Origin of the sequence: Streptomyces microflavus (genome assembly GCF_014650075.1) — a bacterium.
GTDB classification, from domain to species: domain Bacteria; phylum Actinomycetota; class Actinomycetes; order Streptomycetales; family Streptomycetaceae; genus Streptomyces; species Streptomyces microflavus.
The window spans coordinates 57,264-156,127 of record NZ_BMUG01000015.1 but is presented as its reverse complement, the minus strand read 5'-3'; the positions used below and the strand labels follow the sequence as shown (position 1 = coordinate 156,127).

Here is a 98,864-nt window from a genome sequence, read left to right as displayed (position 1 = left end):
CAACGATCCCCACCATGACCCACAGAATACCGAGCTATCCAAATGAGATGACCTCTTAGTCAGGGAGGTGCCGACGGCTCGCTTGCCCACCGTGGCCGGTGAACGGGCCACGCGGCAGATATGCCCTGGTCAGGGCTTACATTTCCGGTGTCGGCCCGGGGAACGCGTACTCCGAAGACGTCTTCCCTGCGCGGTGTGCGATGTGGCCGCCTGGGTAGACGGTGCCGCGTGCGCGCGGGACACCGCGGCAAGTACTGGGAAAATTCGGAGGACTGACCGTGTCGATATCCACGGAGACCGCGACCGCGGCTGCGGATCCCACTGTCCCGTCCGGGCTTCCACGGATCGATGATCCGCTGAAGATCGCGCCCAAGGACGCTCGGGCATTGGGGGCCTTGTTCTTCGAGCAGTTGCAGGTGCTGGAGGAGGGCACCCGCGAGTATCAGTACGCACGGAACACGCTGATCGAGATGAATCTCTCGCTGGTGCAGTTCGCGGCGAAGCGCTTCCGCAACCGCGGTGACGGCCAGATGGAGGACATCATCCAGGTCGGCACCATCGGCCTGATCAAGGCGATCGACCGCTTCGAGCTGTCGCGCGAGGTCGAGTTCACCTCGTTCGCGGTCCCGTACATCGTCGGTGAGATCAAACGGTTCTTCCGCGACTCCACCTGGTCCGTGCACGTACCCCGACGTCTGCAGGAACTCCGCATCACCCTGGCCAAGGCCAAGGAGGAGCTCACCACCGCTCTCGGCCGGGACCCCGGCACAGCGGAACTGGCCGAACACCTCGGCATTGAAGAGGAAGAGGTCATCGACGGTCTCATTGCTTCCAACGGCTACACCGCCGGCTCCCTCGATCTGCCGCTCGGGTCCGATCAGAGCAGCGCCGAGACCGTCACCTATGGCGACATCAAGGGCGACTGGGATCCGGCGATGGAACTGGTGGAGGATCTCCACGCCCTGGCCCCACTTCTCGAACTCCTGGACGAGCGTGAGCGGGAGATCATCAGGATGCGGTTCGGCCAGGACATGACCCAGGCTCAGATCGGCGAGCACCTCGGCATCTCGCAGATGCATGTCTCCCGAATCCTTTCCCGCCTCCTTACCAAACTCCGTACGGACATGCTGACCCAGAAGTGAGCTGCCCCCGATGATGCGGCCGAGCCCGTCCGGAAGCCCCGGGCGGGCTCGGCCTGGTGCTCGCGACGGTGCCGGAGCCGGTAGCAGGTTCCGACGACTTCAGCAGAGCTTCAGGGGGTGAACACCTGCTCCAGATGGTTGATGGCCCCGTCACTGTTCAGCCGATAGGTGAACACCAACCCACTGTTGGGGTGGGTCTCGAGCCAGTCGAGAAACTTCTGCACGGTGATCGGCTGGTTCTCCGTACTCTTCACGATCGGATCCGTGACCGTGATGTGGGCGGACAGATCCAGCGGTTGGTAGATCTCGTTGCCAACGGTCTCGAAGGGCGGGCCGTCCGAATCGGGGCTAGCGCAGCCCCAGTTGCCGTACTTCACGATCAAGCCGAGGTTCCCGCCCTCGGGGGTGTAGCGGTAGACCGCGAGTTCGTGGGGGGAGACGGGCATCTTGTGGTCGCAGTCGCCCGGCTCCTCGTCTCCCGCCTCGGACGCGGCTGGTGCGGGCGGCGCGTCCGGCGCAGGGGGAGCCTTCGGTACCGCTGAAGGCTCCCCATCATCACCGCCATCTTCGCCGTCAGGATCTATTTCGGCCGTAGGGGAGGCGTTCGTACTGTCCTGAGGGCTGGGTGTTTGTTGGACGACGCTTGGCGCCGCACCCGCCCCGTGTTCGTCTCCGCCGCAGGACGTCAGCGTCAGCACACACACCAAGCCCACACCGACAAAGGCTCTTCGCATCAAGCCTGGTCTGCGGCAGGACCCGATGTGTTCGACGCGCTTGGGACAATGCTCGCGGCGGAGACAACTATCGGCCACGGATCGGTTCACTGCACCTGCGGTCGTTGTCATCTCGTGACGCGGCGACCTCCTCCGGTGGCGGCACCCCGAGCCGGAACACCGTCAGGTCCGAGAGAGCGGCCGGTCAGGCTTGACGGAGCCCGCGCTTCACCAGCGACCACGCCGTCTCGGGCCACGAACCGGCCTGGCCGTTGACCGTCGGTCCTGGCCGCCGATGCTCAGAGGTAGCGCCGGATGGGAACGACGGCCGCTTCCCGCACCCGCTGGAGGACATCGCGCCGCTTCCACCGGCCGCGTTCGATCAGCACGCTCTTCTCGCGGTCCTCGTCGAAGTGGCCGTCGAGCGCGGCGGTGAAGTCGCAGTCCATGACGGCGAGCATGACCTCCTCGTCGTGGTCGAGGGAGCGCCGGTTGAAGTTGGTGGAGCCGATGAGGGAGGCGATCCGGTCGATCGTGAGGGTTTTCGCGTGCATCATCGTCGGCTGGTACTGGTAGATCTTCACCCCGCAGGCGGTCAGCTCCTCGTAGTGGCGCTGGCCGGCGAGCTGGCAGACCCGCTTGTCGGTGTGCGGGCCCGGCAGCAGGATCTCGACCTCCACCCCGCGCCGGGCGGCGGCGCAGAGCAGACCGGTGAAGTAGTCGTCGGGCGCGAAGTAGGCGGTGGTGAGGCGGATGCGCTCCTCGGCGGATTCGAGGACGACCCGCATCAGGGTCTGCATGTCCTGCCAGCCGAAGGACGACGAACCGCGCACGACCTGCACGACGGCGTCACCGTGGCGGTCGCTCGCCACGAAACGGTCGCGGTCGTCGAACAGCTCCTCCTGGCACTCGGCCCAGTTCTGCGCGAACGCGGCGGCCAGCCCGTCGACCGCGGGCCCGCGGACCTGCACATGGGTGTCGCGCCACTCGTTCTCGTTGCGCGCGTCGCCGCACCACTCCTCGGCTATCCCGACGCCACCGGTGAACGCGGTGGACTCGTCGGTGATGAGGACCTTGCGGTGGCAGCGGTGGTTCTGCTTGAGCGGCGAGAGGTAGAGCGGCTTGCGGAACCAGGCCACCGTCACCCCGGCCTCGTCCATCATGTCCAGCTGGTCCTTCTCGATCAGCCGGGACCCGAAGCCGTCCAGCATCAGCCGGACCCGGACGCCGGCCCGCGCCCGGTCGGCGAGCGCCTCGGCGAACTCCTGCGCGATGTCACCCCGCCAGTAGACGAAGGTCATCATGTCGACGGTGTGCTCGGCGCCCCGGATCGCCTTCAGCATCGCGCCGAAGATCTCGTCGCCGTTGCGCAGCGGGACAAGCGCGTTGCCCTCGGTCGCCGCGATCCCGATCAGCCGCTCCAGCCTGCGTCTGAGCCGCTGGGAGCGCTCCTCGCAGACGCGCGGGTCGAGTTCTGCCCGCCCGTCCAGCGGCGTGTATGCGGGGGTTTCGATCACGTCGGACATGCGTCACCTTTGTATGTCGGGGTGTATGAACACTGTGCGTTCCGGCTCTACGGACTCCGAGCCATCCGCTGAAACGGATTGCAACGGGAGGTTCGTGGTCATGCGTCACCGGAGTTCAAGCAGCGACCGTCTACCCCCTGATGACCCGGGGATTCTGCTGACAGACTCGGGGGTTCTGCGACAGCCCCGGGTGTCGGCAGGAAGCAGAGAACCTTGCCCGCAGGAGCTGTCACACGTTCAAGGGGTCACGGGATGATCTTGAAGCCCTGATCCGCCCGGATTTACGTGCGGCGGCGTGGAGCGGAGTCGCGTTCAGCCACATGCGGGGCGGCCGAGCCGATGCCGGGCGGGCGTACCGCTCCAGGGAGCAGACGGAGGCATGGCGGGACCGGGCAGGCAGCATCGGGGGCGAGGTGTCGTCCTCGGGGCGTCGTGTGTCATGGCACTTGACGCAACGGCACCTCGTCGGCCCGTGCGGCGCCGGTCCATGCCGATCGTGGGGTCGCATTCGATCCAGCCTTGGCGGTGCCACCAGCCGATCGCCTTGCGCGCGATGGACAGTTCCCGGTTGACGGGGTCGGCGTCCATCTCGTCCGCTTGCGCCGCCGCCGGCTCAGCCAGCAACTCCGGTAGTGCCGGGTCGTCGATTGCGGCGTCGGAAGGAGGGCGGCATCGGGCCAGGGCGGGCGGGCCCGGTCGGCGCCGGTTCGCCGGCGAGATCCGCTTTCGGGCCGTACGCCGCGGGATGGATACCGAGTTTGTGGGTGCTGAACTCGCCGAACCGGTTGATGTGTTCGGTCAGGTACGGCGAGATGTGCGCCAGGTCTTCTGGACCGACCTGCCGCCGCACGATCCGTCGGCGCAGCGGCGTATCGGAGAGGAAGCGCAGCAGCTGCAGGGTGCGGATCACGTTGCCGCCTGCACGGTGGCCGGCTGCGCCTCCCTCCGGGCAACCCATCTCATGCTCCTAGCTGTTCATGACCAGCTCACACGTGTGGAAATATAAGGCGCATGGATACGATTTCCTCTGTTGAGTTGGCTGCCCAGCGTCAGCGCACTGCCGAGGCAGCCGCTGACGCGGCACGTGCCGATGTTGAGCTCGAAGCCGTGGCCGCGGTCCGCGAGGGGGAGCCGGTCGAGGAGGTCGCCGAGATCTCGGGCATCGACTCCACCGAACTCCAGTATCTGGACAAGGCCGCCGGAGACCTGCCGCGAGGCTGAGCGGAACATCCACCTCGCATGTCCGGTACGGCGCACCGGAGTTTCGGTGTGCCGTAGTACCGAAGGCCGAGGGGTGAGCTGCCTACTCCTGGATGAATGCCAGCAGGTCGGGGTTGAGCACCTCCGGATGCGTCGTCAGCATGCCATGAGGAAAACCGTCGTAGCTTTTGAGGCGGCCATTCTTGAGCAGTGCGACCGACAGCGGCGCCGAGTCGTCGTAGGGGACGATCTGGTCATCGGTGCCGTGGGCCACCAGAACCGGGACGTCGATCGCCCTGAGGTCCTCGGTGAAGTCCGTCTCTGAGAATGCCTTGATGCACTCGTAGTGGGCGTTGGCGGCACCCTGCATACCCTGCCGCCACCAGTTGTCGACCACTCCCTTGGACACCTCGGCGCCGGGTCGGTTGAACCCGTAGAACGGCCCGGAGGGAACATCGATGTAGAACTGTGCCCGGTTCGCGACCAGAGAAGCTCGGAATCCGTCGAACACCTCGATGGGCAGGCCGCCGGGGTTGGACGGCGTCTGCACCATGATCGGTGGTACCGCGCCGACCAGGACCGCCTTGGCCACCCGTCCGGGCTTCGCGCGCGCCACGTACCGAGCCACCTCGCCACCGCCGGTCGAGTGGCCGATGTGAACGGCTCCCCGCAGATCGAGAGCGTCGGTGACCTCGGCTACGTCCGCTGCATAGGTGTCCATCTCGTGACCGCTCTGGCTCTGGGAGGACCGCCCGTGACCTCGGCGGTCATGAGCGATGACGCGGTAGCCCTTCGCGAGGAAGAACAGCATCTGATTGTCCCAGTCATCGGCGCTGAGCGGCCAACCGTGGTGGAACACGATCGGCTGCCCGTCGCGCGGACCCCAGTCCTTGTAGAAAATGCTGGTGCCGTCGCTCGTGGTGACCTTGCCCATGGCGGAACCCCTTCGGATGGCGGATGTGAAAGGTGAGTTCGGTGATCACCGGCCAGCCGAGTGCCCGAGGGGCGGAGACCCCTCTCGTCGTCCGGTGGGTGATGCACAGCCGGTACGGATAAATGAGACATTACACCCAGGTTCAATGTGCGGCACATGTACTCCACGGCCCTGCGGGCATGCCTCCGGCCGATACTATTCGTCACCGGAAGTAGCTGAATATCGCGTGTGCAAAGCACGGTTGCCCGACTGTGGATTCACCCTTCCGCAGGAGCCCGCTCTCGAAGGCTTCTCTATACGAGCCTGCCGTCCAGGGCGGTGGACTCGCGGCAAGGTCCGGGCCCGGCTCCAAGGCTGCTGGTGAGACTTATCCGCTCTGTCCATTCCTGCCGATCGAAGGCATCAACGATATCCTGGAGATGGCGACCGACGGTCGCCTGCAGCTTTACCGAACGCGGACTGTGCATCCCCTCAGGTGTGCTGCCGGCGCAACCCACTGCTGCGGTCCTGTGGGGGCCGCCCTCTCCGGGAGAGGCGTATGAGTACTCAATTCGAGGCCACTGTGATCATCGACCGCCCCATCGAAGCTGTATTCACTTACCTGGCGGACGGACGGAACGACCCCGACTTCAGCCCTCGCGTGCTCAAGATCGAAAAGAGCCCCGACGGAGTAACGAAGCTGGGAACCGTTTTCCACAGCACCGTCAAGGATGCTGGAATGCAGTCCGAACGGGATTTCGCAATAACGGAGTTGACCACCCCCACACGCATTCGCTGGCGGGAGGACTCCCAGAACTCGATCACTGTACGAGAGGGCGGCTACGACCTCGCGCCGACCCCCGAAGGGGGCACCCGTGTGCGCCTCTTCAATGTCCTCGACGGTCACGGCATCGGTAAATTGCTGCTCCCCCTGGCCGGTGGTGCGGCACGCAAAGATGCCCCTGACTTCGGCGAACGCATCAAGGCCGCCGCCGAGCGCGCGATCTGACCGCGGCATGAGCACCACCACGCGAGACCTTGCGATTTTGACGGTGGCAACCAGGCTTCGCAGCAAACGCGCAATCCAGTCGGTATCGGCGCTGCATGGGCAGCAAGGCCGCTTCACCGCCGAGCGGACAGCCCGCTGCCTCACGTAGGGCTGGGCAGTCCCTGCAACCTCACTGCTGTCGCAACCGCCGCTGCTGCGAGAACAAGCCTGCATGACTTCTTCAGGCATCGGCGAGGAGGGGGTCATACGGAGTGTTCGTGCGGCGGCCCGACATGAAGGAAAGGAAGTCGCCTACGAAGGCGCTGCGGCCGAAGGTGTCGTTGGTGGTGGCAAGGTCGCGGTGGAAGGCGGTGCGAAAGAGGGTTCGGTACTCGTCGGCGTCGATGGTGCCGCTGCCGTCCTTGTCGGTGGCGTCGAAGAGCACCTCTGCGACGCGGATCAGCGCCGGCCCGGCGAGGGAGGGAACGGCTGTGGCGTACTCGTCGGCGCTGACGCGGCCGTCGCCGTCCGTATCGAGGGCGGCCTGGAGCTCACGCCACCAAGCGGCGAAGGCGTCGTAAAGCCGGGTCTCCTCAGGTTCGTCCAGGTCGAGGCGGGTGGCCAGTTCGCGTGCCATGGCGGCGAGGTCAGGCCAGTCGAGGTGGCCGTCGCCGGTCTGGTCCAACACCTGGCGGAAGAACTCCTCCGCCGAGCGCCGCCCCTCTCCCGTGGACGGTGGGGTGGCTGGGACCGAGTCCGGGTCTGAGTCACCGCTCAGTGGTGTGAGGAGGCGGATCAGGGCCGCCCCCCGCTTCATGCGGGCGCGCAGTGCGGTCATGGTCCGGGCGCGTGGATCGTCGCTGTCGGGTGAGAGGGAGAGGGTCTCGATGATGGTTTCGGCATTGATCCAGCCCTCGGGCAGGAAACGGGTGAACCCGGCTGTGAGGTAGGCGCCCTGCATGAGAGTCGCAGCACCGGGCATCTCGGGCAGGCCCGCCTTGCGACGGTAGGGCTCAGGGAGTGAGGCGACGGTGATCGCGCCGAGGAGGGGACCGATGAGAGCCCGGCCGGCCGCCCACAGCGTGGGCATGCCGTCGAGCAGTGCCGGGGCGGGCAGGTGGTCGAAGAGCCGGTAGAGGATGACCCGGGCTGCCTCGGTGTTTTCCAACTCGTCCCCGACGACCCGGTCGAAGTACCGCCAGAAATCGTTGATGTCCTCCGGCAGAGCCCCGGCGTCGCCTTCGAGCGCGGCGAGGAACGCACGGTACTCGGCGTACATCCGTTCCATCGTGTCCTGGCCGAGCGGCTGGCCGCTGAGCCTGCACATGGTGACGGCGCTCTCGAAGAGGGTGGCGACCACCCAGGCGCGGGCCGCGCGATCCATCGCGTCGTAGGCGCGGCCGCGGGAGTCGGAGCCACTCATGCGGGCGTGCAGTCTGTTGAGCCGGCAGGCTTCCCGTTCGCGTACCGCCGGGTCGGCGTCGAACATGCGCCTCATGCTGAGGAAGGTGTTCCGTAGCCTGCGCCAGGGATGGGTGACGAAAGTGGAGTTGTCTGCGAGGGCAGCTCCGATCTGCGGGTGGGCAGCCTCCAGCACGGTGGCGCGGATCATGGCCAGCGCCCAGCGCGGGTCGTCGAAGAACGCGCGGAACTGCGATTCCGGCCCGAACAAGGGTGTCGCGTCAGCTGTTCCCGTGGTTCCAGTCGTCATGACAGAGCTCCGTTCGTCTGGGGTGGTACGCCGCCGAAACGGCGGTCACGCCGCCGGTAGGTATGCAGGCAGGCGAGGAAGTCCGGGGCCCGGAAGTCAGGCCAGAGCGCTTCGGGGAAGACCCACTCGGCGTAGGCGACCTGCCAGAGCATGAAGTTGGAGATCCGCTGCTCGCCGGAGGTGCGGATGACGAGGTCCACGTCAGGGGTGTCGGGGAACGGGAGGTGGTCCGCGAAGAGCCGCTCGGTCACCTCATCAGCGGGCGTTTTGCTGCGGATCAGCGACCTGGCGGCCTCGACGATGTCCCGGCGCCCGCCGTGGTCGAAGGCGAGGGTCAGCGTCATCCCCCTGTTGTCGGCGGTCAGCGTCGCCAGGTCGTCAAAGTCTTGGGCCAGTTCGCGGGGGATACGCGGGTCGGCGACCCCGAGGAAGCGGCAGCGGATGCCACGGGCCAGCAGCAACGGGGCGTGCTTGCGCACAACCCGGCGGACCAGGCGCATCAGATAGGCGACCTCGGAACCAGGACGGTTCCAGTTCTCGGTGGAGAAGGCGTACAGGCTGAGCCACTCCACGCCGGAAGCCCGGGCCGCCTCGATGACATCGATGACGGTGGCCTCCGCAGCCCGATGGCCCGCTGTTCGGGGAAGCGAACGGAGCTGTGCCCAGCGACCGTTGCCGTCCATCACGCAGGCCACGTGCCGTGGCACGGCACGCGCCGGCCGGCCGTCTCGCCGCTGCTCGTCGGCGGACTGTCGATCACCCGGCCGGTCCGCAACCACCTCGCGTGTGTGGTGCACGCCGTGGTCCGTCACACTCGGCCCCACCTCGCCCGGAGCGTCAAGGCCGACCCTGTCGCGCTCGGTCACGCCCGCCCCATTCACTCATACACACGCCCCACCGGGGCGCTGCCTCTCGCGATTCTGACGGCACGGAAGAACCCTGAGAGGACAAACGGGGGTGCCGTCACCCTTGGCTCATACGCCCGATAGGCGACGGGCAGCCTTCGCCGGTGATCGCGACCGGCACTCTCCCGCCTCCGCCTCGCCGTACCGTGCTGGTTCGACCGACAGAGCGGGGCGATCTCCCCGCTGCAGCATCCCGTCAACTCACACCACACCAGTGGTCATGAGGGGTCTGGGGAATGACGGTGAAGTACGGCATACACGCTTGGGGCGCTGGCCGGCATCCTCGCATTCGACACGTTCGAGACGCGGAAGCAGCCATTGAGCCGGGCTCATGCCCACCCTGTGCTCAACGCTCGGCGGAGCCGCCTCCTCCCGTCGGCACTCGCGGTCGTCGTGGACCTCACGTGCCCACTCACATCTGAAGAACGTGGCCGTGCGGTCGTCGTGCTCGTAGCCGGGGTGGACGTGCGAGCACCCGTGCAATCGCCTCAAAGTCGCCCCGCCGCCGACCAGTGGGTTCCGCGCTCTGAATCGCCTTCACGGAAAAGTCATGGACAGTAGGAGCGTTTCCGCAACACCGGCCTGGGGAGCCGCGCGCTGTCCCATCTACGTTCCCGTCACCCCGGCGTGAGCTGGCGCAGCACTCTGAGGCTGCGCGCCACACGTGATCTCCTGCGCCGGATGTGCGTCCCGACAATGACCGCGGCCGGCATGTGCCCCCACAGTCCGCAACCGCTTTCATCCAGGGTGCCGGCCGCTCTCTGACCACCCCATGGGGCGGCGATCGGCTCGGTGCCCTCGTTGCCGCGTCTCACCTATTCCGCCGGTTCGGCTTACAGACCGGTCGTACGCCATCACGCTCATGCCTGGGCAGGATTCGGGCCCCTTGCCTCGGGAACTGATTCCGTCGAGGGCCAGGCGATGGAGCTTGGCCCGGAGACCGGCCTTCGACCACTACCGGCTCACCAGGGACGCGAAGAGCTCGCCCTTGGCCGTGGACGACGAGGAGGGGGCGTGTCGCGTTCTCCGTGGTGGAGCTGGCCGGCGGCGCACTGATCGGCACCGCGACGCTGTGGGGCATCGACACCCACAGCCGCTCGGGGCACGTAGGCCTCTCGCTGCTGCCCGCCGCTCGCGGCAAGGGCTACGGAACTGACGTCGTCGCGACCCTGGGCCACTACGGGTTCGCCTTGCGTAACCTGCACCGGCTGCAGACCGAGACGCTCGCGGACAACACGGCGATGCTGCGCTCCGCCGAGCGCAACGGCTTCGTCCGCGAGGGGGTCCTGTGCTCCTCGGCCTGGCTGCTGGGCGAGTTCCTGGATGAGGTGCTCGGCCTCCTCGGCCAGGACTGGAAGCAGGACCCTGCAGCCTTGGGGCCTGTCCGGAAGGTCGGTGGGGAGCCAGAGCCGTAGGGCAGGCGAGGTGACCAGGGCTCTGCAGCGGCGGGCGCGGTCACGTGTCTCACTTCACGCCGCACCAGCAGTCTCCGGGCGGTGTCTCCCCTCGCGCTCTGTGCCGTGAAGTGTTTCGTTCCTGGTGAGAGGGGCACAGAAGAGGGCCGTCAACGCTGAGGAGCTCGGCGGTCCGCTCTTCAACCGCCATGAAGGGCTTCCTGCTCTGTCAGACCTGTTCGTCCGTCCCGAAGGAGTCCGAACCATGCCCGTAGATTCCACTCTGACCGGCGGTGCGGCGGCGGCCGCAGAAGGGTTCGCTGACACCGTCCGGCGTATCGGGGCCGGAGAGCTGGCGTTTCCGCTGCCGGGTTCCGGGCGTACCGCTGAGCGGTTCGCGGCTCTGAGCTCGGTCGCCGAAGCGGGACTGTGCACCGCGCGCCTGGTCGAGGGGCATGTCGACGCCGTGGCCATCCGCGCGGAGCTGGGCGAACCCTCGCCGCCGCCGGGGGAGCGGTGGGGCGTATGGGCAGCCGAGCCTCCGGGCGAAGGTCTCACCGCTGTCCGGGACGGCTCGGTCTGGATGCTGAACGGGCTGAAGCAGTACTGCTCGGGTGCGCACAGCTGCACCCACGCGCTGGTCACCGCCCGGGAGGGAGAGGTGCGGCGGCTCTTTGCGGTACGCGTGGGTGAAATCGGCTGCCGGCCGTTGGAAGGTACCTGGCAGGCTGTCGGCATGGCGGGCAGCGATACCCCCGGCGTGCAGTTCTCCGACGTGCCGGCCCACCTGATCGGCGGACCCGAGGCATATGTGCGGCGCCCCGGCTTCTGGCACGGTGGCATCGGGGTCGCCGCATGCTGGTACGGCGGCGCGGTGGCTGCCTCCCGGGTACTGCGCGAGGCGGCTGCTGGGCGGGCCGAGCCGCACACGGATGCTCACCTGGGGGCGGTGGACGTCCAGCTGTACGCGGCCGCGGCACTCCTGGAGCAGGCGGCCGACGAGATCGACGCGGACCCCTACGACGAGCGGGGCGGGGCCCGACTGCGGGCCATGCGAGTACGCGCGTTCGTCGAGTCCGTCTGCCGGGACGTTCTGGACCACGTGGGCAGGGCGACCGGCGCCGGCCCGCTGTGCCACGACGCCGCGCACGCCCGTACCGTGGCCGACCTCAGCGTGTACATCCGCCAGCACCATGCCGAACGCGACCTCGCCGCGCTGGGCGCCCACCTGGCCAGGCCGGAGGGCGAGCTGTGACGCGCCCCGCGGACGGAGGCTTCGCCGATCCCATCCAGGCACCCGGCACCCCCGAGGCGGAGTGGCAGGCATGGCCCGGCTGGGCCGGCCTTCCGGAAACAGCCCTGGGACCTTTCGACCGTGTAGTGGTGGTCGCCGCCCATCCTGACGACGAGGTGCTCGGTTTCGGCGGCGCGATCGCCCTGCTCGCAGCCTCGGGTACGGAGGTGACTGTGGTGGCGGTCACCGATGGCGAGGGCTCCCACCCCGACAGCGATCTGATCACCCCGTCCGACCTTGTGAAGGTGCGTGCCGCGGAAACCCGGGCGGCGCTGGCAGAGCTCGGTGCGGCGGACTCGGCCGTCGTACGGCTTCAGGTCCCCGACACGAAGGTAGTGGCGTACGAGGACGAGGTCACGGCCCGGATCGCGCGCCTGGTGGACGGCGCGGACCTGGTCGTCGCGCCGTGGACCGGCGATGTGCACGGTGACCACGAGGCGGCGGGCCGGGCAGCCGCGCGCGCGGCGGCTTCTGCGGGCGTCGTCTGCTGGCTCTATCCGGTGTGGATGTGGCACTGGGCGGCGCCGGGCGACCCCCGGGTGCCGTGGCGGCGCGCGGTCCGCATCCCGCTGTCCCCGACGGTGCTGGACCGGAAGCGGGCGGCCGTGGCGCAGTTCGTCAGCCAGATCGCGCCAGTGGGCCCGAGCCCGGGTGACGCGGCGATTCTTCCTCCGGAGGAACTGGCGCATCATCTGCGTGACCGGGAGGTGGTGTTCCGGTGAACGGCGCACAGCACACACCGGACGCCTCCGGGCATGCGGGCACCCCCGGCGCATACTTCGAGGACATGTACCGCGACGTTCCCGACCCCTGGCACCTCGCCGAACGCTGGTACGAGCGCCGTAAGTACGACCTCACCATGGCCAGCCTGCCCCGGGACCGCTACCGCCGCGCCTTCGAACCCGCCTGCTCCGTGGGCGAGCTGACCGTTCGTCTGGCCGAGAGGTGCGACCGGGTGGTGGCCTGTGACCGGGTTGAATCCGCAGTCGCCACCGCACGTCGGCGCACCTCCATTCTCCCTCATGTGGACGTATGCCATCTGACCGTTCCTGGCCAGTGGCCGCTCGGCAGCTTCGACCTCGTCGTCCTGTCGGAACTGCTCTACTACTTCGACGCCCCCACCCTCCAGCGCCTCCTGGGCCACGCCGTCGGCGCGTTGGAACCGGGCGGCACCCTGGTCACTGTGCACTGGAACCACCCGGTGCCGGACCACCGCGGAACCGGCAGCACACTGGCCCCGATCGTCGGTTCCCTGCCGGGGCTGACCCTGACCGCCGACCACCGCGAAAGGGACTTCGTGCTCCAGGTGTACGAGCGCACCAGCACCGACGGCACGGCGGCGCCCTCTCCCGCCGCCCGCGAAGGACTCGTATGACCGGACCGAGCAGTATCGAAGCGATCGCCGTCGTCATCCCGGCCCGCGACGAGGAGGACCTCCTTCCGGGCACGCTGGAATCCGTGCGTGCAGCGGCCGCCCACCCCGGCATCGGCTCGGTGCGCGTGCTCACGGTGGTCGTGGCCGACTGCTGCACGGACGCCACCGGTGACGTCTCCCGTGCTGCGGGCGCTCTCGTCGTGCCTGTCCGCTTCCGCAACGTCGGCCAGGCTCGATCCGCAGGCGTACGAGCTGCGCTCGGCGCGCTCGACAAGGGCCAGGGCAGCGTGTGGATCGCTTCCACCGACGCCGACAGCACGGTGGGGACGGACTGGCTCGCCTACCAGTTGGCGCGTGCCGCCGAGGGCTGGGACGCCGTCGTCGGCACCGTCACCGTGGACCGTTGGCCGCCGGACAAAGCCGATCTGGCCGTCCGGTACCGCCACCTCTACGAGATGTCCCGCCCACCTGCGGGCCGCCCGTGGCACCACCCGCACGTGCACGGCGCGAACCTCGGCGTCGGCAGTCGCGCCTACGCAGCGGCAGGCGGCTTCCCGCCGACTCCGCTCGACGAGGACCGCGGCCTGGTCGACGCCCTGGAGCGTACCGGCGCGCACATCCTGCGTACCTCCGACTGCCCCGTCGTCACCTCGGCCCGCAGCACCCCTCGCGCACGGGGAGGCTTCGGCGACCACCTGATCGACCTGGACTCCGCGCCACTGGCCGCGTCTGGAAACGGGGCCGTGAGCTGAACACCGGCACCCGCGAGGAACCACACTTCCGCCCTGGGACGGAGGAGCCCAGGACGACACCGTGGCGGCGCCGGCATGCTCACCCGCACCGCCGCCGGGGAGAGCCCCGTCGGGTTCAGGCGTCCGGATGGGCAGATTCAAGTTGCGGGGCCTTGCCAGTCCAGGCACAGGACGGTTGCATCGTCCTTGGGGGGCCGGTTACCAAAAGCGTCGGCTACTGCGGCGACCAGGGCGCGTACGACTTCGCGCGGGTGCTCAGCGGCGGTCCGGAGCAGGAGACGGGGCAGGTCGACCGTCGCCGCTTCGCGTTCCTGCATGCCGTCGGTGTACAGCACGAGACGATCACCGGGGCGCAGGTCGATGTCCTGTACCTGGTAGCAACCTTGTGGAGTGAAGCCGAAGGGCATGTTGACGGCCAGAGGCACTTCCTCGACTGTGCCGTTGCGCAGCCGAAGTGGCCCGGGGTGGCCAGCATTGACGATCTGGGCGCCGGTTCCGTCGAGGGCGATGCGTAGCAGCTGGCCGGTGGCGAAGGTGCGTGGTGCGTGCTCCAGGAGGGCCTGGTGCATCTGGCGTGCTTGTTCGGTGAGGTCCGCTCCGGCGCGGCGTGCGCCGCGGGAGGCGTTCACGACGAGGGTGGCGGTGAGGGAGGCGTCTACGTCGTGGCCCATGGCGTCGGTGACGGACAGGTGCAGGGTGTTGGTGTCGAGGCTGTAGTCGTAGGTGTCGCCGGCGATGTCGGAGGCCGGGACCAGAGCTCCGGCGAGGGCGAACTCGGCCGCTTCGCACGAGGGGGCCGACGGCAGGAGCTGGCGCTGGATCTCCGCTGCCAGGCTGACCGGAGTGGTGCGGTTGCCCCAGTGGTAGAGGTCGGTGAAGCGGCGGTCGGTCACGATGATGTAGGCCAACGCGTGCGCGGCCTCCTCGACCTGCGCCAGCACTTCCTCGCTCACGACGTCGAGGAACAGCTCCAGTACGCCGATGGTGTCACCGCGGTTGGTAACCGGAGCGAGCACACGTTGCCCCGGCCCGTCCGCCTCCACCTGCATCAGCTTCTGTGCACGCAGGACCTTGTCGTAGATGCCGCTGCCGGCAAGGGGCACCCGCTCGGCCCGGTGCCCCTGTGAGGCACCTGCTGTGTCGTTGACCCGCAGCAGACGTCTACCAACCACGTCGACGAACAGGAACGACACGTACCTTGCACCGAACCGGGTACGCAGATTGCGCGCCACGACATCGAGCGAGTCCACCGGCGCGGCATCCTCCGCCGCCGCCAGCACTTCAGCCAGCCCAATCCGATCACACACCACCACAGCCTCCAAAAGTTAAGAGGCCTTCTGCCCGCTCAACCGCCGCTGACCCACCGTGCAGACCTTTTCGAAGCAGTGGTCGAAGCTCTTGAGTACCGGGGGTGCCTCTGCAGGCCGGCCGGCCTCGTCCCGAGTTCGGCCGGCGGTGAAGACGTGGCCCCTGCCGTCCGAGCGGACGCGATATCGCTTCCAGCCGTTCCTTGCGGGCAAGTTCGGGTACCCGGCTGTGACGACAGAACTGACGGACGAGCGACGGAGAGCGCCATGGCGAAGACGAAGGCATCCGGCACTACGGGCCCGAAGGCCGCCTCAGCGGCAGGCCGGGCCGCTCGGGGTAGCCAGTCGAAGCGCAGCAGGAAGGCCGCTGCCAGCGCATTGTCGCAAACCTCCGGCAAGGCGGGTACGGCCGACACCAGGACGACCAAGTCCGGGCCGGCGTCCGCTGCCGGCAAGACGATGCGGTCCAAGACGCGGTCGAAGTCCGAGAAGAAGGCCGCAGCCAGTGCCTTGGCTCAGTCGCCGACCACCTTGCCTGCCAGGCCGCGCAAGAAGGTGCTCACTGCCGCCGCCAAGGTGCTGGCCGACAAGAAGTCGACCAAGGCAGAGCGTTCCGACGCAGCGAGCACTCTCGCACAGGCCGCGGCGTACGCTCTGAGGTAGCGTGAGCGATCCCGCCTCGATGACGTAGGCAGCAGAATTCGGGTGTTCGGCGCTTGGCGAGCGCACCCGGAAGCGACTGCTGCCCCTCCGGCGTACAGCTTCAGGTGCAAGCGGTGTGCCTGGGCGGTCCGGAAACAGGGCCCCTGCAGAGGCGGGGGCCCTGTTCCATGCCCCTCTCCATGTCCGACATCCTTTCCGCCCGCGTTCCACGACTGAGCTCGTCATAGGGCACGGGCGGCGTCAAGGGTCGGATAGATCCGCAGGTACGTCTCGACACCGGCGAGATCGAACAGCCTGGCAACCCGAGGGGAAGGAGCAGCGATACGCAGGTCGGTGCGCTGGTGCACAGCCAGGATCATCCGGAGGAAGGACGAGTCGGCGAATGTGATGCAGCTGGCGTCCAGCACCAGTCCGCCGTGCACGACGGCCATCGTCCCGATCTGCGCTTCCAACGACGTGACGTTGTGCATGTCGAACTCTCCGCTGGGGGAGATCACGGGTAGCGGCTCTGTGTGTGCATCGTGAGCGTCTGAAGTCGTCATCAGACGATTATCGCCAAGCGCCCTTGGGCTTTCGCCCCCGACCACCCCTGTCATCGCGCGGGACCCCTCGTCTCGGGTCTGCCGGGAGTGCGAGGACATCAGGAGTGCAGTGCGGCGATGGCCTGCTCGGTCGTCGGCTGCAGAGTGAAGATCTGGTCCAGTCCGACGATGCGGAAGAGGTGCAGGAGATCGGGACTCGACCCCGCCAGGGTGAGCAGAGCACCGGTGGCCTGGGCACGCTGGTAGGCCGTGACGAGCAAAGTGATTCCGGTGGAATCGCAGTAGGTCAAGCCGGACACGTCGATCACCAGGCCCGTGCCCGTCGCGAGGGCGATCTCGTCGAGGGCTTCGCGGAGGCGCGGCGAGGTGTGGTGGTCGAGTTCGCCGGTGACGGTCAGGACGTAGGCGCCGACGGGGTGGGGCGAGGTGGTCACGGTCAGAGTCTGGTTGCTCACCGGGTCTCCTGTGCAGGTGCGGGTGGGTGTATGGGCACGGACAGGGCAAGGAGGGCGGTGTCGTCATTGACGCCCGTGCCCAGGTGGTCGAGGAGCCTACGGATACCTGCGACCAGATCGTCCGCGTCGTCCCAGGTGCCGGCTGCCAGGTGCGCGGCCAGGCCCTCTTCTTGGCGCATGGGACCGCTCGGTGTGCGGGCTTCGGTCAGGCCATCGGTGTACAGCAGCAGGGCGTCACCAGGGGCGAGGTGTGTGGAGGTCTGGGTGAAGCGGGGTTCGGGCAGCAGCCCAATGAGCTGTCCGCCGGTGACGGGTAGGGGCTGGATCGTGCCGTCGGCCCGTACGGCCGAGGCCGGGGGGTGTCCGCCGCCGGCGAGAGTGAGAGTGAAGGAGCTGTCTTCCGTCCGTCCCAGAACGCCGAAGACCGCGGTGCAGTGGCGGGGGTCGGTTCCCGGGTACTCGCCTTTGAGGACGGTGTCGAGGTTGGCCAGGACCGCGCACGGGTCAGGGCCGTAGATGGCGGCGGCGCGCAATGTGTAGCGGGTGAGCGAGGTGAGGGCCGCGGCCTCGGCTCCTCTGCCGCAGACGTCGCCGAGGAAGAACGCCCATCGGCCGTCGTCCAGGGGGAACAGGTCGTAGAAGTCGCCGCCCACTTCGTCGGCGGAAGCCGCGTGGTAGGCGGCGGCCGCTCTGAGGCCGGGAACCTGGGGCAGAGCGGGTGGCAGGAGGGTCCGCTGGAGGGTGCGCGCGAGGCGTTCGGCTGCGGTGCGCATCTGCCGTTCGGAGGTGACTGTGCGAATGGCCGACAGGCGCATCTCCAGCTGGTCCATCACCAGGGCGGCCAGGTTCTGGAGGGCCGCCAGCTGCTCCGCGGTCACCTGGCGGGGGTGGGTGTCGAGCACGTTGACGGTGCCAAGGTGGTAGCCGTCGGCGGTGGTGATGGCGGCGGCTGGGGTGCGGAAGATCCGGGCGGCGAGAGCGGCCCCCTTGTCGAACGTTCCATCCGGAGGGGTGTCCAGGATCTGGTACCGGTCCACTGCGGCCAGGCGTCGTTCCTCATCGGCGGACCGAGGCGCCGGGCTCGGGCGCAAGGCACTCCCCGTCACCGTCATTGTCGTCCCCCAGTCACCGTCCCACGTGCCCGCCTTCGAGGCGACTGTCCTATCCTACGGATCGCACCACCCAACACCGATTGAGGTGGTGGCCCCGCAGGGAGGATGAAGGCGCGGTGCCAGGTGGGGCGGGCAGAGGATGCAGCTCTCGATCCGCTTCCCGCACCGCGGGGGACGATGTGCGCTTGCGAGGCGGTCTCGAGCGCAGGCAACAGGAACGGGGCCCCGGGGACCCGCCGACGTGGACGAAGGGGTGCCGAACGATGGGTACTGAAGGCGCCAGGGACCGGCCGGCACCCGCAGCCGATGTGTTCTCCGCGGACGCCGAGGTCGGCAAGGACCTTGCCACGGTCGACTGGGCGACGCACCCCCTCGGGCCACCGGCAGACTGGCCGCAGAGTCTGCGGACCGCGGTGAGCATTCTGCTGTCGTCACGCTTCTCCATGTGGATGGCGTGGGGGCCCGAGCTGACGTTCTTCTGCAATTCCGCCTACCGGCGGGACACCCTGGGCAGCAAGTACCCATGGGCCCTGGGCCGCCCGGCGAGCGAGGTATGGGCGGAGATCTGGGACGACATCGGCCCACGGATCGACACTGTGCTGAGTACGGGTGAGGCAACCTGGGACCAGGCCCTGCTGCTCTTCGTCCAGCGATCAGGCTATCCGGAGGAGTCCTACCACACGTTCTCCTACAGTCCTCTGCGCGACGACAACGGCCATGTGGTCGGCATGCTGTGCGTGGTCAGTGAGGATACCGAGCGGGTCATCGGGGAACGACGGATGGCCACGCTGCGGGACCTGGGCTCAGACCCCAGTGTGGTGCGCACCGAAGAAGAGATGCTCGCCTTCTCCGGTCGGCAGCTCAGCGGCAACCTGGCAGACCTCCCCTTCACCCTGACCTATCTCTTCGAGGACGACGGCAGCGCCCGGCTGGCAAATGCGGCCGGTATCGGGGCCGGGCACCCGGCCGCACCGGCGAAACTGCCCACGGGAGGGGCGGAGGGGGCGTGGCCTGTGGCCGCGCCCGCCCTGGGTGAATCGGCGCTCGTCCCCCTGGACGCGGAGCTGTTCACCGAACTGCCCACAGGACGCTGGCCCGCGCCGCCCACCCAGGCGCTCGTGGTGCCGCTGCTGCAACAGGGCGGCTCGCCGTACGGATTCCTCGTCGCCGGGCTCAATCAGCACCGGCCGCTCGACGACGCCTACCGCGGTTTCGTCGAACTCGTCGCGGGGCACATCGCCGCGGGGATAGCGAGTGCCCGCAGCTACCGGGCGCAGCAACAGCGAGCCGAGGAGCTCGCCGAGCTGGACCGGGCGAAGACCACCTTCTTCTCCAACATCAGCCACGAGTTCCGCACTCCGCTCACCTTGATCATGGGACCGCTCGAAGAGTTGCGTGGTCGACTGGCGCAGAGCGACCCCCAGGTGCAACAAGAGCTCGAGGTGATCCACCGCAACGGACTCCGGTTGGGCAAACTGGTCAACACGCTGCTGGACTTCTCCCGCATCGAAGCCGGCCGGATGCAGGCGACCTACGAGCCCGCGGATCTTGCCGCCGTTACCTCGGAACTGGCCAGCGTCTTCCGCTCGGCGATCGACCGGGCCGGGCTCGATTTCATCGTCGACTGCCCTCCCCTGGACGAGCCGGTGTACATCGACCGCAGCATGTGGGAGAAGGTGATGCTCAACCTTCTCAGTAACGCGCTGAAGTTCACCTTCGACGGCTCGATCGCCGTGGTGGTGCGTGCTGCGAACGGAGAGGCGGTAGTGACCGTCAGGGACACCGGTATAGGCGTCCCTGCGGAGGAGATGCCCCGGCTGTTCGAACGCTTCCACCGTATCGAGAACGCTCGCTCCCGCTCCAACGAAGGCAGCGGCATCGGGCTCGCCCTCGTCCAGGAACTCGTGAACCTGCACGGCGGCGCGATCAGCGCCCGCAGCACCGAGGGCGAGGGCACCAGTTTCAGCATTCGCCTCCCGTTCGGCGCCGCGCACCTGTCCTCCGACGCCCTCACGCCTCAAGCCGGCACCTCCGCGGCACCCGTCCATGCCTCTCCCTACGTGCAAGAAGCACTGCGTTGGCTGCCCGGGGGGCAGCGAGGCGCATCAACGGTCGACACCATCGACGGCGAGCCCGTCACGGGACCGGGAATTGCCGCCCGGGTGCTGATCGCCGACGACAACGCCGACATGCGTGAGTACCTCTCCCGGCTACTGGCCGGAGCGGGCTACGAGGTCCGCGCCGTCAACGACGGCCTGGACGCACTGGACGCGATCCGTGCGCAAGCCCCCGACCTCGTGGTCAGCGACGTCATGATGCCGCGCCTGGACGGCCTTGCTCTGGTCGCTGCTCTGCGTACCGATCCACGCACCGCAGCCGTCCCCGTGCTGCTGCTGTCCGCACGGGCGGGCCAGGAAGCGTCGATCGAGGGCCTCCAGGCCGGCGCCGACGACTATCTCGTCAAGCCGTTCGCCGCCGCCGAACTCCTCGCCCGGGTGCGGGCGAACGTCGAACTGGCCCGGTTGCGCAATCACCACGCTCGCTGGCGCACCGCGCTCGTCGACTCCCTGCAGGAAGCGTTCTTCGTCTGCGACCAGGACGGCGCAGTCATAGAGATCAACACCGCCTTCACCGACATCCTCGGTTACGGCCCCGAGAACCTGCCCTACCCCTCGATGCACCCCTGGTGGCCGGACGCCGACACCGACCCGGAAGCCCACCGGCAGGTCGCCGACGCCTTCGCCGGCCTCCTCGATCAGAACAAGGGCAGCTACACCATCCCCGTCACACACCGCGACGGGCACCGCCTGTGGATCAGCGCCACCTTCAATCCGGCCCAGGATCCTGACAGCGGGCGCACCGTCACCGTCGGGACCTTCCGCGACGCCACCGCGGACCACTACGCCATTCAGCGCGACAGTGCCCTCGCTTCCCTCAGCACCTGCCTGACCCAGGCCGAGGACCTGCCGCAAGCTCTGAGCGCTGCCTTGGCCGAACTGAAGGAACTGTGGCGCGCGACTTCCGTACTGGCTGTGGTTTTCGACCGCGGCGACACACCCACCCTGACCGCCACCGAACCCGGTCTGACCTGGCAACAACTGCCCGCCGAACGCCGCCAGGCACTCACCGACCTGTGCGAGCGTCCCCTCCTCGCCCCGACCTTGGACAGCGCAGGGGCCGGCATCATCCTGGAACACCCCGACGGCCCGATGGCGCTGTGGGTCGACCTCGGCGACCAACGGCCCTTCAGCAGCGAGGACCAGCTGCTGCTGTCACTCCTGGCCGGACACCTCGCCCAGGGCCTGACCCGTGCCCACCAGATCGACCAACAGCGCGAGATCGCTCTCGTCCTGCAGCGTGCGATCCTCGGCCCCTCCCAGCTGCCCGAAGGCTTCGCCGTCCGTTACGAACCCGCCACCCGACCCTTGGAGGTCGGCGGCGACTGGTACGACACCGTGTCACTGCCCGACGGGCGCATAGGTATCGTCGTGGGCGACTGCGTGGGCCGCGGACTGGAAGCAGCTACCGTTATGGGCCAGCTGCGCAGCGCCTGCCGCGCCCTGCTGCTCCAGGACGCCAGTCCCGCCCGGACCCTCATGGCGCTGGACCACTTCGCCGCCGGCGTCCCCGGCGCCATGTGCACCACCGTCTTCTGCGGTGTCCTCAATCCCGACACCGGCCGCCTGACGTACTCCAGTGCAGGCCACCCGCCGGGCATCCTTGCGCACCCCGACGGCACAACGGTGCTGCTGGACGGCGGCAGGTACGCCCCTCTGGCCGTCCGCCCAGGTACCGCACGCCCGGAGGCGGCATGCGACGTGCCCGCCCGGGCCACGCTGCTGCTCTACACCGACGGCCTCGTCGAACGTCGAAGGCGCCCGCTGACCAGTGGCATCGACCAGGCGGGCGAGGCGGTCCAGGCAGGCCGCGACAGCGCCGTCGACGACCTCGCCACGCAGGTCATGGAACGCCTCGCCCCGGCCGGAGGATATGACGACGACGTCGCCCTGCTGCTGTACCGTCACCCAGCACCGCTGGAGATGACCTTCCCCGCCGAGTCGGAGCAGCTGGCCCCCGTCCGCAAGGCGTTGCGCAGCTGGCTGGACCAGTGCGACCTGCCGCCCCGCACCGTGCAGAACGTCCTGGTCGCTGCCGGGGAAGCGTGCGCCAACGCCATCGAGCACGGCCACCGCCACAACCCAGGGGAGCCCATCCGCCTCCGGGCCGAGGCACTCGTGGACGACCTGCATCTGTCCGTCGTGGACAGCGGCAACTGGAAGCCACCCCAGCCCGAACTCAACGCCCACCGCGGCCGGGGCGTCACGCTGATGCGCGCAATGATGCAGCAGGTCACCATCACCCCCAGCCCGGCCGGCACCACCGTCGGCATGCACACGAGGATCGTCTGATGACCACACCGCTCACCCTCACTGCCCGCAGCCGACCGGACGGCACACCCCTGCTCAAGGCCGTCGGCGAGATCGACATGAGCAATACCGACGCCTTGGCAGCCGCTCTCGACGCCACCGCAGGCCCCCTCGTCATCGACCTCACTGAAGTCGACTACCTCGACAGCGCCGGTCTGAGCGTTCTGTTCGCCCACGCCGACCGCCTCGAACTCATCGCAGGCCCGCTCCTGACCCCCGTCCTGACGATCTCCGGACTCGCCGACCTGACCACGACCCGCGGCCCGGACGTCTGAGACCGCACGACCGGCGTCCGCCGCCGGCCGAGCGTCCGCCGGACGATCGAGCGAAGTTCGTAGCGTCGCGTACCGGAAGAGGCGTGGCCTGTCGCCGGGTCAGGGGCCTGACCCGACCAGGTGGCCATGAGAACGCACGTGCCTTCTGGAACCGTCATCGTGAACTCCAGGGTGACGCCGATGGGATACAGGTTCACCGAGCACCGGAAAGCAGCGAAATCACGGATGGCCGTAGCCGGCTGACGGGCAACGAGTTGCACGCCGTTCAAGGCCCGGGCGGATGCGGTCCAGCCCGTGCACTTTCGGCTACCAGGTGTTGAGGCGCTTACCCGCGACGCTGGCGAACGCGTTGATTGCGGACCGCAAAGCCTCGTGCTGCTCGTGGGCTTGATCCGGAATCACCGGACCCAGGCCTTCGTCAGGGTGACCGAAGCCCCTCTCGACACCGGTCAGCGTGACTGCGAGTTGCTGGGCAGCTGCCCGAACAGCTTTGGCGGCCTCGGCGACGCGGGTCGGGCCCTCAAGCTCGACCTGCCGGGCAGCGGCCGTCACCGGGTGATGTGTGGCTGCGGAGGAGATGGAATCCCGATACCCGGCAAGCTCATCCGGGCCGGAGCGCAGGGGGCGGTGTGCCGACCCACGGGTCGAGTTTTCCAGCAGAAGGCGCGCGTGCTCAACCGCTGAGGCCGTTTCCGCCTCGTATGTGTCGGCAGCTTTGAGCAGTGCCACGTACGCCTCGCGCTGCCCCTCGCGGCGTGCGACGTCCAGCGGCCCGAAGTAGGCGCTCCGAGCCGCCCTGGCCGCCCCCATCACCGCCGCCGCCCCTCCGATCAGGGCACCCGCGAGGGCGCTCCCAGCCCCGATCAGCGCAATCATCATCTCGTCACCCATAGGGTCCGATCCTGCCCTCACTCGGCAGGGTGGTCCACGGGCGGACCTCTGGCTCCCTGTGACGACAGAGGAGTCCTTCCGAGCGAGTCCTTCTCTGCACCGCAGGTCAGGCACTGTTTTTCGTCCATATTCGCCAGGATCGGCGAGCTGCACGTTTGAAGACGGCGTCGGGGGTCAGGTGGTGGAGGACCGCAACGTCGAGCAGAGCAAGGGTGTGAGTGGCATGGCTGCTGATGAGAAGGCCCAGGCGAAGACTGAGCAGGCCAAGGGCAAGATCAAGGAAGTCGCCGGCCGTACCGTTGGCAATGAGCGGCTCACGGCCGAAGGCCGGACCGATCAGGCCAAGGGCGACGCCCGTCAGGCCAAGGAGAAGGTCAAGGACGCCCTCACCGACTGACATCGTGCAGCCGGTTGCATCAGGCCCCGCGGAGCTCTGCTCCAGCGGGGCCGTGCCATGCCCGGGCCCTGACGTCGGTGACGATGATGTCCGCGCAGCGGGCCGCGCGGAGGCGGAGGTGAGTGTCCGCGGAGTGATGCAGAGCACCCACTGGTCCTTCTCGGCTGTCGCCCGGGCCCGGGGCATGCGAAGCATTTCGGCACGGGCCGCTCGGTGGGGGCGCCATCGCGGCGGGTCTTCTACCAGGTGTTCGGGGCGCTGGGGTCTCCGTTGAGGGGGATCTGGACACGTATGCGTTTGCCGACGGGTTCGCTGTGCACGGTGAAGCTCTGGCAGACCATGAGGACGAGTTCGAGGCCGTGCTGGCCGATCCGTGTGGGGTCGGCGGGGGAGGCGGTGGGTAGGACGGGGCCGGAGTCCCACATGGAGATGTCCAGCAGGACGCCATCGCTTTCGACGTCGAGCAGACAAGGGCCCGGTGCGTACTTGCAGACGTTGGTGGCCAGTTCGCTCACGACCAGCTGGGAGATGTCAGCGGCCCGTGTGGAGATGGTCAGTCCGTGCTGCGACCGGGCGGTTTCAAGGAATTCTCTGACGAACGCGCGGGCCCGGGCGATCTCACCGGGTGCCATGTCGTATGCGGCACTGTCCCGCACGGTCCCCCTGGCAGCCGCCTCTCGTCGTTTCTGCCCGGTCATCGTCAGCTGCTCCATGGAAGAAGTTCCCCTGTCAACACGAACCGGCGGCTCATCCGCTCCGGTCGCCTCTGCCGCTTACCCGGCCCCACGCATTCTCAGACAGCCCTGATCGTCATGTCGATCAGGGGGCGTGTGCGGCTTCGACGGTGGGGTGAATGTGGAGGAAGGTGACGGCGCCGATGACGTCGAAGAGGCGGGTGACGGTGGGGGAGGCGGCGACGATGCGCAGGTCGGTGCGCTGATGGGTGGCGAGGATCCCATGACCCCCTCGCCGACGTGCGTGTTCCTCCGGCAGGGGCGGATTGGCGGGGCGGATTGGCGGGGCGCCTCGTAGTGTGCGCACCGGCGGGTCCCCGGCGAACGCGGGCTGCGCCGCCACCGCATGCAGTAGCTGCTCCCGACGGAGCGGAGCCGTCACGGCGGATCGCGTCGCGTGGCTCTCCGCACTAGCTTGGGGGAGTCGGAGGGTGCAGTCCGGGGCGGCGGTCAGCTTGTTGGCCGAAGCCGGTGGTCTCCGGAGGCACCCTCGCCGTACCTCACAGTTTCAGTCCTGGTTCTTTGGGGCCGGTCGAACAAGCTTGAGCATGACTTCGTCGTAATCGTCGTCGACGCGACGGCTCTCTTCCATGAAGTCCATCCGGGCGTAGAAGTGCCGGGCTTCCACGTTCTTCTCGTACACATCGAGAGTCAGGGGCCCGCGCAAAGCCGCTGCGTGTGCCACCAGTTGTCGGCCTACGCCCTTGCCCTGTGCTTCCGGAGCTACAAAGAGGCCACCGATCTCGGCGTCCAGGAGGCCGAGGAGAGCCACCACGCGGCCGTTCGACTCGGCGACCCAGTTTTCCGCGTGGACGAGGTAGACCTCACGCATCTTGCGTGCGCGCTCGCCCTCGCCCTCACCACAGATGAAGGGGTGTGCAATGCGGCTGGCCCTGGACCAGACGTCCATCGCGGCGCTCTCATCCGTGGCGGTATAGCGGCGAATAGCGGTGAGTTCGATCATGTGTACGACCGTATCCTGCGGCGGGGTAACCGTCAGCTGAGTATTCGTGTCCGCGTTCCGCAGCGCCCATGAGGACACCCCGGCCGCACCGGAGCGACCTCGAAACGCGGTCTCGCGATGGTTGAGATGCCTGCGGCTGGCCCGGGTTGGACTGCAACCTGCTGACTCTCCGCTCTCCTGCTCCAGCGCCTCGATCCCGGGAGGGACGCGCTTGAGAGCGACCTTGGTGATCTCTATGGGCTGTGGGGAAGCGGTCTGGGGCACCGGGAAGGCGAAGTGCCAGACCCTGGCACTTCTGGGGCCTACGACCCCGCTCGATCGGGTGTCCTCGCCTCAAGGCGTGATGGTCGGCCTCGCGTACCGGGTCGAGGCCGGCGCACCGCTTGAAGAGGTGCGTGAGTTTGGCAGACGACTCGTGGAGGGCCGAGTCAGCCGCGGCCCCACGGGCGAAGAGCCCGTCAGCTTGCTGACGGGCTCCCGCGAAATAGTAGCTAACCTGCCGTCAGGTCAGATCGTCGGTGTCTCGTCGATGATCTCCTTGTGCGGTTCCACGACGAACTTCCAGCCCTCGCTGGGCTCCAGGAACCGGACTCGAGTCGGGTAGATGTCCAGGGCGCGGCGGTCGCGGTTCTGGCCGTTCGTGTTCTTCCGTCCCCGGGCCGGCTCCTCGTACAGGTCAACCTTGGCGTCCGGTACTTCGACGACTTCCTCGCTCCAACGCTGGACGATCCCTGCTCCGAACGCGTCCCGGGCAGCGGAATAGAGCGATTCCAGAGACTCCTTGCTTCCCCCGGGGACGAAGAGGGCCAGGTTCAGGAGAACGCCGGCGCTCTGGAGAACCTCGATTTTCTCCCCTGCCTTCTCCGCGATCCAGACCCCGCCCTCTTCAGCATTATCGGGAAAGATGTGAATCTCGTCGCCGAATACCGTCCGCACGGTGAAGGAGCCACCCTCGAAATTCCTTCCCGGCTTCGTGAGGAAAGCTCGTGCGTAGCAGTCGGGGGAGACGCCATCCATCCCTGCCAGGACGAAGATGCTGTCCTGGAGGTCCAAACCTGAAGTCTCCTCGGCCGTAATACGTCGAGCCGTAACCTTCTCGGTACCCACGCCATTCCCCTTTTGTTGCGTCGTCCTGATAATTCATTAAGACTCTATCATGTAAAGGATCACCAACGCCCCCCAGATTTCGCAATGTTGGTGATGACGTGAGTAGAGAGGGGGTGCTGGCCACAATAGGGATCTGTGCATCCGAGTAAAACTCCTATCGAATGCCACTCAGGCCCTGCGTGCTGCGGGATCTTCCACCGCTTGCGGGCGAATCAGGAACCCCGCTGCCCAAGCGGCTGTTGTCATCCCGAGTGGCAAATCCCTCTGGTGGCGGCGGTGCGACGTACCCCAACACCTCGCACCAGAAGCGAGCGATACGCTCAGGTTCTGCGCAGTCAGAAGCCACCTGAAACTTCTTGATCGCTGGCATCGGTGCACCGTACCAAGGTGGCTTGAGGTTCTGCCGTTCACTTCCTCCAAGGGTCTGCCCAGCCCCATCAGGAGCTGGGCAATCTCGGACATCAATCGATCCAACCGGACAGCTCACGAGGACGACGAGGCCCTGGCGGCGAAGCCACCGGCGACAAGAGGCTCCCTCCCGCTCTGCCTGAACCTTGCAATCATGCCAGGAGCCGGCAACGCATTCCGCTTACTGAAACAACATCACATCGAATCGTTCTCGGATGGGCCCGGCCACCTTTATCCTGTGCCAGTGCGCCCGAGGAAATTTGATTACTGTGACTTGCGTCATGGCGAAGGCCCAGGTCAGAGACCCGGGCCTTCTTGCTGCCTGGTTCAATTCGCTGAGCCGCTCTGCTCAGCAGCTCAGACCGCAGACGTGTAGGCGGCGAAGAAGGGAGTCTTCACCGGTGTTCCGCCCGCGCTGAAGCATGCCACGTAGAGCCGGACGGAACCACTGGTCCTGGCCCAGGACGCGTACAGGCCGCAGTACTCGGGGCCCTTCCCGTAGGCGGTGACGTGCGCGGTGTCCGACGGGACGGCCACCGATGGCAAGGTCACCGTGAAAGGTGCCCCCGAGCCTGCGAGGGTGTTGGTGGCTCCGCTGGAGTTGTAGTTGGTCAGAGGGGGCAGTGAACCGTTGTACCAGAGATATCCGAAGGACCTCGGCGCAAAGGCCGGTCCGTGGACCGCGCGCAGATACGAGTAGCTCAGAGTCCACTCGCTGTCGTAAGGGGCGTTCGAAGCGTCGTAGCAGGCGACCACGATGGTCTGCCCAGCCGTGCCGGGTGACCAGTCGGACACCTTGCATCGCGCGCCCTTCTTCGCGTCGACCGCAGTGACCTGGAGATTGCCGGCGTTGCCGGAGAGGCCAAGACCGGGAAGCCACGCCTTCCAGAGGCCAGTCGCGCCCTTGCTCACCGCGTTGACGGCACCCGTGGAGTTGTACTGGGTGAGGACAGTGCCACTGCTGTCCGAGTTCAGATAGCCGTACGACCCGGACGGGGTGGTGGGCAGACCGCTGCTGCTCGTGTAGAGGACGGTGAAGAGGGAGTTGGCGGGCGCGCCGCTCGGGACGTAGCAGTTCACGTAGACGTCCTGGCCGGGCCCCACGCTTTTCCAGTCGGCGATTTGGCACCAGCGGGCAGCACTGCTCACGGCGGTGGCATGAGCGATCCCTCCCGGTCCGCCGATCAGGGGAAAGTGCACGACGTAGGAGCCGAGGCCGATCTGGTCGACCTTGACGGGGTTGGTGGACGGTGAGGTCCAACTACCCCATTGTCGTGAGGGGTCGGGAACGTAGCCGGGAGGCGGGGTTGCATTGTCCAGGTAGGCGAATCCCCAGCGGTCGGGAACGGCGGCGTGAGCAGGGGTGGCGGCGGGAACGGCTGCGGCCAGGAGAGCGGCCAGCATGGCGAAGACAAGCAGAACGGCCCGGGCGGGTCTTCTCGACGGGGCTGCGGTACGGGCGTGCATGGGCGGTCCCCCTGGTTGATGAGGTCGGGTACTGCCTGCGCGATCCGGGGCGGTGGTGCGAAGATCCGGACACGTACCGCCGCGCGAGGGGCGCTTGCATCAGCCCTCTGCGGCTCTGGAGGAGGCGGCAGAGCACGCGCCCTGCGGCGTGCCACAGGTTCGGAATCCGATGCCCACTGTCCCAGAAGCGCGGCCCCGCACAACGCTCTCCGTCAGCCGTTCCGGTTCTCGCCGCACCGGCCGCAGGGGCACCGGAGCCCACTCCGCTTTCTTGGATTGCAATGTAGATCAGCTGTTCCGGCCGCGGCCCTGCCAACGGTCGTCCTGCTCTGCCTCTCGCGCCTCAGCTCTTTTCCCGCACACCACCGCCGAGCTTGGCCGAGAAGCGCCTGCCCTCTTCATCAGCTCCAGGAGGAGGTTCGCCAGACGGAAGCCTTTTCTCGTCTCGGCCGCGGGTTAGGAGGCCTGGACGAGTTCGGCTAGGTCGAACAGGAGGGCGTAACCGGAGGGGAGTCGGCGATGAGACGGCTGGTGACCGTGGTCCGACGAGACGGGCGACTGCGGTGAGCGCGGTGCCGGCGTCCTAGCGGGCGGTGGCCCGCGTTCCGCCGACTTGCCTGGACAGGTCCTTGGCGTTCGGGGGGCGGCCCGTATTTGCTTGAGAGGTCGCGGGTGCGCGTGCCGCTCTGGTCGGAGGCCTTGTCGCACTCATCGTGGCGATCACGCTTGGCCGGGTAAGGAAGTGGCCCCGCCGGGAGGTCGCTTCTTCGTTCGGGGAATCCCGGAGTCGTGGAGTCGAGGACTTGCCTATTGGTAACCTATGGGTTACGAATAGGGGGTGGACCCGTTCATCGCCCTGGCCGACCCCATACGCCGTGATCTGCTGCGCGCACTTGCCTCCGGCCCGGCCCGAGTGGTCGACCTCGCGGCACGGCACCCGATCAGCCGGCCCGCGGTGAGCAAACATCTGCGACTGCTCACCGAGGCAGGGCTGGCCACCGTCGAGGACCACGGTCGCGAGCGCCACTACGCGCTCGCCCGCCCGGGCCTCGCCCCGGTCCGGGCCCTGCTCGACGAGCTCGCCGGGCGCCGTCCCCCGATCCCCGAGAGCGCCTTCGACGCCCTCGACCTGGAGGTCCGCAGAACCGTCCACGACCGCCGGGCCGGCACCGACGCCGCTCCCGGCACCGGAAGACCTCAGGAGGAATCCGCATGACCAGCACCCCCACCGGGCGTCGCGTGACCATCGACGGCCTGGACAGCATCGCTTTCGACCGTACCTTCCGGGCCGGTATCAAGGACGTCTGGGCGGCGGTCACCGAGTCGGACCGTCTGGCCCGTTGGATCGGCGAATGGACCGGCGACCCGTCGACCGGCTCGGTCGACTTCCGGATGCTCTACGAGGGCGACGAGCACCAGGCCGAGCTCCTCACCATCCAGGAGTGCCAGGCTCCCCACCGTCTGGTCCTCACGTCGCAGGTGCCCGGCCAGGAACTCGTCTGGCACATGACTCTCACGCTCGTCGAGCACGAGGGCACCACCACGCTCACCTTCGCCCAGTCCGTCGGTGACGACCCAGCGATGGCGGGTGGAGTCGGCCCCGGCTGGGACTACTACCTCGACCGGCTCGCCGTCGCCGAGACAGGCGGTGACCCGGCATCAGTCGACTTCGGCGACTACCACCCCGTCCACGCACAGCACTACCTCGACATGTTCAACTGAGCCCGACGAGAACGCCGAGTAGGAGGGTCGGCTGCTTTCGTCCTGGAGGTGCTCCAGCCGGGAAACGAGCCGGACTCAGCGCGTGCGGTGAAAATCACCGGGCATGGCGGGCGTGGCAGGAGTCGAAGTGACCCAGGCGGGCGGCGGGCTCTTCGTCGGAGAGTCGCGGCTCGGTCAGCAGCGGGAAGCGGGGAAAGCTGCGCGGCCGGTAGCCACCCACGGCGTCCCGGACCGGCTTCGAAGCACGCACCCATAGGCGTCGCTCTTGTCGTGAGGTGAGCGCCACCCCGAGGCGGCGCTCTCGTTGGTGAGGTAACCGCCGTACCTCTGGGGAGCGCCCGTCCGATGCGAAGCAAGCGCAGTACCAAGCACCTCAGCCTCATCGGGATGCTGCTGATCGCCGTGGCCTTCGCCGGGCTCCAGCTGACAGCCGTCACCGGAAGGGCCTCGCCCGACACGAAGAACTACCTCTCCTACGCCCTGTCCCTCAGCGGCGAGAGCCGGGCCGAGGCGGGCCGCCGCGCCATCGACTACTCCTGCGCCAGCCAGCAGCACGGTCCCCTGTCCTCCATCCCCTGGACCAGCAGGAAGATCTCCGGTGAGTCGCAGGAGCAGTGCGTACGCCGGCTGAACGACTCGGTCGCCCACTGGTCCCGCAACGGCAACACCTCGGGGATGACCGCGCCGTTCGCGAACCATCGCTTCATGGCCATCTTCGAGGCCCGCCCGGGGTATCCGCTCTTCCTGGTCCCCTTCGTCACCGTCTTCGACGCGACGTGGGGTCTCTGGCTCGCGGGCCTGGTCGTCGCGCTGGCCGGAAGCGTCTGCGTCCTGCTCACCCTTCGCTGCGCGGGCGCCTCCCGCCGCGCCGGCCTGGCCGGTCAGGCGCTGTACCTCGCGCTGCCCACCGGAACGGTCGCCATGAACCCGCTGAGCGACGGGCTCTCGCTGGCTCTGGGCACGGCGGTCGTCCTCGGGTGCACGCTGCTCTCCCTGAACCGTCCCCGTACGGGCGTGGCGCTCGTCGTGTGCGGCCTGGCCCTGATGTTCCTTGTGCGCTACTCGCAGGCGCTGCTTCTCGCGGCCGCTCTCACGGCCGGGTTCGCACTCCGGTGGGCGTGGCTGCGCCGCTGCCGTCGGCCGTCGGCCCGGACAGGGGAGGCGGCCGTACTGTGCGGGGCCCTGGCCGTGGCCGTCTACGCGGGCGCGCACCTGCTGTCCTGGCCCACCGGTCAGGACAGCGCCCAGGATCTGCTGACCGACCATTACCGGCGTCCCGATCTGCCCAACCCCTGGCCGGAATTCCTCGTCCAGGAACGGATCTTCTGGACGGCATGGCTCCACCGCCAGGCCACCTATCCCGTCCTCCCCGTCCTGCTCGCGCTCTCGGCCTGGGTACTGCTGAGGCGGCGTTCGGCGGTCCTGCCAGTCGCTCTGGCGGCGGCGTCCGCAGGCATCCTCAACCAGGCGGGCCACCCGAACCTGGACCAGCTGCTCGGCCATCGCCTCATCGTATTCGTCTGGCTGCTCCCGGTCCTGACCGTTCCGCTGCTGCTGGACCGGGAGCCGACGCCGTGTACGGGAGAAGGGCCGCAGCGCTCACCTCTGAGGCGCCGGCGGCAGCGGGACCCAGCGGCGAGCCGCGCCGCGGCCCATCGCCCCCCGGCCGTCTGCGACCGTCATTCCGGCCGCGGCACAGGCGTAGGCGAGAACGTCGGCGCCGTACGCGAACGCGGACCCGCGCTGCCAGAAACGGAAGGTCCAGTAGGCCGCAGGATCCGACGCCTGCGGTGAGAGGCCGATCTCCTCGCCGGAGACGATGCCGCCGTCCCGGGCCAGGGCGCCGAACGTTCCTCCCTTGGGATTGAAATACACCCCGTAGGCGGAGGTGCCCGCCGAGACCGCCCGCAGCAGTGCGTCGTCGCTCGGCATGTACCCGTCTTGGACGATCACACAGCCGCCCGGGGAGCCCTCCACGCCCGTCACGCCGACGTAGCGCAGCGACGCGTCGTAGTCCATGGGATCGAACGGCATGTTCTCCTCGTCCACGGCCGGGCACAGGGCGGGGTCGCCGCCGAGCCGCCGGACCACCTCGTCCTCACCCACTCCCGCCACGAAGGCGATGCCGAGCCCCTCGGTCCACAGGCCCTGCTCGCTGAAAGCCGCGATGAGCGCGTCCGCCGCCCGCAGGGCGGCCGCCTCCTCGGCCGGCAGCGACACCACACCCGGCAGCTCCGTCACCAGCGGGGCCAGCGGTGTGGTCAGCAGGAGCCGCCCCGGCGACCAGGGCTCCTCCTGCGGCGTCCACACATCGGCCCCCGCCTCGATCAGCGCGCGGACCATGCCCTCGTCGACGCCGCACGCCGCGTACCAGAGCGGTGTACGTCCCTCCTCGTCACGTGCGTCGACCTCGGCACCATGCGCCAGGAGAGCCGCCACCGCCTCCGCCTGCCCCTGACTCGCCGCCAGGTGCAGCGGGCGGGCGCCCCCCTGGACGCGGGCATCGGGCGGTGAGCCTGCCTCCAGCCGAGCCCTGATCAGTGCCGCGTCGCCCCAGTCCCGGTACCCCATACCCGTCCAGTCGGCCCGAGGCAGGTAACGCCTGCGGGCCTCCTCCTCGCGCCGCCGCTCCTCCAGCTGACGCGGGCTCAACGGCGGTGCCAGAAAGGAAGGGGGACCGGACACCTCCAGAACCGTGAAGGTGCCACTCGGCTGTCCCGCGGGATCCGGCGGTTCGAGCCCCGGCCAGACCTCGAACGCCTGCTCCGCCGCGGCTCGGATCGCCGCCGTGTCGATGAGGGTACGGGTCTCGCCCATGCCCTCGTCCGGCCACTCGACGACCAGCTGCGCTTCCCCGGAAGGCGGCAGCTCCGCCGCGTACAGGTCCACGGCGGTCCTGAACAGGGACCGGTGGGACGTGTGCCCTCCCGTATCCAGCGGTATGAGCCCGACCGCCTGGCGAGTCATCGCCATCGTCTCCAGCCCCGGCCCTCTCGTGACCGGGACATAGCGGGTCTCCGGGATGTCCAGCGTCGTGACCCGGCGGCCGTCGGAGAACCGCAGGCCCACCCGGAGCCCGGACTGCCGACTCGTACCCCCGCTCTGCCAACGGGTTCTGCGGAACACCGCCAGGTGCATCGTCACCTACCGGGGCCACACCGACCACCCCGTCAGCAGAACCCGGGCCTCCGGGCCGACGCCCACCACCTCGGCCCCGGGCAGCACCGCCGGCGCGAAGCGGTCGAGGGGCGGCGCGTACCGCCCTTCGTCCTCCGCGGGCGGTCCCAGCCGGATCAGCGCGGTCCGCTCCGCGGCCGGCTCCTCGGACATCACCAGATCGTCGAAGAATCCCATGCGCCGAGCGTTGCATACGGGTCTGACATTGATACTCGTAGCGGGTTCCGGTGGTCGTGGCTCAGGGTCTGACTGACGTCCTGCTGGGCTGTCCTGCGACTGCTCTGTCCGGCTGTTGGGACCCGTTCTCCATGGCCCCGGCCGGGTGGAACATGACCTGATAGGAGCTTGGCCAGAGGCCCCCTCAATGTCCTGTCTGCCCCCGGCCGGCGTCACCTCGGGCCCGGGAAGGCTGCTGACAGGATGACCGTGACGATCGCACCCGCCACCGAACTGGACGCGGTGTTCGGCGGAGTGAACTCCCACGCGGACACGATCCATGTCGCGGTCATCACCGACCGGGGCGGGGACGTCGCCGACGCCGAGTTCCCCACCACGTCGTCCGGATACGCCGCGGCGGTCGCGCTCCTGAACGCCCACGGCACGGTGACGGCCGTCGTGTCGAAGGGACCTCCTCCTACGGCCCGGGATTCACCCGTGCCGCCCGCCATGCGGGCCTGACCGCGGTCGAGGTCAACCGGCCCGCCAAGGCTGAGCGTCGCCGGATGGGCAAGTCCGGCCCCATCGACGCCTAGGCAGTCGCCCGGGCCGCGCTGTCCGGCCGGGCATCGGTCATACCCAAGGAGGACGCGCTCAGCGGGATAAGCGCCCTCCACAACGCCGCACGGTCCGCCGTCAAGGCCCGCACCGCCAGGCCAAGAACATCACCCTCACCACCGTCGCAGAACACTTCGGCGTCTGGCCTGCGGTGATCTCGTGCCTCGAACGCGGCACACGCCGCGACGACGCCTACCGCGACTGGCTCACCGCCGCTTAACGCAGCCACCCACCAACTCCTCGTCCCGAAGACGCCACATCATGGATGATGAGGCGATGTTGGTCCGCACGCAGAGCTTGCCGCAGACCTCGCAGCGGGCCATGACAGTTCGGGTTCACACCCCCATCGGGTCCGTGGTGGTGCGCTGGGGCGGTGCCCCGCAAGAGGCAGACGGACAACATCTTGTCGAATGGACCGTCGACGACGACGTCCACTGGGGCCAGAACACCCGGCCGGCCTCCTCTGTCGAGGCGGAACTCCGACAGGAAGGCGACCGGGTGATCATGCGCGGCCTCCTCCACCTCACGGAAGACGGCGTCGGCCGTCTACAGATGGGCCCCTGGCCCGTGCTGTTCGATCTGGCAACACCGATCCCCAGCGGCCTGGACGAGTCCTGGGTTGAGATCAACGTCCGATCCGAGAGCGTCACCCTTCACCCCTACCAAACCTGACCGGACCACCACCAGGTTCTCCGCCTCCCTTGACTACCAATAGGAGCATCAGAAGCCTGAAGATTGCGGGGAGGAGCCCTCCGCTCGGATTCTCCGCGTGGCGGATCGCGGCGGGGAGGGGGCAAGGACCTGCTGGCCACGAGGCCCCGCCTCGACCTGCAGCTCCTGCCAGCGCTCGACGCTGGCGGTCTCGGGCCATCCCAACTCTGTGTATGGACGGGGCGTGCGCCGGCCGCGGAAGTGCATGAACTCGACGTTCGCCACGAAGTGCCCTCGGGCGGCTGTGCCGCCCGCACCGGTGAGGCGTGCCAGCAGGTCGCAGCCGAAGGGGCTGTCGAGGGGGCGAGGAGTACACCGCCGGGGCGCAGCTGGTCCAGCCACGCTCGGGGGATCCGGCGGACTGAAGCGGTGGCGACGATCCGGTCGTGGGGCCCGGCTGCCGGGTGTCCTTGTTCGCCGTCGTCAGTGATGACAAGCGGGTCCAGGCCCAGCCCGTCGAGGTTCCTGCGCGCTTGGGCTGCGATGCCGGGATCGACTTCAGCGGGCCGCCCATGTGTCGTGGGTGATCCCCTTATTGGCGTCACGACTTCCAGGTCTGTTCGCTGCTGCCCACGACGGGCACAATCGGCCGCATGACGTTGACTGTGGGTGCTCCGCCCAGGCACCACGCGCCTGCCGACCTCGCTTCGGGGTTCCTGACGGCCGGTGTCATCGGAGCGGGTCTGACGGCCTTCATCGGCGGTTGCATGGTCGAGAGCGTGCCGATGCTTGTCACGGGGCTGGTCGTGCCCGCGCTCTACGGCCTTCTCTTCCTCCTTGTGAAACTGCCGCGTCGTGCCAGCGAGGCGGCAGTTGTTCCGTGCAGGGCGCTCGCGGTGATCGAGAGTCGTGAGCCGGTGTGGGGGGAGACCAGCGATGTGCCAGTGCGATTCGATCTGTCCGTCGTGCCGGACGACGCGCCTGCGTTCCGAGTCGAGATGTGGCAGGACGTCAACCGCGTCGAGCTGACCGAGTACCGGTCAGGCGGGACCGTGGTGGTGGAGTATCCGCCGGACCGCCCGTGGAGGACGCGGATCGTGAGACGGCCGACTCCGCAGTGGGAGGAACGGGCGGCTGTGGCCCGGGTGGCCTCGGTGCCCGGCCCGGTTGTGAGGAGCGAGACCCCGGACAGCTCCCTCAACGGATTTCTCAATCTCAGCGGGCTGCTGCTCGGCGTGGCCGCCGTGCTTCTGCTGTTCCGTGCCGACCTGTTCGACTTTCACGAGGGCGGCAACGGCGCCGTCCCCGGACCGTCTGTCTCCTCCTCGTCATCCACGATCACCGTGACGTCCATGACAGGAACGGTCGCCATCGGCCCCGGCCGATCGATGCTCGACGAGAGCGAACTGCGCCGAGGTGTGGAGTCATTGACACAGGGCGCGGACAAGCGTCGCGCGTTCACCGTCGTCGTGCAGGACCGCCTGCTCACGGTTGTCTTCACGCCCGCCGGCGCGAAGGTCGCCGGGTTCGAGCCGAGGTCCCTGCCCTACGATCGCGTCGCCGACCTGGTCGAGGAGGCCCGGACCACCCTCAACGTCGACTCACCGCGGAGCTGGCAGCTCATCGCCGAGAGCGCCACCGGGCCGCTCAGGCTCAGAGTCGTGGTTACCGGGGACGGGGGCACGGGAACGCTCGAGGCGGACGGGAAGGGCGAAGTGCTCAGGCGTAACGGCAGCTGACCGGACCGGCAGGAGGTGGGCGTCATGGACTGGGAGAAGTTCCTCGCACTGTGGTGCGCGGTGTGGGCTGTGCTGGCGCTGGCCGGGTACGGCATGGCGCTGGCCGGAGTGACCAGGGCCCAGCGGACGGTCCGGCGCACGGGGCGGATCGAGCAGGTGAGGATGCCGCGGCACGGCGGGTCCCGTACGGGCGGCATATCGGTGGTCATTTCCTACCGCGACGCGACCTCCGACGAGGAGGTCACCGTGACCAACGACGGCGAGCGAGGAGAGGTCATCACCGCGGCATGGGAGGGACGGGAGGTAGGGGTCAGCCACCCGCGAGGCAGGCCGCATGCCTACCGGCTTGCCAACACACCTCAGGAACCGAGTCGTGGACTGGGCCAGCCGGCCTTCGCGCTTTTCCTGTTCTACTGCGGGCTGGTGGCCCTCGTGGCGGTCGGCTGGGGGTGGCCGTGGGCGCTGATCGGCCTCGGCGGGCCTCTGGCTGTCTTCGCCGCCGTTCACCTGCCCGGAACCGTACGTGCCAAGAACCACCGCATCGAGAAACTGGCCGCGATGGACACCGTGCACGGACGGATCATCGCAGTCCTCAAGGACGTCACCGTCGACCAGGACAACGGCACCTCCACCACTATCACCCCGGTCCTGTCGTTCACCACCCACGACGGCACGGCCGTCACGGCTCACTGCACGTCCAACCTCCCGGACCCAGCCGGCTCGTACGGCCGAGATGTCACGGTCCACTATGCGCCTGGCGACCTTGCCGATTTCACCTTGGACCGAGCCGCCGAACGTCGCGGGGAGAAGCTGGACGTGGTGGTCAACGCGCTGGCTGTCGTTGTACTCCTGGGGGCGGCCGTGGTGGGAATGGCAATGCTTTGAGGCAGCGTTCAGCCGCTGCTGCCGAAACGTCGCTGCTGGCCGACCGGCAGATGGCAGCCGGATCGCAGCGCGCCGGCCGGGGAGGCATGACTGCCCGCACCACCTCCGGGGACATCCCTGCACTGCAGCTCCCAACCGCCGGGGACACTTCGCCCTTCCTGCCATGTCGGCATGGCCCTCGCGGTTGTGTGCCGGGTTCTTCAGAGCGTTTGCCATAGGCGCGTCAGTGACGACGTGGTGAGGACTTGGTCCGGACGCCCCTGTCCGGCAAGGTGGCCGTTCTGGAGCAGCAGGCAGGTGTCCGCCGCGCGCGCCACCTCAAGGTCGTGTGTGGCTTGGACGACCGTCACCCCGTCGGTGACGAGCGCTGTCAGCAGCGTCCCGATCCGGTCCCGCGCCTCCGGGTCCAGGCCCGTGGTCGGTTCATCGAGGAGCAGTAGGTCCGACTCCTGCGCCAGACCTTGGGCGATGAGCGCGCGCTGACGCTGCCCGCCCGAGAGTTCTCCCAGTTGGCGTGAGGCGAGGTCGCCGATGCTGAGCCGGTCGAGCATCGCGTCCACGGTCGCGTGGTCCCGAGCGGTCAGCCGTCGCCACGGACCGCGCTCGCCCCAGCGTCCCATCTCCACGGTCTGCCGAACGGTGAGGGGAAGAGTGTCGCCGACCGCTCCGCGCTGCGGTACGAAGGCGGGCGGCCGGTCACTGGTGCGCAGGAGGTCGCCGGATGTCGGCTTGATCACACCGGCGAGTACGCCGAGCAGGGTCGACTTGCCGCTGCCGTTCGGGCCGACGAGCGCTGTCGTGGTCAACCTCGTTATTTCTCCGCTGACTTGGCGGAGGACTGGGCGCCCTGGATAGCCGGCGCACAGCTCCGAGAAGTGGAGGGAGGTGGTGGGGCCGAGAGGCAGGGCGGGGGAGGGACGGGATTTATTGAACATGATTTTCATTGTAGTGTCTGGGTCATGGAATGGTTGACGGTCCCGTTCGAGGTGACTTTCGTGCAGCGGGCCCTGTGGGGCGGGGTGCTGGTGTCCGCTATTTGCGCGCTGGCGGGCACCTGGGTGGTGCTGAGAGGAATGGCCTTCCTCGGTGACGCCATGTCCCACGGCCTGCTGCCGGGCATCGCGGTCGCCGCGCTCCTCGGGGGCAACCTGATGGTGGGCGCGATGGTCAGCGCTGTCGTCATGACGGCAGGCGTCACCGCGCTGGGCCGGACGCCCAGGCTGTCGCAGGACACCGGAATCGGGCTGCTGTTCGTCGGCATGCTCTCGCTCGGCGTGATCATCGTGTCGCGCTCACAGTCCTTCGCGGTCGACCTGACCGGCTTCCTCTTCGGGGACGTCCTTGCTGTCAGGCAGCAGGATCTCCTCGTGCTCGCGGCGGCGTTGCTCGCGGCGCTGGCGGTGTCGGTCCTCGGACACCGCGCCTTCCTGGCCCTGGCGTTCGACTCACGCAAGGCCCACACCCTGGGGCTGCGGCCGCGCCTGACCCACGCGGTTCTCCTCGGCCTCCTCGGCCTGGCGATCGTCGCCTCGTTCCACATCGTGGGAACACTGCTCGTCCTCGGACTGCTCATCGCACCGCCGGCGGCCGCTCTGCCCTGGGCTCGCTCCGTGCGCGGCGTCATGGTGCTCGCCGCCATGCTCGGCACCTTGGCCACGTTCGGCGGCCTGCTGCTGTCCTGGCATCTGAGCACCGCAGCCGGCGCGACGGTAGCGGCCCTCGCGGTGAGCCTGTTCTTCGTCTCCCACGTGCTGTCCGGCCTGCGTGACCGCCGTACGCGCCAGGTTCACTCCACGGCGCCCCTGCCCGAAGCCAACTGAAAGAAGCCAGAGGCGATCATCATGACCGTCCGCAGAAACGTCACTCCGTGGGCCTCGGCCGCACTGGTCCTCACCGCGCTGCTCACCACGATTTGTACGAGTGAGGAAGCCGACGCCGGGCGATCCGTGGCGAAGTCGCCGCCCGCCACTCCGCACGGGTACGTCGAGGGAGCGAAGGAGGCCGCCGAGCAGCAGTCCCGACTCCTCCTGAACGACCCCACCAGCGGGAACACCAGAGTCCTCGACCTCGTCACCGGCAAGGTGCACACGACGGCCCAGGTGAAGGACGCCGTTCGGCTGGGCATGGACGGCAGGTTCGGCTACCTACATGCGGCCGACGGCACTCATGTGCTCGACAGCGGCGCCTGGATGGTGGACCACGGCGACCACGTCCACTACTACAGCGCGGCGACACGAGATCTTGGCGAGCTTCCCGCCGGCAGCCAGGCCCAGATACGCAGTGACGTAGCCGTGATTGCGGTGACCGACGAGAACGGCCGCACCGTCCTCTACGACCGCAGCAAACTGGAAAAGGGGCGAATAGCAGCCCCTCGGACGCTGCGCGGCACATACACCGGCGCCGTCGTGCCGTACGAGGAACACCTGCTCGCTTTCGTGAACACGGGCGGCACCACGGAACTCGTCGTCCTCGACCGCAAGGGTGAACGCGTCGCTTCCCCGGATGTGACGTGCGAAGCCCCCCAGGGGGACGCGGTCACCCGGCGCGGTGTGATCCTCGGCTGTGCCGACGGTGCCCTGCTCATGCGTGCGCAGGACGGTGCCTTCGCTGTCGAGAAGATCCCGTACGGGAAGCACGTGCCGGGGGACGAACGAGCCACCGCCTTCCGTCATCGTCCCGGTAGCGACACCCTCACCGCCTTGGCCGGAGACGACGCGGTCTGGGTCCTCGACGTCGCCGAGCGGACCTGGAAGCGGGTGGACACCGGGCCCGTCGTCGCGGTCAACACGGCCGGCGAGGGCTCCCCGCTGCTCGTCCTGGAGACCGAGGGCGCCCTGCACGGCTACGACATCGCGACCGGAAAGCAGACCGCACGGACCAAACCCCTGCTGACAGTTGGGAAACGGGACGACATCTACGGCAACGACCCCGTCATCGAGGTCGACCGCAGCCGCGCCTACGTCAACGATCCCGAGGGCAAGCAAGTGTTCGAAATCGACTACAACGACGGCCTGCGCATCGCGCGCTCCTTCGACCTGGACGTCAAGCCGGTCCTCATGGTGGAGGCCGGCCGATGACTCGAGCCGAGGCGAAGCGTCGCGCGAGGGTGGGCACCGCTCGCGTGCGACATATGGTCGCGGGCCTCCTCGCCCTCGTGACCGCGATGACTGTCAGCGCCTGTGCCACCGACGACGACCGGCCCAGCATCGTCGTCACGACCAACATCATCGGTGACGTCACCCGCGAGATAGTCGGCGACGAGGCCGATGTCACCGTCCTGATGAAGCCCAACGCTGATCCGCACTCCTTCGGTCTCTCCGCCGTTCAAGCAGCCGAGCTGGAACAGGCCGATCTGGTCGTCTACAACGGCCTGGGTCTGGAGGAGAACGTCCTGCGGCACGTGAACGCCGCCCGCGAGTCCGGTGTCGCCACCTTCGCGGCCGGCGCGGCGGCCGACCCGCTCACCTTCCACACCGCCGAGGACGGGGGCCCCGAGGGCGAGGCAGGACGGCCCGACCCCCACTTCTGGACCGACCCCGATCGGATGCACGAGGTCACCGGCCTGATAGCCGACCAGGTCATCGAGCACGTCACCGGCGTGGACCCGGGTGCGATACGGGCCAACGCCGACCGCTACGCGAAGCAACTCAACGACCTCAGCAGCTGGATGGAGAAGTCCTTCGGCCGGGTCCCCGCGGACCAACGGGCCCTGGTCACCAACCATCACGTCTTCGGCTACCTCGCCGACCGCTTCGGCTTCGAGGTGATCGGCGCGGTCATCCCCAGCGGAACCACCCTGGCCTCACCCAGCTCCTCTGACCTGCGCTCCCTCACCCAGGCGATGGAGAAAGCCGGCGTACGCACCGTCTTCGCCGACTCCTCCCAGCCCAAACGGCTCGCCGAGGTACTGCGGACGGAGATGGGCGGCCGGGTTCGCGTCGTGGAACTCCACTCGGAGTCCCTCACCACCAAGGGCGCGGGCGCCGACACCTACCTGCGGATGATGCGCGCCAACACCACCGCCATGGTCACCGGCCTGACCGGCGCCTGACCACCAGATCGGGGCCTCCCGATCCTCCCGGCACACCCGCCCATCGGGTGCCTGCTCGTCGTACCCCCATGCCGCCACCGCGCGGTGCAGAAAGGAACAGACCCATGAACAAGTCGATACGCTGCAGAGCCCTCACAGGCACGGTGCTGGCTCTGGCCACTGCCACGGTCCTGACCGCCTGCGGCGGAGAGAGCGCCTCCTCCGCCGACACCGAGTCCGACAAAACCGTCGACGCCACGCCCGCGGTGGCGGTCAAGGAGCCGCTGGTCGCCACCTTCGACGGCGGCCTGTACATCCTCGACGGCGAGAGCCTGAAGCTCGCCAAGACCATTGACCTGCCCGGCTTCAACCGGGTCAATCCCGCAGGTGACAAGGACCACGTCATGGTCTCCACCGACAGCGGATTCCGTGTCCTGGACGCCACCGACCAGGCCCTCACCGACATCGAGTACAAGGGCGCCAAGCCGGGCCACGTAGTCCGCCACGCCGCGAAGACCGTGCTCTTCACCGACGGCACCGGAGAGGTCAACGTCTTCGACCCCACCGCACTGAGCAGCGGCAAGAAGCCGTCAGGGCGCACCTACACCTCCGCCGAGGCGCACCACGGTGTCGCCATCGAGCTGGCCGACGGCAAACTCGTGAGCACTCTGGGCACCGAGGAGAAGCGCACCGGCGCGCTGGTGCTGGACCGGAACAACAAGGAGATCGCGCGCAGCGAGGACTGCCCCGGCGTCCACGGCGAAGCCGCGGCGAAGAACGAAGCCGTCGGCGTCGGCTGCGAGGACGGCATCCTGATCTACAAGGACGGTACGTTCACCAAGATCGATTCCCCCGACGACTACGGCCGCATCGGCAACCAGGCCGGCAGCGACACTTCGCCCGTTCTGCTGGGCGACTACAAGACCGACCCCGACGCCGAGCTGGAACGCCCCACCCGCGTCACCCTCATCGACACCGAGAAGAAGAAGCTACGCCTGGTGGACCTGGGCACCAGCTACTCCTTCCGCTCGCTGGCCCGCGGCCCGCACGGCGAGGCCCTGGTCCTCGGAACCGACGGCGCCATCCACGTCATCGACCCGGACACCGGCAAGATCAAGAAGAAGATCCCCGTCGTGGGCGACTGGCAGGAGCCGCTGGACTGGCAGCAGGCCCGGCCCACCTTGTTCGTGCGAGGGCATGTTGCCTACGTCTCCGAGCCCGGCAAGAAGACGCTGCACGCCATCGACGTCGAGACGGGGAAGAAGATCACCTCTGTCACCCTGCCGAAGAGCACCAACGAGCTGTCGGGCGTCGTCGCCGGACACTGACCAGCCTGACCGCGCCTGTGCCCTCGCCGCCGCGGCGTCGAGGGCACAGGACTACCCTGCCGATACTGACAAACAGCCCCGGCAGCACGCTCGACCGCAGCCTCAACACCCTCTCCTACGCGCGGGACTTCGCACCGGGAACCGGACCTGGGAAGCTTAGAAGCGGTTGTGCCTGGCAACGACCACTCCCGAGCGATCGCCGCTTCGGTGGTCGGCCGACACCCGGAGAGGTCTTACGTGGACCCGCCCTTATATCTGAGGCCCAGGGCCCCATCTGTACTCCTCTGCCGGTTGCTTCATCAACGGTAGCGGGGAGCACGGGTTTTGAGGCTGTCCAGCAGGTTTCGACCAGCTTGGGTGCCGAAGGGGCGGCGCGCGACAGCGGGGGCACAGGACGCTCGGTTCTTCGGTCCCGGCATGTCGGCGCTCGCTGCACGAATGAGGACAACCGCCGTTGTCCGCTCATCTCCGCTGCACTCGTCCTTCCCACTGTGGGGTCACCTGACGAGGCGAGTGTCGGCCCGGTATGTCGTAGTCGCCAGGCCACTGCAATTGGTCTGTACCTGTCGGGGCAGAAGAGCGGCATGAGCGACAACAGCATCTCGATCACAGTCGAACTGCACGGCGGACCCGTGGATGGGCAAACCACCGCCGTGACCCTCACGGATGAGGACCCCTGGGTTGCGCTTCCCAACGACGGTTGCACCTTCCCCGGCGGCAGCAGCATCTATGCACCCGACACCAACGGCCGCTGGGTGTGGCAGGACGACCAGCCGGCCCAAACCCCGTGACCCCGCATCCGCCCGGCACCGTGGCAGCCCCGGAGGAGAAAGACATGGATCGCATTCGCATGACAGGTGCTTGGCTGGCTGACCTCACGGCAGCTTTGCTGTGCAGTGAAGAGGAGCTACTCCTCGGAGTCCTTCAACAACCCGACTATCCCGCGCTCGTGTCATGCCCGATCTGCGACGAGGGCCCGGAAAGCGTCGTGTCTCGTGTCGAGGACCCCACAATTGACGGACGCCGGGTGGTTCTCGTGGACTTCAAACCCTGTCGGCATGGCATCTGGGTGCCCGCCGACGAATGCCAGACCGGCTGAACCCTGCACACCACCCTGCCTGGTGCCAAGGCAAGGGGGCCGGGCGTCCGAGGTCGCCTACGGCAGGACGGCTACGCCAGGACGGCTACGCCAGGACCAGTGCTGCGGGCAGTTCTCGATGGTCTTCGTGCCGGTCAGGATCGCGGTCGTCCAGGGTTGCTTGCTGCTGATGCCTCGGATCAGGTGCCCTCGGGCAGGGGTGCGATGCTCATGCGGCTCGCCCCCACACGGTGGTTCCCGGGCGGCCAGCCAGGCGCCCGTTGATGGACGGCATGGTCGCGTGTGCGGCCGTGGCTAGTGCCGTGACCGAGAAGGTCACCGGGGTTCGAGAGCTGTGATGGATCGGACGAACTGTTCGCGTGCTGGGATGAGACGATCGCGCCGTGACCAACTTTCATGACTTCAATGGCAAGCGCTCGCTGGCGTTGGATGCTGGCGACCTGGCTGCCGATGCCGCAGTAGTTGCCTCCGGGCACGAGCCGAACGGATACTTCTGGGAGGGTCTCGTGCGGTTCGCCTGGCCGGATATCGCCGAGCGCGTCGATTTCGACAGCGAAGCTGGCATGCTCTGTGCGGTCGGCAGTTCGAGCGACCTCACGCGACTCAAGACGGCCGTCGAGTCGGTCATCACGAGCCCCGAGGCAGTCCGGGACATCATTGCCCGTGCGGAGGCTTCGGGCTTCGAGTTCGACGACTAATGCTGTGACCTCGCCGGGTTGAGCGCGGTCAGGCTGCGGCCGGCAGTGGTCTGCCGCCCCAGCAGAGACCTCATTCGCTGCGGACGCGTGCGCGTTCACGGCGTTGAGCGGCCAGGACATCGGGGTGGCGGGCGTTCTGGTTGCGCCAGCGCAGGCACGCGTGCAGGGCCCGGGTCTGGACTGTGCGGTTCGGATGGTGGGAGTTGGCGAAGCTGAACTGCCGCAGCGGCCCGAAGTGATCCTCGATGGGATTGGCCCAGGACACGTAGGTGAGTGTGAAGCCCAGTTCGACCTTGTTTCTGGCTGCCCACCTGCGGATCTTCCAGTTCAGGTGGGCGGACAGGAGCGTGCGCCATGTCGAGCTGTCCGACGACGACGTCGCCCTGCTCACCCACCGTGTGGTCGCCATCCTCCCGGACGACGCCCACACGGTGGCGACGGACTCCGACGGGACGCCTTCCCCCTGCGCACGCTGTGGGATTCCCCGGAGGGTCACTGTGCGCTTCGACCGCTCGGACGAGGCCTACCCTGCGGCGTAACGGCGGCTGGAGGAGGAACAGGTGCGGGCGTCCCTCAACGCGGTTCTGGAACCCGGGGACGTCCTGGTGGTGGACAACGACGTGGTCGTACACGGCCGGGTCGACCTGCCGGGCCTGGTACGACGGCACCGACCGGTAGCTGAAGCGGGCCCTTGTCCGGGTTCCGGAGCGATCCAGCCGCCCGGCTTCCGAACAGCACGAGCACGGATACGGTTAGGCCGTGATCGAGCTGTAGTCCAGACCGGAGCCCGGCGAACAGGAAGGTCAGCTGCCGCACCGTCACCCCGGTACGGCATGACCCGCTCGACTCTCCACTCAGCTCAGCTCAGCACCGGATACGGCGGTGGCAGACCCGTCCGGCCAGGAGATCCGGTAGTACTTGAGCCGGTCGTCCTGCGCGACCAGGCGCATGCCCACGGCCTTCATCACGCGCTGGGACGCGACGTTCTGCTGATCCGTGTCGCCCTCCACCCCTGTCACACCGTTGTCGCGGGCGAACTCCAGCAGTGCCCGAAGCGCTTCGGTGGCGTATCCCCTGCCCTGTGCCCAGGGAACCAGGCCGTAGCCGATCGTGACGATTCCCCTGTCGTTGGCAAGGCCGTGGAAGGCCACACCGCCGACGGCGAGCCCATCCTGCCGACGCCGGATCTCGTACGGGCCGAACGGCTGCGGGTCGCCCGTGCTCGCGCAACTACGTAAGAACCGCCTGGCGCCCACAACATCGCCTTCGTCCGGGTACCCGGGTGCCCACAACTCACCGTGGGCCCGCTCACTCGCCGCACCCACCACCAGTCGTCGCGCCTCGGCGACAGTCAGGGGATGCAATACGAGCCGCACTGTCACGAAATCCTCCATGGTCAAGACAACTATCACGCGAGCAGACCGGCCCACACGGGGCTGTGACCCACAGCGCAGCCATCCCGGCTCCCGTCTCACCGCAGCCTCGCGCCAGATGCCAGACCTCGCAGCCAAGGCAGCGGGCTGGCAGTCGCTCTGCTCCAGTGCCGCGGACTGCAAAGCGTTCGGGTCGAGGGCTGGCGGGACATCCTGGGCTTGTGAGCCGGTGACGGCGGAGAAGGCGCCAAGCACAGGATGAACACCCTCAGCGAGATCAAGAACCGCAGCGTGGACGATGTCTCGATGCGGGCCAGGGCGACGCACTCGTCACCTCCCAGGCACCCGGCCACTCCTCGGGTGCCGACCCACTCGGTGAGCCGGTGGCCGATCGCCGCGACCTACGCGGTGTCCGTACCGGACGGTGAGGCCATTGTGAGCTTGCTCCGCTTTGACGGACACCATTGGTGTGGTGGTCAGGCCGCGAGCGCGGTCTCGTATTCGGCGGGACTGCGGTAGCCGAGGCTGCTGTGCAGCCGCTGCAAGTTGTACCAGCTCTCGATCCACTCGAAGATCGCGGTGCGGGCGAGAGCCCTGCTGGGCCAGGGCTTCGTGCCGAGCAGTTCCCGTTTGATCGTGGCGAAGAAGGACTCGGCGAGGGCGTTGTCCCAGCACTGTCCAGTGCGGCCGAGTGATAGCCGGACGTCGAACTCGGCTGCCAGGGAGGCGAATTGCTGGCTGGTGTACTGGCATCCGCGGTCCGAGTGGAAGATCACCGGACGGGTGGGGCGGCGCCGTCGGTAGGCGGCTTTGAGGGCGTCGGCGACCAGGTCGGTCCGCAGATGATCAGCGGTTGCCCAGCCGACAACACGGCGGGAGGCGATGTCAATGACGGTGGCCAGGTAGAGCCAGCCTTGATCGGTCGGGATATACGTGATGTCGCCGCACCAGCGGATGTCGAGTGCGGCCGGGTCGGGTGCGAAGTCGCGCCCGATGAGGTCGGGCCTGGCGGCGGCCCGCGGGTCGGGGACGGTGGTCAGGTGTCGCCGCCTGCGGTGCCGGCCTTGAAGTCCGGCGTCCTGCATCAGCCTGGCGACGCGGCGACGTCCGCATCTCTCGCCCTCGCGTTGCAGGACGGCATGGACGCGCGGGGCCCCGTAGGTGCCGCGGGAGTTCTCGTGGGCTTCGGTGATCTTCTCGGTCAGCTCCAGGTCGCGGACCGCGCGGGGGCCGGGAGTGCCGTTGCGGCGGGCGTAGAAGGCGGTGCGGGAGACCTTGAGCAGTTCACACGCGCGCTTGACATTGTGGTTGCTCTGCTTCTCCGCCTCGATGAACGGGTGCACCGTCACCGGGTCTCCTTCGCGAAGAAAGCCGTGGCCCGCTTGAGGATGTCGACGTCCTCCCGCAAGCGGCGGTTCTCCCGCCGCAGCGCGGCCAGCTCCTCGCGCTCGCTGCTGGTCAGCCCGTCACGCTCGCCCGCGTCGACCTCTGCCTGCTTGACCCAGTCCCGCACCGCGGTCTCGGTCAGATCGAAGTCCTTGGCTATTTGACCGACCGAGCGGTCACCGCGCCGGCACAGCTCGACGATCTCGGCCTTGAACTCAGACGTGAACGAACGGCGAGGGCGAGGCTTCTTCTTCCCCATGCTCTCCATGATGGACATCCTCCCGGGGACGAACCCCTGATCTCGAATGTCCGTCAAAGCGGATCAAGCCCAGTAGTACCACCCCGCGAAACTGCGGCCACCCTTGTTCCACCGGAACCCGCGTAATGGCGCTACGCCCTCGGACCGGGCATCCCACCCCGAGCCCAACGAGGTGCGACGACGACGCTGGTGTCAAGGAAGTCCAGGTCGAAGACACTCAGCGCAGGATCGCCGTACGCACGTATCGGTTCCCTGCCGTCTCCCCAGACAATCAGCCTTAAGTGATCACTCAGCCTTCGGTGAAAAAACTAGCGTCCACCAACAAGCGATGACAACGTTCAACCTTCCCTGCGAGAGATCACCAGCCCTTCCCTGGCCGGTACCACCTCCACCTCACCGAAACACCGTACGGCATTCGTGCGGTAAACGTACGCGTCTCGTACGTTTAGTGGGTTAGAGTGGTGGTCAGGAGGTGTTCCTTGTCCGAGTTGTTCGATGCGGTCGACGCCCTGGTCGCGTCCCGCGCCACCCTGCCGCCCCCGGCGGAACGCAAACGCCTGCGCGCCGCTCACGGCCTGACGATCGATGAAGTCGCCACCGCGCTGAAGGTCCGCAGGGCCACTGTGTCCGGGTGGGAGGCCGGGAAGACCGAGCCCCGCCCCCCGGAACGCGACGCCTACGCCCGACTGCTGGACAAGCTCGCAGAGCTCTACCCCGTCACTCTGGCCCCGGCCGCTGAGACGGCACCCGCGCCGGACGCCCCCGTTCCCGCCACGTTCACCGCCGTGACCGCTCCGGCGCAGCAGCTGTCCACCGAGCCGGCTCCCGCAGCCGAGGAGGTGAGCATGCCCGTGAGGCCGCAGGTTCCCGTTTCGGATCTCACGGACGCTCCGGCCGCCGGGCACACCCCGGCGAGCACCACCAGGCCGTCGACGTCGCGCCGCCCCGGTGCGCGAAAGACGGCGGCTCCGGCCGGTACTCCGGCGGGCGGTACCGATCCGCGGTTCGAGAACGGTCCTCTGGCGGTCGTCGACGTCGAGGACGGCAAGGTGCTGGCGTACTGCGTCGGTGGTCTGGTCCTGGATGTGCCCGCGAAGTCCCTGCCCTCCCTGGTGGAGTGGACCTTGGCGGAGGCGAAGCTCGGGCAGCCGAAGCTGTCCGGCCCGGGAAGGCCGGCCGACCCGCTGCTCATCCTCACCCAGGCCGCCCTGGAGCGCTACGGCCTCCCCACCGGACTGTCGGCGGATGAGAAGGATGCCGGGCGGATCCCGCAGGGCCACAAGGTCATCAAGCAGCTGGTGCGCGCCGACTGGAAGCTGACCAAGAGGGGGTTCGGGCCGTGGGCGCGGATCTACCGTCCGGCCAAGGGCTCGGACCGCCAGTGCGTGCAGCTGTGCATTCCGTCCTGGAACGCGCTGGACGCCCGGTTCTGGGGCCATGCCGCGCAGTTGCCGCCGACGGAGCTCGCCCGCGTCCTGGGCACCTACGCGATGCGGGTAATGACGCCCCGCGGGTCGACCGCCGTCACCGGCCTGGAGCTGATGACCGCGCTGCACCCGCCGACCCACGCCGTGCGGGACGAGGAGACCGGCGCCCTGCGGCAGGCCGAGACCAAGACGCCCGGGTCGCTCGGCAGCGACCCGGTGGACTGCGCCCCGTGCGAGGCACCGGACGGGCATCCGGTGCTCACCGCGCTGGACCTGCCGCGCTTCCATGTACGGGGACCTGCGGAGAAGCTGTTCGAGGAGGCGTACGACTGGGCGCGGCCGATGACGGATGCCGAGTGCACCTTGCGCTACCTGGTGGGCCTGGACGTGAACATGGCCTTCGCCGCCGGTGCGAACGGGCTGACCGTCGGCCTCGGTGAGCCGACCCACGTCAAGGCACCCGCGTTCGACCCGAAGCTGCCCGGATCGTGGCTGGTCGACCTCTCCCACGTCGACCTGTCCCGCGTGAAAGTCGGCAAGGAGTGGGTGGAGCTGGACGGCAGCCTGCTGCCCTCCCCGTTCACGCCGAAGGGCGACCACCCGGAAGGCCCGGCCTGGTACGCGACGCCGACCGTGGCGTACGCCCAGGAGCTGGGCTATGACGTGAAGCCGACTGAAGCGTGGGTGCGGTACGACAACGGCCGGTACCTGGACGGCTGGTACCAGCGGCTGCGCGACGCCTACCTGGCCACGATGGCCGACCTCGGTGTCGACGCCGACCTCTCACCCGAGGGCTTCCTGACGGCGATGGACGGCTACAAGGACCACGATCCGGAGCTGGGCATCGTCATCACGGCGATCAAGGCAACGGTAAAGGGTGGCCTGGGCAAGCTGCGCGAGCGCCCGCGCGGGGAGGGCTGGCGGCCCGGCGAGCGATGGCGGGCCCTGGAGCGGCCGACGTGGCGCCCGGACATCCGGGCGGCGGTCATCTCCCGCACCCGCATCAATCTGCACCGCAAGATCGTCAAGCACGCCGCGTTCACCAGCCAGTATCCGATCGCGGTCCTGTCCGACTGCGTCGTCTACGCCGCAGACGGCCCCTCGCCGATGGACTTCCTGCCCTACCGGGACGGGAAGCCGCTTCCCGGCGGGTTCAAGCTCGGCATCAACCCCGGCCTGGTCAAGCACGAAGGCACCCAGACCGTGCTCTGGGGCGAAGGGGTCCGGGAGCAGTTCGACGCACCGCAGCTGAACTTCGCCCGGTTCATCAAGGACGGCACCGTCACCGACGCCGACAACGGAGAGTAGGAAGGAACCGGCATGAGCCTGATCGGGGATGGCCTGAACAAGGCGGTGCAGAAGGCGTTCACCCGCCCCGTACCCAGGAGCGCGGGCGCGCAGATGCGGTACCTGGTCAAGCAGCTCGGCGGCACCAAGGCCGTCGCGCAGATGCTGAGGATCTCCCAGCGCACCGTCGAGCGGTACGTGAAGAACCAGATCAAGAAACCCCGCCCCGACCTCGCCGGACGCATAGACCGTGAAGTGAAGGCACGGTGGCAGCCGCAGATCCGGGCCAAGGCCAAGCAGAAAGCCGCCTCCACGGGCGGCATCATCATCGACACCCGCGCCCGCCTCGGCTACACCGCCCCCATCGGCTCCACCGACCAGGACCGCATCCGCCACCTCACCATCGCCCTCCCCCCGGTCCACGCCGCCCGCCTCTTCGACGCCCAAGAGGCCGGGGCCAGCGATGCCCGGCTTCAGGAGATCGCCGCCGAAGCCCTCAAGGAGGTCTACTTCCAGGATGGCGGCCGCCGCGCCGGCTCCCTGGACGAGGTCCGCTTCACGAACATCGAGCACCTCGAGTTCGACCTGTAACCGTGTGCGGAACGGGATCAGGCTCGGACCTGGGATGAGCCGAAGCACGATAGGTGCCACATCAGCAGACGTGTTATCACCAAGCTGACGGACGCAGCCCGCCTGTGCTCTGTACTTGCATGGGGCCCGGCGCGTCTCCCGGGAACGAGCTGGGGGTCTGGGGGTAACAGGCGCTGAACAGTGTCACGGTGTCCTCTGACATGAGATCTTGGCCGTTTGCCAGGGAATTTCGATGACCAGCAGTCCTCTGCCACTTGATCTTGACCGATGGTCCTCCAGTGTGAAGGGGAGAGGCCGTGGGCCAGATGTCGTTTCGGCCGGACATCCCGGTTGGGCCCTTCCTGCTCTGAGATCATCAGCAGGACCGTACAACTGAACGCAGGGGCGGAGAACATGATCAATCTGGTGCTGCTCGGCGTCTTGGCGCTCACCGTCGGCGGGTGTGCATGTGTGGTGTGGGCAGAGCGCGGCGGACCCCGCTGGGCCCGCCGCGTGGCGACCGTGACGCTCGCCGGGAGCGAGTTCGTGCGTCGCTCCCACAAGCGCCGGAACCGGAGCGGGAACCGGACCACCAGTGGTGGTGACTAGAAACGGTCAAAGTCGCCCGGAAAGCGGTCAAGATCCCTTGTCAAGGGTCACGGTGACGGAGTGCGAGCGTGACACCTCCTGCCACGCCCACCTCGCAGGAGTGTCACGTCGACTCACATAGGCGCCCTATCTCCGATTCGCAAGGCCCGTTGAGGCTCTCCCGGCACACTTCCCGGAGGGAACGTGACACCTCAGATCCGACCTCCCGCGAACGCCTGGGCAGCACAGAATGTGGCCGCCCAACTGGAGGAATGAAGACCATGACTTCACGACTGCCAACCGCTCCGGCGTGCGCGGGGTGAAGTCGGCCACTGGTGCACCCGGGCATCCCGCCAGGACGGAACCGCGCCGTCCCATCCTGCTCCTCCTGCCGCGCCGCCGTACTGCCTCGCCTGGGAGCGGGAGGCAGATCCCGCCGTACGACCCGCTGAGCCGCCGCGATGTGAGCCCGGACCTGCCCGAGGGAGGCCTCCAGGGGCCCGCCGTGTGCGGCCAGTACGACACAGAGGACGTCCACGACGCTCAGCGCATCGTCGGCGGTCGACGGCCACCAACCCTCGGACTCACCCGCCTCCACGAGGCCGACGACGGTATCCCCGAGGGAACTGACCAGCCTTCCGTCCGTACGGAAGAATCGCCGGGGTGACAACCGACAGCGCCACCGCCGCGCTCTACGCCCAGGCCCTGCGCAGCACGGCCGCCGACCCGAGCCGGTGCACCGTGCCGTGCCGTGGGGCGTGTGCCCCGAGCACGGCACCACCCTCAAGTCCACCGGCGGCCGCGCCTGGTGCATGGACTTCACATGCTTCAACGCCTGGACCTACGACCGGCTGGACGCGGCCTGCACCGAGCCGGCCACCCACACCGTCCAGGCCGACGACGGCGACCGCTACGTGGTCTGCGACGGCCACGCCCTGACCGCCCGCACCCAGATCACCAACGGCCGGATCCTGCGCGGCCTGCCCGCCGCCTGAGCACCGAGGATCCGCACCATGGACGACGACCCGTACCCGCTGAGCACCGTCGTGGACAGGGCCCGCGGGTACCTCCACCAGGCCGGGCTGTTCGACAGCGAGGAGTTCCCCGCCATCGAGGACGACGTGACCGAGCTGGCCCGCGAGATCATCGGCGACGTCGAGTCCTCGCTCGGCATGTCATGCTCCCGGCCCGCTCCCGGCCCGCTCCCGGCCCGCTCCCGGCCCGCTCCCGGCCGGGTCGCACGGAGTGGCCCCGGGGGCTGCGCCCGCCCGATACCGTGGTGGCACACGCCCGTTCGCGCCCAGGAGGCCCCGATGAGCGAACAGCCGGCCCCCGCCGACAGCACCGTCCGGCAGCAGCTGGAGCCCGACGCCGCCGACGGACTGCGCGCGTACGCGGCGAAGACCCGCGAGAGCGCCGACCAGCTCGCGGCCGTCCTGGAGGACATCGCCACCAACGGCCTGCCCGATCCCGAGCAGTGCACGCCGTGGGAGGAACTGCGCGAAGCCCACCTCGCCCGGCTCGCCGCCCAGCGCCCGGCTGTCGCCTGATGCCCGCACCGCACGGCCCACGCCGCCGCGCCCGCATCGCGTTCTCCGACTCCGCCGCGAAGCAGCTGGACACCATCACCAGCGAAGCCGAGCTGCACGCCCTGGACCGCGCCCTGGTCGTCGTCTCCGTCGATCCCGACACCGGCGAACTCCTCCCCGGCGACAGCTCCGGCCCGCACCTGCGCCAGTACGTCGACGACGTCGAACGCGTCCGGCTCGTGTACTGGGTCACCGCGCTCAAGACCGTGGTGGTTGTCGCCTTCATCGAGATCTAGCACTCGCACCGGCCGTCGCGCTGCTCCTGGTGCTGCCCGTGCTGCCCGGCCTCCCCGGCACCAGTCGGGTGGTGCCGGGAGAGCGATGACATTCGATGCCGGCCCCGGCCGGCGTACGGCGAGCTGCTTGTGGAGCAGCGCCCGATCAGCCGACGCTCTGCCCGCTGCGGGGTCCGTCGGGTCCGAAACTCTGGTGTTCCTCATCCCAGCTCCTTACGCTGCGCCCGGGCCGACCGGCGTGCAGCTTGCTCTGGAGAGTGCCTTGGGTTGAGTCGCTTGAGTCGCTGGGTTGGTCAGCGACTCAACCTGAGCGACTGACAGCTGCTTCGGTCGCTCCCCCGGGAAGCGAAGAAACCGCAGCTCAGGAAGGGGCCGCGCGGTGGAACAGCGACCGAAGCGACCGGACTTCGTCATATATCAAGAACTCCTGTGTGCGCGTGTGCGTCATATATAGCGAGCTTCAGTCGCTTCAGTCGCTGTTGCGGCAGTGTCATGCCTCTGAGCTGCAGTTTTCTGAAAGCTGGTGAGCAGCGACCGAAGCCCCCCGGTCGCTGCGTAGTCAGTTCGGTCGCTGCTCAGGCAGGCAGTCTCGCTAGCTCGCCAGCGGGAGACGCGCCCTTCTCGTCACGGCAGCGCCAGTAGTGGGCGGCAGTTCGCTAAGGTGTGTTTGTTGTTCAGTCGCTTCGGTCGCTTTGAGGGGGTGTTGATGCCCTGCTGACCTGCGCTTTTCCCCCAGCGACTCACGGGATGAAGGCTTGCTTCCTTCAGTCGCTGATGTGCGACTCGCTACGGCGAGGTGGTGTGCCCGACAGGGCTGGCCGGTGCACCCCCTGGCCCCCGGCCGCAAGACTCCCGCGGCGAACTGTGAAGCATGCCGCCGACCCGGTCACTCCCACGCAGGGTGCGCCTGCCCGTCCGAGGGCCGCTGGTGCCACAGTTTCCACGCGGCGACGCTGGACCATGTCGAGGCCGAGTCCGGTGACCGCCGCCTCGATGAAGATGGCGGGAATGGCGACCTTGAGCGGGCGCGAGGGAACCAGGGGGACGTGCGAGGCGGGCACGTGTCTCTCCGGAGTGTGCGGTGCCCGTCGGAACGGCTCGGGCCCGCCGCCCGCGGCGTCGCTGCCGCGGGCGGCGGTGACCGACTGGGCGTCCTCGGAGGAATCCGAGGACACCCAGACCGTGCCGGCCACCAGAGAAAACGTCACGGACAGCGTCATGGTGAGACGGCACGCCCGCGTCGGTCCTCGTCGCCGTCGGCAGCGGACGTTAGGGGCCCGCGGAACCTCCCGATTAGCAGGTGTTGTTCGCCGGGTTCAGTGGAGTGCGCCGTGACCTGCAGGGGGTGCGGGCGCCTTCACCGCCGCCGACGCATCTGATCGCCTGGCTGGGGAGCGCGGGCATCTTCAGCTGAGGGGGACCCTGGGCCAGAAGCCGCCAGAGCCTTGAGCGGTAGGCAACACCGACGTATCGGCTCGCTCCTCCCCTGCCTCTTCACCGAGCTCGCCGAATCACACCACGGGGGCCAGGCGTACCGGAGATCGTGCCCCCGCTGCGCCGGGCCGAACGCTGCTCGTCATGCGGAGGTCAGGGCTTGCTGTCGTGCGGCAGGGAGCGCGGTCGGCGAAGCGTGATCATCAGGAAAGCGGCGACGGCGAGGGCCGTCCCGAGGACGATGGACACCAGGGACGCTTCGGCGACAACTTCCCATGTTGTGCTGGTTGAGGGCCGACACGTCGGATCGCAGTCCCCGGAGGTCGCCCGGGGGCTTCTGGCAGACCAGCCGGCGGACAGACCGAGGCAGAAGAACAGGACGCCGCACCAGAACACTCTGCGGACCAGGAGGAGGTACCTACGTGAATGGGTATCGACCATCGCACCACGGTCTCAGGCACCAGAGCTATTGGGCAATACGGTGAAAGCAGCCCTGGCCGGGGCCAGAACCTCCTGCATGGCCGCGGACCGTTTGAGCCGCAAAGACCGTCGCCCGTCGCGGCAAGACGTTTCGTTCGGGCAGGGTCGGCACTTGGACTCTGTCTGGTTTAGACCTCCTGGACGTCCGTGCTCAAGTCGGCAGCATCACGGCGGCGACTGTGCTCGGGCAGCAACCCGAGGAGATCGACGCGCAAGCAGAGGCCCCTGCTGGCCCCTGACTTCATCTTCCCGGCCGCGGGCGTCCCTGGTCGTGCTGCGGCACTGGAAGGCCCCAGGATGCGCGGGATCACCAATCGGGCGCGGGTGTGACGAGGCAGAGATCATTCCTACCGATTCTTTCCGGGCATCGGTCGTCTGGTCTTCTGCTATGTCGGCTTCGGGGCTAGGACGGCGCCACCGCGCTCTGACACCTCCACGACGCCTCGGTTCGCATTTCGCGGGGGCCGCGAACTCGCGGTCCCGCGAATTGCGTTGTTCCAGTTCCGGGTGGGCCGCCACTGCCCGATACTTTTCCGGGCGGCGTCGCCGTGGCGTCGCGACGAGGGGGGACACCATGTCGCAGCAACCGTTCGCAGGACCGCCGGGACCGGGCGGCACCGGGGGGAAGCCGGCGCCGCCCACCGACGAGCACATGCGCACCGCACTGGAGGCACTCCTGCGGGCGCTGCTCAACGAGACGATCAAGGGCTGGGCCACCAAGGCGGGCGCGACCAAGAGCCTGGACGCGCGCCTCGCCCACCTGGCACCGGAGCGCCGGGCGATCTGGATCGCCGAGATCAAGAAGGTCGTCCTCGCCCTGCGCGCGAAGCTGGTACCGCTCACCGCCCAGCTCGCCGGGTCCGTCGACGCCGCACTCGTCAACGCCAAACAGGTGAAGTACGCCAACCTCACGGACGACCAGGTCGTGGCGGCCGACCTCACCACCCTGTCCATCCTCGACTCGTTCCTGCACGCGACCCCGATCATGGCGGCCCTCGACATCGCCCTGCAGGGGCTCTCCGACGAGGTCACCGCGTACGTCACCCGCTCGCAGAGCGTCGAGACGTGGCTGGCCGGCCGCAAGCAGTGGTGCGTCCATGAGTACGGCGAACTCGACATCCTTGTCCAGGAGGTCGACACCACCCTCCACACGATCGACGCCCTCCAGCTCGGCCCGTTCCTGACCGTGTGGATGGGCCCGGTCACCAAGTTCCGCAAGGCCGCCGCGGTCGTGCTCGCGACGCCCCTGGACAGTGTCTGGCAGAACGCCGACACGGCGCTCTGCACGGCGTTCTCCCAGCCCGAGGCCACACTGAAGCAGACCGTCGGCGCCGTCGTCGACACGCACGGCAGCGAGGCGAACGCCGCCCGGACGCAGCTGTGCGGCAGCGTCTTCCGCCTCACCGACGACATGCTCCAGCGCCTCGCGCCGCTCGCGACCATGGCGCCTTCACTCAAGAGCGCCTGCACCGCGATGACCACCGACTACGGCGAGCCCTGGCTGCTGTGCCTCAGCTCCCTGGCCGCGCCGGAGGAGATCACGCAGGTGCTGACGCACTGCGCCAACAAGCTCGTCATGAAGCCCTTCAAGCTGGTGGCCCCGCCGCACTGCACGACGGTCCAGCTGTCGAAAGCCTTCAGCGTGCTGGCGACCGTCGCGGACTGGGAGGAAGCCTGTATCGCGCTCAACTCCGCGTGGACCGAGATCCCCGTTCCCGGCGGCGTCACCCCGATGATGTGGCTCCGGATCGGCGAGTGGTGGGTCCCCTGGGCCTTCTCGGTCGGCGGCATGGAGACCGACATGGCGTGCCTCAAGCACATGACGCAGGAACTCGGCCCCCACCTCTCCGAGGCCAAGCTGACCCACTACTTCGCCGAACTGGTCGCCGCTTGCCGCATCGCCCAGGACCAGTGGGCCTCCGCGGGGCGCCCCGCGAAGCTCGAATGCCCCGGTATCACCCCCGGCGTCGGCACCTGGAAGATCATCATCAAGCTGAGCCACGGCAAGCCGCAGATCTACCACGTGGACAGCCAGTACAAAAAGTCGGCCTGGGTTAGTCAGCCGAAGTGAGCGGCGGGATCCGCCACGGCCAAACGAAGAAGGGTCACCGCCCAAGCATCGCCCCAGAGAAACTGCCCGGCTACCCCGGCGTCACCGACTACGGCGCCCTGGACGGCGCCCGCGCACGCCACTGCGCCAAGTTCCGGGCTTCACCGTCTACCCCGAACCCCACCACCACGCCGCCCGCTCTCCTGCAGTCCCTCGTCCGGCTGCCCGCACGGGAACACTCCAAAGAGCTCTACGCCGCCACCGCCGCCGCTGGCGTTCCTCAACGCCAGCGGCCGCCCGGTGAAGGTGAGCACCGACCAGGCCGTGGACAGACCGAGTAGACGACGAAGACGTCAGGAAGCCGAGGGTTTCAGGGGGTCCAGGTGGCCAAGGCGGCGGCGATGTCACGGACGTCGAGTCCGTTCGCACCCGTCCGAACACGTGCGCTGATGACGGTCGGCACACTGCTCGCGGTGCCATGCCGCTGCTTCGCCGCTTCACTACGTCCTCCGGCACCTGCCGGGTTCACCCTGCGCAACACCTTCGGGCTCGTCCGTGAGACCACGATGTGGAACGCCCTTGGCCGGGCCGCCGTGCTGTACGCCGTGGGCGACGATGGCGACCTGCACGGCTTCCTCTTCGCGCGCGGCACCGCGGTTTGACGCGTTCCGTGACCCGGAGGCCCAACGGGACCTGCTTGCCGAGGTCTTCGACGTGGTCAGCCAGATCCGTATGCCCCGCTGGTCCAGCGGCAGGGTCGCGCTGGTGGGCGACCTTGCGTACGCGCCCTCGTTCCTCACCGGACAGGGCTCCAGCCTTGCCCTGGTCGGCGCGTACATGCTCGGCGGATCCCTGGCGGCCGAACGGGATCACGCCGCGGGCTTCGCCACCTGCGAGCGTGATACCCGTGCGTTCATGACCCTGAACCTGGATCAGGTCGGCAAGGGCGAGGCCGCCCTCTTCCCGACCACCGCCCGGGTGCTGGAGCAGCGCAAACCATGCCGCGCGGTCTCGGCTCCATGCCCCAGGCAGAGGGGCGGCCAGCCCATTCGGCGCTGGGGGGCTGCCGGAGTTCAGGCTCCCTGGATGAGGCCGGCCCCTGTCTGGCGGGGGGCCCGCAGGGGGTTGTCGTCGCGGAGTTCGGAGGGCAGGAGGGCGTCGGGGAAGGACTGGTAGCAGACCGGCCGCAGCCAGCGCTCGACGGCGAGGGTGCCGACGCTCGTCGCCCCGGGCGAACTCGTCGCGGGCCACGGCCCCCCGTGCACCATCGCGTGACAGACCTCGACGCCGGTGGGCCAGCCGCCCCACAGAACGCGGCCCGCCCGCTCCTCCAGCACCGGCAGCAGCCCGAGGGCCGTCGAACGGTCGGCGTCCGTCCCGTGCAGGGTGGCCGTCAGCTGGCCCTCCAAGTCCTCCAGCAGCTGCAGGAGTTCGTCCGTACCAGACCAGCGCACGACGAGCCCCGCCGCGCCGAAGACCTCGCCCGTGAGGTCCTCGTGCGCGGCGTACGTGGCCGCGTCGCACTCCAGGACGACGGGGGCCGGCGTGTACGGGCCGGCCCCGGCCGTGCCCCGGGCCACCTCACGTACGCCTGGGACGTCCTCCCACCGCCGTACGCCCTCCGTGTACGCCCGGGCGATGTCCGGGGTGAGCATGACCTGCCCTTCCGTTGCCTTCATGGCCTGGGCCACGGCCGAGAGGAAGGCGTCGCCCGCCGGTCCGGCCGGCAGTAGCAGGAGGCCGGGGTTCGTGCAGAACTGCCCCGCGTCGGCCGTCAGCGACGCCACGTACGGGGCGGCCGCCTGTTCCGGTCGGGCGAGGGCTCCGTCGAGCATGATCACGGGATTGACCGCGGACATTTCGGCGTGGACCGGGATGGGCACCGGGCGCGACCGGCTGGCGGTGATCAGCGCCAGCCCGCCGGCCCGGGAGCCGGTGAACCCCACCGCGGTGATCCGTGGATCGCCGACCAGGGCGAGGCCGACGTCATGGTCCCGGCCCACTAGCAGGGAGAACACGCCGGCCGGCATGCCGGTGCGCGCGGCGGCGGTCGTGACGGCGCGGGCCACCGCCTCCCCGGTGCCCGGGTGCGCCGGGTGCGACTTGACCACCACGGGGCAGCCGGCGGCCAGCGCGGACGCGGTGTCGCCGCCCGCGACCGAGAATGCCAGCGGGAAGTTGCTCGCACCGAACACGGCCACCGGGCCGAGAGGGACGCGCCTGAGCCGTACGTCCGTGCCCGAGGGGCCGGTGTCGATTCGGGCGCCGAGGGCCGTCCCGCTCCTGACGAGGTCGGCGAAGAGGCGCAACTGCCCGCAGGTGCGCCCACGTTCACCGGTCAGTCGGGCCGGCGAGAGTCCGCTCTCCCGGGCCGCGAGTTCCAGCAGGGCGTCGCCGAGTGTCTCGATCTCCTCCGCGCAGGCGTCAAGGAAGGCGGCCCGCCGCTCGGGAGGCAGGGCGCGGAAGGCGCGGGAGTCCGCCGCGGCGAGCCGGGCGGCCTCGGCGACCTGTTCCGTCGAGGCGTCCCAGTGCGGGGGGCCGAACGGTTCGCCTGTCGCGGCGGCGACCGCGTACCAGGCGTCCCGGGTGCCGGGGACCTCGCGACCGGCCAGGAGTGAGTGCCCGGTCAGGGGGGCGGGTCCGTTCGGGAACGAGTCCCCGGGCAGGGATGGGTTTCCGGTCGGGTTCACAGCGATGCGTCTCCCTGTGCGCGCCGGTGGGCGCGCCGTCGTCGGGTGCCCGGGTGAAAGTCACCGGAGCGGTGGCGTTGTCCTCGGGTCGTCCGGATGTATAGCCTAAGCAATGGCATGTGACATTGCACTAAGGAGCGGCCATGAAAGTCGTCGTCGTCGGAGCGGGCATCGTGGGCGCCGCGTGCGCGTTCCACGCCGCCGCAGCGGGGCTCGACGTCACGGTCCTCGACCGGGGTCCCGTCGGCGCGGGCACGACCAGCCGAGGGGAGGGCAACATCCTTCTCTCCGACAAGGAGCCCGGCCCCGAACTGGAGCTGGCCCGGCTCAGCCGTGACCTCTGGGACGAGGTCGGCGAGGAACTCGGTCCGGAAACGGTCGAACTGGAGGCCAAGGGCGGCCTGGTCGTCGCGAGCACACCCGAAGCCCTCGGGGCCCTGCACGCGTTCGCCGCACGCCAGGCGGGCGCAGGCGTCCGCACCCAAGCCGTCGAGCGCGTCGGCGAACTCGAACCCCATATCGCGCCCGGCCTCCCCGGCGGCGTCCACTACCCGCAGGACGCCCAGGTGCAGCCCGTTCTCGCGGCGGCCGCACTGCTGCGTGCCGCGGTCCGGCACGGCGCCCGGACGCACACCGGCGAGGCTGCGGCCGCGGTCACCGGGGCCGGCGGCAGGATCACCGGAGTGCGCACCGCAGATGGCACGGTGCTGCCCGCCGAGGCCGTGGTCAACGCCGCCGGCACCTGGGGCGGCGAGGTCGGCCGCCGGCTCGGCGCACCCGTCGAGATCCTGCCCCGCCGGGGCTTCGTCCTCGTCACCGAGCCGCTGCCGCCGATGATCCGGCACAAGGTCTACTCCGCCGACTACGTGGCCAACGTCGCCTCCAGCGACGAGGGGCTGGAGACGTCGTGCGTCGTCGAGGGCACCCGCGCGGGCACGATCCTGATCGGCGCCAGCCGCGAACGCGTCGGCTTCGACACCGCGATGAACCCGGCCGTGGTGGCCACGCTCGCCGCCCAGGCGTGCCGCCTCTTCCCGTTCCTTCGCGGCGTCCACCTGATCCGCGCCTACCGGGGCTTCCGACCGTACTGCCCGGACCACCTGCCGGTCATCGGCCCCGACCCCCGCGTCCCCGGCGTCGTCCACGCGTGCGGCCACGAGGGCGCCGGCATCGGCCTCGCACCCGGAACCGGCGCCCTGGTCACCGCCCAACTCCTCGGCCGCCCGTGGCGCGGCGCCGATCCGGTCGCCCACACCGGCCTCCTGCCCGACCGATTCCTCACCACCGGAGGTGTGCCGAAGTGACCACAGCGACCGCGTTCACCGTGGACGGCGAACCGTTGCCGTTCGTACCGGGACAGACCCTGGCCGCCGCGCTCGTCGCCTCGGGCCGGGTCGCTTGGCGGACTACCCGGGGCGGGCGACGGCCCCGGGGGATCTTCTGCGGGATCGGCGTCTGCTACGACTGCCTGGTGACCGTCGACGGATTGGGCGGGCAGCGTGCCTGCCTGGTGCAGGCCCGCGCGGGCATGGCCGTCACGACCGGGGAGGGCGACGATGAGTGAGTCCCGTGACCTCGTGGTGGTGGGCGCGGGCCCGGCCGGTATGGCTGCCGCCGCCACCGCCCTGGACGGCGGACTGCGGGTCGTTCTCGTCGACTCGGGCGCCGCCCCGGGCGGCCAGTTCTGGCGCCACCCCGCGCTCTTCGCGCGAGAGACCCTTCCGACCGCCGATCTGCACCACGGGCTGAGCACCTACCGGGCGCTGTGCTCCACCCTCTCCGCTCACGAGCGCACCGGACGGCTCACGCTGCTGCTGAACCACCACGTGTGGACCACGGCCCGCGACGAGGACGGCTTCGCCGTCCACGCCATGGACCGCGGCCGGGCGCCCGAGGAGGAGGCCGTCGTGCTGCGCGCACCGGCCCTCCTGGTGGCGACCGGCGCCTACGACCGCCAACTCCCCTTCCCCGGCTGGGACCTGCCCGGTGTGCTCACCGCCGGGGGGCTCCAGTCGCTGCTCAAGGGTGGGGGAGTCGTCCCCGGCCGCCGGGTGGTCCTCGGCGGCACGGGCCCCTTTCTGCTGCCGGTCGCCGCCGCGCTCGCCGCACGCGGGGCGAAGGTCGTCGCCGTGTGCGAGGCGGCGGCGCCCTCGGCCTGGCTGCGCCACCCCGCAGCCCTGCTGCGCAACCCCGCCAAGTGGGCCGAGGGCGCCCGGTACGCGGGCACCCTCGCCCGGCACCGCGTCCCGGTCCGGACCCGCACCGCGATCGTCGGCGCCGAAGGGGAGGGGCGGGTCGCCGTGGTGCGCACCGCCGCCCTGGACACCGACGGGCGCCCGCTCCCGGGCACGGAGCGCCGGATCGAGGCCGACACCGTGGGCGTCGGCTGGGGCTTCGTCCCCCAGCTCGACCTGCTGCTCCCGCTCGGCTGCGGCCTCGGCGACGCGGGCGACGGCACCATGGCCGCCGCCGTCGACGACGGACAGCGCACCACGGTGCCCGGGCTGTACGCGGCGGGCGAGACCTGCGGCGTGGGCGGGGCCGCGCTCGCGGTGAGCGAGGGCCGCGTCGCCGCCGTCTCGGTGCTCACCGACCTCTGTGCCCCTGGCCGGCCCGGCACCCGCCGCCCGGCCGCGGAGCGCCGGGCGGTGGCCCGGCACCGCGCCTTCGCCCGAGCGATGGCGCAGGCACACCCCCTGCCCCCCGCCTGGCCCGCGTGGCTGACCGACGACACACCGGTCTGCCGGTGCGAGGAGGTCACCGCGGGGGCGGTCCGGTCCGCCCGCGCCGACCATTCGGCAGCCGACCACCGGCAGGTCAAACAGCTGACCAGAGCCGGTATGGGCTGGTGCCAGGGCCGGATGTGCGGGCCCGCCGTGCACTGCCTCGTCGCCCGCGGCGAGCCGTACGCCCCGGCCGAGCGGCTGATCGCGACCCCCGTCACCCTCGGTGCGCTCGCCGATTCCGGCGAGTCCACTTCCGACCACACCTGAGGAGTTCCCATGGCCCTGGACCGCACCTCCACCCGCACCCGCATGCCCTGGCACGGCGTCATCGTCGCGACGAGCCTCCCGTTCGGTCCGGACCTCGCCGTCGACCACGGCGCCTACGGGGACAACGTCGCCTGGCTCGCCGAACAGGGCCTGCACGGCGTCGCCCCGAACGGCTCGCTGGGCGAATACCAGACCCTGACGTACGAGGAACGCGACCGCGTCGTGGAGACCGCCGTCGCGAACGCCTCCGAGGGTTTCACCGTGATGCCGGGCGTCGGAGCGTACGGCGCGATCGAGGCGAGGCGGCACGCGCTGTTCGCCAAGGACGCCGGCTGCCAGGCCGTCATGTGCCTGCCGCCCAACGCCTACCGGGCCGACGACCGCGCCGTCCTGGAGCACTACGCGATGGTGGCCTCCGCCGGACTCCCCGTCACCGCCTACAACAACCCCATCGACACCAAGGTCGACCTTCGCCCGGAGCTGCTGGCCAAGCTGCACGCCGAAGGGTTCATCGTGGGCGTGAAGGAGTTCTCCGGCGACGTCCGCAGGTGCTACGCCATCAACGAACTCGCCCCCGGGCTCGACCTGATCGTCGGCACCGACGACACCCTCCTGGAAGTCGGCGTCGCCGGCGCCAAGGGCTGGGTCGCCGGCTACCCCCAGGTCTTCCCGCGTGCCTGCCTCGACCTCTACAACGCCTCGCTGGCCGGCGATCTCGGCACCGCGCTCCCGCTCTACCGACAGCTCCACTCCGTACTGCGCTGGGACAGCAGGACCGAGTTCGTCCAGGCGATCAAGCTCGGCCAGGACTTGATCGGCAGGACCGGCGGCGGCTGCCGTCCGCCCCGGCAGACCCTGGACCCGGAGACCGAGGCCGTCGTCCGCTCCGCCACCCAGGCCCTCATCGACGCGGGGGTGAACTGACGTGCGCTCGAAGGTCTGCTACCACGCGGTCGACTCGCACACCGAGGGAATGCCGACCCGGGTCATCACCGGCGGGGTGGGTGTCCTGCCGGGCGCGACGATGTCCGAGCGACGGCAGCGGTTCATGGCGGAGCGCGACGGACTGCGCACCCTGCTCATGTGCGAGCCGCGCGGGCACGGGGCCATGTCCGGAGCGATCCTCCAGCCACCGACCCGGCCGGACGCCGACTTCGGCGTGCTGTTCATCGAGGTCTCCGGCTGCCTGCCCATGTGCGGCCACGGCACCATCGGCGTGGCCACGGTCCTCGTGGAGACGGGCATGGTCGAAGCGGTCGAACCGGAGACCCTCATCCGCCTCGACACCCCCGCCGGCCTCGTCCTGGCACGGGTCGCCGTGCGCGACGGCCGCGCGGAGTCCGTCACCCTGGAGAACGTCGCCTCCTACAGCCACGCGCTGGACCAGGTCGTCGAGGTCGAGGGGTTCGGCCCGATCCGATACGACATGGCGTACGGCGGCAACTTCTACGCCATCGTGCGCACCGGGGACCTCGGCATCCCCTTCGACCGGGCGGAGAAGGGGCGGCTGCTCGACGCGGGCCTGGCCGTCATGGGGGCGATCAACGAGCGGCACCCGGTGGTCCATCCGGAGAACCCCGCGATCGACGTCTGCCACCACGTCTATCTGGAGGCGCCCGGCTCGACCGCCGAGCACTCGCGGCACGCCATGGCCATCCACCCCGGGTGGTTCGACCGCTCGCCCTGCGGGACGGGAACCAGTGCCCGGATGGCCCAACTGCACGCGCGGGGACAGCTGAAGACCGGGCAGGACTTCGTCAACGAGTCCTTCATCGGCTCGCGCTTCACGGGCCGGATCCTGGCGGAGACCACGGTCGGCGGCAGGCCCGCCGTGCTGCCCTCCGTCACCGGCCGCGCCTGGATCACCGGGACCGCGCAGTACCTGCTCGACCCCACGGACCCCTATCCGACGGGATTCACCGTATGACGGCCGACCCGCACACCGGGCCAATCGGGACGGCGTACACCGGGCCGATCGGGACGGTCGACTGGCACACCGGCGGCGAGCCGTTCCGGATCGTGCCCGTGTCCCCGCCGGCCGTGACCGGGCACGGGCCCACCGTCGCTGAGCGCCGCACAGCCGCCATGGCCGACGCCGGGGTTCAGTGGACCCGGGCCCTGCTGTGCGGCGAACCGCGCGGCCACGCCGACATGTACGGGGCCTTCCTGGTGCCGCCGGACGACGCCGGGGCCCACCTCGGCGCCCTCTTCTGGCACAAGGACGGCTTCTCCACGGCCTGCGGGCACGGCACGATCACCCTCGGCGCCTGGGCGGTCGCCACCGGCCTGGTCCCGGCGCCGGCCGACGGCACGACGGACGTCGTCATCGACGTCCCCTCCGGCCGCGTCACGGCGAGCGTGCGCACGGTCGGCGGCCGGGTCGCGGACGTGACGTTCGTCAACGTTCCCGGCCATGTCCACGCGCGCGGCGTCGAGGTGGCCACCTCACAGGGAGCCGTCACCGTCGACATCGCCTTCGGCGGCGCCATGTACGCCGTGCTTCCGGCGTACCGGCTCGGTCTGCGAGTCCGGCCGCGGGACGTCACCGCATTCGTCGCGGCCGGCCGCGAGATTCGCGACGCGCTGAACGCCGCCCACGCCGCCGAACACCCCGAGGACCCACGACTGTCCGGCGTCTACGGGACGGTGTTCACCGAGGAGGCCGGCGCCCCGGTCGAACGGCCCGACGGCACCTGGCTGCTGCACCACCGCAACGTCACGGTGTTCGCGGACGGCCAGGTCGACCGCTCCCCGTGCGGCTCGGGCACCGCGGCCCTGGTGGCGCTCCTCGCCGACGCCGGGGAACTGCGCCTCGGCGACGAGTTGAGGCACGAATCGGTGGTGGGGTCCGTCTTCCGTGCCCGGATCGAGCGGCCGGCCACGGTCCACGGCCGCCACGCGGTCGTCCCGGCCGTGACGGGCACCGCGTACGCCACCGGAACCAGCCGCTTCACCGTCGATCCCGACGACACCCTCGTACCCGGGTTCGTGCTGCGATGACGGTGACGCTCGACGCGGCGGAGGTGTTCGCGCTCGGTCCGGCCGGGGCCGTCGCCGCGGTCCGGGAGGCGCTGGCCGGGGGGCTCGATCCGGACGGCGACGTACCGCGGGCGGTCGTGCCGCTGGCCCACGGTCAGGGGCTGCTCATGCCCTCGGAGTCCGGCGGCTGGTTCGGCGTGAAGATCGCCACCGTCGCGCCCGGCAACGCCACGCGCGGGCTGCGGAGGATCAACGCCACGTATCTGCTGCACGACAGCGCGACCCTGACGCCGGTGGCCCTGCTGGACGGGGTGGCGCTGACGACCCTGCGCACCCCCGCCGTCTCGGTGGCGGCCTGCCTGGACCGGCTGCGCGCGCTCGCCGACGGGGGCGGAGGGCTGCGCCTGGTGGTCTTCGGCGCGGGCCCCCAGGGGAGGGGCACGTCGCCGCCGTACGGGCCCATGTCCCGGTGGCCGACGTCACGGTCGTCACCCGGCGCGGGGGGCACGTGCCCGGCTGGGCGGACCGGCGCCTGACCGCGGACGGCGGGGGAGCGGCGGATCGGGTGCGACGCGCGGACGTCGTCGTCACCGCGACGTCCGCGCGCGAACCGGTGGTCGACGGACGGCTGGTGCGCGACGGCGCGGTGGTGCTGGCGGTCGGCTCGCACGAACCGGACGCGCGGGAGCTCGACAGCGTGCTGATGGGGCGTGCCACCGTCCTGGTGGAGAGCCGCGCCACCGCCCTCCGCGAGGCGGGCGACGTCGTCATGGCGGTCCACGAGGGCTCGCTCGCCCCGGACGACCTCGTCACCCTGGCGGAGCTGACCGGGTCACGGGCGGACGTCCCGGCCGACCGCCCGCTGGTCGTGAAGACGTGCGGGATGGGCTGGCAGGACCTGGTGGTCGCCGTCGCAGCCCACCGGCGTAAGGAGGGGAGGCCGGGGGAGCGGAGCTGACCGCCCTCCGACACCGGCTCCCGGAGGTGCCCTACGCCAACACGTGCCGCCCCGCGCGGACTTCGGTGCGCGCCAATGCCCGCCGCCCCGACCGGACTTCGGCGTCAGCGTGCGCCACCCCCGACCGCACTTGGCGTCAGCGCGCGCCGAGCTTGCGGGACGGGGCGGCGCGTTCGGCTTCCCCCTTCCGGGCCGCCCACAGGGTCCGCACATGCGCGAGATGGCGGCGCATGTGCTCCTCGGCCCCCTCCGCGTCCCCCGTGATCATGATGTCCAGGAGCGCGGCGTGCTCCCGCGCCGAACCCACCAGCGACCCCTCCTGGGACAGGTCGGTGAGTCCGTAGAGCCGGGAGCGCTTGCGCAGGTCGGCCACGGTCTCCACGAGGCGGGCGTTCCCGGCGAGGGCGAGCAGGTCGAGATGGAAGCGGCGGTCCGACTCCAGGTAGGCGATCAGGTCGCCGCCCTGCGCGGCGGTCACGATCTCCTCGGCCACCGGGCGCACTGCCTCCAACTGCTCGCGGGAGGCGGTGCGGGCCACGCGGCCGATGGTGGGGATCTCGATGAGCGCGCGGATCTCGGTGTACTCGTCCAGGTCGCGCTCGGAGAGTTCGGTGACGCGGAACCCCTTGTTGCGGACCGCCTCGACCAGGCCCTCGCGAGCCAGATCCAGCATGGCCTCGCGCACGGGCGTGGCGGAGACGCCGTACTCGGCGGCGAGCGTGGGCGCCGAGTAGATCACGCCCGGCTGGAGTTCCCCCGCGATCAGCGCGGCACGCAGGGCGTTGGCCACCTGGTCGCGCAGATGCTCCTGCACCGAGATGAGTTTGCGGGACTTCAGCTCACTCATGCGTTCCCCTTCAATGATGTGGCACCGCACTATACAATGTCACGTTGCGCGGTGCCTCATCGGCCGAAGGTCAGCGCTGTCAGCTGTCCAGCAGGCGGGCCATCCACTCCTCGACGCCGTCGACCGTACGGGGCAGCGCGCCGGAGAGCAGCTTCGCCCCGTCCGCGGTGATCACCAGGTCGTCCTCGATGCGCACGCCCATGCCGCGCAGCTCGGGCGGCAGCGTCTCGTCGTCCGGCTGGAGGTAGAGCCCGGGCTCGACGGTGAGGACGTGGCCCTCCTCCAGTACGCCGTCGAGATAGGTCTCCGCGCGGGCCCGCGCGCAGTCGTGCACGTCGATGCCGAGCATGTGCCCGCTGCTGCACAGGGTGTAACGGCGGTACAGGCCGCTGTCGTCGGCGAGCGCCTCCTCGGGCGGGACCGGCAGGATGCCCCACGCGTGCAGTCCCTCGGCGATGACGCGCATGGCCTCGCGGTGGAAGTCCCGGAACCGGGCCCCGGGACGCAGGACGCCGATGGCGGCCTCCTGTGCGGCCAGCACCAGTTCGTAGACGTCCCGTTGGGCCGGTGAGAAGCGGCCCGACAGGGGGAGGGTGCGGGTGATGTCCGCGGTGTAGAGGGTGTCGGTCTCCACCCCCGCGTCGAGCAGGAGGAGTTGGGACGGGTCGAGCGGTCCGTCGTTGCGGATCCAGTGCAGGACGCAGGCGTGCGCGCCCGCCGCCGCGATGGTCTCGTACCCCGTGCCGTTGCCCTCGCTCCGGGCGCGCAGCTGGAACACGCCCTCGATCCAGCGTTCGCCCCGGGGGTGGCGCAGGGCGTCGGGCAGCGCGCGCGCGACGTCCTCGAAGCCCGCCGTTGTGTGGTCGACGGCCAGTTGGAGCTGGCCGACCTCCCAGGAGTCCTTCCGCAGCCGGAGTTCGGCGAGCGCGGCGTCCAACTCGGCGTCCCCCGCCGGAGTATGGGACCGGGCTGCCAGCAGGCCGTCCACCCGGGCGTCGACGCCAGCGAGCAGGCGGGTCGGCGGCTGCGGGCCGGTGAGGAGTTTCGCCAGGTCGTCGAGGTGGGCGCAGCGCAGCCCGGTCAGCGCCGCCGTCTCGTCCAGGTCGGGGCGGCGGCCGACCCAGAACTCGCCGTAGCGGCGGTCGCGGTAGAAGTCGCTGGTGTTCCGGGGGGAGCGGGGGCGGACGTGGAGCACCGCCTCGTGCCCCTCGGGGCCGGAGGGTTCGAGGACCAGGACGTGGTCGGGCTGCTCCTCGCCGGTCAGTCCGGTCAGCCAGGCGTAGGCGCTGTGCGGCCGGAAGCGGTGGTCGGTGTCGTTCGAGCGGACCTTGAGCGTTCCGGCGGGTATGACGAGCCGCTCGCCCGGGAAGCGGGCCGACAGCCGCTCCAGGCGGTCCGGCAGCAGGGCGCGGCCGGGGACCTGTGCGCCGGCGGGCAGTGGGGACGGCGCCCAGTCGGCCGCCATGAAGGCGTCCAGGGCGACCGGGACGGGCAGATCGTGGCTGCCGGTGTGTACCTGGGCCGGGGACTCCGAGGTCATGGGTCTCCTTCGAGGGTGAGTGGAGGATGCCGTAGCGGCAGGCGGGTGAGCGTTCGTCAGCCCCGGTGTCCGCGGCGCTCCCGGTCCGCTGGGCGGCCCGCGTCGAGGGGACACGTTTCGGTAACGGGGTGACGTACTCCTTGGCTGTGCAATTTCACATTACTATGTTACGGGTCACACCACATGGATGCAGGCGCATTTTCCGGCCCGCTCCGCTTCGCGTTCCGCAAGCAGTCGCCCCCCCCCGGGTCGCTCGGCCGCCCGGATCACCGGGCCCCTCCGGGCCGTCCCTTTCCTCCCGGCCTGTTCCCGTATGCGTCCTCCGGCCTGTTCCCGGTCTGCCGCGTCCCTTCCCCGTACGAGGAGTGCACCCATGTCCCGTCGCACCCGGATGCTGTCCGCATCCCTGAGCACCTCGCTCGCCCTGGCCCTGCTGGGCGCCTGCACCGCGCAGGGAGGTGACGACCGCGACCCGGACAAGCGACAGCCCGGTGTGGCGACCGGCACCGTCATCGGCGGCACGCCGAAGCGGGGCGGCACCCTGACCGTGCTGTCCAACCAGGACTTCGCCCACCTGGACCCGGCCCGCAACTGGGTCATGCCGACCATGGACTTCGGCACCCGGCTGATCTACCGCACCCTGACCACCTTCCGCGCCGCACCCGGGAAGAAGGGCAGCGAGATCGTCCCCGACCTCGCGACAGACCTCGGCAGATCTTCCGACGGCGGCCGCACCTGGACCTTCACCCTCAAGCCCGGCCTCGTCTACGAGGACGGCACCCCGATCCGGGCCCGCGACATCAAGTACAACGTCGAGCGGTCCTTCGCCCCCGACCTCGCCGGGGGACCCGACTACGCCCAGCGTTATCTCGCCGACGCCGAGGGGTACGCCGGCCCGCTGGACGGCAAGCACCTCGACTCGATCCGGACCCCCGACGACCGGACCATTGTCTTCGCGCTGCGCAGGCCCGTCGCCGAGTTCTCCTACACGGTCACGCTGCCTACCTTCTCGCCCGTGCCCGAGTCCCGTGAGAAGGGCGTCCAGTACGACCTGCGACCCTTCTCCTCCGGCCCGTACCGAATCGAGAGCTACGCGCGCGGCAAGAAACTGGTGCTGGTCCGCAACACCCACTGGGACGCGGCGACCGACCCGGTGCGCAAGGCCTACCCCGACCGCATCGTCGTGATCCAGGGGCTCAAGGGCGGCCAGATCGACGACCGGATCATCGAGAGCGCGGGCGTCGACGCCTCCGCCGTCGAGTGGTCCGACCTCCAGCCCTCCAGCGTCGCCAAGGTCCTGCCGAAGCCGGAGATCCGGCAGCGGCTCTCCGCCGAGCGCACCGGCTGTACGGACATGCTCGCGCTGAACACCTCCCGGGCCCCGTTCGACGACCCGAAGCTCCGTCAGGCGATGCAGTACGCCGTCGACAAGGAGGCCCAGGTGACCGCCAACGGCGGCCCGGCCCTCAACGACGTCGCCACCGCCTATCTGCCACCGTCCCTCACGGGCGGCCGGGCCGCCGCCCCGGTCCACGGCGGGCCGGCCACCGGTGATGTGAAGAAGGCCGAGAAGCTGCTCGCCGAGGCGGGCAGGGCCGACGGCTTCGACACGACGATCACCGTGTCCACCGGTGACAAGACTCGCGCCGAGGCGCTCCAGCAGAGTCTGGCCCGGGTCGGCATACGGCTGCGGATCGCGACCGTCGACCCCTCGGTCTACTACGACACCATCGGTGACACCGCCAACGCCCCCGACATGGCCATCAGCGGCTGGTGCCCGGACTACCCGTCCGCCGCCACCTTCCTGCCGTTCGTCTTCGACGGCCGCACCATCAAGCCCAAGGGCAACCAGGGCAACGTCTCCCAGTTCCGCGACAAGGCCGTCGAGCGCCGCATGGACGAGATCGCCGCGATGTCCGACGCGAGCGCCGCCAACAAGGCGTGGACCGCGCTCGACCGGGAGATCCAGCGCACGTCCCCGGCCGTCCCCCTGCTCTGGGAGCGCAAGCCGCTGCTCGTCGGCGACAACATCGCCGGAGCCTTCGGGCACCCCTCCTGGACCGGCCAGTTCGACTTCGCCGTGATCGGTCTCAAGGACCCGTCCCGAAGCAAGGGCTGAGGGGACGAGGACCCATTCCCATGAGCATCGCCACCGCCCCGGCCACCGGACCGGCAGCCGGCGGCCCCGGCTCACCCGCCCTGCCCGACTCCCCCTGGCGGACCACCTGGCGCCGCCTGTGGGGCGACCGGGGCAGCCGGACCGCCCTGATCGCCGCCGCCCTGCTGATCCTGGTCGCCCTCACCGCGCCCCTGCTCAGCCGAATGGGCGGCTGGTCGCCCACCGCCTTCGACGCCGACGCCATCGACCCCTACCTCGGCGGCCTGCCCCACGGCGCCCTCGGCGGCATCAGCGCCGAACACTGGCTCGGCGTCGAACCGGTCACCGGCCGCGACCTGTTCGCACGCGTCGTCCACGGTGCGCAGGTGTCCCTGCTGATCGCCTTCGCCGCCACCGCGATCGTCGTCGTCACCGGCACCGCCGCGGGCATCGCCGCCGGCTACTTCGGCGGGCGCGTCGACACCGTACTGAGCCGGCTGATGGACCTCACCATGTCCTTCCCCTCGCTCATCTTCATGATCGCGATGATGTCGGTGGCCCAGGACGTCAACCGGGTCGTGCTGATGACCGTCGTCATCGGCGCCTTCGGCTGGCCCGGCATCGCCCGCGTAGTGCGCGCCGAGGCGCTCTCCCTGCGCCACCGCGAGTTCGTCGAGGCCGCCCGCGCCTGCGGGAGCGGGCCCTGGCGCATCCTCACCCGGCAGGTGCTGCCCAACATCTCCGGGCCCGTCATCGCGTACACCACGCTGCTGATCCCCGGAATGATCAGCACGGAGGCGGCGCTCAGCTTCCTCGGGGTGGGCGTGCGCCCGCCCACCCCCTCCTGGGGCCAGATGATCGCCGAGGCCGTCGCCTACTACGAGACGGACCCCATGTACTTCATCGTCCCCAGCGCCTTCCTCTTCGTCGCCGTCCTCGCCTTCACGGTCCTCGGCGACGCGCTGCGCGACATCCTCGACCCCCAGGGAGGACGCCCGTGACCGCCTACCTGGTCCGCAGACTCCTCGGCGTGGCCGGCGTCCTCCTCGCCATCTGCGCCGTCACCTTCGTCATCTTCTACCTGCTGCCCGCCGACCCCGCCTCGGCGGCCTGCGGCAAGACGTGCAGCCCCGAACGGCTCGCGGAAGTAAGCCACTTCATGGGCCTGGACCAGCCAGTGTGGCGACAGTTCGGCGACTACCTCGTCGGCATCTTCGCCGGCCGCGAGCTGGGCACCGGCCCCCACGCGCTGCAGTGCGGCTTCCCCTGCCTCGGCTACTCCTACGAGAACGCCCTGCCGGTGTGGGACCTGCTGATGGACCGCCTGCCCGTCTCCGTCTCCCTGGCGTCCGGCGCCGCCTGCCTGTGGCTGGTGCTCGGGCTGAGCGCCGGAGTGACCGCAGCCCTGCGCAAGGGAGGACTGCTCGACCGCACCCTGATGGTCGGCGCGGTGGCCACCGCGTCCCTGCCCGTCTACTTCACCGCGGTGATGCTCCTGTATGGCCTGGTCCGGCTGACCGGGCTGCTGCCCTACCCCGCCTACGTCCCGCTCACCGACGACCCCCTCGCCTGGGCGGCCAACCTGCTGCTGCCCTGGATCGCCCTGGCCCTGCTCTACGCCGCCATGTACGCCCGCCAGAGCCGCAGTTCGATGATCGAGACGATGGGGCAGCCGTACATCAGGACCGCCCGCGCCAAGGGTCTGCCCGCCCGGACCGTCGTGGTCAAACACGGGCTGCGGTCCGCGATGATGCCGGTCCTCACGCTCTTCGGCATGGACCTCGGCGCCCTGCTGGCCGGAGCGGTCATCACCGAGTCCATCTTCGGCATCCCCGGCGTCGGCAGGCTCTTCTACGACGCCCTGCAACGCGCCGACCAGCCCGTCGTGCTCGGCGTCACCCTGCTCGCCGCCTTCTTCATCGTGGCGGCCAACGTCGTCATCGACCTCCTGTACGCCGTCGTCGACCCGAGGGTGAGGAACTGACCCGTGCCGCCCACCACCGAACCGGACCACCCCCTGCTGCGCGTCCACGACCTGCGGGTCGCCTTCGACACCCCCGCCGGAACCGTCCAGGCGGTCGACGGGGTCAACTTCACCGTGGAGGCCGGCCGCACCCTGGGGCTGGTCGGCGAATCCGGCTCCGGCAAGTCGGTCACCTCCCTCGCCGTGATGGGCCTGCACCGCAGGGCCAAGGTGAGCGGATCGATCACCCTCGCCGGACAGGAGCTCCTCGGCCTGAGCGACCGCCGCTTCGGCCGGCTGCGCGGGCGCCGGATGGCCATGGTCTTCCAGGACCCGCTGTCCGCACTGCACCCCGCGTACACCGTCGGCGAACAGATCGCGGAGGCCCACCGCCATCATTTCGGCAGTGGCCGGCGCGTCGCCCGCAGACGAGCCGTGGAGATGCTCGGCGAGGTCGGCATCCCCGAACCGGCCCGCCGCGCGGGGGAGTACGCGCACCAGTTCTCCGGCGGCATGCGCCAGCGCGCCATGATCGCCATGGCCCTGTCCTGCGAACCCGAACTCCTCGTCGCCGACGAACCGACCACCGCGCTCGACGTCACCGTCCAGGCGCAGATCCTCGAACTGATCGCCCGGCTCCAGCAGGATCGCGGACTCGGCGTCCTGATGATCACCCACGACCTGGGCGTGGTGGCCCGCGTCGCCCACGACGTGCTCGTCATGTACGGCGGGCGCGGCGCCGAACAAGCCCCGGTGGACGAGCTGTTCCACAGCCCCGCCCACCCCTACACCCGGGGCCTCCTGGACTCCCTGCCCCGACTGGACGAACCGGACGACGCACCGCTGCGCGCGATCCCCGGCTCCCCGCCGTCACCGGCCGAACCGAGACCCGGCTGCCCCTTCGAACCGCGCTGCCCCAGGGCCGCCGCCGCCCCGGCCCCGAAGCGGGGTCGCTGCGCCGGGGAGAGCCCCCGCCCCGGGGTCGTGCCCGGCGGCGGCCGGCTGGTCGCCTGCCACCTGCCCCTCGTCCCGACCGTCCCGCACTCCGGTCCGCCCGGCGGGCCCCCCGTACCGGCCGAGGAGGCCTGATGAAACCCACGCTCTCCAAGTCCCCCCATCCCAAAGCGAGTTCCACGGAGAACGGTGCCGCGTCCCTGCTGTCCGTACGCGGTCTGGTGAAGACGTTCCCCGGCCGCCGCGTCCTGGGCCGCGCCGCCGCGCCGGTCCGCGCGGTGGACGGCGTCGATCTGGAGCTCGCCGCGGGGGAGGCCCTGGGGCTGGTCGGAGAGTCCGGCTGCGGCAAGTCCACCACGGGCCGGATGCTGGTCCGGCTGCTGGAACCCACCGCGGGGACCGTCGAGTTCGAGGGCCGCGACATCACGCATCTGTCCCAGCGCGAGCTGCGGCCGGTCCGGCAGCGCCTCCAGATCATCTTCCAGGACCCCCACGCTTCACTGAACCCCCGGCAGACCGTCGCCCGGATCATCTCCGAACCCCTGCTGGTGCAGGGGGCCACGGTCCGGGCGGCCCGGGACCGGGCCGCCGAACTGCTCGACCTGGTGGGGTTGGGCTCCGAACACCTGGACCGGCACCCGTACCAGTTCTCCGGCGGCCAGGCCCAGCGCATCGGCATCGCCCGCGCCCTGGCGACCGGCCCCCGCCTGATCGTCGCCGACGAGCCGGTCTCCGCGCTCGACGTGTCTGTACAGGCTCAGGTCGTCAACCTGATGGAGCGTCTGGGCGGGGAGCTGGGCCTGTCGTTCCTCTTCATCGCCCACGACCTGTCCGTCGTGAAGCGGGTGTGCGACCGGGTGGCGGTGATGTATCTGGGCCGCATCGTCGAGATCGGCGACAAGCGCGAGCTGTACGACAGGCCGGCGCACCCCTATACCCGGGCGCTGCTCTCGGCGGTCCCGCTGCCCGACCCGGCGGCGGAGCGCCGCCGGGAGCGGATTCTCCTGCTCGGCGACCCGCCGAGCCCGGCCTCGCCGCCCAGCGGCTGCGGCTTCCATCCGCGCTGCCCCAAGGCGCAGGCCGTGTGCCGTACCGAGCGGCCGCTGCTCCAGGTCGTGGGCTCCGGCGCGCGTACAGCGGCCTGTCACTTCCCCGAAACGGGCTGAGAGGCCCCCAGCGGCCCGCCACACGCCCGGCGGGCTACCCCGCCCCGCCTGGCCGCGTTCACCGGAAAGTCGTAGCGGATTCGGCCACATGCCTTCCCAGTGATGTGTGACCTGTGCCATTGTACATGTCACAGCGCGTGGGCATGTCAACTTCGGAAATCGACCCCATTCCGTCCGGCCGACAACACGGCACGACAACACCCCCTGCCCCCGCCCTGTGCATCCCATCGGTCACGCATGCGCGTGCCTCCGATCCCTCATGGGAGGAAACAACGTGAGAACCACACTCGTCCGCCGAAGTGTGGGTGCCGTTCTGCCCCTGGCTTTGGCCGGGGCGATGAGCGTCGCGCTGCTCGCGCAGCCGGCCCAGGCGCAGCCGAACTCCCCCTCGGCAGCCACGGCATCGAACGCATCCCAGCCGTCCCGCCCCGCCGGGTCGGCCGACCCCGCGCCGCAGGCGCAGCAGTCCCCCACCTCGGACACCGGCCACCAGGCCAAGGACCGGCTGAAGGCGTCCCACCTCCCCCCGCTGAGCGCCGACAAGTCCCCCCTCAAGGAGGCCTACGGCGAGTACGACGCCCCGTCGAAGCAGAGCGCGGGCAAGACGTCCTCGCCGAAGGCGGCCGCCGCGTGCGACCCGGCCGACTTCACCGGACGCACCGGAAGCGAACTGGTCCGCTTCATCAAAACGTCCACCACGGACTGCGTGAACACCCTGTTCAGCCTGACCGGCAACAGCGCCCAACTGGCTTTCCGCGAAGCCCAGATGACCTCGGTCGCCTACGCGCTGCGCGACAACGCGGCCTCCTACCCGGGCGACGGCAGCACCGGTACTCCGCAGCTCGTGCTGTACCTCCGCGCCGGGTACTACGTGCAGTGGTACAACCCGGACGTCGTCGGACCGTACGGCCCCACCCTCCAGACCGCCATCCGCTCGGGCCTCGACGGCTTCTTCGCCAGCCCCCGGTCGCGTGACGTCACCGACGCCAACGGCGACGCGCTCTCCGAGGCCGTCATCCTGATCGACAGCGCCCAGGAGAACGCCCGGTACATCTCCGTCGTCAAGCGGATGCTGTCCGACTACGACTCCTCCTGGAACGCGTCCTCACGGATGCTCGCCGCAGTCAACAACGTCTACACGGTGACCTTCCGGGGCCACCAAGTGCCCGCGTTCGTCAGCGCCGTCGAGTCGGACCCGAGCCTCATCGACTCGCTGCACCGCTTCGCCGCCGACCACCTCTCGCTGTTGGAGGGCGACCAGGCGTACCTGACCTCCAACGCCGGACGGGAGCTGGGCCGCTTCCTCCAGCACACGAGCCTGCGGAGCAAGGTCCGCCCGCTGGCCACCGCCCTGCTCCGGGACACCTCCATCACCGGCCCCACAGCCCCGCTCTGGGTGGGCATAGCGGAGATGGCCGACTACTACGACAAGGCGAACTGCGCCACGTACGGCGTCTGCGACCTCCAGGAGCGCCTCAAGCGCGAGGTCCTGCCGGTCCGTCACACCTGTAGCCCCAGCATCCGCATCCTGGCCCAGCAGATGACGTCCGCCGAGCTGAGCGCCAGCTGCACCAGCCTCATCGAGCAGGACGCCTTCTTCCACCGGATCGCCAAGGACAACGGCCCGGTCGCCGACGACAACAACACGGCCATCGAGGTGATCGCCTACGACTCCAGCGCCGACTACCAGACCTACGCCGGCGCGATGTACGGGATCGACACCAACAACGGCGGCATGTACCTGGAAGGCGACCCCTCCGTCGTGGGCAACCAGCCCCGCTTCATCGCCTACGAGGCCGAGTGGCTGCGACCTGACTTCCGCATCTGGAACCTCAACCACGAGTACACCCACTACCTCGACGGCCGCTTCACCATGCACGGCGACTTCGCCGACAACATGACCACCCCCACCATCTGGTGGGTCGAGGGCTTCGCGGAATACATCTCCTACCACTACCGCGAGGAGCCCTACACCGCGGCGATCACCGAGGCGGGCAAGGGCACCTACGCCCTGTCCACCCTCTTCAGCACCGACTACAGCCACGACACGACCCGCGTCTACCGCTGGGGCTACCTCGCCGTGCGGTACATGCTGGAGAAGCACCCCGCCGACCTGGACAAGGTGCTCGCCCACTACCGCGCCGGCGAGTGGAGCGCCGCCCGCACCTACCTCACCAGCACCGTGGGCACCCGCTACGACAGCGACTGGAAGGTCTGGCTCGCGGCATGCGCCGCCGGTGACTGCGGTGGCGGCGGCCAGCCCGGCAACAAGGCGCCCACGGCCGAGTTCACGGCCGTGGTCAAGGACCTGACGGTCACGCTCACCGACCGCTCCACCGACGCCGACGGCACCATCGCCTCCCGCTCCTGGGACTTCGGCGACGGCACCACCTCCACCCATGCCAACCCCGCCAAGACCTACAGCACCGCGGGCAGCTACACCGTCCGGCTGACCGTGACCGACGACAAGGGCACTACGGCCACCACCACCCGGACGGTCACCGTGACCGGCGGCTCCACCGTCGGCGAGTGCACCGCCTCCGACGTCCGGGTACTGGGCAAGAACTGCCGTCGTGGCAACCTCTCCGCCACCACCGGCAACTACGCCTACCACTACCTGAACATCCCGGCCGGCACCAAGACGCTGAAGATCACCATCAGCGGTGGCACCGGCAACGCCGACCTCTACTACAGCAACTCCACCTGGGCTACCACCAGCTCGCACACCAATCGGGCCACCGGACCCGGCAACTCCCACACCCTGACGATCAGTAACCCGCCGTCCGGTGCCAACTACATCAGCCTCCACGCGGCAGCGGCTTTCAGCGGCGCCACGGTCACCACCGCGTACTGACACGCCGCTTCACGTCCCGCCGGGGTCGGTGCCATCGGCGCCGGCCCCGGCTCGGTCTGCAGGGACTGACAAACGAGCGGCTCTGTCGCACATCCGGTGGTGACGGAAGGTGATGTGACGGTGGCGGACCTACTGATCAGGGAGTCGCAGGTCAGCACCTTGCAGCGGTCGCTGCCTGGAGCCGGCCGACCTGCACGGTGCCTGCCGATGTGAGTCTGGCGTGCCTGACCGGCTTCCTCGCGGCAGTGCCGTTAGCTCGCGAAACATCGAGGTCAGTGCCCTGATTGCACGCTCTGCAACTGACGGCGGAAGACTCTCACACTTCGTTGCCACCGGCGTCACCCCCCCCGGCGCCGTACCGACCCTCCGCGATGCTGGCCGGCGCCAACGCGATGAGGCCCAGCCCGCCAGTGCATGTGGGCACCGGCAGCGACGAGCGCCAGCTCCGTGACCGGCCAGGGAGCGGTTCGGTCGAACCACTCCCTGGACCCCTGATCGGCAAGCAGCGTCCGACACCGGGCTCCCGTACGCGTCGTCGTTCCGGTTTCGGTTCAGCAGACCGGGAATTGGATGCCAGTTTTCCGCGTCGTGGCAGGTCGGCCACGGGTACTCGTGCACCGCGACGGTCGTGTGCAGGACCCAGTCCACCTCCGCCTGAACGTCCGCAGTTTCCGCAGCGCCGAGCGGGGTTCGGCAGATACGGGAGACAGTTTCGGTGTGTCGCCCCGTCCAGTACAGGCCAGCCACATTCTGGGCTTCCGGGCCGACTGCATGGCGATCGAGCGCCGCCAGGGCGTCGCGTAGCGCGGCCGGGCGACTGGGGTGCAGCTCGGGGACGTCAAGTGCGGCCCGCAGAGCGCTTCGGCGACGGCCTGTCGGCCTCGCTCCAGGAATCGGCGGTAGTCCTGCCCGCCGAGACCGAGCCGCCGGGGAGCCGCTTGGTCACCTCGTGACAGCGAACCTGCCCGCAACCAACCCCGTGACCAGGCACCCAGCGCCCTGATCCGTTGACACCCACCCGATGCCACCAACGCAGCCCCTCACCCCCTCTCCGCCGTCGGCGGAGCAGGTGGGCTCGACAGCGACGCGCCCGGGTTGTGGCCGCGCCGCTGTCGAGGTGTGGTCAGCCCCCGGGGGAGCTGCCGGGTCAGTGGAGCTTGTTGACGGCGGTCTTCGTCGTGGTGCGGAAGGCGGCCAGCGGGGCGTCCTCGAGGTCGCCCATCTGGCCCCAGCGGACGAGGGTGACGGTGCGGCCGTCGCGGCCGACGGAGAACAGGTGGATGTCGGAGATGCCGATCTGCGGGTCTGCGGTGTCCAGGCTGTAGACCCAGGCGCCCTCCTCGACGGGCAGCTTGCCGTGGGAGGCGCTGACGGCCTGCAGGCCCGGGTTCTGCTGCTCCAGCAGGGAGCCGCAGCCGGCGAGGGCCCCGCGGAGGGCGTCGGCCAGCTTCACGGCGTCGGCCTCGGTACGGGCGACGGTGCTGACCTGGACGCCGTTGGTGTCGAGCTCGGTGCTGAACTCGCGGTAGCGGGTGTTCTGCGCCGGGATCTTGTACGGGGCGCAGAGGACGCCCCCGTTCTCCGGGACGCCGGTGAAGACCTGGGTGGCGGTCCACGGCGTCGACGACGGCGGCATCTGGGAGGCGGCGAGGAAGGCGGGCGGGGCAGCGGCCTGCGCCGGGGCCGTGGCGAGAGCCGCGAGGCCCAGAGCGGCAGCGGCTGCGGTGGCGAGTGCGGTGCGGAGCTTGTTCATGGTGATGGATCCCCCGTCGGGTCGCTCTTCGGTCAGTGCTCAACCAGCGTGCAGCCAGGCGCCCGCCGGCTGCAACGCTCACGCGCCCACCAGCCGTCCCGGAACCATCCCATCCCCGCTGACGTGCAGGAACGTGAAGGATGGGACACAGGGTCGAGGGGGATGGAATGCCGAAGGACGCCGCCGTCGCGGAGTTCACGGGGCTCGTACGCGCACTGAAAGCGCGGGACGGGAGGAGTTACGAGGCGCTGAGTCGGCGGCTGAGCGTCAGCGCGTCCACCCTCCACCGCTACTACTCGGGCGCGACCGTCCCGGAGGAGTTCGCCGTGGTCGACCGCCTCGCCCTGCTGTGCGGACGAGGGTGTCCGCCCGGGGGAGCTCGTGATCTGCCACGCGCCCGGACGAGTACTCGAATTACTCGTCCGGGCGTGCGAACCCTCTGAAAGTCAGCTGTTCCCTGAACCAGCTACGCGCCGTCCGGGGGCAAGGAGCTGGACGGCAAGGGCCCACGAGACCCAGATGGATCCGCTGTCGGGGGAGAGACGATCGAACTCCAGGGTCCGCCCCATCCACCCGAGTTCGCGGGCGTGAGTGAGGACGGCCGGGACCGCCCCGCGGGAGCGGAGGTGAGCCGCCTCGAACCTGACCCCGCACAGCGAAGCGGCCCCCGGAACCCAAGAAGCTGGGTGGGGGCCGCGGCGCGTCCGGGCACGCACTTGCGTTTCGCCGTTACGCATCACCCGCAGTCCTCGTTGCCCTTTGTGTGAATGTCTTCTTGAGCCCCGGTCATCTGGCGTTCCTCACGAACGCCGAGCAGGGCCTGCGTGAGCTGGTCGCGGCGGACACGGGATCCCTGCAGAACCATCTGGGCGGCACTTCGGGCGACGCTTCGGGGGCGGACGCTGCACGTCGTGCCGCAGCGTCACTGGGGGCGCTGGTGGCGGTTGCGGAGCGTCTGGCAGCCCTGGGTGCGCTCCGTGCAGACCACGAGCGCACGGACCCCCGCGTTCTGCCCAGAAGTGCCAGAGACCACGCGATTCGTGCCGACGCCGAGGCCGGCCGTCCTGTGATCGCCATTGCGGAGGACGTGGGATTGTCGACCGCCCGGATCTACCAGATTCTGGGTAGGCGCCGCTGACCAGTCGCGGACAGGAAGATACCCCCACCCAAGCACAGGTGGGGGTATCTGTGCTCTCCGCGCGAGCGGAGGTGGGCCGCGGGACGAGATGCCCCTGATCTTCGTCCCGGCCCCTTTCGCCCCCGGATGCTCGTCCAATGCTGTCACCCCGCCCTCCGCTGTTACGTGCTGTCGAGGCGATCTCTGCGGGTCGCGCTGCCCGTCGTTCACGGGAGCTCGGGCCGTGTGCTTCGTCGGGCACTCGGGTCCTACTGGCGGTCCATACGCCAAGCTCGCGAGAGTCGGACAGCGGTTGGACAGGGGCGTCCGGCGGCCCTGCACGTGGAGCAAGCCGTGGTGTGTCCGAGGAGCGTGCGGTAGGCGTTGTCCGGCTCGGCGCGCTCGGCAACGGGCTTCACCGCGTCGCTTCCAGACACCGAGGGCACTCGCAGGCGGGGAACCGGTCGGAGGGTTCGGGCCGGTCGAGCGGCTTGACCTCGGTCTCCTCGCGGAGGATGCGTACATGCCCCTCGCGGCTCACCGTGTACACCTTGATCGTCATCACGGGCAACCCCCGTCGCAGTCGGTGAGGAATACCGCTGACGGTACGAGCGGCCGCAGAAACCCGGGGAAGAGTTTCTACCCGTTTCTACGCGAGCTCCGAAACGGCCCGGGCAATCAGACGCAAAGCCGCTGAACCGTGCGCCGCGCCGGCACTGAACTCATCGTGGGCTGCCAGGTACTGTGCGACCTCGGACGGCGTCGTGATGGTGACCGCCGCCGTCAGCAGCTCCACCCCCACCTGCTCCGTATCGAAGATCGTGAACGTCTCCAGAGGCCACATCACTGCCACCCGGGGCGGCACAATGCCAAGGGTCACCGACGGCAGAGCAGCCACCTGCAGCAGATACCCCAACTGCTCCGTCATCGTCTCTGTACTGCCAACCTGCCGCCCGAGTACCGATTCCTCAATCAGGATCGGGAAGCGCCGCCCTCCACGCCGGATGATTCGAGACCGCTCCACGCGTGCGTCGGCTGCGGCCAGCGAGTCGTCGGGGGTCCGGTTGAACCGGGCGATCTCCGAGAGCAACGCCGCCGCGTAGGCACGCGTCTGGAGCATCCCCGGAATGACACTGGAGGAGTAGACCCGCATCACCTTGGTCCGCTCGTACAGGGGTGTACGTGCCTCCTGCACGCCACGAAGACCCCGCCCCTGGACCCGACGCCACTCCGTATACATGTGATGCGCCTGACGCGAGGCCGCGATGAGATCCTCAGCCTCTCCCTCCGCGCCGCACGCCCGACACCACGCCCGGATGTCCTCATCCGAAGGCTGCGACCGGCCGCTCTGCAGCCGCGACACCTTCGAACCCTGCCAGCCGGCGAGCTCCGCGAGCTGCTGCCCCGTCAGGCCCGCGTCCGAGCGCAGGCCACGTAGCCGGATCGCGATCCGGTCGCGCGCCTCCTGGACACGTGCTGACGAAGACGGGGACATCAGCCGAGCACGAACTCCCCGTGCGGCACGGCCCGGCCCCAGACCGCCGCGAAAGCCTGCCCGGCCCGGTCCGCCGACACCGGACGCTCGTCCACCTCATCGCCAAGGTGCGCACCGTCCCCGGCGAAGTGGTGCCACCGAACCAACGTGCCGTCGAAGAGCCAGAAGTCGTGAGCCGGCAGGAGCAATCCGAGCGCCCGGTCGCGCCGCAGCCAGCGCACCTCCTCGCCTGCCGCAAGGTTGCGGGGCGTGCACGCGTGCTCGAACCGGACGTATTCCGTAGCCGGGAGGCTGACCACCCGGGCCCGCTGCACAGCGACACCTCGGCCGACGGCCTCGGCAACGGCCTCGTGGAACGGCCCCCACCAGATGGCGCGGTCCTCGACCGCCGCCAGAGCACCCGCACGCCAAGCCTTCAGGTCCTGGGCCTCCTCACCGACCGCGTAGGCATCGCGGGTTTCCAGGTGCACGGCTGAGGTGGTGCACTGTGCCATCAGCTCAGCGAAGGGTGGCTGGGGCTGCGACACCGAGCGCCTCCTTCAGAGCCCCGGACATGCGGGCCGGCAGCCGCACAACTGCTTCGTCCTGCGGAATCGGGCCGGACTCCAGGCACCTCGCCCGCAGTTCCGTGTCTGCCTTCCACCCCTGAACGACGAGCTCCTGCGCGACGTCGTCGAACCAGATCGTCGGGCAGTGATCGCCGTTCGTCTCGGGATCCTTCGCAATGAAATGTAAGGTCATGGCCGCCTCCGCCAGATAGTAATTGCGCGAATTTCTACGGCTGTGCTCACCCCATGGTGCAGTCGCGGAGGGCCCCAGCGGGACGGAACGCGGCAGAAGACATACGCGAGACACAAGAGCAATCCCTCCACACAGATACGGGATGAGCTGCCCCGAGTTTCGTAGAGTCCGATCTTGATTGGTTCAGGCGGACTGCGGGGTTTGCTCCTGGCTGCGCCAGAAGGCTTCTTCGTACTCGGCCGGCGGAACGTAGTCGAGCGCGGAGTGAAGACGCTCCTCGTTGTACCAGGTGATCCACTGGAAGATCGCCCGCTGGACCTGGTCGACGTCCTTCCAGGGGCCCTGCATCTCGATCAGCTCGGCCTTGAAGGTGCCGTTCAGGGCCTCGGCCATCGCGTTGTCGTAGCTGTCCGCGACGGAGCCGACCGACGCGGAGGCACCGATGTCAGAGAGCCGGTCGGTATACCGAATTGATACGTATTGCGACCCGCGGTCGCTGTGATGTATCAGCCCGGAGTCCTTCTTGATCCGGCGTCGCCACAGCGCCATCTCCAGGGCGTCCAGCGGGAGTTCTGTGCGCATGTGGTTCGCGACCTGCCAGCCGACGATCATCCGTGAGTACACGTCCAGGGCGAACGCCACATACGCCCATCCCGACCAGGTGCGGACATAGGTCATGTCCGCGACCCACAGCTGGTCGGGCCGGGAGGCGGTGAAGTCGCGGTCGACCAGGTCCGGCGGACGCGGCGCCGACGGCTCTGAAACCGTGGTCCGGCGCCGCCGGCCTCGGATGACGCCTTCCAGGCCGAGCTCGGCCATCAGCCGCTCGACGGTGCAGCGGGCCACCTCGACGCCCTTGCGCCCGAGGGCCCGTGTGATCCGGCGGGCGCCGTAGGTGCCGCCTGACTCGGCGTGGACCTCTTCGATCAGCGGCATGAGCTGTTCGTCGCGGAGCCGGCGGGCGGACTTCGGCCGCTTCTTGCGGGCGAAGTACGTCGACGGCGACAGCTCCAGCACCCGGCAGACGGGATCGACCCCGAGACCTCTGTGACGCAGGTGGTCGATCACCTGCTCGGCCTCGTCCGGGGACGGTCGATCTCCTGGGCAAAAAACACCGATGCGGCTTTCAGGATCTCGTTCGCCCGCCTCAACTCCGCATTCTCCCTGCGAAGTTGCTTCAGCTCGTCGAGCTCGGCGGTGGTGAGCCGGTCGTCCCGCTCGCCGCGGTCGGCCTCGGCCTGGCGGACCCAGCCGCGCAGGGCCTCCTTATGGATGCCGAGGTCCTTCGCGACGTGGGCGATCGGGCGGCCGGTGGTGCGGACCTCACGGATCGCGCGCTCGCGCAGTTCATCCGGGTACTTACGTGGTGCTGCCATGGTGCTGGTGGTTCTCCTTCGCCAGGACCGTAACCCTGGCATCAGGGACTCCACAAATCTCAGTACAGCTCACCTACCCGAAACCGAGGGCCCATGGGAAGAACCGGACAGCGTGCACTGGCCGTAGCAGTGTTCGTCATGAGCGCCGTCATGGTGTCGACGACGCACGCCACCGCCGCACCGTACGACCCCTATACGGGGTCGAATCCGCACACCACCGGTTGCGCGGCTGACGCCGTCACCATCGGCACACGCCAGATCCGGAGCCCTCAAGCCATTTTCGGGACGATGGAGGTGCGCTACTCACCGAGCTGCCAGACCAACTGGGTGCGTGCTGTTATGAGTGTCTCGAACAGCTCGAACATTGTCACCAAGGGGATCCGACGTATCTCCAGTCAGCCCGACGGCCAGGGAGGTTGGCTCGGATTCTTCCAGGATTACGCATACGATCCAGCTAGCGGAAGCTCGTTCGGAATGCAGGTCTTTGCTCCAGGAGCCACCTGCATCACGGCCATGGCCATCGTACGGAACGCGTCGGGGCAGCCCCTCGCTTTCACCGGAACGCATGCCGACAATGCCTGGGAAGGCTTCTGCTGAGAAGGTAGAGCGCGCCTGCGGACGTGTGGGAATCTCGACCTCGGCTGAGGCACTCTACGGAGCATCCTTTCGCTGGAGGGGCTCCCGGCGGCCGTTGAGCCTTGCCGCTATTCGCCAGCATTCCGCCCCCTCCTCGGCAGCCCTGGCCCCGCAGCACCCCGTACCTCGTGCGCCGGGGCTCTTGCACCGTCTTCCTGCTCGAGGCCGAAAGCTTGGGCGGCCGGCTTGCTTGCTTCGGGTCGATGGGTCTGCCCGGGGGCACCGCCCCGGGAGTAGTGCCTCGGGGAGCTGACTGACGTTTTCATGGTCGATCCCATTGGATGCGGTGACGACACCGATGCCGTCGCTCACCGCACGGGTGATGATCAGATGGCCGGGTCCAGAACTTCTTTTCTCGGTATCTGTCACTCTCGCCGACGTCCGGAGCTGCGCCGCCACCTACCTCAGGCGGTCCGCGACGAACACGGCTTACCCGGGAACGCGCTGATCGCCGACCTGCCAGACTTCTGTACCCGCCAGTAGAGCGTCGCCGACGTCGACCACCACTACGTCATCACCCAGGCAGGCGTCGACGCCTACTACTGCACTGGCCCCGCCCGGTACTCCGCAGACGGCTGGTCGGACGAGTACGTATCCGTCAAACGCGGCTATGTGTTCCTCGATGCCGTTATGGCGGCTGTCGTCGACCGGCGGGGTCGCGACGGCATTCGGGCCGGCTTGTGCGTCCGGAGAGACGCCACCTGACGAGAAGGTCAGCTCGTCCAGGTCTTGATCTGAGCAGCGACCTCCCGTACCGGGAGACCGTCCCGGGCTGCGCGGGCCAGAGGGAGGACGGTGTCCAGGCCAGGACTCACCGGCATCCCGCACGCTGACAGGTAGGCCGCAGTCACCGTGGCAGCGAACAGCAGATTCCGCTTCTCCAGGCTCGGGTTTCGCGCCAGCTTGCACAACGGCGGCGCCAAGACGGGCACCAGCGCCGATGGTGCGGCGGCAACGGCGGCGCCATCGGCACCGGGGGCCTCCTCTTCCGCGGTGGGACCGGCGGAGCCTCCGGTCTGGGCAGCCCCTGCGAGAATGGGGCCAACGGAACACCGTGACCCGCCGCGACCAGTGGCCCCGCGCCATCCCTCGGCCAAGGACACCCTGTGGTGCGGTCCCAGGGTGTGACGGCCGGGACCCACACCACCTCGCCGCTGAGAGCCAGCTCGCCGACTCTCAGCGGCGAGGCGTACCCGGACCTGGCATGCGCACGGAACGGGGCCAATGCTGGGAAGCGACGCCAGCTCCTCGGCATATCCGGCTGCACAGTTCCCGTCCCCGGCGCCGACATCAGGACGTGCGTGACAGTCGCCGGCCCGATATCGCTCAAACGGTGCACTTGGGTCAGGGAGTGTCACCGATCCACAGGAACGGTCCTTCGAGATCAGCCTCGACGGGGCCGAAGAGCGCCCGGCCGCCAGCTCTATACAAGCCCCGGTCGTGATCAGGAGTGCATCTTCTGCCAGCTCCTCGCCGGACCGCCGGTGACTTCGAGAACCTGCCCGTCGAGGGGCCGCCCAACAAGGCCACGAACGCCCGGTCCCATCGCGGCGGCTTGGGCGTCGTGGAACGGGATCGCTACTTACGCAGCTGGCGCCATGTGGATGACCCGACGATGCCGTCCGCCCCAATTCCCCGGGCGCGCTGGAACGCAGTGACCGCGTTCTTAGTCGCGGGGCCGAACTGCCCGTCGACCGTCAGGCTGTAACCGTGATAGATGGCGAGGCACTGGATCTCCCGGACCCGGTCACCGGTGTCTCCCTGCCTGATCACGACGTTCCACGCCCAGCTGTAACCCGCGGTCAGTCCCGCGTAGTCCACGCCCACTTTCCAGTAGACGGAGCACGCAGCCTGTGCGGAGGCGACCGTCGAGCTGCGCCCTGTCTCCGTCGAGGCGACTGCCGTGCCGGGGCCTGCCAGGACGGTTCCCAGGGCGAGGGCCGAGCAGACCGCTGCTCCGGTGAACGCGCCACGGAATCGCATCGAAGGCCGCATGCTCATGAGTTCTCCTTAATCGGTGCAGCTTTTTGGGGATCAGGCCGAGTCCGGCTGATGCGGCGACAGACTGGCACGACAGGGACATGCCCACCAGAAACATAACTCTGTTCAGGACAGACCGAAAGTGTCCAGCGACTGCCTTGCCCTGCTGGGAATCATGATTCTGATACGGCGGTCACCGCTGGATTTCACCAGAGGACAACGAGCGTCTCTTTCCACCCAGGACTGCGGCACAGCTGGATGGTTATGACTCGATGCCCCGGTCTCCGCCGACTCCTACATCCATGTCGCAGGCAGACACGCCTGTGTAAAAAGAAGAAGCTTGCGAAAGTCCCTGGCGGGGGGACGGTGACCGCAATGTGCTCATAAATTTCGCAGCGCATCTGGCCGGTAAGCCTTCGGAGCAGCCGAGACCGCAGAAGGCGCTCTGCGGGCCGAAAACCCTTGATCGTCATCAGGGGTGGTGGCCCCTATTGTGGCCCGGAGCGACCGCCCCGGCCCTCCGCGAAGATGGTGTATGTGCAGTCCCGTGGCCCTGCCACGTTTGCCTTGGAACACGCGGAGATGACGGGACCATCCGACGTTGCCCGACGCTTCCGGGCCCGGGTCTGGCGCGACTGGAGAAGCGGCGTACCGCTCACACGAAAGCGACCCCCGGCAGCCGGGGGTCGCTTCTATGAGATGCCTGGTCAGGGGCCGGCGATGAGCCAGAGGATCGGCGCGGCGTCCAGGTCTGCGTTGGACCGGTAGATGACGGAGATTCCGCGGCCGCCGGTCTCCTCGGGCAGTAACTGGTCGTTTCAGAATGAGGTTTTGAGCCGTCTCAAGCAGATGATGCTGCAGGCGAGTTGGAGGCGGCCCAGGTAGAGGTCGGCGCGTATCTCGTAGCGGATGCGGAGCCGTTTGAACTGGTGGAGCCAGGCAAAGGTCCGCTCGACAACCCATCGAGTCTTGCCCAGGCCGGAACCGTGCGGGGCACCACGTCGGGCGATCTTGGGTGTGATGCCGCGAGCCCGGACGAGACGGCGGTACTTGTCGAAGTCGTAGCCGCGGTCGGCGAACAGCCGCCGGGGCCGGTGCCGTGGCCGGCCGCGCAGACCACGAATACGGGGCATCGCGTCCAGCAAGGGCATGAGCTGAGTGACGTCGTGACGGTTTCCGCTGGTCAGAGAGACAGCGAGCGGAGTTCCGTTCCGGTCGACGATCAGGTGGTGCTTGCTGCCCGGCCGCGCTCGGTCAACCGGCGAAGGTCCGGTGTGAGCCCCCCTTTGAGGGCCCTGACGTGTGAGGCATCGATCGCCGCGTCGTCCATCTCCAGCAGTCCGTCTCTGCGAAGCTCTGCCAGCAGGACCTCGTGAAGGCGTGGCCACACTCCGGCCTCGGTCCAGTCCCGCAGACGGCGCCAGGCCGTCACCCCACTGCACCCGACAAGCTCAGCGGGGACGTCCCGCCAGCTCACACTCTTGCGCAACACGTAAACGATCCCGCACAGAGCAGCACGGTCATCGGCAGGCAACCGCCCCGGGTAACGGTGCCGACGCGGAGCACGAGCCGGCAGCAGCGGAGCCACACGTTCCCACAGGTCATCAGACACAAGATCAGCAGACACCCAACAGATCCTGCCGACACATCACCCAACCGCCAAGGGGCACAGCAAACTTCATTCTGAAACGATCAGTTAAGACCGTGCCCCCGGCGCGGGTCCCTTGTCATTCGCAGGGATAGCTGGTGATGCGGACGAGGTACGCCGCAGAGACCCAGCGGTTGGTGCCCACGTTGCGGAAGCCGTTGGTGGTGGACGCCAACGCGAGGACCGTGGCGCCGTTGGGGTAGGACCCGACGCGCGTGTAGGTGGTGCCGGGACCGCTGCGGATCACCAGACCGCCGGTGGCGTTGACCCTGTAGTAGCACTGGGTGGCGAGCGCACCGGCTGGCGTGAGCTCCACGGCCGCGCCCGTCGTGCGTGCGGGTGCGGCGGCCTGGGCCGTGAGACCGCCGCCGAGGAGCGCGGCGGCGGATAGCGCCGCCACGGCCGCCGCGCGGGCGGCGGAGCGACGCGGTGACCTGGTGCTGCGTGCTGCTGTGACGGTCATGGAATCGATTCCCCTTGCGTCGTCGGTTCTGGGTGTGGCACACGTACGGAGGAGCAGACTCGGCTGGCCGAGCGGTGTCACCTGGTTGTGGCTTCACATCCTGGAGGGGTCGGCCACCTGCGGCCCATCTTTTAAGCGACGGCTTAAAAGGTGCCGGGTCGGCAGGCGGGGGTCTCGCGCCCAGCCGGACGCCGTGGAGCCCTCGGGCCTCACGGTTTTGTCAGGGCGCCGGTCCGCAGCAGAGCCAGCCCGAGCGCGGTGTGCAGCACGGCCCCGCCTCGGCGGCTGCTGGTGATGAGATCGGTGTTGCGCAGCACGGTCGCGTGCTGACGGGCCGCTGCCGCAGTGACGTTGAGGCGCCGGGCCAGATCGCTCGTCGTGCAACCTTCTGCTGGCGCCGCGAGCGAGCCCCTCCGCAGCGAGAAGGGCCTGTGCTGAGGCGGGCGACTGGCAAAAGTTGCGGCAAGGTCGCATCGATGTGGCTGGGGTCCTGGGCGATCTCCCAGATACAGGCCGGAGCGGAGGCCGCCGGCGGTGACCTCGACGATGCCTCCCGTCACCCGCGACGGTGACCTGCGGACGGAACCGCAGACCGGAGACCGATCAACCGCATAGAGCCGCTCACCCTTTGGAGCGGCCGCTGAAGTAGCTCAGTGCACCGCAACGATTACCTGCCGTCCGTAGTGCTCGCACCCTCATGGATCTGCGGCGATTTCCGGTCGCCCTGCGCAGGTGAGGGCTGGATAGAGAGACGCGAACAGGTTCGGTGTTCGAGAGCGGTGCACGTCAGGCGGCTGCGATGTCTCCATGGACGTTGGGGGGTTGGCCGGATCTGTGTGGGTACCATCGTCGCTACACCCACCCCCCATCGCGTCGAAAGCCGAGGACCACATGTCCAAAAACCCTCCCACCCCGAGCATCACGGCAGACTATGCCCAGCGGGTCACGGACGACCTGTCGGCGAACCGGAGCGAGCAGGAGCGCGTGCGCACCGAACTTGCACGGCTGCAGGAGGAACTTGTCCGCCTGGAGGAGAGCGAGCAGGTCCTGACGAAGATGCAGGAGGTGCTCGGCACCACACCCAAGCAGACGGCCAAGAAGGGCAAGGGCAGCAAGACAGCCGCGGTTCCCGCAGCCCGCCGCTCCAACGGCAGGGCGGCAGCAGGCAAGGCGGGTGCTGCTACCGGGCGCAAGGCCTCGAAGAAAGCGGCGTCGCCCAAGAAGCCCGGTGAGCCCACCTGGCTCGAGCTGGCCGCGGCCCACCTGACTGGACAGAGTGAGCCCAAGTCGGCTGCGGAGGTGTCCGCGGCGCTGACCGAGGCACATCCTGAGCGCCCGGTACAGGTAACCGTCGTACGCAACGCTCTGGAACAGGGAGTCGCGCAAGGACTGCTCGTACGCTCCAAGCAGGGACGCTCCGTTTTCTACAACCCGGTCTTGGCCGTCTCCGCGCAATCCGGCTCATAGCCGTAGACGGTGACCGTGCAGGGACCTGGCACCCGATGTGGCAAGTCATGCCAGCTATCGTCCGGTCGGTGCTACGGGGTCACGGCTGCGGGCTGACGACGAGAACTTCTGCCTGACCGCCCCGATGCAGCCCAGGGGACGACCCGAGCGGTCTCCGTACCCTGGACACAGCCCGGTTCCTGCTCGCGGTATGTGAGGTACACGGATGCCGAGCACCGTCTCAGTAATCCCGCGGAACGCCCAGCCCAACGTGCACCTCACACCCCGGGACTCGGTTTCTGCACTTCCGGGGAATCAGCTGCTCGGCAACGGCTGCTCCCTTTCCGTCGGGCGGACCTGCCGCTTCGGTGCGCCTGACGTGCCGTAACCGTCCCGCCCGCATTCCACCCCTCCGGCGTTGTTCCGTAAGGACAGGCCGGTGGGTGAGTGGCCAAGCTTCCACGGCTGCAGTGGCTTTTGACGCTCCGGCCCCCGGCAGCCGTGCAGGCTGTCGGGGCCGACTGCGGTCCGGTCGTACTCCATCCCAGGACGAAACCTGTAAGGCACCGGACCTGCTCCACACACTCCATGTCGGTGCGGTCTGCAGGCGAGCGTAGTGCGAACAGCGTTCGGAGCCAGGGGAATTCGAGGGAAACTGGAGGCGGGCAACGCCCAGAAGCGCGATGCGATCTGGGACCAGGCCGTCGATGACCTCGGCTCGCACCACGACGGCTGCAGCAACGTCTCCTCCATCGGCTGTGCCGCCAGCCCGATCCGCCTCCCTGTCCGGTGCCGGGCCCGCTTGCCGTACTTGTGGAACGCTGCCCTGCCGGGTTGTCCTGGGCGAGCGTCGACTACTTCGTGGAGAGATCATCTTCCGCGCGAGCTGGAAGCGCCGGCTGACTGCAGCCACGAGCGCGGCACCGGGTGGTGTCGCTCGCCAGCAGCTGGCCGAGGTTGATGATCATTCATGACTGCGGCAGATTAATGGTCCGTTGAGCCTCTTCAGCGACGTGACCTGATCATGGCCCTATAGGCGCCTGAGCGGTTCGCAGTGAAAATCTCGTGACCTGCGAGGACGGGGCGTGGCACAGTCGCCCGCATGTCCAACGACGTCGCCTACCCCGTCTTCCGTACTTCTGACCTGGGCCTGGCTCTCAGCACCGCGCGCCGTCTGATGGAGTTCGGCCGCCGCGAGGACTCTCGGGTCACCGCGTATGCCGAGCTCTGCTCTGTTGCGGAGGTGCAGCGGGTGGCGAGGGAGCTGCCCCAGGGGCAGTACGCGGGGGATTTTGACTATCGGGAGGTCGGCGGAGTGCCACGGGAGCAGTGGCCCCTGCTGGTGGCTGGCCTCGCAGGGCGTGATCTGCCGACCGATCCGGCGGTGTACGAAGGACGGCTGCCGGTGAAGTGCGAGCTCGACCACCTGCCGATCGGAAGAATTGAGGACGTCTTCGCAGCGGCGATCGGCCCGAGCAGGGGCTGGATCAACTGGGAGTGGCTGTGCTGGCCGGATGCACCTGAGCTGGACTTCCTTGGCGAGCGCAAGCATGCCGAGGTGTCGCTCCTGTTCAACACACGCACCCGCGAACTCGACGAGCCCGCCGACGATCACACCGTCCTGCTTCACGTTCGTAGCGTCTGCATTGACGGCCGCCAGGTGAGGGAGCCGTACGCACACTGGCTTGCCGAGCAGGTGGGACTCACTGTCATAGGACCTGGAGAGCTGTGGTGAGTCCGGAGCGCTGTGACTGACCGGACCAGCCAGCCGTAGCGCTCGGTCACGCTTCGCCCCTCCCCATGTGCTTCTCGATCTTCGCGTTGTTCATTGAGCCTCTTCGAGTAGGCCACCGATCGGGTGACGGCCCGTGAAGCGCAACGAGCGAAGCCCTCGGGCTGCTGAGCGAGATGTCTGACGTCTGAAGCTGTTCCTGGGGTGACGCGGACATGATTCACTCCTCCGCAAGGACAGTTGGAGGCGCGCTCAGGCGGTGGCCACCGGAGCCCTTCAAATCGGTGGCGGAGGTGGGCGCGCGAAGAGGCGCAGATGGGAAGAACGCATGGCTGAGACCTCGGTCAGAACGACCCCCGGGCTGATGGGTTATGCGGCCATGTCGTTGCTGACGGCGGTATTCACCTGGGGAGTCTTCTTCTGGTACTTCGCCGTGCGGGCGCTCATCCTGGGCGGCTCGTGCGGGGCGAGGTACGGAGTTGCCTGTGGCCCGGGAACGGGATGGAACATCCTGTTCGTCGTGGTGCTTACACCGGCTGTCTGTGTGGCCGTCTCCGTTCTCAGTAACGAGATATATGGCCCGGAGCGCCGCGGTCATGAGTTCTTCCGGGTTGTTCTGGCGGCACTCCCCGTGTCAGCCCTGGTGGATCTTCTGCTGCATTCCCAGGATTTCGGCTTTAGTGTCTGGCGGCTCGTGGGTGCCGTTCCGTGCCTTGCCCTCATCGTCGTCGTGACGGTGTGGACCATCCGGACGACCGGCCTGCGCGGAGCCTTCTGGTTGATGAGCCCCCGCAGGATTGTCGCTCTGGGGGCTGATCCGGCGATGCGTGGTCTGTCTACTATTCAGAACTCGATGTTCCTGGTATCCAATGGTCTGGGCGCTGTTTGCGGTCTCTCTCTGGCGCGCTGGGTCAGCCAGCTGGTCGCTTGAGGCTGCTTCTAGTGACCATCCTCCATGCTCCGCCAGGGTTGCCTCTCCAGCGTGAGGATGGCCTTGGTGATTGACGTCATGCGGTTGGGGCTGCACCGGGACCTGGAAGATCCGCCAGGACTTCAGGCTCGCGACACCGCGTTCCACGGGTGCTCGTGCTGCGGCCAGTGCCCGGTTGAGGGTCTTCTCGGTGGGAGTGAGTTCCTGGAGTGGCTTGCGTTTGATGCCGGTCGTCAGCCCCGGCCCGGCGCCTTGGTAGGCGAGATCGGCCAGGATGGGAACATCCTGGCGCTCGCAGATCCGGATGATCCGGTGGGTACGGGCGGCGGTCAGGTCGTGTGTGCGGCCCGGCAGGGCGGGTGAGATCCACAGCAGCCGGCCGCCGGGATCGGTGACGACCTGCACGTTCACGCCGTGGCGCCGGTGCTTGTGGGAGTAGTCGGCCCGGCCGTCGCCGACCCGGTCGCACTCGGCGAGGGTGCCGTCGAGCAGGACGAATTCGGGATCGTGCTCGCGCAGCGTCTTGAGCAGACCCGGTGCTCGTTCGGCGAGCAGGTCGACGACCGCGCGGGTGTAGGCGTGGGCGGTGGACTCGCTGATCCCGAACCCGGCGGCGATCTTCGCCAGAGTGGTGTGCTCTCGTAGATACACCAGTGCCACCATCGCCCGCTGAGACGGACGGAGCTTGCAGCGCCGGTCGCCCTCACGAGTGACCACCAGCATGGTGACCCACTCCACGAGCGCATGCGGCAGGTCGAGTGCGGCAGGATGGATGACCAACGAGGCCCCCGAGCAACGTGATTGAGATGTCAGACATCTCGATCAACAGCTCGGGGGCCTCGTCCGTTGCGCTTCACGGCACATCACCCGATCGGTGGCCAACTCGAAGAAGCTCATTGAGCTTCGTCGGCGGTGCCGCTCCAGAGTGGCGAGCAGGCCGACGACCGCGCTGGTGTAGGCGTGGGCGGTGGACTCGCTGATCCCGACCCGGCGGCGCTCTGGTGTGTTCGCGCAGGTACACCATTGCCACCATCGCGCGCTGGGACGGACGGAGCTTGCAGCGCCGGTCGCCCTCACGGGTGACGATCAGCATCGTGACCCACTCCACGAGTGCATGCGGCAGGTGGGGTGCGGCAGGATGGACGACCAACGAGGCCCCCGAGCAGCGTGATGAGACGTCAGGCATCTCGATCAACAGCCCCGGGGGCCTAGCTCGTTGCGCTTCACGGCCCATCACCCGATCGGTGGCCAACTCGAAGAAGCTCACTATGAGGATGTCCGGATCGTCGGCCTACCAGTGCCCGGCGGCAACCGGAGCTGGCCGGGCGCTGCGCGATCAGGACCAGGGCGAAAACGGCGTCCATGGGCGGCTCGCCTCGCTGGTCCTTCGCTCACGCCATATGGTCCAGCCCGATTCCCTTCGAAACCCATAGGGGCGCCCCCCCAGCGGGTCGAAGGCGGACCACTCCGTGAGATCAGAATTTTTCCTGCGAGTTTTTCGAGATTTCACATTGAATCCCCAAAGACAAGTATCGCTCGTCGCGTTGTTGGTCATGGCGGTTCACGCATGCGCTTTACGGGAAGCTGCAACTAAAAGGCTGGAAGTTTTCTTACTCTTCACCCCCCTGTCGTCATTTCGCTTTTCGTCTTCCATTAAGCCCCGCCAGGGCGAGTCGGGAAAAAGAGGCCGGGCTGCAGGGATCCACGAGAAACCTAAGCGGTGGCCTCGGCCGGGATACCGGCCGATCCCGAAGGTGAATTCTCGACTATCCACAACAGTCGTTGGCGTGACCGTTGCGGCGCACGCACTCAGACGGCCCTCGGCGTGCCCGGAAGGGCTATAAGATTGCCTGGCAGCCTCGATTAGGGCTGAAAGTGGACTTTTCTGCATGATTGCCACACAGCGCAAACGCCTCGCGAGGCTGCGCTGCGGGCAGGCTCCGTCAAATAGGGCAGAATGCCGAAAGCGACTTAAGGGGTCTATCGTGTCAGATGGGTTTGAGCTGTGGCTGCGGAGAACCGGCTTCTGGTGGCTCATATGCTTCGGTGCGGCATTTTTCTCCCTCGACCACGAAGGGTGGATGCGGTTCGCCGCTCTGACAGTCGCACTTGTGGCTCTCGGCGGGGGGCTTCTCGGTACGTGGTGGCTGATACGCAGCCCGGAACCGTCTGCTGCAGCCCTCGACCGTCTTGAAGGCGTGGGCCAGGAGACGGACCCGGTCGGAGGCTCTCCTTCCCACACGGACACAGACCAAGAAGCGAAGCACAAGCAGGCGTAGCCGCCCACTGCAGACCGCCTTTCTGCTTGCCTGATCCGCGCTCTCTTTCCGGCAGCCGTGTCCGATTCACAGGGCTCGTCCAGGATCAAGCTGCGCTGGCGCGCGCTGAAACTGATCACGGTCAACGACAGGGTGCCAGCCCCGCGTCCGAACCCGCCGAAGGCGTGTCCGACAGGACTGCCGACCACAGTTTCCCGGGGCGGTTCGCCTGTCTGAGCAAGGTGACGACCGCGCTTCTGTAGGAGAGCCCCGACGGTCGCGTGGACTGCCGGGCTGCTGCGGGCCGGTCGTACTCCATCCCGGGATCAAGCCTGTCAGGCACCGGCCCTGTCCCACACACACTCCACGCCGCTGCGGTCTACGGACGAGCCTATGCGCCGAGTCCGCCTGGCATCATTAAGCTCGTAGTTCTGACCTCCCGGAGGCGTGTTGTGTCTAGAAAACCCGTCCTTTCTTCGCGGGAAGGGAAACTGTCGCTTCTCTTTCTCGCATCTGCTGCTGCTGTGTGGATTTGGGAGCTCACACGAACGTGGCCCACGTGGCGTGAAGGTGGCGCTGGAGGAGCCGGACTGATCGATGCCGGATGGATTCTCCTGATCGCATCCGGAGCATTCGCGCACAAGCACCATTGGACATGCATACGGAACGAGCACGTCCCTTCGGAGGGCAATTGATTTGCTCTCCCGCATCCCGCTATTCATCGCGCAGAACGAGTTCCACTCCACCGTCGGCGGCTGCGCACTCTGGGGCACCTGCCTGACGCTCACCGGCCTGCAGTTCGCCGCCGCCGTGCTGGGTGCCGCCTCGTTCTCACTGTCGGCCATCGTGGGCATGACCGCGGTCATCGGCATCGCCGGCTTCGCGGAGCTGGCCGGGTACGGCGCTGCGGAGTCCTAATTGTCCTGTGACAGCGAACTTTGACCGTTTGTCAATCAAGTTGGACCGGCGATCTCCCGTCTTGAGAAGGAGGCCCTGGACTCACAGTGCGCTTGTAATCTCAGGTGCATGGCTGAAGCGAGCAGTGGGGAGCGACCTGTGCCCGCCGGCGTTGATCCTGGGCGTGCGGCTGGTTCCGACGGTGACGCTCCTACGGCCCCGGTACCTCAGAATCCGGCAGACCCGGCAGACCCGGCAGACCCGGCAGACCCGGCAGACCCGGCAGACCCCACGGGACCCGCGCCTGCATGGGCGGAGATCGGCAGGGGCGTAGGTGCTGTGCTTACCGTCGTTGCCGCACTCGCGGGGCTGATTCTGGGGATCAGAGCGGAGCAGCGCGCTGATAGGGAGGAGAAGCAAGCGGCCGAAGCGAGCCAGAGAGCCTTCGCTGAGCAGGTTGACTTCTACCGAACTCCGTCCTCCATAGTCGTGATGAACGGCAACCCGCACCCAGCGAAGATGCGCCTCTTCCTGCCGCGCAGGCGTCTTTGGTGGGATTTGCGTTCGCTCGAGCCCTGCAAGCAGATCCAAATCCCCACTGGCTCACTGCGCGCCAGCTTCCACGACCTGTTTCCATCCGTGCAGGTCACCGATGAAGAGCTGTCATCACTCTGGTTGGAGTTTCGGGACCCTCACGGCAGGAGCTGGGCCCGTACTGGTGGGGGAGCGCTGGCCACCTCTACATGGAAACCCGTATCGCCCGGAGTGCACATGGTCGATCTTCGGGAGAGCTGGAGCAAGGCCCCGGAAGACGCACCGATTTGTGGTGCATCTTGAGAGCCCGCTCGCAGGCTGACTGAGATCAGCCTGCGTATTTCCGCTGTGGTCCACCTTTGATGGCAATCGGTCAAAGTTCGCTGTCACAGGACATTCGGGTGGAGCGTGACATGCAAGATTTGGCCTCCCGCGCACAGGCAGGAAGCACGGAGCGTAGTAGTGGGACGGGTTCCTGCGGAGTGCTCCCGGGCTCGGCTGACCGGCGATACCGTGGCGGGACACGCCAGTTCCGCCCTCTGGAGCCCTCGATGAGCGAACAGCCGGCCCCCGCCGACACCACCAGGCAGCAGCTGGAGCCCGACGCCGCTGACGGACTGCGCGCGTACGCGGCCCGGACCCGCGAGAGCGCCGACCAGCTCGCCGCCGTCCTGGAGGACATCGCTACCAACGGCCTGCCCGCGGTGGAGGAATGCACGCCGTGGGAGGAGCTGCGCGAGGCCCACCTCGCCCGGCTCACCGCCCAGCGCACGGCCGCCGCCTGATGCCCTCACCGCACGGCCCACGCCGCCGCGCCCGGATCGCGTTCTCCGACTCCGCCGCCAAGCAGCTGGACACCATCACCAGCGAGGCCGAGCTCCACGCCCTGGACCGCGCCCTGGTCGTCCTCTCCGTCGACCCCGACGCCGGCGAACCGCTCCCCGGCACCGCCGCCAGCCCCCGGCTGCGCGAATACGCCGACGACGTCGAGCGCGTGAGGCTCCTGTACTGGGTGAGCGCCCTGGGCACCGTGGTGGTTGTCGCGTTCATCGAAGTCTGACCGCGAAGGGATCGCAGTGCCCAGCGTCTTCCAGCAGCTCGCCGCCCACCGTGAGATCAGCGCGCTCCGCAACGTGTTGGACTGCTCCCTCGATGCGTCCGTGCCGCGCGAACGGGCCGCCGTGGAGTCCGGCACGGGCCCGGCCTGGTCGTGTTCCTGTGCCCGGCCCACTCCGGGGATCTCCCGGGAATGGTCTGGCGGCGCGGCACATGACGACCACGGCTCGATGTCGTGCGGCACCGTGTTGGACTACCGCTCGGCCGAGGAGATGCCCAGTCGCACGCCGACCTGTGCCTGACACCCCTGACCGG

91 protein-coding genes and 9 pseudogenes are annotated in these 98,864 nt (G+C 68.9%); 59 read left to right on the top strand and 41 right to left on the bottom strand.

What is annotated here, in order from left to right:
- The first annotated feature begins 278 nt into the window (after nt 1–278).
- On the top strand, nt 279–1,142 hold the full coding sequence (locus tag IE264_RS34010; protein WP_051822114.1) for an RNA polymerase sigma factor SigF: 864 nt from the start codon (nt 279–281) through the stop codon (nt 1,140–1,142).
- A 110-nt stretch (nt 1,143–1,252) separates the two neighbouring features.
- Here the strand turns inward: IE264_RS34010 and IE264_RS34005 are convergent, their stop codons facing one another.
- The 3 genes from IE264_RS34005 to IE264_RS33995 all read right to left on the bottom strand — a co-directional run bounded on the left by IE264_RS34005 (nt 1,253) and on the right by IE264_RS33995 (nt 4,291).
- Nucleotides 1,253–1,840 (bottom strand): hypothetical protein, encoded by a 588-nt coding sequence (locus IE264_RS34005; RefSeq protein ID WP_229887898.1) that lies wholly within the window; start codon nt 1,838–1,840, stop codon nt 1,253–1,255.
- A gap of 314 nt (nt 1,841–2,154) precedes the next feature.
- On the bottom strand, nt 2,155–3,381 hold the full coding sequence (locus IE264_RS34000) for a phospholipase D-like domain-containing protein (RefSeq protein ID WP_190167759.1): 1,227 nt from the start codon (nt 3,379–3,381) through the stop codon (nt 2,155–2,157).
- Nucleotides 3,382–3,994: 613 nt separating this feature from the next.
- Nucleotides 3,995–4,291, bottom strand: a complete 297-nt coding sequence (locus IE264_RS33995; protein WP_158706577.1) for a hypothetical protein — start codon at nt 4,289–4,291, stop codon at nt 3,995–3,997.
- Nucleotides 4,292–4,392: 101 nt separating this feature from the next.
- On the opposite strand from IE264_RS33995, the gene IE264_RS33990 reads away from it, so the two are divergent.
- Complete coding sequence (locus IE264_RS33990) at nt 4,393–4,602, top strand: hypothetical protein (protein WP_015613196.1); 210 nt, start codon at nt 4,393–4,395, stop codon at nt 4,600–4,602.
- Nucleotides 4,603–4,684: 82 nt separating this feature from the next.
- Here the strand turns inward: IE264_RS33990 and IE264_RS33985 are convergent, their stop codons facing one another.
- Nucleotides 4,685–5,515: an alpha/beta fold hydrolase gene (locus tag IE264_RS33985; protein WP_032759675.1), complete on the bottom strand. Its 831-nt coding sequence runs from the start codon at nt 5,513–5,515 to the stop codon at nt 4,685–4,687.
- A gap of 538 nt (nt 5,516–6,053) precedes the next feature.
- On the opposite strand from IE264_RS33985, the gene IE264_RS33980 reads away from it, so the two are divergent.
- Entirely contained in the window at nt 6,054–6,503 is a 450-nt protein-coding gene (locus IE264_RS33980) for an SRPBCC family protein (protein WP_032759674.1), read from the top strand.
- Nucleotides 6,504–6,723: 220 nt separating this feature from the next.
- Here IE264_RS33980 and IE264_RS33975 read toward each other — a convergent pair whose 3' ends face one another.
- Nucleotides 6,724–8,193 carry an oxygenase MpaB family protein gene (locus IE264_RS33975; protein ID WP_032759673.1) on the bottom strand — a complete coding sequence of 490 codons (1,470 nt, stop codon included), beginning with the start codon at nt 8,191–8,193 and terminating at the stop codon, nt 6,724–6,726.
- Entirely contained in the window at nt 8,190–8,900 is a 711-nt protein-coding gene (gene uppS, locus IE264_RS33970; RefSeq protein WP_106960305.1) for a polyprenyl diphosphate synthase, read from the bottom strand. The genes IE264_RS33975 and uppS overlap by 4 nt, the downstream gene beginning before the upstream one ends.
- A 1,226-nt stretch (nt 8,901–10,126) precedes the next feature.
- Here uppS and IE264_RS33965 point away from each other — a divergent pair.
- From IE264_RS33965 to IE264_RS33945, 5 genes are all read left to right on the top strand, one after another.
- Nucleotides 10,127–10,513, top strand: coding sequence for a GNAT family N-acetyltransferase (locus tag IE264_RS33965; protein ID WP_373301948.1), 387 nt, complete (start codon nt 10,127–10,129; stop codon nt 10,511–10,513).
- A 244-nt stretch (nt 10,514–10,757) separates the two neighbouring features.
- Nucleotides 10,758–11,747, top strand: a complete 990-nt coding sequence (locus IE264_RS33960) for an acyl-CoA dehydrogenase family protein (RefSeq protein ID WP_051822005.1) — start codon at nt 10,758–10,760, stop codon at nt 11,745–11,747.
- Nucleotides 11,744–12,508, top strand: a complete 765-nt coding sequence (locus IE264_RS33955) for a PIG-L deacetylase family protein (RefSeq protein ID WP_015613188.1) — start codon at nt 11,744–11,746, stop codon at nt 12,506–12,508. The genes IE264_RS33960 and IE264_RS33955 overlap by 4 nt, the downstream gene beginning before the upstream one ends.
- A gap of 65 nt (nt 12,509–12,573) precedes the next feature.
- The gene (locus IE264_RS33950) at nt 12,574–13,161 is read left to right on the top strand and encodes a class I SAM-dependent methyltransferase (protein WP_032759693.1); all 588 of its coding nucleotides are present in this window, start codon (nt 12,574–12,576) and stop codon (nt 13,159–13,161) included.
- Nucleotides 13,158–13,913: a glycosyltransferase family 2 protein gene (locus IE264_RS33945; protein ID WP_032759670.1), complete on the top strand. Its 756-nt coding sequence runs from the start codon at nt 13,158–13,160 to the stop codon at nt 13,911–13,913. Before IE264_RS33950 ends, IE264_RS33945 begins: the two co-directional genes overlap by 4 nt.
- Nucleotides 13,914–14,050: 137 nt before the next feature.
- On the opposite strand, the gene IE264_RS33940 is transcribed toward IE264_RS33945, so the two are convergent.
- The gene (locus IE264_RS33940) at nt 14,051–15,223 is read right to left on the bottom strand and encodes a PP2C family protein-serine/threonine phosphatase (protein ID WP_015613185.1); all 1,173 of its coding nucleotides are present in this window, start codon (nt 15,221–15,223) and stop codon (nt 14,051–14,053) included.
- 264 nt (nt 15,224–15,487) lie between these two features.
- On the opposite strand from IE264_RS33940, the gene IE264_RS33935 reads away from it, so the two are divergent.
- Complete coding sequence (locus IE264_RS33935; RefSeq protein WP_032759669.1) at nt 15,488–15,883, top strand: hypothetical protein; 396 nt, start codon at nt 15,488–15,490, stop codon at nt 15,881–15,883.
- A 221-nt stretch (nt 15,884–16,104) separates the two neighbouring features.
- On the opposite strand, the gene IE264_RS33930 is transcribed toward IE264_RS33935, so the two are convergent.
- From IE264_RS33930 to IE264_RS33920, 3 genes are all read right to left on the bottom strand, one after another.
- Nucleotides 16,105–16,425 (bottom strand): STAS domain-containing protein, encoded by a 321-nt coding sequence (locus IE264_RS33930; protein WP_094214170.1) that lies wholly within the window; start codon nt 16,423–16,425, stop codon nt 16,105–16,107.
- A gap of 98 nt (nt 16,426–16,523) precedes the next feature.
- Nucleotides 16,524–16,880, bottom strand: a complete 357-nt coding sequence (locus tag IE264_RS33925) for an STAS domain-containing protein (RefSeq protein WP_015613182.1) — start codon at nt 16,878–16,880, stop codon at nt 16,524–16,526.
- On the bottom strand, nt 16,877–17,992 hold the full coding sequence (locus IE264_RS33920) for a PP2C family protein-serine/threonine phosphatase (protein ID WP_032759668.1): 1,116 nt from the start codon (nt 17,990–17,992) through the stop codon (nt 16,877–16,879). The genes IE264_RS33925 and IE264_RS33920 overlap by 4 nt, the downstream gene beginning before the upstream one ends.
- A gap of 263 nt (nt 17,993–18,255) precedes the next feature.
- Between IE264_RS33920 and IE264_RS33915 the strand changes: the two genes are divergently transcribed.
- Together IE264_RS33915 and IE264_RS33910 are read left to right on the top strand one after the other, a co-directional pair.
- Complete coding sequence (locus tag IE264_RS33915) at nt 18,256–22,401, top strand: SpoIIE family protein phosphatase (protein WP_032759667.1); 4,146 nt, start codon at nt 18,256–18,258, stop codon at nt 22,399–22,401.
- A complete protein-coding gene (locus IE264_RS33910) occupies nt 22,401–22,694 on the top strand; it encodes an STAS domain-containing protein (protein ID WP_015613179.1) in 294 nt (97 codons plus the stop codon). The genes IE264_RS33915 and IE264_RS33910 overlap by 1 nt, the downstream gene beginning before the upstream one ends.
- A 306-nt stretch (nt 22,695–23,000) precedes the next feature.
- On the opposite strand, the gene IE264_RS33905 is transcribed toward IE264_RS33910, so the two are convergent.
- Nucleotides 23,001–23,585, bottom strand: coding sequence for a hypothetical protein (locus IE264_RS33905; protein ID WP_015613178.1), 585 nt, complete (start codon nt 23,583–23,585; stop codon nt 23,001–23,003).
- 223 nt (nt 23,586–23,808) lie between these two features.
- On the opposite strand from IE264_RS33905, the gene IE264_RS33900 reads away from it, so the two are divergent.
- Entirely contained in the window at nt 23,809–23,982 is a 174-nt protein-coding gene (locus IE264_RS33900; protein ID WP_078618934.1) for a CsbD family protein, read from the top strand.
- A gap of 239 nt (nt 23,983–24,221) precedes the next feature.
- Here IE264_RS33900 and IE264_RS33895 read toward each other — a convergent pair whose 3' ends face one another.
- The 6 genes and pseudogenes from IE264_RS33895 to IE264_RS33870 all read right to left on the bottom strand — a co-directional run bounded on the left by IE264_RS33895 (nt 24,222) and on the right by IE264_RS33870 (nt 28,662).
- Nucleotides 24,222–24,695, bottom strand: coding sequence for an ATP-binding protein (locus IE264_RS33895; RefSeq protein WP_032759666.1), 474 nt, complete (start codon nt 24,693–24,695; stop codon nt 24,222–24,224).
- Between the two features lie 106 nt (nt 24,696–24,801).
- The gene (locus IE264_RS33890) at nt 24,802–25,023 is read right to left on the bottom strand and encodes an STAS domain-containing protein (RefSeq protein ID WP_158706576.1); all 222 of its coding nucleotides are present in this window, start codon (nt 25,021–25,023) and stop codon (nt 24,802–24,804) included.
- A 201-nt stretch (nt 25,024–25,224) separates the two neighbouring features.
- Nucleotides 25,225–25,680, bottom strand: a complete 456-nt coding sequence (locus tag IE264_RS33885; protein ID WP_051822003.1) for a GNAT family N-acetyltransferase — start codon at nt 25,678–25,680, stop codon at nt 25,225–25,227.
- 507 nt (nt 25,681–26,187) lie between these two features.
- Complete coding sequence (locus tag IE264_RS33880) at nt 26,188–26,787, bottom strand: hypothetical protein (protein WP_032759665.1); 600 nt, start codon at nt 26,785–26,787, stop codon at nt 26,188–26,190.
- 232 nt (nt 26,788–27,019) lie between these two features.
- Nucleotides 27,020–27,157 (bottom strand): annotated as a pseudogene (locus IE264_RS33875) (VOC family protein); the annotation flags it as partial.
- A gap of 395 nt (nt 27,158–27,552) precedes the next feature.
- Nucleotides 27,553–28,662: a hypothetical protein gene (locus tag IE264_RS33870; protein ID WP_015613173.1), complete on the bottom strand. Its 1,110-nt coding sequence runs from the start codon at nt 28,660–28,662 to the stop codon at nt 27,553–27,555.
- Between the two features lie 838 nt (nt 28,663–29,500).
- Here IE264_RS33870 and IE264_RS33865 point away from each other — a divergent pair.
- Nucleotides 29,501–29,878, top strand: a complete 378-nt coding sequence (locus tag IE264_RS33865) for an ArsR/SmtB family transcription factor (RefSeq protein ID WP_015613172.1) — start codon at nt 29,501–29,503, stop codon at nt 29,876–29,878.
- Nucleotides 29,875–30,384, top strand: coding sequence for an SRPBCC family protein (locus tag IE264_RS33860; RefSeq protein WP_032759664.1), 510 nt, complete (start codon nt 29,875–29,877; stop codon nt 30,382–30,384). Before IE264_RS33865 ends, IE264_RS33860 begins: the two co-directional genes overlap by 4 nt.
- A gap of 94 nt (nt 30,385–30,478) precedes the next feature.
- Here the strand turns inward: IE264_RS33860 and IE264_RS33855 are convergent, their stop codons facing one another.
- Nucleotides 30,479–30,634 (bottom strand): hypothetical protein, encoded by a 156-nt coding sequence (locus tag IE264_RS33855; RefSeq protein ID WP_158706575.1) that lies wholly within the window; start codon nt 30,632–30,634, stop codon nt 30,479–30,481.
- 95 nt (nt 30,635–30,729) lie between these two features.
- Here IE264_RS33855 and IE264_RS33850 point away from each other — a divergent pair, with 95 nt between their 5' ends.
- On the top strand, nt 30,730–32,178 hold the full coding sequence (locus IE264_RS33850; RefSeq protein WP_051822002.1) for a hypothetical protein: 1,449 nt from the start codon (nt 30,730–30,732) through the stop codon (nt 32,176–32,178).
- A gap of 36 nt (nt 32,179–32,214) precedes the next feature.
- Here IE264_RS33850 and IE264_RS38770 read toward each other — a convergent pair.
- Nucleotides 32,215–32,955 (bottom strand): annotated as a pseudogene (locus IE264_RS38770) (ankyrin repeat domain-containing protein); the annotation flags it as partial.
- 573 nt (nt 32,956–33,528) lie between these two features.
- On the bottom strand, nt 33,529–33,738 hold the full coding sequence (locus tag IE264_RS38250; RefSeq protein WP_051822001.1) for a hypothetical protein: 210 nt from the start codon (nt 33,736–33,738) through the stop codon (nt 33,529–33,531).
- A gap of 249 nt (nt 33,739–33,987) precedes the next feature.
- Here IE264_RS38250 and IE264_RS33840 point away from each other — a divergent pair, with 249 nt between their 5' ends.
- Together IE264_RS33840 and IE264_RS33835 are read left to right on the top strand one after the other, a co-directional pair.
- Nucleotides 33,988–34,239, top strand: a complete 252-nt coding sequence (locus IE264_RS33840) for a hypothetical protein (protein WP_143674994.1) — start codon at nt 33,988–33,990, stop codon at nt 34,237–34,239.
- Between the two features lie 357 nt (nt 34,240–34,596).
- Nucleotides 34,597–35,007, top strand: a complete 411-nt coding sequence (locus IE264_RS33835) for a hypothetical protein (RefSeq protein ID WP_032759663.1) — start codon at nt 34,597–34,599, stop codon at nt 35,005–35,007.
- On the opposite strand, the gene IE264_RS38765 is transcribed toward IE264_RS33835, so the two are convergent.
- On the bottom strand, nt 34,995–35,591 hold the full coding sequence (locus IE264_RS38765) for a protein-L-isoaspartate O-methyltransferase family protein (protein ID WP_158706574.1): 597 nt from the start codon (nt 35,589–35,591) through the stop codon (nt 34,995–34,997). The two genes, IE264_RS33835 and IE264_RS38765, sit on opposite strands and share 13 nt — an antisense overlap.
- A gap of 48 nt (nt 35,592–35,639) precedes the next feature.
- On the opposite strand from IE264_RS38765, the gene IE264_RS33825 reads away from it, so the two are divergent.
- Complete coding sequence (locus tag IE264_RS33825; RefSeq protein WP_032759662.1) at nt 35,640–36,725, top strand: hypothetical protein; 1,086 nt, start codon at nt 35,640–35,642, stop codon at nt 36,723–36,725.
- Between the two features lie 24 nt (nt 36,726–36,749).
- Nucleotides 36,750–37,610 (top strand): DUF3592 domain-containing protein, encoded by an 861-nt coding sequence (locus IE264_RS33820; RefSeq protein WP_032759661.1) that lies wholly within the window; start codon nt 36,750–36,752, stop codon nt 37,608–37,610.
- A 200-nt stretch (nt 37,611–37,810) separates the two neighbouring features.
- Here the strand turns inward: IE264_RS33820 and aztA are convergent, their stop codons facing one another.
- A complete protein-coding gene (aztA, locus tag IE264_RS33815; protein WP_078657606.1) occupies nt 37,811–38,554 on the bottom strand; it encodes a zinc ABC transporter ATP-binding protein AztA in 744 nt (247 codons plus the stop codon).
- Between the two features lie 15 nt (nt 38,555–38,569).
- Here aztA and aztB point away from each other — a divergent pair, with 15 nt between their 5' ends.
- From aztB to IE264_RS33780, 7 genes are all read left to right on the top strand, one after another.
- Nucleotides 38,570–39,430: a zinc ABC transporter permease AztB gene (gene aztB, locus IE264_RS33810; protein WP_032759659.1), complete on the top strand. Its 861-nt coding sequence runs from the start codon at nt 38,570–38,572 to the stop codon at nt 39,428–39,430.
- A gap of 21 nt (nt 39,431–39,451) precedes the next feature.
- Entirely contained in the window at nt 39,452–40,687 is a 1,236-nt protein-coding gene (locus IE264_RS33805; protein ID WP_032759658.1) for a hypothetical protein, read from the top strand.
- A complete protein-coding gene (aztC, locus tag IE264_RS33800; protein ID WP_032759657.1) occupies nt 40,684–41,661 on the top strand; it encodes a zinc ABC transporter substrate-binding protein AztC in 978 nt (325 codons plus the stop codon). Before IE264_RS33805 ends, aztC begins: the two co-directional genes overlap by 4 nt.
- 104 nt (nt 41,662–41,765) lie before the next feature.
- Complete coding sequence (aztD, locus tag IE264_RS33795) at nt 41,766–42,968, top strand: zinc metallochaperone AztD (protein ID WP_032759656.1); 1,203 nt, start codon at nt 41,766–41,768, stop codon at nt 42,966–42,968.
- 584 nt (nt 42,969–43,552) lie between these two features.
- Complete coding sequence (locus IE264_RS33790) at nt 43,553–43,759, top strand: hypothetical protein (protein WP_032759655.1); 207 nt, start codon at nt 43,553–43,555, stop codon at nt 43,757–43,759.
- Nucleotides 43,760–43,803: 44 nt separating this feature from the next.
- Nucleotides 43,804–44,067, top strand: a complete 264-nt coding sequence (locus tag IE264_RS33785; protein WP_078657605.1) for a hypothetical protein — start codon at nt 43,804–43,806, stop codon at nt 44,065–44,067.
- Nucleotides 44,068–44,450: 383 nt separating this feature from the next.
- Entirely contained in the window at nt 44,451–44,765 is a 315-nt protein-coding gene (locus IE264_RS33780; protein WP_032759654.1) for an Imm51 family immunity protein, read from the top strand.
- 70 nt (nt 44,766–44,835) lie between these two features.
- On the opposite strand, the pseudogene IE264_RS33775 reads toward IE264_RS33780, so the two are convergent.
- Nucleotides 44,836–45,108: pseudogene (locus tag IE264_RS33775) on the bottom strand (IS630 family transposase); the annotation flags it as partial.
- A 511-nt stretch (nt 45,109–45,619) separates the two neighbouring features.
- Nucleotides 45,620–46,159, bottom strand: coding sequence for a GNAT family N-acetyltransferase (locus IE264_RS33770; RefSeq protein WP_032759688.1), 540 nt, complete (start codon nt 46,157–46,159; stop codon nt 45,620–45,622).
- Nucleotides 46,160–46,321: 162 nt separating this feature from the next.
- On the opposite strand from IE264_RS33770, the pseudogene IE264_RS38245 reads away from it, so the two are divergent.
- Nucleotides 46,322–46,447, top strand: a pseudogene (locus IE264_RS38245) (IS256 family transposase); the annotation flags it as partial.
- A gap of 167 nt (nt 46,448–46,614) precedes the next feature.
- On the opposite strand, the gene IE264_RS33765 reads toward IE264_RS38245, so the two are convergent.
- A complete protein-coding gene (locus IE264_RS33765) occupies nt 46,615–47,487 on the bottom strand; it encodes an IS3 family transposase (RefSeq protein ID WP_032759651.1) in 873 nt (290 codons plus the stop codon).
- Nucleotides 47,484–47,783 (bottom strand): transposase, encoded by a 300-nt coding sequence (locus tag IE264_RS33760; protein WP_158706573.1) that lies wholly within the window; start codon nt 47,781–47,783, stop codon nt 47,484–47,486. Before IE264_RS33760 ends, IE264_RS33765 begins: the two co-directional genes overlap by 4 nt.
- Before the next feature lie 479 nt (nt 47,784–48,262).
- Here IE264_RS33760 and tap point away from each other — a divergent pair, with 479 nt between their 5' ends.
- The 6 genes from tap (at nt 48,263) to IE264_RS33735 (ending at nt 53,480) form a co-directional block, all read left to right on the top strand.
- The gene (gene tap, locus IE264_RS33755) at nt 48,263–50,518 is read left to right on the top strand and encodes a telomere-associated protein Tap (protein ID WP_032759649.1); all 2,256 of its coding nucleotides are present in this window, start codon (nt 48,263–48,265) and stop codon (nt 50,516–50,518) included.
- A gap of 12 nt (nt 50,519–50,530) precedes the next feature.
- A complete protein-coding gene (tpg, locus tag IE264_RS33750; protein WP_032759648.1) occupies nt 50,531–51,088 on the top strand; it encodes a telomere-protecting terminal protein Tpg in 558 nt (185 codons plus the stop codon).
- Between the two features lie 393 nt (nt 51,089–51,481).
- Complete coding sequence (locus tag IE264_RS38240; RefSeq protein ID WP_078657603.1) at nt 51,482–51,676, top strand: hypothetical protein; 195 nt, start codon at nt 51,482–51,484, stop codon at nt 51,674–51,676.
- Between the two features lie 725 nt (nt 51,677–52,401).
- Nucleotides 52,402–52,650, top strand: coding sequence for a hypothetical protein (locus IE264_RS33745; RefSeq protein WP_032759647.1), 249 nt, complete (start codon nt 52,402–52,404; stop codon nt 52,648–52,650).
- A gap of 318 nt (nt 52,651–52,968) precedes the next feature.
- On the top strand, nt 52,969–53,205 hold the full coding sequence (locus IE264_RS33740; RefSeq protein WP_032759687.1) for a hypothetical protein: 237 nt from the start codon (nt 52,969–52,971) through the stop codon (nt 53,203–53,205).
- Nucleotides 53,205–53,480, top strand: coding sequence for a hypothetical protein (locus tag IE264_RS33735; RefSeq protein ID WP_032759646.1), 276 nt, complete (start codon nt 53,205–53,207; stop codon nt 53,478–53,480). The genes IE264_RS33740 and IE264_RS33735 overlap by 1 nt, the downstream gene beginning before the upstream one ends.
- 962 nt (nt 53,481–54,442) lie before the next feature.
- Here the strand turns inward: IE264_RS33735 and IE264_RS38235 are convergent.
- Nucleotides 54,443–54,700, bottom strand: a pseudogene (locus tag IE264_RS38235) (class F sortase); the annotation flags it as partial.
- Between the two features lie 1,268 nt (nt 54,701–55,968).
- On the opposite strand from IE264_RS38235, the gene IE264_RS33730 reads away from it, so the two are divergent.
- Together IE264_RS33730 and IE264_RS33725 are read left to right on the top strand one after the other, a co-directional pair.
- Nucleotides 55,969–57,465: a hypothetical protein gene (locus IE264_RS33730; RefSeq protein ID WP_032759644.1), complete on the top strand. Its 1,497-nt coding sequence runs from the start codon at nt 55,969–55,971 to the stop codon at nt 57,463–57,465.
- A 497-nt stretch (nt 57,466–57,962) separates the two neighbouring features.
- Nucleotides 57,963–58,502, top strand: a pseudogene (locus IE264_RS33725) (FAD-dependent oxidoreductase); the annotation flags it as partial.
- Nucleotides 58,503–58,517: 15 nt separating this feature from the next.
- Here IE264_RS33725 and IE264_RS33720 read toward each other — a convergent pair.
- Nucleotides 58,518–60,134 carry an aldehyde dehydrogenase (NADP(+)) gene (locus tag IE264_RS33720; RefSeq protein WP_078657602.1) on the bottom strand — a complete coding sequence of 539 codons (1,617 nt, stop codon included), beginning with the start codon at nt 60,132–60,134 and terminating at the stop codon, nt 58,518–58,520.
- 143 nt (nt 60,135–60,277) lie between these two features.
- Between IE264_RS33720 and IE264_RS33715 the strand changes: the two genes are divergently transcribed.
- The 7 genes and pseudogenes from IE264_RS33715 to IE264_RS33685 all read left to right on the top strand — a co-directional run bounded on the left by IE264_RS33715 (nt 60,278) and on the right by IE264_RS33685 (nt 67,064).
- Nucleotides 60,278–61,438 carry an NAD(P)/FAD-dependent oxidoreductase gene (locus IE264_RS33715; protein WP_032759643.1) on the top strand — a complete coding sequence of 387 codons (1,161 nt, stop codon included), beginning with the start codon at nt 60,278–60,280 and terminating at the stop codon, nt 61,436–61,438.
- Nucleotides 61,435–61,698 (top strand): (2Fe-2S)-binding protein, encoded by a 264-nt coding sequence (locus IE264_RS33710; protein ID WP_032759642.1) that lies wholly within the window; start codon nt 61,435–61,437, stop codon nt 61,696–61,698. The genes IE264_RS33715 and IE264_RS33710 overlap by 4 nt, the downstream gene beginning before the upstream one ends.
- Nucleotides 61,691–63,127, top strand: coding sequence for an FAD-dependent oxidoreductase (locus tag IE264_RS33705; RefSeq protein ID WP_032759641.1), 1,437 nt, complete (start codon nt 61,691–61,693; stop codon nt 63,125–63,127). The genes IE264_RS33710 and IE264_RS33705 overlap by 8 nt, the downstream gene beginning before the upstream one ends.
- 9 nt (nt 63,128–63,136) lie before the next feature.
- Nucleotides 63,137–64,051, top strand: a complete 915-nt coding sequence (locus tag IE264_RS33700) for a dihydrodipicolinate synthase family protein (RefSeq protein ID WP_032759640.1) — start codon at nt 63,137–63,139, stop codon at nt 64,049–64,051.
- 1 nt (nt 64,052) lies between these two features.
- On the top strand, nt 64,053–65,054 hold the full coding sequence (locus IE264_RS33695) for a proline racemase family protein (protein ID WP_032759639.1): 1,002 nt from the start codon (nt 64,053–64,055) through the stop codon (nt 65,052–65,054).
- A complete protein-coding gene (locus IE264_RS33690; protein WP_032759638.1) occupies nt 65,051–66,127 on the top strand; it encodes a proline racemase family protein in 1,077 nt (358 codons plus the stop codon). The genes IE264_RS33695 and IE264_RS33690 overlap by 4 nt, the downstream gene beginning before the upstream one ends.
- Nucleotides 66,124–67,064: pseudogene (locus IE264_RS33685) on the top strand (ornithine cyclodeaminase family protein). Before IE264_RS33690 ends, IE264_RS33685 begins: the two are co-directional and overlap by 4 nt.
- A 136-nt stretch (nt 67,065–67,200) precedes the next feature.
- Here the strand turns inward: IE264_RS33685 and IE264_RS33680 are convergent.
- Together IE264_RS33680 and IE264_RS33675 are read right to left on the bottom strand one after the other, a co-directional pair.
- The gene (locus tag IE264_RS33680) at nt 67,201–67,911 is read right to left on the bottom strand and encodes a GntR family transcriptional regulator (protein WP_032759637.1); all 711 of its coding nucleotides are present in this window, start codon (nt 67,909–67,911) and stop codon (nt 67,201–67,203) included.
- A 79-nt stretch (nt 67,912–67,990) separates the two neighbouring features.
- Nucleotides 67,991–69,451, bottom strand: coding sequence for an aminopeptidase P family protein (locus IE264_RS33675; protein WP_032759636.1), 1,461 nt, complete (start codon nt 69,449–69,451; stop codon nt 67,991–67,993).
- A 373-nt stretch (nt 69,452–69,824) separates the two neighbouring features.
- Between IE264_RS33675 and IE264_RS33670 the strand changes: the two genes are divergently transcribed.
- From IE264_RS33670 to IE264_RS33645, 6 genes are all read left to right on the top strand, one after another.
- Nucleotides 69,825–71,570: an ABC transporter substrate-binding protein gene (locus IE264_RS33670; protein ID WP_032759635.1), complete on the top strand. Its 1,746-nt coding sequence runs from the start codon at nt 69,825–69,827 to the stop codon at nt 71,568–71,570.
- Between the two features lie 20 nt (nt 71,571–71,590).
- Nucleotides 71,591–72,550, top strand: a complete 960-nt coding sequence (locus IE264_RS33665) for an ABC transporter permease (RefSeq protein WP_032759634.1) — start codon at nt 71,591–71,593, stop codon at nt 72,548–72,550.
- On the top strand, nt 72,547–73,533 hold the full coding sequence (locus tag IE264_RS33660) for an ABC transporter permease (RefSeq protein WP_190167758.1): 987 nt from the start codon (nt 72,547–72,549) through the stop codon (nt 73,531–73,533). Before IE264_RS33665 ends, IE264_RS33660 begins: the two co-directional genes overlap by 4 nt.
- Nucleotides 73,534–73,536: 3 nt before the next feature.
- On the top strand, nt 73,537–74,601 hold the full coding sequence (locus IE264_RS33655) for an ABC transporter ATP-binding protein (RefSeq protein ID WP_032759632.1): 1,065 nt from the start codon (nt 73,537–73,539) through the stop codon (nt 74,599–74,601).
- Entirely contained in the window at nt 74,601–75,632 is a 1,032-nt protein-coding gene (locus IE264_RS33650) for an ABC transporter ATP-binding protein (protein ID WP_032759631.1), read from the top strand. Before IE264_RS33655 ends, IE264_RS33650 begins: the two co-directional genes overlap by 1 nt.
- A 337-nt stretch (nt 75,633–75,969) precedes the next feature.
- Entirely contained in the window at nt 75,970–78,486 is a 2,517-nt protein-coding gene (locus IE264_RS33645) for a collagenase (protein WP_229887904.1), read from the top strand.
- 1,147 nt (nt 78,487–79,633) lie between these two features.
- Here IE264_RS33645 and IE264_RS33640 read toward each other — a convergent pair.
- The gene (locus IE264_RS33640) at nt 79,634–80,239 is read right to left on the bottom strand and encodes a hypothetical protein (protein ID WP_032759629.1); all 606 of its coding nucleotides are present in this window, start codon (nt 80,237–80,239) and stop codon (nt 79,634–79,636) included.
- 167 nt (nt 80,240–80,406) lie between these two features.
- Here IE264_RS33640 and IE264_RS33635 point away from each other — a divergent pair, with 167 nt between their 5' ends.
- Together IE264_RS33635 and IE264_RS33630 are read left to right on the top strand one after the other, a co-directional pair.
- On the top strand, nt 80,407–80,682 hold the full coding sequence (locus tag IE264_RS33635) for a helix-turn-helix domain-containing protein (RefSeq protein ID WP_373301947.1): 276 nt from the start codon (nt 80,407–80,409) through the stop codon (nt 80,680–80,682).
- 320 nt (nt 80,683–81,002) lie between these two features.
- On the top strand, nt 81,003–81,377 hold the full coding sequence (locus IE264_RS33630) for a hypothetical protein (protein ID WP_158706572.1): 375 nt from the start codon (nt 81,003–81,005) through the stop codon (nt 81,375–81,377).
- Nucleotides 81,378–81,771: 394 nt separating this feature from the next.
- Here IE264_RS33630 and IE264_RS33625 read toward each other — a convergent pair whose 3' ends face one another.
- The 5 genes from IE264_RS33625 to IE264_RS33605 form a co-directional block, all read right to left on the bottom strand.
- On the bottom strand, nt 81,772–81,918 hold the full coding sequence (locus IE264_RS33625) for a hypothetical protein (RefSeq protein ID WP_190167757.1): 147 nt from the start codon (nt 81,916–81,918) through the stop codon (nt 81,772–81,774).
- An 87-nt stretch (nt 81,919–82,005) separates the two neighbouring features.
- Nucleotides 82,006–82,851 carry a helix-turn-helix domain-containing protein gene (locus IE264_RS33620; RefSeq protein ID WP_032759628.1) on the bottom strand — a complete coding sequence of 282 codons (846 nt, stop codon included), beginning with the start codon at nt 82,849–82,851 and terminating at the stop codon, nt 82,006–82,008.
- Complete coding sequence (locus IE264_RS33615) at nt 82,851–83,345, bottom strand: DUF6879 family protein (RefSeq protein WP_373301946.1); 495 nt, start codon at nt 83,343–83,345, stop codon at nt 82,851–82,853. Before IE264_RS33615 ends, IE264_RS33620 begins: the two co-directional genes overlap by 1 nt.
- A gap of 4 nt (nt 83,346–83,349) precedes the next feature.
- Nucleotides 83,350–83,592 (bottom strand): hypothetical protein, encoded by a 243-nt coding sequence (locus IE264_RS33610; RefSeq protein WP_032759626.1) that lies wholly within the window; start codon nt 83,590–83,592, stop codon nt 83,350–83,352.
- Nucleotides 83,593–83,775: 183 nt separating this feature from the next.
- A protein-coding gene (locus IE264_RS33605; protein ID WP_099126664.1) for an IS3 family transposase occupies nt 83,776–84,968 on the bottom strand; the annotation gives its coding sequence in 2 pieces (ribosomal slippage) (nt 83,776–84,704 and nt 84,704–84,968; 1,194 coding nt in all).
- 138 nt (nt 84,969–85,106) lie between these two features.
- Between IE264_RS33605 and IE264_RS33600 the strand changes: the two genes are divergently transcribed.
- Nucleotides 85,107–85,565: a DUF2690 domain-containing protein gene (locus IE264_RS33600; RefSeq protein WP_229887896.1), complete on the top strand. Its 459-nt coding sequence runs from the start codon at nt 85,107–85,109 to the stop codon at nt 85,563–85,565.
- Between the two features lie 1,617 nt (nt 85,566–87,182).
- On the opposite strand, the gene IE264_RS33595 is transcribed toward IE264_RS33600, so the two are convergent.
- From IE264_RS33595 to IE264_RS33585, 3 genes are all read right to left on the bottom strand, one after another.
- A complete protein-coding gene (locus IE264_RS33595) occupies nt 87,183–87,605 on the bottom strand; it encodes a peptidoglycan-binding domain-containing protein (RefSeq protein WP_051822000.1) in 423 nt (140 codons plus the stop codon).
- 797 nt (nt 87,606–88,402) lie between these two features.
- Nucleotides 88,403–89,211, bottom strand: a protein-coding gene (locus IE264_RS33590; RefSeq protein WP_190167756.1) for an IS5 family transposase whose coding sequence is annotated in 2 segments (ribosomal slippage) — nt 88,403–88,872 and nt 88,872–89,211 — 810 coding nt in all. Because the reading frame shifts where the segments join, the coding sequence is not laid out codon by codon here.
- Nucleotides 89,212–89,311: 100 nt separating this feature from the next.
- A complete protein-coding gene (locus tag IE264_RS33585) occupies nt 89,312–89,695 on the bottom strand; it encodes an SH3 domain-containing protein (RefSeq protein WP_063605799.1) in 384 nt (127 codons plus the stop codon).
- Nucleotides 89,696–90,586: 891 nt separating this feature from the next.
- On the opposite strand from IE264_RS33585, the gene IE264_RS33575 reads away from it, so the two are divergent.
- From IE264_RS33575 to IE264_RS33565, 3 genes are all read left to right on the top strand, one after another.
- Nucleotides 90,587–91,162, top strand: coding sequence for a hypothetical protein (locus tag IE264_RS33575; protein WP_032759622.1), 576 nt, complete (start codon nt 90,587–90,589; stop codon nt 91,160–91,162).
- Between the two features lie 1,081 nt (nt 91,163–92,243).
- Nucleotides 92,244–92,876: a hypothetical protein gene (locus IE264_RS33570; RefSeq protein ID WP_051821998.1), complete on the top strand. Its 633-nt coding sequence runs from the start codon at nt 92,244–92,246 to the stop codon at nt 92,874–92,876.
- Nucleotides 92,877–93,201: 325 nt separating this feature from the next.
- Nucleotides 93,202–93,804: a hypothetical protein gene (locus tag IE264_RS33565; RefSeq protein WP_032759621.1), complete on the top strand. Its 603-nt coding sequence runs from the start codon at nt 93,202–93,204 to the stop codon at nt 93,802–93,804.
- A gap of 8 nt (nt 93,805–93,812) precedes the next feature.
- Here IE264_RS33565 and IE264_RS33560 read toward each other — a convergent pair.
- Nucleotides 93,813–94,584 (bottom strand): annotated as a pseudogene (locus tag IE264_RS33560) (transposase).
- A gap of 147 nt (nt 94,585–94,731) precedes the next feature.
- Nucleotides 94,732–94,954, bottom strand: a pseudogene (locus tag IE264_RS33555) (helix-turn-helix domain-containing protein); the annotation flags it as partial.
- 1,804 nt (nt 94,955–96,758) lie between these two features.
- On the opposite strand from IE264_RS33555, the gene IE264_RS33550 reads away from it, so the two are divergent.
- The 5 genes from IE264_RS33550 to IE264_RS33530 all read left to right on the top strand — a co-directional run bounded on the left by IE264_RS33550 (nt 96,759) and on the right by IE264_RS33530 (nt 98,851).
- Nucleotides 96,759–96,980 (top strand): hypothetical protein, encoded by a 222-nt coding sequence (locus IE264_RS33550; protein WP_032759618.1) that lies wholly within the window; start codon nt 96,759–96,761, stop codon nt 96,978–96,980.
- A 318-nt stretch (nt 96,981–97,298) separates the two neighbouring features.
- Nucleotides 97,299–97,796 carry a hypothetical protein gene (locus IE264_RS33545; RefSeq protein ID WP_190167755.1) on the top strand — a complete coding sequence of 166 codons (498 nt, stop codon included), beginning with the start codon at nt 97,299–97,301 and terminating at the stop codon, nt 97,794–97,796.
- Between the two features lie 248 nt (nt 97,797–98,044).
- Nucleotides 98,045–98,278: a hypothetical protein gene (locus tag IE264_RS33540; protein ID WP_032759617.1), complete on the top strand. Its 234-nt coding sequence runs from the start codon at nt 98,045–98,047 to the stop codon at nt 98,276–98,278.
- Nucleotides 98,278–98,553 carry a hypothetical protein gene (locus IE264_RS33535; RefSeq protein ID WP_032759616.1) on the top strand — a complete coding sequence of 92 codons (276 nt, stop codon included), beginning with the start codon at nt 98,278–98,280 and terminating at the stop codon, nt 98,551–98,553. Before IE264_RS33540 ends, IE264_RS33535 begins: the two co-directional genes overlap by 1 nt.
- Before the next feature lie 16 nt (nt 98,554–98,569).
- Entirely contained in the window at nt 98,570–98,851 is a 282-nt protein-coding gene (locus tag IE264_RS33530) for a hypothetical protein (RefSeq protein WP_063605798.1), read from the top strand.
- Nucleotides 98,852–98,864: the final 13 nt, after the last annotated feature.

Bases quoted from the DNA above. Each gene is read 5' to 3' on its own strand.
- IE264_RS33700 (WP_032759640.1), top strand. From the start codon at position 63,137: ATGGCCCTGGACCGCACCTCCACCCGCACCCGCATGCCCTGGCACGGC.
- IE264_RS33785 (WP_078657605.1), top strand. From the start codon at position 43,804: ATGGATCGCATTCGCATGACAGGTGCTTGGCTGGCTGACCTCACGGCA.
- IE264_RS34000 (WP_190167759.1), bottom strand. From the start codon at position 3,381: ATGTCCGACGTGATCGAAACCCCCGCATACACGCCGCTGGACGGGCGG.
- IE264_RS33900 (WP_078618934.1), top strand. From the start codon at position 23,809: ATGGCTGCTGATGAGAAGGCCCAGGCGAAGACTGAGCAGGCCAAGGGC.
- aztC (WP_032759657.1), top strand. From the start codon at position 40,684: ATGACTCGAGCCGAGGCGAAGCGTCGCGCGAGGGTGGGCACCGCTCGC.
- IE264_RS33950 (WP_032759693.1), top strand. From the start codon at position 12,574: ATGTACCGCGACGTTCCCGACCCCTGGCACCTCGCCGAACGCTGGTAC.
- IE264_RS33575 (WP_032759622.1), top strand. From the start codon at position 90,587: ATGTCCAAAAACCCTCCCACCCCGAGCATCACGGCAGACTATGCCCAG.
- IE264_RS33960 (WP_051822005.1), top strand. From the start codon at position 10,758: ATGCCCGTAGATTCCACTCTGACCGGCGGTGCGGCGGCGGCCGCAGAA.
- IE264_RS33825 (WP_032759662.1), top strand. From the start codon at position 35,640: ATGACGTTGACTGTGGGTGCTCCGCCCAGGCACCACGCGCCTGCCGAC.
- IE264_RS33615 (WP_373301946.1), bottom strand. From the start codon at position 83,345: ATGGCACAGTGCACCACCTCAGCCGTGCACCTGGAAACCCGCGATGCC.
- IE264_RS33870 (WP_015613173.1), bottom strand. From the start codon at position 28,662: ATGCACGCCCGTACCGCAGCCCCGTCGAGAAGACCCGCCCGGGCCGTT.
- IE264_RS33565 (WP_032759621.1), top strand. From the start codon at position 93,202: ATGGCTGAGACCTCGGTCAGAACGACCCCCGGGCTGATGGGTTATGCG.
- IE264_RS33770 (WP_032759688.1), bottom strand. From the start codon at position 46,159: ATGGAGGATTTCGTGACAGTGCGGCTCGTATTGCATCCCCTGACTGTC.
- IE264_RS33730 (WP_032759644.1), top strand. From the start codon at position 55,969: ATGTCGCAGCAACCGTTCGCAGGACCGCCGGGACCGGGCGGCACCGGG.
- aztA (WP_078657606.1), bottom strand. From the start codon at position 38,554: ATGAAAATCATGTTCAATAAATCCCGTCCCTCCCCCGCCCTGCCTCTC.
- IE264_RS33675 (WP_032759636.1), bottom strand. From the start codon at position 69,451: ATGACCTCGGAGTCCCCGGCCCAGGTACACACCGGCAGCCACGATCTG.
- IE264_RS33715 (WP_032759643.1), top strand. From the start codon at position 60,278: ATGAAAGTCGTCGTCGTCGGAGCGGGCATCGTGGGCGCCGCGTGCGCG.
- aztB (WP_032759659.1), top strand. From the start codon at position 38,570: ATGGAATGGTTGACGGTCCCGTTCGAGGTGACTTTCGTGCAGCGGGCC.
- IE264_RS33625 (WP_190167757.1), bottom strand. From the start codon at position 81,918: ATGACGATCAAGGTGTACACGGTGAGCCGCGAGGGGCATGTACGCATC.
- IE264_RS33620 (WP_032759628.1), bottom strand. From the start codon at position 82,851: ATGTCCCCGTCTTCGTCAGCACGTGTCCAGGAGGCGCGCGACCGGATC.
- IE264_RS33595 (WP_051822000.1), bottom strand. From the start codon at position 87,605: ATGAGCATGCGGCCTTCGATGCGATTCCGTGGCGCGTTCACCGGAGCA.
- IE264_RS33640 (WP_032759629.1), bottom strand. From the start codon at position 80,239: ATGAACAAGCTCCGCACCGCACTCGCCACCGCAGCCGCTGCCGCTCTG.
- IE264_RS33985 (WP_032759675.1), bottom strand. From the start codon at position 5,515: ATGGGCAAGGTCACCACGAGCGACGGCACCAGCATTTTCTACAAGGAC.
- IE264_RS33735 (WP_032759646.1), top strand. From the start codon at position 53,205: ATGCCCGCACCGCACGGCCCACGCCGCCGCGCCCGCATCGCGTTCTCC.
- IE264_RS33535 (WP_032759616.1), top strand. From the start codon at position 98,278: ATGCCCTCACCGCACGGCCCACGCCGCCGCGCCCGGATCGCGTTCTCC.
- IE264_RS33835 (WP_032759663.1), top strand. From the start codon at position 34,597: ATGGATGATGAGGCGATGTTGGTCCGCACGCAGAGCTTGCCGCAGACC.
- IE264_RS33860 (WP_032759664.1), top strand. From the start codon at position 29,875: ATGACCAGCACCCCCACCGGGCGTCGCGTGACCATCGACGGCCTGGAC.
- IE264_RS33790 (WP_032759655.1), top strand. From the start codon at position 43,553: ATGAGCGACAACAGCATCTCGATCACAGTCGAACTGCACGGCGGACCC.
- IE264_RS33610 (WP_032759626.1), bottom strand. From the start codon at position 83,592: ATGACCTTACATTTCATTGCGAAGGATCCCGAGACGAACGGCGATCAC.
- IE264_RS33600 (WP_229887896.1), top strand. From the start codon at position 85,107: ATGAGCGCCGTCATGGTGTCGACGACGCACGCCACCGCCGCACCGTAC.
- IE264_RS33645 (WP_229887904.1), top strand. From the start codon at position 75,970: ATGAGCGTCGCGCTGCTCGCGCAGCCGGCCCAGGCGCAGCCGAACTCC.
- tpg (WP_032759648.1), top strand. From the start codon at position 50,531: ATGAGCCTGATCGGGGATGGCCTGAACAAGGCGGTGCAGAAGGCGTTC.
- IE264_RS33650 (WP_032759631.1), top strand. From the start codon at position 74,601: ATGAAACCCACGCTCTCCAAGTCCCCCCATCCCAAAGCGAGTTCCACG.
- IE264_RS33760 (WP_158706573.1), bottom strand. From the start codon at position 47,783: ATGGGGAAGAAGAAGCCTCGCCCTCGCCGTTCGTTCACGTCTGAGTTC.
- IE264_RS33665 (WP_032759634.1), top strand. From the start codon at position 71,591: ATGAGCATCGCCACCGCCCCGGCCACCGGACCGGCAGCCGGCGGCCCC.
- IE264_RS33850 (WP_051822002.1), top strand. From the start codon at position 30,730: ATGCGAAGCAAGCGCAGTACCAAGCACCTCAGCCTCATCGGGATGCTG.
- IE264_RS33895 (WP_032759666.1), bottom strand. From the start codon at position 24,695: ATGGAGCAGCTGACGATGACCGGGCAGAAACGACGAGAGGCGGCTGCC.
- IE264_RS33705 (WP_032759641.1), top strand. From the start codon at position 61,691: ATGAGTGAGTCCCGTGACCTCGTGGTGGTGGGCGCGGGCCCGGCCGGT.
- IE264_RS33910 (WP_015613179.1), top strand. From the start codon at position 22,401: ATGACCACACCGCTCACCCTCACTGCCCGCAGCCGACCGGACGGCACA.
- IE264_RS33740 (WP_032759687.1), top strand. From the start codon at position 52,969: ATGAGCGAACAGCCGGCCCCCGCCGACAGCACCGTCCGGCAGCAGCTG.
- IE264_RS33585 (WP_063605799.1), bottom strand. From the start codon at position 89,695: ATGACCGTCACAGCAGCACGCAGCACCAGGTCACCGCGTCGCTCCGCC.
- IE264_RS33915 (WP_032759667.1), top strand. From the start codon at position 18,256: ATGGGTACTGAAGGCGCCAGGGACCGGCCGGCACCCGCAGCCGATGTG.
- IE264_RS33690 (WP_032759638.1), top strand. From the start codon at position 65,051: ATGACGGCCGACCCGCACACCGGGCCAATCGGGACGGCGTACACCGGG.
- IE264_RS33930 (WP_094214170.1), bottom strand. From the start codon at position 16,425: ATGACGACTTCAGACGCTCACGATGCACACACAGAGCCGCTACCCGTG.
- IE264_RS38250 (WP_051822001.1), bottom strand. From the start codon at position 33,738: ATGGGATTCTTCGACGATCTGGTGATGTCCGAGGAGCCGGCCGCGGAG.
- IE264_RS38240 (WP_078657603.1), top strand. From the start codon at position 51,482: ATGATCAATCTGGTGCTGCTCGGCGTCTTGGCGCTCACCGTCGGCGGG.
- IE264_RS33670 (WP_032759635.1), top strand. From the start codon at position 69,825: ATGTCCCGTCGCACCCGGATGCTGTCCGCATCCCTGAGCACCTCGCTC.
- IE264_RS33980 (WP_032759674.1), top strand. From the start codon at position 6,054: ATGAGTACTCAATTCGAGGCCACTGTGATCATCGACCGCCCCATCGAA.
- IE264_RS33990 (WP_015613196.1), top strand. From the start codon at position 4,393: ATGGATACGATTTCCTCTGTTGAGTTGGCTGCCCAGCGTCAGCGCACT.
- IE264_RS33905 (WP_015613178.1), bottom strand. From the start codon at position 23,585: ATGGGTGACGAGATGATGATTGCGCTGATCGGGGCTGGGAGCGCCCTC.
- IE264_RS33540 (WP_032759617.1), top strand. From the start codon at position 98,045: ATGAGCGAACAGCCGGCCCCCGCCGACACCACCAGGCAGCAGCTGGAG.
- IE264_RS33635 (WP_373301947.1), top strand. From the start codon at position 80,407: ATGCCGAAGGACGCCGCCGTCGCGGAGTTCACGGGGCTCGTACGCGCA.
- IE264_RS33935 (WP_032759669.1), top strand. From the start codon at position 15,488: ATGGCGAAGACGAAGGCATCCGGCACTACGGGCCCGAAGGCCGCCTCA.
- IE264_RS33680 (WP_032759637.1), bottom strand. From the start codon at position 67,911: ATGAGTGAGCTGAAGTCCCGCAAACTCATCTCGGTGCAGGAGCATCTG.
- IE264_RS33885 (WP_051822003.1), bottom strand. From the start codon at position 25,680: ATGATCGAACTCACCGCTATTCGCCGCTATACCGCCACGGATGAGAGC.
- IE264_RS33820 (WP_032759661.1), top strand. From the start codon at position 36,750: ATGGACTGGGAGAAGTTCCTCGCACTGTGGTGCGCGGTGTGGGCTGTG.
- IE264_RS33805 (WP_032759658.1), top strand. From the start codon at position 39,452: ATGACCGTCCGCAGAAACGTCACTCCGTGGGCCTCGGCCGCACTGGTC.
- IE264_RS33570 (WP_051821998.1), top strand. From the start codon at position 92,244: ATGTCCAACGACGTCGCCTACCCCGTCTTCCGTACTTCTGACCTGGGC.
- IE264_RS33920 (WP_032759668.1), bottom strand. From the start codon at position 17,992: ATGACGGTGACGGGGAGTGCCTTGCGCCCGAGCCCGGCGCCTCGGTCC.
- aztD (WP_032759656.1), top strand. From the start codon at position 41,766: ATGAACAAGTCGATACGCTGCAGAGCCCTCACAGGCACGGTGCTGGCT.
- IE264_RS33975 (WP_032759673.1), bottom strand. From the start codon at position 8,193: ATGACGACTGGAACCACGGGAACAGCTGACGCGACACCCTTGTTCGGG.
- IE264_RS33945 (WP_032759670.1), top strand. From the start codon at position 13,158: ATGACCGGACCGAGCAGTATCGAAGCGATCGCCGTCGTCATCCCGGCC.